Source organism: Nocardia sp. NPDC050408, assembly GCF_044458905.1.
In the GTDB taxonomy this organism is placed as follows: domain Bacteria; phylum Actinomycetota; class Actinomycetes; order Mycobacteriales; family Mycobacteriaceae; genus Nocardia.
Window position 1 is genome coordinate 1 of record NZ_JBITIL010000021.1, and the last position, 115,343, is coordinate 115,343.

Below are 115,343 nucleotides of genomic sequence, written 5' to 3' on the forward strand. Positions count from 1 at the left end.
GGCGACCCGTGGGGGGCCGGTCTCGGGTCCGCGCGTTCGATGCGCTGGCGACGAAGTCGCGAGTCTCGACGGCTCGGACGCGAGACACCAGGGGGCCGCGAACACGCCGCGGCCACGCGGCCAAAAATTCAGAACAGCGGATCGTGACGGATGTTCTTGGTTTGCGTGCCTGCTGCCATGAGTCGGAACTTGGTGGTCTGCACCATCGAGGGTGATCCGACTATCTGCACATCCCGGTCGGACCAGGAACTGTAGCTCGCGACGACCTTGCCGATCTGACCGGTCAACCGAGCTTCCAGTCCTGGCCAGGTGTGCTCCGGTTCGCCGGAATCCAGGTACCACCATGGATTTTCATCGCTCTCGGTGACCGGCGTGACGGTGAGCCATTTATTGGCGGTGGCCAGGTGGCTCAGGATCTCGAGATCGTAGAGGTCACAGGGGTGATGGCCGCCGACGAACAGGTGCACCCGCGGATTGACGCGCCGCTGTGCCATCGCCATGAGCTGGGCGCGCAGGGGTGCGATGCCGGTACCGCAACCGACCATCAGCATTTTGCGTTTCACATTGCGTGGTATGCCGAGTCCGCCGAGCGGTGAGCCGAGCAGCCACTGGTCTCCGATATTGGTGTGGCCGACGATGGCTGGGCTGACCCAGCCGCCGAGCACTCCGCGGATGTGGAATTCGATCTCTCCGTTCGCATTCGCGGGCACCGCTGGGGACAGATAGCGCCACATGCGCGGCCGGGCCGGGATCTGCACGCTGATGTACTGGCCCGCCGCGTATTGCATCGGCTGATTCAATTGCAGCCGTACTACGGCAAGATTGCGCAGCACCTCGCGTCGCTCGACGACGGTCCCGCTCCAGACCGGCGGCGTCGACTCCTGTTCGGCCGCGCCGATCATGGTGTCGCCGATGATCTTCAGGCCCTCGTCCCAGGCTCGGTCGACCTCGTCGGTCCACATCTCGGTGCCCGCGAAAATCCGCATCGCGGACTTCAACGAGGTCGCCACGGCGTTGTAATGCGCGGCCTGCACCCCGTACTTGCGGTGATCGCGCCCGAGTTGGGCGAGGAATGGCAATAACTCATTGGGCTCTTCCAGCCGATCCAACGCATAGGAGATGGCTTTGACCAATCTGTCACGCTGGGAATCCATCGCCGCGGGGAAGAAATCCCGGATGGCGGGATAGTCCGTGAACAGGATCGCGTAGAACGAACTGGCTAGCTTGGCCGAACCCCCCTCCTCCGCAGCAACCGCCTTGAAGGTCGTTCTTATCAATGCGACGGTCCGCGAATCCATTTGTGTCACAACCCCTTTTGCACTCGAACACAAACCTGTGCCGGCGAGTGAGGTGCTGCGGGACACTCGACAGCAGCCGATGCGAACGAGTGTATGCGAGGTTTGCCAGCTACGGAATCAGTCGCATAAACATCACGCATGTAATTCCCTCGAAACGAGGCTCCGCACCACGAAAACCCTTGAAAACAAACCGAAAGAACGAACACGACGGCGAAATCCGTCATATAACCACCGAATTCGGAAGGCCCGGTTTGCAAATTTCATCCCAGTCGGGGTCTTGGAGCGATCGCGCGGCAACCCGCGATACGGGTGCGCCCATCCGGCTCAGGCAAACCGCGAGCGCCCGCCGACCCGGCGACCGACGGAATCGACGAGCGGATCCGGCACATAGTTTGCTGAATCAAGGGCCACAGCAAACTTCACAGCTCGGCACATCACCAGCAATCCTCTCGAACCGCGTGCCGAACCCATCGGCTGCCGAACCGATTGTCGGGTAACGAATCCCGAGTCCGGAGTTTGCTCGAGCACTGCCGGCAGTTATTCGAGGCCTCGACCCGATATGCGCAAAGGAAATTTACTTATCCGCGCGAATGACAAAGGCTCCGGGGTCGGCGGAAACCGATTCCCGGAGCCTTTCGCGCTTATCAGCGCCTATTGCGCGGCTTCCACACCACCAGTGCGGTACTGCGTTGCGGCGGCGTTAGATCGGGGCGATACCCCGCACGCAGCCGGTCCAGCTCGGCCGACATCTCGGCGACGCGCTGTTGCAGTTCCTCGACCTGATTGGTGAGTTCGATGATGCGCTTGATGCCCGCCAGGTTGACGCCCTCATCCTGGGATAGCCGCTGCACCTCGCGGAGCAGTTCGACGTCCCGTGCCGAATAACGTCGACCGCCACCCGAAGTCCGTTGCGGTGTAACCAGTCCGAGACGGTCATACGTACGCAGTGTCTGCGCGTGCATTCCCGCCAACTGGGCCGCCACTGAGATCATGAAGAACTCCGCCCGCGACGCCCCACTGGCTGCCTGCTTCGGATTATCGGACATCACGCACCTGCCCATCCCGCACGTGGATCGAACCCACTGGTCTTCTCCGCCTCCGCATAGCGCTTGAGCGCCTCGGCGGCATTGTCGTCCAGCTTCTGCGGCACGGCCACCTTGACGGTGACGAGCAGATCACCCGCCCCGCCGCCGGGACCGCGCTTGGGCACGCCACGTCCGCGCACCCGCAGGATGCGACCGTCCGCGGTGCCCGCAGGCACCTTGACGCCGACGCGCCCTTCCAGCGTGGGCACGGAAACCGTTGTGCCCAACACCAATTCACTGTAACTGACCGGCAGCACCAGGGTCAGATCGTCGCCGTTGCGGCCGAAGACCTTGTCCTGGCTGACGTGCACGGTGACATAGAGATCACCCGAGGGCGCACCACGCAGTCCGGCCTCGCCCTGTCCGGCCAGCCGGATCTTCTGCCCATCGCTGACACCCGGGGGAATCCGCACCGTAATGGTGCGGGTCCGATTCTGGATGCCGCTGCCGTGACAGTCGACGCACGGATCATCGATGATCGAACCGGTACCACGGCATTCGTCGCACGGCTCGCTGAAGCCGAACGCGCCCTGGTTGCGGCTGATCACGCCGTTTCCATTGCAGACGGGGCAGACTCGTGGACTTGTCCCCGGCTTGGCGCCGCTGCCGTGACAGGTCGTACACGGCGACGGACTGGTCATCCGCAGCGGAACCGTGACACCTTGCGCTGCCTCGCGGAAGCCGAGGGTCGTCTCGGTCTCCACATCGGCGCCGCGGCGCGGGCGGCTCGCGGTGCGCGTGCCGCCCCGGTTGAACAGGCCGCCGAGCAGGTCACCGAGGCCACCGTCGCCGGCATTCGCCTGACCGAAGATGTCGCCGATGTTGAAGTCCTGCGAGAAGCCGCCGCCCGCACCGGGAGTGAAACCACCACGCCCGTATCCGCCACCGGCGAACAGCTTTCGGGTCTCGTCGTATTCCTTGCGCTTGGCCGGATCCGACAGCACGGCATGCGCCTCGCTGACGGTTTTGAACCGCTCCTCGGCCTTGGTATCGCCGGGATTGGCATCCGGATGCAGGTCACGTGCGAGCTTGCGGTACGCCTTCTTGATCTCGTCCTGTGAGGCGCTGGAGGAGACACCCAGTTCCTTGTAGAAGTCCTTTTCGATCCACTCCCGTTGGCTCACCGGGCATCTCCTCCTCTCGGGTTCTTATTGGTTGTTCGCATTGGCATCAGCATCCGATGCCTCTTCTTCGACCAGATCGGCCACGCCATCGGTTACCCCGACCAGCGCGTGCCGAAGCACTCGATCGCCGAACCGATAGCCCTTGCGCATGACAAGGCCGATCACCGGATCGTGGCCGGAGCCCTCGTGCTGCACGGCCTCGTGCAGGGTCGGGTCGAAAGGCTCACCCTCCGTACCGAACTCCTGCAGACCCTGCTTGTGCAGCGCGTCGGCGAGCTTATCCGCGACCGACTTGAGCGGTCCGGTATCGAGATCGCCGTGCGCCCGCGCACGATCGAGATCGTCGAGTACGCCGAGCAAATCGGAGACCACGGCCGCCTTGGCGGAATCGATGGTGGCCTGCCGGTCCCGCTCGACCCGACGCCGGTAGTTGGCGTATTCGGCGGTCAGCCGCTGCAAGTCGGCGGTGCGCTCGGCCAGCTCCTTGGTGATGGCCTCGGCCAGGATCTCGGCGCCCCCATCGGAACCGATGATGGGTTCGGTGCCGTTCCCGGCTTCGGGACCGGGCCCGGCGGCGGACTGTTCTGCCGCCGGTTCCCGGATTTCACCGGCCTGAGCCGTCTGGTCGCTCCGCTGGCTCCGCTCCTGCGGATCGATCTTGCGGTTGTCGACGAAGGTGATCGGCTCCTGTTCGGAGTTTCCCTCGCTCACTTCTTCTCCGTGTCGACCGGCTCGTCCACGACCTCGGCATCCACGACCTGGTCATCGTTGGCGGAGCTCGCCGCGCCATTGCCGGACGCGGCCTGCTCGGCGGCCGATGCCTCGTAGATCGCCTGACCCAACGCCTGCGATTCGGTCGCGAGCTTCTCCACCGCGGACTTCACGGCCGCGATATCGGTGCCCTTGAGCGCCTCGTTGGCCTCGGAGATGGCCGCCTCGACCTTGGTCTTGACGTCCGCGGGGACCTTGTCCTCGTTGTCCTTGATGAACTTCTCGGTCTGGTGCACCAGCGACTCGGCCTGGTTGCGGGTCTCGGCCTCCTCACGGCGGGCCTTGTCCTCGGCGGCGTGCGCCTCGGCATCCTTGACCATCCGGTCGATCTCCTCCTTGGACAGGCCGGAGCCGTCCTGGATCTTGATCGTGTTCTCCTTGCCGGTGCCCTTGTCCTTCGCGGTCACGTGCACGATGCCGTTGGCGTCGATATCGAAGGTGACCTCGATCTGCGGCACACCGCGCGGGGCCGGCGGAATGCCGGTCAGCTCGAAGGAGCCGAGCAGCTTGTTGTGCGAGGCGATCTCGCGCTCACCCTGGAACACCTGGATCTGCACCGATGGCTGGTTGTCATCGGCGGTGGTGAAGGTCTCCGAGCGCTTGGTCGGGATGGTGGTGTTGCGCTCGATGAGCTTGGTCATCACGCCGCCCTTGGTCTCGATACCCAGCGACAGCGGGGTGACATCGAGCAGCAGGACGTCCTTGACCTCACCCTTGAGCACACCGGCCTGCAGGGCGGCGCCGACGGCGACGACCTCGTCCGGGTTCACGCCCTTGTTGGGCTCCTTGCCGCCGGTCAGCTCGCGGACCAGGTCCGAGACGGCGGGCATACGGGTCGAGCCACCGACGAGCACGACGTGGTCGATATCGGCGACATTGATACCCGCGTCCTTGATCACGGACTGGAACGGCGCGCGAGTGCGGTCGAGCAGGTCCGAGGTGATCTTCTGGAATTCGGCGCGGGTCAGCTGCTCGTCGAGGAACAGCGGGTTCTTGTCGGCGTCGACGGTGATGTAGGGCAGGTTGATCGAGGTGCTCTGCGAGGAGCTCAGCTCGATCTTGGCCTTCTCAGCCGCCTCACGCAGGCGCTGCATGGCCATCTTGTCCTTGGTCAGGTCGATGCCCGCACTGGCCTTGAACTTGTCGACCAGCCAGCTCACGACGCGCTCGTCCCAGTCGTCACCACCGAGGTGGTTGTCACCGGAGGTGGCGCGGACCTCGACGACGCCCTCGCCGATTTCCAGCAGCGAGACGTCGAAGGTGCCGCCACCGAGGTCGAAGACCAGGATGGTCTGTTCCTTGTCGCCCTTGTCCAGGCCGTACGCGAGTGCGGCCGCGGTGGGCTCGTTGACGATGCGCAGCACGTTCAGACCGGCGATCTGACCGGCCTCCTTGGTGGCCTGGCGCTGCGAGTCCTCGAAGTACGCGGGCACGGTGATGACCGCGTCGGTGATCTCCTCGCCCAGGTAGGACTCGGCGTCACGCTTCAGCTTCATCAGCACGCGCGCGCTGATCTCCTGCGCGGTGTACTTCTTGTCGTCGATGGCCACCGACCAATCGGTGCCGATGTGGCGCTTGACCGAGCGGATGGTGCGGTCGACGTTGGTGACCGCCTGGTTCTTGGCGGGCTGACCCGTCAGAACCTCTCCGTTCTTGGCGAACGCGACGATCGATGGGGTGGTGCGCGAGCCTTCAGAGTTCGCGACGACGACCGGCTCGCCGCCTTCGAGAACGGCGACGACCGAGTTCGTGGTCCCGAGGTCGATTCCGACCGCACGAGCCATGGTGGTTCCTCCTAGTTGGTGTAACTACTTGTGTCGGTGCTGGGTATTCGCGGTTTTCGGGCGCTCTACCCGCTCTGCGACATCCGCTCGGGACAACCGAGTCGGGTGCCACGAGACCTCGCCCCAAGCACCTCACGGAGCACGGTCCCAGCAACGCTGAGCGTGGTCGGCTCAATCCTGCACCCATTCGACACCGGGCGTCAACTGAAACTTGAGCCGATCACACTCAATGTTGTCGAACAGCTCAACCGACGGCCCACGCGGTCTATTCCCGATTCGGGGAGAACGGGGTGTCGCCCGCCATTCTCGTCAGGCCCGAGAGCGCGAGCCGGTTGACCACTTCTGATCAACAGTCGCTGGATCCGCCCCGTGCAGGTTGCCCGTGCATCCGGCGGTCCACGAGGATGGCGGCGACGGTGGTGCCGATCGCCGTCGATCCCCCGAGAGGAGTGGAAGTGTCGACGAAGACGCGGTCGTGGTGGGGCTGGGGGAATGTCGAGGATGCGGTCGTCGGCGCGGAGCTGACGGCGCTGACCGCGCGGGTCGCGGCGATGCTGCCCGGTGCGGATCTCACACCACACGAACCGCCGTCGATCGAATCGCTCGGGCTTCCCGAACCACGAGTGACCGCGCCGGATTCGCTCGCCGAGTCGGTGTCGGCGGATCCGGCCGATCGAGCCGCGCACGCGCACGGTCAGGCATTTCGCGATGTGGTGCGCAATCTGCTCGGCGAGGTGCGCAATGCGCCGGATCTGGTCGTTCGGCCGCGCACGGAAAGCGAGATCGTCGATGTGCTCGACTGGGCGGCCGGGGCGAATATCGCGGTAATCCCATTCGGTGGTGGCACTTCCGTGGTGGGCGGGGTCGAGCCGAGATTGCCCAGCCGAGCCGCATCCGCTGGGCCGAGCGCTGCCGGGCCAGACGAATTCGCGGGGGCGATCAGTCTGGACCTCGGCCGTCTCGATCGGGTGCTCGAGATCGATCGCACCAGCCGAGCGGCGCGAATTCAGGCCGGAGTCCTCGGTCCGGCGCTGGAGGATCAACTGCGCGGCGCGAATCTGACGCTGCGGCATTTTCCGCAGTCGTTCGAATTCTCCACGCTCGGCGGCTGGCTGGCCACCAGGGCCGGTGGACATTTCGCGACGCTGTACACCCATATCGATGATCTGGTCGAGTCGATGCGGGTGGTGACGCCAACGGGCACAAGCGAATCGAGGCGGCTGCCCGGTTCGGGGGCGGGGCCGTCGCCGGACCGGATGTTCCTCGGATCCGAGGGGACACTCGGAATAATCACCGAGGCGTGGATGCGCTTACAGGACCGGCCACGTTGGCGCGCAACGGCTTCCGCGCACTTCGACGAATACGCCCAAGCGGTAGCCGCGACCAGGGCCATCGCCCAATCCGGCCTGTACCCGACCAACTGCCGGCTGCTCGATCCGGCCGAGGCATTTCTCAATGCCGGTGCCGCGACGAGCGGCGGCGTGCTGGTACTCGGATTCGAATCCGCCGATCATCCGACGCGCACCTGGCTGGAACGCGCACTCGAGCTGGTCGCCGACCACGGCGGCACCCTTCCCGAACCCGCACGCTACACCGAATCCACCGAGCACCGAGGAGGTTCGGGCGCGGCCGACACCTGGCGTTCGTCGTTCTTGCGGATGCCCTATCAGCGCGATGCCCTCGCCGCCCAGTCGATGATCGCCGAAACCTTCGAAACCGCCTGCACCTGGGACAAATTCGACAATCTGAAGACAGCGGTGACCGAGGCCGCGAACGCGGCTATCCGATCAGTCGGCGCTACCGGCGTGGTGACCTGCCGCTTCACCCATGTGTATCCGGACGGTCCGGCACCTTATTTCGGCATCTACGCCGCCGGTCGCTGGGGCAACACGCTAGCGCAGTGGGATGACATCAAAGCGGCTGTCTCCGAGGCACTCTCGGCCGCGGGCGGGACCATCACGCACCATCACGCGGTGGGCCGGGACCACCGACCCTGGTACGACCGCCAGCGTCCCGACCCGTTCGCGAATGCGCTGCGGGCCGCCAAATCCGCGCTGGATCCGGCCGGAATCCTCAATCCCGGCGTGCTGATCTGAGCTCAGCACTTGTCCGCTTGGCGGGCCAAGCCCGGATGGATGCCGGGGATCAGTCCGTTCGCCGCCGCGGTGCGCTGCAGTAGGTCGACCAGGGTGGCGCGCTCGTCCGGATCGAGCGCAGCCGTGATGTCCGCATTCAATCCGGTCACGATCTCCTCGGCCCGGGTGAGTAGCTCATGCGCCGCGGGCAGTAGGTAGACGGCGTGCGCGCGCCGGTCCGTCGGATGTTTGCGCCGCTCGACGAGTCCGCGCTTCTCCAGTTCGTCCACCAGCCCGACCATCACATTGCGATGGATCCGCTGCGCCTCGCACAACTGTTGCTGCGATTGGCCGTCATTGGCACGCAAGATCCGCAGCGTGCCGTAGTGGCGCGGACTGATGCCCAGCGGAGCGAGCAGGTCGGCGAAGCGCTGAGCGACATGGAATCCGAGCTGGCCGAACAGGAAGGCAGGGTGCTCGGACAGCGGCACGAAGGTCGGATCGGTCACACATCGAGCATACCGCGGTCAATGCACGCTTAGTGATTGCACACTTGATTGATAATCACTTCATGTGCATAGTTTGAGGTGTCGCCCTACTCCACCGATTCGAAAAGAGCCTGCTCGTGGATACCGACATTTCCCCAGGCGCGGATGCGCCCCCACAACTCGACCCGCGCCGCTGGATCGCCTTCGCGGTCGTGCTCGCCGCGGGCTTCATGGATCTGCTCGACGTCACCATCGTCAATGTCGCGGTGCCGAGCATTCAGACCGATCTGGGCGCCCAGTATTCGCAGATCGAATGGATCATCTCGGCCTACGTGCTCGCCTTCGCCGCGGTACTGATCACCGGCGGACGGCTCGGCGATATCTACGGCCGCAAGCGCATCTTCCTGATCGGCATGACCGGATTCACGCTGGCCTCGGCCGCCTGCGGCTTCAGCTCGGACCCGACCATGCTGATCACCTCCCGGTTCGTCCAAGGCGCGATGGCGGCGCTGATGGTTCCGCAGATCCTCGCCATCATCCGTGCCACCTTCCCGCAGCAGGAACGCGCCAAGGCCATCGCCATCTACAGCGGAGTCGGCGGCTCGGCCTCGGCGGTCGGACTGTCACTCGGCGGACTGCTGGTGCAATGGAATCTGTTCGATCTGGACTGGCGACCGATCTTCCTGGTCAATGTGCCGGTCGGGATCGCGGCGCTCATCGCCGCGACCATCGTCATGCGGGATTCGCGCTCGGCGGCCGCACCGCGACTGGATCCCATCGGCATGGTGCTGGCGATCTCCGCGGTACTCCTGCTGGCCTATCCGCTCACCGAGGGCCGCCGATTGGGTTGGCCCGCATGGACTTTCATCATGATGGCGAGCACCGCGGTCATCTTCGGCGCATTCGTCGCCTTCGAGCGACGGCGGGCGCGGACCGTCGGATCACCGCTGATCGATCTGGAGCTGTTCCGGTCCCGTCCGTTCACCGTCGGCCTCGCTAGTTGGCTACTGTTCTGGATCGGGCTCGGCGGGTTCTTCCTGATCTGGACGCTGTTCATGCAGGCCGGGCTGGGCTGGTCGGCGATGCGGGCCGGGCTCACGGCGGTCTTCTTCGCGGTCGGCGCAGGCATCGGGGCCGGAGTTTCGGTGAGCGTGCTCGCGCCGCGGTTCGGGCGGATCGTGCTGGTCGCCGGTGGTGTGGTGAATGCCGGTGGATTCGCGCTGTACGGATGGCTGGCCGCGCATTACGGTGCGTCGATCGCGTCGTGGCAGATGGTGATTCCACTGATCATCACAGGTGCCGGATTCGGCATGGTGGTCGCACCGACCATCGACCTGCTGCTCGGTCAGGTGCCCGCGCGTGAGGCGGGGGCGGCGTCCGGGCTGCTCAATACCGGTCAGCAGCTCGGCACCGCGCTCGGTGTCGCATTGGTCGGCGTGGTGTTCTTCGGTCAGCTGGACCATGATTCGGCACGCGGGGTCGAGGCGGTCACGCCGCAGGTGCGCACCGAACTCTCGACGATCGGTCTTCCGGAACCGGTACAGGACCAGATCATCGCGAATTTCGTTGCCTGCGTTCGTGATCGGTCGGCGCAGATCGATCCTACGGCCGTCCCGGACAGTTGCCAGAGCTCCGATGCGGCCAATTACGCTGTGACACAGGTGCTCACCGATGCGGGCGAACGGGCCAATGCGGTGAATTTCGCCAACACCTTCCGCTACACGCTGTGGTACGGGATCGGCCTGCTGGCCATCATGTGCCTCGGCTTCCTCGTACTCCCCAGGAGTGCACGGCTCGAGCAGCACGAAATCGACGATCCTCTGGAACTGGTACCGACGGGAGTCTGAGTTGAAAGTACTTGCTATCGGCCGTCGCCCGGAGATTGTGGACACCGCGACCAAGTTGTTGCGCGCCAATGGTTTTGCAGCCGTGGGTGTCGTCGCCGACGCCGAAGCGTTTCGGGTACTCGATACCGGCGAGATCACCGATCTGATCATCGGCGGCGGCGTGGAACCGGATTCGCGTGCGGCACTGAAGCAGAAGGCCGCCGACCAGCACATCACCGTGCACGAGGCCGAGCGCGGCGGGCGCGGTATCGAGGAATACCTGAACGAAGTGGTCATTGCGATGCTGGAGCGTCAGTAGTAGCGGGATGGCGGCTCCCCCGTCCCCGGGGAGCCGCCATCCCGTGCCGACGTCACCCGACCCCCTGAGCCCCCCTTCCACATGCCGCGAAGCCGAGGCACTCGCACAGGCAACTGTCTGATCCAGACGTGCGATTTTCGCTGGATTCGACGAACGCGGCAGTAGGGTGGCGGCAAAGGGAAGCTTCGAGCCCACCGCGCGCCGCCGATCCGAGGAGTTCGTCAATGAGGGCCGCCGTCGTCACCAATACCAAGTTTTCGGTGGAGGAGTTGCCGACACCGACGCCCGGGCGTGGGCAGGTGCTGATCAATGTGTCGCGATGTGGCATTTGCGGGTCCGACCTGCATGCTCGCGCCCATGCCGACGAGATGGCCGAATTGGCCGCACGCACCGGATACGACCAATTCATGCGCGCGGAGCAGAGTGTGGTGCTCGGACATGAATTCAGCGGCGAGATAGTCGATTACGGGCCGGGCTGCCGCAAACGCTGGCGGACGGGCACGCCCGTGGTGGCACTGCCGATCGTGCGCCACGACGGTGCACCGCAGCTGACCGGGCTCTCGACGGCCGCGCCAGGTGCATATGCCGAGCAGGTGGTGGTGCAAGAGTCCATGACAATGCCGATCCCCAACGGAGTTTCGGCCGAACATGCCGCACTCACCGAGCCGATGGCCGTCGCCTGGCACGCGGTGCGCAAGGGGCGGGTCGGCAAGGGGCAGACGGCTTTCGTAATCGGCTGCGGCCCTATCGGTTTGGCCGTTATAAGCATGCTGAAGGCGGCTGGCGTGCGCACCGTTGTCGCCAGTGACTTCTCACCACGTCGCCGCGAACTCGCCGTCGGCTGCGGCGCCGATATCGTCGTCGATCCCGCGACCGAATCCCCTTGGGCAGCAGCGCCGAAGCGCGGGCGGATCAATGGTGTCACCGACATTCTCAGCCTCGGTTTCGACACCATGGAACGGCTGCGCCGCGTCCCGAATCTGCCGTGGTGGTACGTCTTCCGGCTGGCGCATTCGCTCAATGCGGGTCCGGCGGGCCCGGCAATCTTCGAATGCGTTGGTGTGCCGGGCATTATCGATCAGATCCTGATGGCCGCGCCGCCGCTGTCGCGCGTGGTCGTGGTCGGCGTCTGCATGGAGACCGACCGCTTCCAACCGGCGATGGCCATCAACAAGGAGATCGAACTCCGCTTCGCCTTCGGCTACGACCCCGGTGAATTCCGCGACGCGCTGCATATGATCGCCGACGGGAAGGTCGACCCGGCTCGCTTGATCACCGGCACCGTCGGGCTGGATGGTATCGATAATGCGTTCAGCGCGCTGGCCGATCCGGAACAGCACTCGAAGATCCTGATCGACCCGGCCAGTACCGCGACGACGCCCTGAAGCTCAGCCGAGGTGGCGGTCGCGGTCAGGCTGCCGATCGAGCCACGAGGGCGTGGCGGTGTCCGGGTAGCTGAGCGCGGGTGCGCCGTGTTCGAGGTAGGCGGCGTGGCCCTCCATCCGGGCACGGAAGGCCTGCCAGATGCGGCGCGACGGCTCGGGTCCGGCGAAGGTGTCCACGGTGTCGACGCGGACCCACTGCCAGCGGTCCAGTTTCGCCCGCAGTTGGATGACCGATTCGTCGCCGAGTTCGCCGCAGTCGAAGATGTAGCGGATTTTGTCGCCGGCGGGTTTCTGCTCCCAGTCGTGCACGAGCAATCGGCACGGCGGGCGGTCGAGGCCGAGTTCTTCGCGGATCGCGCGACGACAGGCCGCTGCCGGTGATTCGCCCCGCGCGACAATGCCGCCCGGAATGTCCCAAGCGCCCCGATCGTCCGGATGGACCAGCAGCACGTCCTCGCTGCGCACGAATAGCGCTCCCGCGGCCAGTCTCACCTGGGCGAATGGTTTCGCGTCGCGGTCCGACATCACCTCACGACCTTCCTTCGCCGGGTCCGGAAATACGCGGGTTCGGCGGAGTTGCCGCCGTTTGGCCGCACCTGCTGCGACGATGGGCACGGTCTCTCCACTTGTACACCAGCAGCGCGCATACGTCCTCGAACAGCTCGAGAAGGTGGGCTAAGCATGGCCGAGAAGATCTTCGACATCGTGTGGGATGCGATCGATGACATCCGGGGTGACGTCGAGAATATGCGGCTGCGGTCGCAGTTGATATTCGAACTGACCGACCGGATCGCGGCCGAAGGCTGGAGTCCGGAGGCCGCCGCCGAGCACCTAGACGTCACCACCGCGCGGATCTCCGACCTGCTGGGCGGCCGAACGCAGCTGTTCAGCCTGGACGCGCTGGTCAATATGATCGCCGCGGCCGGTCTCCGGGTGCGGATGCTGATCACCTGAGCCTCAGCTCGCGGCGAGCACCTCATCGGCGATCTGGCGGTCCAATGTGACGCGGACCAGCGCTGCGGCCAGATCGGCGGTGTGGTTTTCCGGCGCGAGTTCGGCCAGGCGGTCCGGATCTTTCGGGAGTCGGACGCGTTCGGCGCCGCTCAGCGCGCGTTCGTCGAAATGCGGTCGGGCCCAGGTCCATACGTCCTGGACTTCACGCAGGAAGATATCGCTGCCGGTCGGTCCGATGCCCTGGAACTGTTGCAGCAGTTCGGCGGCACGGGACGGATCGTGCTCGGCTTCGTCGGCGAGTTTGCGCAGATCGCCGCCGTAGCGGTCCAGCACGCGCGACGCGTTCGCACCCAAGCGCGATGCCGTACTTTCGTCATACCGCTTGTAATGGGCGCGCCCCAGTGCGTCGACCAGTTCCTGCCAGTCGGCGTCCGCGACCCGCTTCGGGGTGCGATATCCGCTGCTCACCAGCTCCTTGCCCGCCGCGACGGCGATATCGGCGGAGATCCGGGTGCTGAGCAATTCGGCGAGCATGAGGAGTTGGAATAGTGGAGCGGGTTTATCGGCCAAATTGATACCGGCCTCGGCCGCGTAGCCCGTGCCCGCCCGGTCCAGCAAAGCGTTCACCACATCTTTTTGAGTCATCGCATGCTCCTGGGTTCGGATATCCGGGGCGTACCCATGGGTCGCGGGTCCACACCCGGGACTACACCGCGTAATCCTTGGCGACGACCGTGCGGGCGACCTTCTGCGGCGCACCGCCGATCAGTCCCCGCCACGGCAGATACGGCAGCAGGCGGACATTGAGATTGCGCATGCGGATCATCGAATTACTCGGCGGCGCATACCACTTGCCGACGCCCTCGGCGAAGGTCTGACAGGCCCGCACCATCGGGAGCATTTCCGCGCGGTAGCGGGCGAAGGCGATGGTGTGATCACCACCCGCGGCGGCGAGTTCACCGGCCAGAATGTATGCACCGACCAGCGACAAGTCCGCGCCCTTCGACTGCGCTGCAATGTTTCGAAGCGAACTGGACGGCGGTGCTCGAATCGATTGCCGAGCACCGCGGCCTCTGGTCGGCGACCTTCGACATCCTTACCCAATCGGGTCAGGACGAGGCGACCCGCGAACAGTTGGCGGCAAGTCTCGACGAAGCTCGCCGTGGGTTGGCCCGGCTCTTCGAGGGCATCGCTGAATCCGATACCAGCGGCGGGCGCGCAATCGGGTCCCTCTACCAGGCGCTACTGACGGGGCTTGCCGCCCAGGTGCTGATCGATCCGGACCACGCGCCGTCCGGAAAGGACCTGGCTGCCGCCTTGCGCCGAATCACCAGCTGAAATGGTGGCTGCGGGAGCGACCATTCGACTCGCCTCGATGAACTTAACCGCCATTCGACTCAGCTCGGTGCGGGACTATTCCGGCAGCAGGCTCAAAGTTCCTTCGGCGCTGCGAGCTGCGGTGAGGCAGGCGGTTGTGGTGAACTGATCGGCAAGCGGGTGGCGGGCACGGGCACGCCATTTGCGCACGGCGGCCATGGCCTGGGAACGCTGGACTGCGGGGTCGGTGCCGAAGGGCAAGCCGAGTCGCAGATGCGGGGCGACGCCGGAGCCGCCGATCAGGCGGTGCAGTTCGGCGAGATCCGCTGCGGGCAGGGCCAATTCATCGGTGCGCAGGCGACCGAGCAGGCGGAGCTCGGCGAAACCGTGCACGTCGGCGAGCAGGGTGCGAACTCTGGGTAGCAGCTGATCGGCGGAGGTGCCAGGGTATGCGGTGAGCACACGCGCCAGGGCGGTGAGGGCCGAGTGAGCCTTGAGTTGATCGGCGCGCTGGCCGAATTGGACGTCGAGGACCGAGCGGAGTTCGTCCACGCCGCTGCGGTTGGTCAATTCCGCTGCCAGCGCGGCGGAGTCGCGCACGCCGAGGCGGATCAGTGTGACCGCCATGCGAATTCCGAAGAGGCCGAAACGTGCCGCGAGCTGGGCGCGGAGTTCGGGCGGGACCGGGAGTGGAATATCAGCGCGCGCGAAACGATCTGCCGAGAGCAAAGCGGCGCTCAACTCCTCGACCGGGACCCGGGCCAGCGCCTCGAAGGCAGTGAATTCCTGCTGACGCAGCGTTGCCGCGGCGAATGCGAGCAGACCGGCGACCGGAATTACCGCCTGACACAGTCCCGTTCGCTCCAACTCACCAGCGAAACGTGCTGCGACGTCGCGGGCGGAGTGCAGGGCATCGATCCGGCCCGCGCCGATCTCGTCGGCACGCGAGACCACACCGATAACCCCCAGCGGACCCGAAATGCCCTGCGCGCCAGCAGTTCCGGCACCGACCTGTTCGAGGAACCGGACATCGGCATCATCGAGCCGACGCAGCAGATAGACCACGGCGTCCGCGCCCGGAGCCGATACGGCCGCCGCGCCGTGCTCGCCGTCGGCATCACCGGGGGTAAGCAGTCGCGCGGTGCGCAGTGACACCTCCCGCGACAGCGACGATGTCCCCGGGGTGTCGATGATGGTGGTGTTCGCCAGTGCGGCGGCGGGCCACTCGACCTCGAGATGGTCGACCTCGCGCGGTCCCGGCGCATTCCAGTTCAGTCGTTCCAGATCGAAGGTGAGCCCGTGCGTGCCGCTGCCGCGGCGCACCACCACATTCGCCGTCGAGCCGTCGGGTGCATAAGCCGTGACGCTCGGGGTCGAGCCGTTGCGGTACCAGGTGACCACGCGCGTGCATTCGGTCGCGTCGGTCGGAGCGATATCCTGACCGACCAGGGAGTTGAGCAAGGTCGACTTGCCCGCCTTCAACGAACCCGCCAGCGCCACTCGCAGCGGCTGATCCAGGCGGCGCGCACAGTCGGCCAACAGCGCACGCGGTCGCGGCTCACGGGGAAATGCCTGTCTGGCCGCGGCGACCAGCTGATGCGCCTCGGCGACAATGCCGGGCGAACGCCGAACATCATGCCGGGTCACGTCTCTTCTCACGGGGTTACCGTACCGGCGGCCCCTTTCCGCGGCGCGGCGATGGCCGGTTGCATAGCATCCGCATAGCGTCGCAGCTCGGCGACCATGTGCAGTTGCCGGTCGAGCACCGCGCAGCGCTCGGTGCGGCGGGCCGTTTCCATATTCGCCGCCTCCTGCGCGGCCCGCAGCGAATCGTCGATGGAGCGCAGGCTGCGTTCGGCGACACCGGTGTAGTGATCGCGCAACGCCCGATGGATGCGGTGCAGGCGGTCCTTGGATTCCTTGCCCGCCTGGAAAGCGACGTCGTCGATGAAACGCCGGATGGCGACCTTGGCCTCGTTGCGGCGGCGGGCCAGTCTGGCCTGCTTGTCATCGCGGAAAGCCTTGCCGCCCACCAGGACACCGGCACCGATCGAGATCGGATTGAGCATCGCCAACCCAGCGAAGGTGGTCGCGAGCCCGACCATCAACACGCCACCGTATGAGCCGCGCATGCCGATCAGAATCTTGCTGCCGAAGCCGATATCGGGCTCCAGATCGGCGAGGGTGCCCCCGCCCGCGCGGCTGTCCTCAGTGTGCAGGCCGGAGCTGACATCCGGCAGTTCGACCATGCCGATCTCGGTGAAATGCTCGGCGACCCGCTCGGCGAGTTCCACGGCGCGGGTATGCGTCCACAACAGGTTGTCGCCCAGCGCGGTGTCGATATCGCCGGTGAGCCATTCGGCAATCCGGTCCCAATGGCGGCCCGGATCGTGCTCATCGATCCATTCCTCACCCGTTCTGGCGATCTCGCGCAGACGCTCGCGCAGATCGTGATCGACATCGCCGGCCAGGTCGGTGATGCCGTCGGAGAGGGTCAACTGCCAGGCCGAGGTGCGCCGATGCAGATCCTCGGCGGTGGTCTTCGCCAACTGCAGCTCGCGCACCGCCATCGCGCCCTGGCGGGGATCGCGCAGCGCGACCAGTTCACTGCCGAGCGCGAGCGCCAAATGCTCTGCGGCCGACTGGATGTCGTGCGCCACCGCGACCAGGGTCGCGGCTTGGTCGCGGGCCACCACCTGTTCACGCAGGAACTGGTACAGCACACCGAAGCCCGATTCGACGCCGAGCTGCTGGTCCTGCAGCAGCATCGCGTGCCTGCGCAGTACCGCGGAAACCGGGATGATCGGCACCTCGACCCGGGCTCGGCCCAGATGACCCTGATCTGCCTCGTGCACTTGGCGCCAATGCGGATACAGGTCGATCTTGGTGAGCAGCAATGCGGTGGTCGGGCACAGTTCGCGGACCTGCCGGAGGAAGGTCAGCTCCGGTTCGGTGAGTTCGGTGGAGGCATCCGAAAGCACCAGAACCGCGTCAGCGGTCGCGACCAGGCCGAGTACGCCTGCCGCATAACCACTTCCGTGTCCGCCAACGCCGGGGGTGTCCACCAGGACTATGCCGTCGGCGAGGAGCGGATTCGGAAGTTGGATCTCGATGCGCAGCACCCGACGACCGTGGGCCTGCGGTGTGTGGACGGTGATCATGCCGATCTCGTCGACCGGTACCGGAACGCGCGCCTCCTCGGTTCCGCTCGGACCGGCCAGCACCAGTTCGGCATACGGTTCGGGGCCGTGCGAGAGCAAGGTGGGGACCGCGGTAGTCGCGTCATCGCCGACCGGGCAGATCTCGAGATTCAACAGGGCATTGACGAAGCAGCTCTTGCCCTGACCGAGGTGTCCGACGATCACGATGCGGCGACGCGGATCGCGGACCCGGTCGGCCGCCATTTCCAGGCGACCGACCAGATCATTGCGACCCGCGGCGCGCGCCGCGGCGATGGTTTCACCCAATACCGTCAGCATCGGTACCGCGGGCGGTTGAGCATTCACTGCGGGTGTCCCCATCGAACCTCTTTCGTACGAATATCTCTTAGTGCAGGAAGGCGTCGCCGCCGAGATCGCCGCCGGCATGTCCGGCCAGATCGGTACCTGCATGAGTATCGGTGAAGAGGCTGGAATCGCTGTGGCCGGTGACCGAGGTGTCCAGATGCGAACCCGCCGAACTATCCAGTCCGGAACCGAAGGCGTTGGAAACGTCCAGCGACGACCAGGTATTCGCGGTGGACCCGACGGTCGAGGAGGCGCCGGTCAGTGTGGAACCGGCGTGGCCGCCCAGATCCGCGGCGCCGTTCGCGCTGGTCTGTGCCGCGGCGCCGGAGTGCACCGTGGAGTCGACGCTCGACGAGAGTCCGAGGCCCGCATCCGCTGTGCCACCGACACCGGTAGACAGCCCTGTCGCCAAACCGGATCCGGCATGCGCACCACCGTCGATGCCCCCGCCGAGACCGGTTTCCAGACCGCTACCGGCGTGGACGCCACTGCTGATTCCGCTGGAAAGACCGGTCTCCAGCCCCGTGCCCAGATGCGTTCCGGCGTCGACGGCACCCTGTGCTCCGGTCGACGCACTACCGCCGAGCCCGGTAGCCGCACCGACTCCGGTTGACAGCCCTGTCTCCAAACCGGTCGCCGCATGGCCCCCGGCGTCAGCAGCACCGCTCAAGCCTGTGGACAGACCCGCACCGAGCTCCGAACCCGCATGCGCACCAGCACCGACCGCGCCACTCACACCCGACGACAGACCCGCACCGAGCTCCGAACCCGCATGCGCACCAGCACCAACGGCACCACTCACACCCGACGACAGACCCGCGCCGAGATCGCCACCAGCCTGTGCACCAGCGCCGATGCCCGTGGGCAGGCCCGCACCGGCTTGCGTCCCGGCGCCGACCGCACCACCCAGGCCTGTGGACAAACCGCCACCCAGATCAGCCGCGCCACCGATGGCGCTGGAGAACCCGGACGTAGCGTGCGTCCCAGCGTCACCCAGATCCGCTCCAACCTGCGTGCCGCCGTTGAGAGCACCGCCCAGAGTGCTCGACAACCCGCCACCGAGCTCAGCACCCGCACCGAGCGCTGCACCGGTAGCCAAACTCGACTCCAGTCCCGTCGTCACCTGAGCACCGGTACCGATCGCCGACGAAGCCCCACTCGACACCCCACCACCGAGCCCAGCACCGGCATCCAGCGCACCGCCCAGCCCAGCCTCCAGCCCACCACCGAGCCCACTACCCGCATGTGCCCCCGCATCGAAAGCGCCCTCGATCCCGGATGTCGCCTGCGCCCCAGCATCAACAGCACCGCTCAACCCTGTGGACAAACCACCCCCAACTCCCGCAGCCCCACCAATCCCGGTGGACAGCCCCGCTTCCAGACCGCTCGCCGCCTGAGCACCTGCATCAACCGCACCGCCGAGCCCTGTGGACAAACCACCCCCCAGATCCGCACCAGCCTGTGCACCGGCACCTGCTGCCCCCTCCAGACCAGTCGACAAACCACCGCCGAATTCAGAACCCCACTGCGCACCACCACCGAGCGCACCACCAATTCCAGTGGACAACCCGGATTCCAAACCACCGGCCGCCTGCGCCCCAGCATCAACAGCACCACCCAACCCCGTGGACAAACCGCCACCCAGGTCAGCACCAGCCTGTGCACCGCCGCCAACAGCACCGCTCAGCCCCGTGGACAGATCGGCACCAGCCTGTGCACCAGCATCAGCCGCACCCTCCAGCCCCGTCGACAGACCGCCACCCAGGTCAGCCCCGACCTGCGTCCCAGCGCCGACAGCACCACCCAAGCCTGTGGACAAACCGCCACCGAGATCGGCACCAGCACCAGCCGCACCCTCCAGCCCCGTCGACAGATTGCCACCGAGCTCAGAGCCCAGGTGCGCACCACCATCGAGCGCGCCACCGATTCCGGTGGACAACCCGGATTCCAAACCACCGGCCGCCTGCGCACCGGCATCAACAGCACCACCCAGACCGGTGGACAAGCTGCCGCCCAGGCCGGTGGATACGCTGCCACCCAGATCGGAACCCGCTTGCGCGCCGGCGTTCACCGCGCCTGTGAGACCTGTGGACAAATCGGCGTTCGCGTCGGCTGCGGTGCCGATTGCGCTGGAGAATCCGGTCGAGGCCTGGGCGCCGGCGTCCAGTGTGCCGCCGAGGCCGGTGGACAGGCCGGCTTCGAGGCCCGATCCGGCTTGGGCACCGGCATCTACTGCCCCGCCGAGACCGGTCGACAGGCTGCCACCAAGGTCGGCACCCCCGTCGAGTGCTCCACCGAGGCCGGTCTCCAAGCCAGAAATCGCATGTGCGCCTGCGTCGATCGTGCCGCCGAGACCAGCGCCGAGATCCGCGCCGACCGCACCACCGAGACCAGCCCCGAGACCCGTCGCAGCTTCGGCACCCGCATCCACCACACCACCCAGACCAGCACCCAGATCCGCACCCGCCTGACCACCCACACCAAAAGCACCACCAAGACCCGTCGCAGCCTGAGCACCCGCATCCACCACACCACCGAGGCCAGCGCCGAGCTCGCCGCCCGCACCGACAGCGCCGCCGAGCCCGGCCGAAAGACCAGCGCCCAGGTCGGCGCCCGCTTGGGCACCGGCGCCGAGGGCACCGCCGAGGTCAGCACCCAATTGGGTGCCCGCTCCGATGACGCCGCTCAGCCCGGCACCGAGGTCGGCACCCGCGTCGACTGCGCCACCGAGACCCGTCTCCAAGCCAGAAATCACCTGCGCGCCGCCGTTCAGGCCCGCACCAAGAGCTCCCGCCAGACCCGTGCCGACCTGCGCTCCGGCACCGAGCGCACCCTCCAGGCCGGTGGCCAGATCCGCACCAGCCTGCGCACCCGCACCGAGCGCGCCCCCCAGCGCACCACCGAGACTCGTCACGGCCTGCACACCGGCGCCGATGGCGCCGCCGAGACCGGCGGTCAGATCCGCGCCCGCGCCGACAATGCTGCCGAGACCGGCGCCGAGGTCAGCGCCGGCCTGCAGGCCAGCTCCGATCGCGCCGTTGAGCCCGGCACCCAGGCCGAGATCGGCGCCGAGGTCGATATCGGTGCCGAGGTCCACGCCCGCATCGGCGGCCGCGCCGAGTCCGACCGCGGCGGCGGTATTGGCACCGGCGGCGGCCCCGGCCTCGGCGGCTCCAGCACCACCGGCCGCCACAATCGCCGACAGCTGCGAGCCGCCGGCGATCAGGGCCGATTCGGCGACCATGGGGGCGACGGCGGCGATGTCCTCCGGCGTCACGGCGGGCAAACCGGCAGCTGCCAGCGCCTGGCCGGGATTGGCGCAATAACCCACCGCCGCCTCGTGGTCACGGAGCAGGTTGAGAATGAACTCCAGAATCGCGTTGGGTGTCATCGAAATCATCTCCTGGATGAGCGGACCCTCGCGATCCGCAGTCGTTGGAATGCTTTTCACGCTAGGGACGCCCGGCGTTACTCCGAAACGGGGCGCACCCCTACTACGCACCGAACGTTCCGGTTAGGGGCACCCGAACCGTTAGGGGAATTTCCCCGCAACTTCCCCGACTAAGTAACGGCGGACGCCCAGCAACCGACAGAAGTGGTGCGGCTGGCAGGTCAACTCCGCCTTCCTGTCCACACAACAGCGACTACCGGGCCACAGAGTTTTCGAACGGGGTTCTCGAATGACAGAGCGTCTGGCGCTCGGCATCACTGTCGGAGCGTCGAATTCGGTCGCCGTGGCGACCCCGGGGGACGGCGGCGACTATGACAGGGGCCACTCCGGCGACTCTGTCATCACTCATCCGAGTGTGTTGCGCCTCGCCCCGCATGCTGCGCCCGCATTCGGCAGCGGTGCCCGACCCACCGGCAGGCACTCGAGTGACGTAGTACTCGAGGGCTTCCTCGCCCGGGTCGGTGATCCGGTGGATATCCTCGCCGAGGACGGAACCGCCCACTCCGCAGCGGATCTCGTGTCCACCGCGGTCGGCTGTCTGATCGATGAGGTCGGCGCCGGTGCCGCGCATTCCATCGTCGCCTGCCATCCGGCGTGGTGGTCGCGACATACCGTCGATGTGCAGCGGGCCGCGCTGGATCGCGCGGGCCTGCGCGAGGTGACCTTGGTTCCGGAGCCGACCGCGTCGGTGCGCTGGCTGGAGGCCGCGCACGGCCCGCTCGGCGACGACACGGTTGTCGTATACGACCTCGGCGCGTCCGGCCTTACCGTCTCGGTGGTGCGCACCGGCGCGCAGGCCGCCGTGCTCGGCGCGCCATTGCGCACTACCGATGTCGCCGGCGCCGAATTCGATCTGCTGGCCATGCGCTATGTCCTGGCTAACGCCTTGGGTGGAAATGATTTCGATCCGTTCGATCCGGTGGTGGAACGGGAATTGTCGGCATTGCGCGATCGCTGCCGATATGCGAAAGAAGAGCTTTCCACAAATACCGCGACGGTTGTCCCGGTCCGTTTGAACCCGGCCGATCACCACGCCGAAAACATCCGACTGGTCCGCGACGAACTCGAGGACCTACTGCGCGGGCCTTTACTGACCTCGCTCGATCTCATCCGCGATGCGGTACATCGCGCCGGACTCGATATCGGTGATATCGGCCGAGTGCTGCTCACCGGCGGCGGCGGCGCGATCCCACTGGTAGCCGAGTTGATCTCCACCGAATTCGGACTCCCCGTGGTCGCGGCGCCGCAGCCGCGGCTCACCAGCGCGCTCGGCGCCGCGGAACTGGCCGCGGACCTGTTGTCGATCACCGTGGATCGCACACCGGTGGCAGCCATGGGCAGCAACGCACGCACCGAGGAACTGCCCACCGTGCCGCGGCCGGTCGAAAAGTCCGCGACCCGCCCGACCAGCAGTGCGGTAGCCAGCGGTGGCGTTTCGCGCGATGACACCGAGCCAAAAAAGACCCTGCCCGGCACGAGCGAGCGACGCCGCAGGCTCAGCGGCCGCCAACGCGCCGCCATCATCGCGGGCGCGGCCCTGGTGCTCGGCGCACTCGCGACGGGCACCGTCGCCATCGGCACCGGCGCGCAGTCCGGCCCGACCCCACCCGCGAGCTCCGATCCGACAACAACGCCAGGCGCGTCCGTCGTCGCGGCGACCGATGGCGGCACTTCCACCGGCGCGGCGACGACCTCCGCGAAGGATTCGCCCGTCGGCAGTCCGAAACCGAAACCCGCTGCAGGACAACCGGCTTCCGCCGCAACGAGCACCGTCGCCGGCACGAGCAGTCAACCTGCCGCAGCCGAGTCCACCGACGGCCAGTCCACCCAGAGCCAACCAGCTCCCGCTCAACCGGCACCGGCCACCCAGCCCGCGGCGGAAGCTCCGGTAACGCAAACCCAACCCGCGCCACAACCGCAGCCGGCCCCGCCGACGCAGGTGCAGGTCCCGACCGTGCCGTCCCTGCCGACGAACACCTTGGGCGATGCGGTCGGCGACACCGTCGGCGGCGTCGTATCCGCACTGCCCAAGATCCCCGGAGGCAGATGATGGGTGATATCGCCTTCGACACGCTGCCCTGCGCACGCGAGATCTTCCGCGAATTGGACTCCGCAGATCGGGAACCGGTCGTCTATCTGATCAGGGGCCGCTCCGGCTCCGGCAAATCCACCCTCCTCTCGGTGATCCGGGCCCGCCTGCGCGCCCACGGCATCCCATTCCGGGATGATCCGGTGATGCCCGAACACCTTGCAGCGCAAGGCAACTCGGCTAATGGAGCGCATGCGATGGCAGACGTCCCCCGCGCCGACGGGCGGCGCCCCAACCACGATGACGCGCTCACCGGCAACGGCGCGGCCCACGCCACCGGCGACGGATACCGAACCCGAACCACCGAAAAACCCACCATCATCCAGCGCCCCGATAACGGAGCGCATGCGATCCACCGCACCGACGGCGCACACCCACGAAAACCGCGCCCGGCCCTGATCATCGACAACGCCCACACCCTGAGCCAATCGGACCTCGAATCGCTCTGCGCGACAATTGAATCCGGACGCTTCACGGTCATTGTCGCGACCCAGCCGCGCCCGCACGATCCGCAGCTGCGCACACTCGCCGACACCGTTGCGCGCCGCGGTCGGATAGCCGATCTGCGCGCGCTCGGCGTCTCCGATATCGCACCGTTCGCCCGCGAATTGGGCATGGCGGTGCCGCGCCCGGTCGCCCAGCACATCCATCGCCAGACCGCGGGCAGCCGCGGTGGCGTGGTCGCCGCGCTGACCGCCGCCTGCTCGGCCCGCCTCGATGCCGGAATCCGCGCCGTCGACGACTCCGTCGCCGCCTGGGCCCGCGCCCTCCTGGACAATCTCGAACCGGATCTGCTGGAGACCCTGGTCGTCGCCACCACCGGCACCGGCCTGGACTCCACCGAACTCACCGAGGTCCTCGGCGTGGACACCGCCGCGGCCCAAGATCTGATCGACCGGGCCAGGGCTAGCGCGCTGGTCACCGATGCCGATCTGCTGCTCGAACCCGCGGTCGCACCGCTGCGCACTCTGCTCGGCGACCGCCGCTTCGTGGCCGTGCAGCGTCGCTTGCTCAACGCGCGACTGGATGCGGGTCTGCTGCGCGATCACACCGCGCTGCTGCTCGCCGAATCCGGCGTCCGGGACCAGCGCCTTGCCGAATTCCTGTGTGCCGCAGCAGAAAAGGCCGGACGCGAGGCGGTGCGCTACTACGCCGCCGCGGCGGCGGCCGGGGCAGATCCGGACGTCATCGCGCTGCGCTGGGCGGAGGCGGCCGCATGTACCGGTGACGGCGATACGGCCATACGACTTGCCGAGCCGGTGCTGGCCCGTCCCGGTGTCACCGGCGCGGAACTCGCTGCGGCCGTGCGGATTTGCGCGGCAGTGCTGACCCGCCGTGGTCTGGTCGGGCGCGCCGCCCAGCTGTATTCCTGGCTCGGCGCACATCGGGTCGGCGCGGATTGGGCGCTCGGCGCGACCGTGCAGTATCTCGCCGGTGAGGTGGCCGCCGCCGCGCAGCTGTCCGAATCGGCGACGCAGTGGCCGCCTACCGAAGCCAACGCGCACGCCCGGCTGATCGCGACCGCACTCGCACGCACCATCGTCGAACACGAAACCGGCACCGCCGCAGCCGTATCCGCGCTCATCCAGGCCGCGCAGGCCGATGCGGGTACCGATCGGTTCCTGCCGTGCACCGCGGTCTCCATCGCGACGCTGCTGTGCCTGAGCACCGGCGAACCGCGCCGCGCCGGTGAGGCGCTGCGCCGGGCCACCACCAGCGGCCTGCGCTGCCATCAGTTGCAGGTGCTCACCGCTTGGGCCGCGATGCTCGGCGGCGACGAACAGGCCGCGGCGACCACCGTCGCCGCGCTGCAAATGGATTCCCTCGATATCCGCGACCGCCTGCTCGCGCACGGTGTCGCGGTCGGCCTGGCCCGCCGCAGCGGCGACCACGCCGCACTCACCCGCGCCTGGCAGGCGGCCTATCCACTCTTCGATGACGTCGACGCCGACCTGCTCACCCTGCTGCCGATCGGCGAACTGTGGCTGGCGGGCATCCGGCTGCGCGACGAGCGCCGCATCGCACCGCTGGTCGATGCCTGCCTCGCACTGCTGCGGCGACTCGACCAGCCGCCCGCATGGGCGAATGCCTTCCACTGGTACGGCGTACAGGCCGCGATCGCACATGAGAGTCCGGAGGAACTGCTTCCGCACGCCCGGCTGCTCAAGGCCGCCGCCGAGTCCGGTGACCGGCATGCCGCGATCCTCGCCGACGCGGGCCGCACCTGGGTACTGGTGCTGCGTGGTCAGGTCGCCGCGACCCCGGTGCAGGCGGCGGTGGCCGGACTCAGCGAGATCGGCCTGACCTGGGATGCCGCCCGGCTCGCGAGCGAGGCGGCGCTGGCCGCCGCCGATTCCGCGACCGCGACCGCCCTGCTGAAACTGGCCAGAACCGTCCGGGCCGACGCCCGTCCGCAGGAGCCCGTGGTCCGCCCGAGCGCACCCGCCGCGGCCTCGGGCAACGGCCAGGTCGCCGCCCCGGAACCGGTCGCCGACGCGGCAATTCTCAGCGAACGCGAACGCGAGGTCGCCGAACTCGTGCTGCTCGGTCTGACGTATCGGGAAATCGGCGCTCGCCTGTACATTTCTGCCAAGACAGTGGAGCATCATGTCGCCCGTATCCGACGCCGGATCGGTGCTCGTTCCCGTTCGGAGTTATTGTCGATGCTCCGCGCCATGGGACACGGCTCGCTGCTGGTGTGATCGGGGCGCGGCCCGATCCGTGACGCCGAAGCGAGGTATTGAGGATGGCCACTGGGGTGGGCCTGCGCATCGCCGAGGACAACTGCACAGCGGCCATCGTCACCGATAACGACGAACCGACGTTCATCGTCCGCGAGTCGATCCTGCACATGTCCGATGACGGCGACACCGTTCTCGGCGGACCGGCCCCGGCCGGTCATACGCATTCGATCACTGGTTTCGCGTCCTCGGTCGGCGATCCGGCCGGTATCTCGGTCGACGACGGCGAGGCCTACCGGGCCGAGGATCTGGTCGCGACCGCACTGTTCTGCCTGATCAATCTGACCGCCGAACATCTCAACGGTGCCGCCGAGTTCTACGCGACCTACCCCGCGGGCTGGCCGTCGGAGTATGTTCTCTCGCTCCGCGACGCATTGGACTACCTGGGCCTGAAGTCGGTATTGCTGGTCAGCGAGGGCGACCTCCCCGGCAGCGATACCGTCGCACCGGAATTGGCCTACGCCTACGACGCCGCGCGCGCCGCACTGGCCGCGGTATTGGCGACCCCGGCGGGCGCGACCCCGCCGGATCCGAGCAATGCCGAGAACTCGACCGTGGTCACCGACGTCATCCCGGCGGTGCCGACGCCCGAGGTCCAGCCGCAGGCCTATTCGGCGGCGATGCCGGTCGCGGCACCGCTGGCCGCGGCGACCGCGGTCGAGGCGACCACCCCGGCGCCGCCCCCGGCCGCGACCCCGAAGAAAGATCGCGGCACGCCGCTGCTGATCGCGGTCGCGGTCGGCATCGGCCTGATACTCGGCGGCATCGGCGTCGCCGTCCTGTTCGGTGATCCCGGCTCTACCCCGGTGCCGCCGGTGCGCGACGCCAAATCCGATCAGGTCTCGACGAGCCCGACCCCGCAGCCGCCGGTGGACCTACCGACCGTGCCGGAAACCACGCCGGCGCCGACCACCGAACCGCCCGTCGTCATCACCAGCAGCGAACCGGAGACCACCGAGCCGCCGACCACCACACCACCTACCACCACGCCCACGACGACACCGCCGACCACGACCCGGTCGAGCCGGACCACGACCACCCGTCCAGGCTTCCCCATGTTCACGCCGCCGACGTGGACGCAACTGCCGTGGCAGCAGCCTTTTCCGTACGAGATGGCGCCTCCTCGCTGATTTCGTAGCGACCTACCCGGGTTTGTGCCTTAAAGTGATCGGCTGACCGGTGTAGTAGCTGGCACACCCCGTGCCGACGAAGGGACTTCATGCGCAAGTTGGTGGCGCGTAGCGCCGCGGTCAAGGCAGCCTCGATCGGATTGGCCGCGACCGTTTTCATCGCACCCCTGCTCGTCACCACCGCCGCTTCGGCCGAACCGCCAGCACCCGGGCAGCTTTCTGCCGAGAACCTGCCGCCCGAACTCGTCGAGGCCATTTCCCGCGATCTGAAGATGACGCCCGCGGAGTACCTGGAACGCTCCGCCAAGGCCCAGGAGCTCAGCGAATACGCGGAATCGTTCCGTAGCGAGCGCCCCGACACCTACGCGGGCGCCTGGCTCGGCACCGACGGTAAGCCGGTCGTCGCGGTCACCTCGGTCGATGCCGCCAAGATCGCCGCAGCCGACGGCTACCAGACCCATCTGGCGCCGATCTCGGCGAACAGCCTGGAAAACTCGCTGATGCAGCTGAATCAGTGGATCAACACGCTGCCCAAGGAAATCTCCCAGTCGATCAACTCCGTCGCGGTCGACTTCCTCAACAGCCAGCTGGTGCTGTCGGTCGCCAATACCCCGGTCGGCCACGCGCTGAACCTGCCGACCCTGATTGCCAACGTCAAGGTCATTCTCTCGCCCAATAGCGGCGGCCCGATCGAGCGCCGCCCGATGGGCGGCGACACCTACATCACCGCGCCGACCTCACTGAAGGACACCTCGCTGCGCGGCGTCGATGTCTGCTCGTTCGGCTTCAACAGCGTGGACGCGGCGGGTAACGCGCTCAACATCAGCGCGGGCCACTGCGACCCGAACCTGGAGAAGGGCGACCAGCACGCCGCGGTCTACCTGCCCAATATCAGGGACATCCCGAACAGCATCGAGCTCGGCAACTTCGTCAAGGCGAGCCTCGGCGGCCCGACCGCACTCGACTACTCCGTCATCAAGCTCAACGAGCGCTCGGTCAATGCGGGCATGGACCAGCCCTCGGTGCGCGGCTCCAACGGCACCACGTTGACCATCACCGGTACCGCCGAGCCGGTCACCGGCGCGCCGGTCTGCAAGTCCGGCCAGTCCTCCACCTTCACCTGCGGGTTCGTGGTGGCCGATCGGGTCGAAACCCAGCTGTACACCGCCGAAGGTGTGAGCAAGACCGTGCGCGGCTTCGCCAGCTCGGCCTGCACGCTCGGCGGCGACAGCGGCGGCGCGATCGTCTCGGGCACGCTGGCCCTCGGCATCACCAGCGGTTCCAATGCCGCCGACGCGCCGGACTGCAACGAGGCCAATATCGCGCTCGCGCAGTACGGCGGCACCGCGACGCTCGGCATTCCGATTCGCTCGATCCTGGCCGATATCGACGCATCGGCCGGCGGTGGCGTCGGCGCCGGCATCGCGTTGCGGACCCGTCCGAACGCTGGCTGAGAGGGCTTGTCGGACACCGTATTTCCGACGAACCGGCGGCCGGTCGATTAGTGGGCCGAACAACATCGCGACATAAGTAGGCATAACCGGCCGGACACTTTAAGGTATGGGCATGCTCCTGCCACGTATAGGTCAGTTCCGATCAGCTGCGCGACAGACCCGGGTCCGAAAATCAGTTATCGCCGCTTCGGCGGCGATTCTGCTGTTCGGTCCAACAGCGGCAGTGGCGAATGCACAACCGGACCAGCCGGCGCTTCCCGCCGACCTGATCGCCGCGGTCGCGCGCGATCTGAAGATCTCCCCCGAGGAGTACCTGCACCGCGCTGATCTGTCCCAGCAGCTCGCGGCCTTCGCCACCACGGCGCAGCGCCAGTTCCCGCAGGTCTTCGCGGGGTCGTGGCTCGATGACGGTGGCAAGGCCGTGGTGGCGCTGGCGCAGGGCCCCGGTGCCGATGAGGCTCGCCAGGCGGCCACGTCGGCCGGATTCGAGGTCCGCAATGTCGCCAAGAGCGAGGCGGCGCTGCGCGGCGAGAAGAGCGCCTTCGAGCGCTGGCTGGAGGGGCAGCCCGAGGCCGTTTCCGCGCTGGTGCGTGGTGTGGTGGTCGATCCCGTCAACAACAGCATCGCGGTGCGGGTCGAGCAGGCCGGTCTGCCGATGCCGAACTTCGTCGATCCTTCGCGGGTCATCGTGACCGCGCCGCCGGTCGCCGGTGAGCAGTTGCAGACGACCCCGGTCGCGGGCGCGATGCAGACCGGTCCGCTGGCCGGTGGCGACGGCTTCGCCTCGATCGCCGGGAAGACGTCGCTGCGCTGCTCGCTCGGCTTCAACGGCACCGACCGGGCCGGCAACACCGTGAATATCACTGCGGGCCACTGCAATCCGGACATCGCGTCGGCGGGTTCGGGGAATGCGGCCGGCGTCTACGAGCTGGCCGGCGATCGGCCGGGTGCGCAGATCGGCACGTTCCAGAAGTCGGTGCTCGGCGCCCAGGACTACTCGATCATCCGGATCAACGATCAGGCCAAGGACCGGTTCACCAACAACTTCGTGCGCCAGCCCGGCCAGCCGGTCGCGGTCGACGGCGTTGCCGTTCCGGTGGTCGGCGCTCCGGTCTGCAAGTCCGGTGCGCGCACCGGCTTCAGCTGCGGCATCGTGAACGCGGTGGACCAGACCGTGCAGGTCGGCGACCGGGAGCTCACCCAGGCCTTCTCCGCGAACATCTGCGCACTGCCCGGTGACAGTGGCGGTGCGATCGTCACTGGCCGGTTGGCGCTCGGCATCTCCAGCGCGTCGTCGGTGGCCGACTTCCCGATCTGCGAGATCCCGAATCTGATCGGCGCCCTCACCGGCAATGCGCCGCAGCTGTTCGCGCAGCCGGTCAGCGTGGTTCTTTCGGACAATCCGGGGCTGAAGGTCAACAACTAGCCAGACCGCCGGAAAAGGCCGACAGCGGCGACGCTGTCGGCCTTTTTGCTATCCCTGGGCCGATTCACTGAAGTCGCGTTGCCCGAGAGCACCGCTAGCGACTGCTCGCAGGTCGCTCGAAGGTCAGCATTGCCCTGTGGGGCCCGGCGACCTTCCGGCATCCTGGAATGCATGTGTTTGGTGTTGATCGGTTGGCGGGTGCATCCGGAGTATCGGTTGATAGTCGCGGCCAATCGCGACGAGTTCTACTCCCGCCCGACCGAGTCGATGCGCTGGTGGCCCGAGGTGCCCGGGCTGCTGGCCGGACGCGATCTCGGGGCGCTGCGCAAGGTCGCGGGTGATCCGCCGGGCACCTGGCTCGGGTTGACACGGGAAGACAACGGCCGCAATAGATTCGCCACTGTGACCAATGTGCGCGATCCGAAAGACGAACGTGGCGACGCCCGTTCCCGCGGGGCGCTGTTGATGGATTTCCTGCGCGACACCCGGCAAACCCGCGAGCTGTCGGGTCCAGAAAAGCTGTCGGGTCCAGAAAAGTATGTGCTCGACGTCGCCGCGGCACCCGACGACTACAACGGCTACAACGTGCTGGTCTCGGACCTCGAATCGCTGTGGTGGCATTCCAACCGCAGCACGCTGCCGCCGCAGGAACTGACGCCGGGTTTCCACGGCGTATCCAACGGCAGGTTCATCACCTCGGTCGCCCCGGGCCCGGCGGCGGCATTCGAAGCGCCGCAACCCATTTGGCCCAAGGTGCGCGGCGGTCTCACCGACCTGCGCGCGTTGGTCGAATCGGATCCCGGCAATGTGTCGCGCTACTTCGAGGTGCTGGCCGATCGCACCGAGGCGCCCGATGATCTATTGCCGCGCACCGGAGTTCCGCTGCGGCGCGAGCGCACGCTCTCGGCCAGATTCATCGCCAACGCGCTGCACGGGACCAGGGCGAGCACGGTCCTGCTGGTGCGCGAGAACGGTTCGTTCGAGATAGCCGAGCGTTCCTTCGGCCGCTTCGGGCGGCACAGGGGCGAGGAAACTTTCAGCGGCAGTTTGGATCTGCGCGAACACCAGGCCTGAAACACAACCGGCCCGCTCCAGGTGGGAGCGGGCCAGTCGAGTTCGATCGAGATCAGTTCGGCTGCTGAGCCGGCACGGGCTGCTGAGCCGAAGCGGGCTGCTGGGCCGGCACCGACTTCTCGGCGAACTTGGTGGTGCCGGGTGCCGCCTGCAGGGTGTTGACCAGGTCGATGCCTGCGAGGGTCAGGATCGGACCACCGACGGCGAGCGTGCCGAGGATGCCACCGATACCCGCGCCCGCGATCGCGGCCGGAATGCAGCCGACACCGAGCAATGGCAGGCCGAGGATGCAGCCGATGACACCACCCGCGACGACACCGATGGCGGTGCCGACGAAGCCGCCGACCGCCGTGGCGATGCCGAACTGAGTGGAGAACTCGTTCATTGCCCGCTGGTCTTCATCCGGGGAGGCGATCGGCTTGGCGATGGCGTTGATCGTATTCGCCTTTTGCTCGACCTTGACGCCCTGGTCAGGGGTCAGTTCGAGGACCTTACCGTCGTCCTTCACAACCGGCTTGACGTCGACCGGAGTCTGGTCGACATTGACGTCGAGCGGAACCGAGACGACGGTGTTGCCGAGTTCGTCCTTGACCGTGTAGAGGTCCGGTTCCTTCAATTCCTCGTCGGACTTCGTCAGCTCGAAGGTCCCCCCCTTGAGCGTAGCGACGACCGTCTTGTCCACGAGCTTGACGGAGTAGCTGATCGGCTGAGCGGCCGCGGGGGCGGGCTCGGCGTGAGCAACTCCGAATCCGATGGTCATCGCGCCGATGACCATCGTGGCAGCCGCGGTGGTGCTGCGGAGATTCATTCAGTTTCCAATCCATCATCAGGGTTGTCCGCGCGCCGCTTCCGTACACGCGAGAGCGCTCATCAACCCGAGGTGGTCGGACCCCGGATTCTCCCCGAGCAGTGTGAAAGACAGGCACATCAAACAGAACGTGGTGAGCGTAATCGAACCGACATGAAGATGCGAGATCGGTTACTCATACTGTGATCTCGGCGTGACTAAGCCTGTCCTTACCCCATCGCGGGCACCGCGCACTGTTTACGGTGGTTGGCAGCCCGAACCGCACCTGGATTAGGCGATCTTCGTGAAATCCATCACAGGCGAAAAAAGGGTCAAGCCCCAGGAAGAAGGGGCAGTAGCCAACCGGCGATCGTACGATAGACAAGTAAGTTACCGGTGGGTAACTTACTTGCAGTTAGTATACGAGCCAACCGGGTGGCGCGACCGCCGCCCACGCTCGTGTTGCCTCTAAAGAAAGGTCGCGACATGAATGCCCTGACAGTGACGCTGGGCACGATTGGTGTGGCGTTCAGCCTGTTGGGTTGGGCATCATTCGTCGGTGGCGTCGGCAAAATGACCCGCGCGATCATGATCGGCCAACCCGCGCCGGATCGTTGGCGACCATTCTTGCCGCGCTTCAAGACGATGATCGTCGAATTCCTCGCCCACACCCGGATGAACAAATTCCGCACGGTGGGCTGGGCGCACTGGCTGGTGATGATCGGCTTCCTCGGCGGTTTCATCCTGTACTTCGAGGCGTACGGGCAGACCTTCGATCCCGAGTTCCACTGGCCGATCATCGGCGGCTGGGGCATCTACCACCTGTGGGACGAACTGCTCGGCATCGGCACCGTCATCGGCATCCTGGTGCTGATCGTCATTCGCCAGCTCAACCACCCACGGGTGCCCGCGCGACTGTCACGATTCAGCGGTTCCCGGTTCGCGCCGGCCTATGTCATCGAGGCGATCGTATTCATCGAGGGCATCGGCATGGTCATGGTGAAGGCGGGCAAGATCGCCACCTACGGCCACTCCGAGGCGTGGACCGACTTCTTCACCATGCAGGTGGCCAAGCTGCTGCCCTCCAGCGTGGCGATGGTCGCCATCTTCGCGTTCATCAAGATGGTTTCGGGCAGCACCTTCCTGCTGCTGGTCGGTCGCAATATCAACTGGGGTGTGGCCTGGCACCGGTTCGCGGCCTTCTTCAATATCTACTTCAAGCGTGAGGACGACGGCGGCGTCGCACTGGGCGCCGCGAAGCCGATGATGTCCAAGGGCAAGCCGGTCGATATGGAGACCGCCGACCCGGACGTCGACACCTTCGGTGCGGGCCGGGTCGAGGACTTCTCCTGGAAGGGCTGGCTGGACTTCACCACCTGCACCGAATGCGGTCGCTGCCAGTCGCAGTGCCCGGCCTGGAATACCGGCAAGCCGTTGTCGCCCAAGCTGCTGATCATGTCGCTGCGCGACCACGGTGTCGCCAAGGCCCCGTACCTGCTGGCCGGTGGCCGCAAAGATATGGGCGGCGACGAGGTCGGCCTGGTCGATGGCGACGGTAAGCCCAACGAGGCGAAGCTGGCCAAGATCTCCGAGGCGGCCAAGGCCGAGGCGGAGCGTCCGCTGGTCGGCGGCGAGGATGTCAACGGCATCATCGACCCGGAGGTGCTGTGGAGCTGCACCACCTGTGGTGCGTGTGTCGAGCAGTGCCCGGTCGATATCGAACACGTCGATCACATCATCGATATGCGCCGCTACCAGGTGCTGATCGAATCGGAGTTCCCCTCCGAGCTGGCCGGTTTGTTCAAGAACCTGGAGAACAAGGGCAACCCCTGGGGCCAGAACGCCAAGGACCGGCTGAACTGGATCAACGAACTCGACTTCCAGATCCCGGTATTCGGCCAGTCCGCCCCGAACGGGGAAGAGATTGCCTCCTTCGACGGGTACGAGTACCTGTTCTGGGTCGGCTGCGCGGGTGCGTACGAGGATCGCGCCAAGCGCACCACCAAGGCCGTCGCGGAGCTGTTGGCGACCGCGGGCGTGAAGTTCATGGTGCTCGGCGCCGATGAGACCTGCACCGGTGACTCCGCGCGCCGGGCCGGTAACGAATTCCTGTTCCAGCAGCTGGCGCAGCAGAACATCGAGCTGTTGAACTCGGTATTCGACGGTGTCGAGCAGTCGCGCAAGAAGATCGTTGTCACCTGCGCGCACTGCTTCAACGCGCTGAACAATGAATACCCGCAGGTCGGCGGCATCTACGAGGTGGTGCACCACACCCAGCTGTTGAACCGGCTGGTGCGTACCAAGCAGCTGATCCCGGTCGCCTCGGTATCGCAGAATGTCACCTACCACGACCCGTGCTACCTGGGTCGACACAACAAGGTCTACAACGCACCGCGTGAGTTGATGGAGGCCTCCGGGTCCACCCTCGTCGAAATGCCGCGGCACGGCGAACGTTCCATGTGCTGTGGTGCCGGTGGCGCGCGGATGTGGATGGAAGAGCAACTCGGTAAGCGCATCAATATCGATCGCGTCGACGAGGCGCTGTCCACCCTGAACGGCGGCAACGAACCGTCCAAGATCGCGACCGGCTGCCCGTTCTGCCGCGTCATGCTCACCGACGGTGTCACCGCGCGCAAGGACAGCGGCGAGGTCGGCCAGGGCGTCGAGGTCGTCGATGTCGCGCAGTTGATGCTCGATGCCATCGACCGGGTCGACTCGTCGAAGCTCACCGAGAACCTGACCGTGGTGCAGGAACCGAAGCAGGCCACCGAGCCGGAACCGGTTGCCGCCGAACCCGAACCGACACCCGCGGCCGAAGCGCCCGCCGAACCGAAGGCGGCTCCGGCCGGTGGCGGTCTGGCGATGAAGGGCGGCAAGGCGCCCGGTGGTCTGGGTATGAAGGGTGCGGCCAAGGCGCCCGGTGGTGGTCTCGGTATGAAGGGGGCCGCGAAGGCACCTGGGGCCAAGGCAACTCCGGCTCCTGCCGAGGACACCGCGGCCGAGGCGACCGCTGCTCCGGCCGCGCCCGTCAAGGGGCTCGCGATGAAGGGCCCAGCGAAGGCACCGGGTAAGGGCCTCGGCATGAAGGGTGGGGCGAAAGCGCCCGGAGCCAAAGCGACTCCTGACGCTGCTGCTGAACCAGCACCCGCCGCCGACGCACCGGCCGCACCTCCGGTCAAGGGTCTGGCAATGAAGTCCGGCTTCAAGCGCCCCGGCCCGAAAGCCCCCGGCACGGCCACTCCGGCCCCGTCGGCCCCCGCCGAACCGGCCTCCCCCACCGCGGAAGCCGCAACGGAACCCGCCGACGAATCGGACCAGCCCGCCAACGGCAACGGCACCCCCGCCGTGGCACCCCCGCCCGCCAAGCCCGGCGGCCTCGGCTTCAAATCCGGAGCCAAGGCCCCCGGCCGCAAGAACTGACAGGATAAAGCTCGGCCCGGGTGTGCAGATCGCACCCGGGCCGATCTCTATCTAGCGCAAGGCAGCACAGCGCCCGTCATTCGGTCTCTTTCGGATGTCCAGTCAGACAACGTTCGAGCAGGAGACGCCCTACGGTTTTGCTTCCTTTCTCGGCGGGCTCGACGAAGTACCACAGGCGGCCACCATCGGTGAACTTGTACTGATATCGCTCGAAGGTCCGTCCCTGATAGTTGCCATAGCGCAACTCGCCCTTCAGCGAATAGAGCCGTGCCGACTGCACTTCCGGCGCACGAGTAAGTGTCTCCCACGCCTCGACCATTGCGTTACGTGCAGCCGGTCCAACCCTTCTGGGCCTCGGTGGTAATGAAGACGATCTCGTACTCACTACGTTTGAGCGGCCGGGGCACCGCATCGCGCCGCTTGCTCAAATCCCGATCGGGGACTTGCCCTGGCTAAGACAACCAGTCATCCAGGAGCGGGAGTCGGTGGCTACTTTCCGGTGAAGGAGGGTGGGCGTTTTGTAGGAGGGCGAGGATGCCTTCGCGGAGGTCGGGACTGGAGAACTCGATGCCAGACTACGATTCAGCGCTGGCCGGACGGGGTAGAGATGAGCGAGTCGACCGCGGCGGTGCTGGCGCAGATCGTCCAGCCGGCCCTGGCTACGGCCTCGTCAATGCCACGTAGCGAGCGAGATGCTGGTCGCTGGAGCCGAATTCGTATTCGATCGCGGTCAGGCGTTTGAAGTAGTGGCCGATCGCGAGCTCTTCGGTCATACCCATGGCACCATGCAGCTGCACGGCATTCTGGCCGATGAAGCGCGCGGCCCGACCGATGGTGACCTTCGCGGCCGAAACCGCACGCGCTCGGTCCGCCGCTGCCGCACCCAAGGAGTAGACGGCCAGATACACCGCGGCAATGGCCTGCTCGAGCTCGATGTACATATCGACCATGCGATGCTGGAGCACCTGGAAACTGCCGATCGGCTGGCCGAACTGCTGCCGCTGTTTGGCGTATTCGACGGTGTCCGCCAGCACCTTTCGCATGCACCCGACTGCCTCGGACGCGATCGCGGCGATCGCCTCGTCCGCCGTTACATCGATTGCATCCCATGCCGCACCCTCGGCACCGAGCAGCGCATCGGCCGGCAACCGGAACCCGGTGAAGGTGATATCGGAGCCGACCCGGTCGTCGATCGTCCGATACGAATGCACCTCGACACCGGCGGGCGGATCGGCGGCATCGAATTCGGCGATGAACAGCGAGATTCCGTCTTTATCGCGCCGATCACCGGCGGTGCGCGCGGTAATGAGCAGGTGCGTGGCCAGCGGCGCACTGGTCACGACGGTCTTGATGCCATCGAGCACCCACTCGTCACCATCGTGACGCACGGTGGTCGATACATCGTGCAGCGTCTGCCCCGAGCTCGGCTCCAGCGCCGCGAACGCGGTCCGCGCCGCACCGGAAACGATCTGTCGCAGTACCGAATCCGCGCGATCGCCGCCGAAACGATTCAGCAGCCCAGCGCCGACCACCACAGTATCGATATAAGGCTCGACGACCAGCGCGCGGCCGAGTTCCTCGGTGATGATCATCAGCTCGACCGGCCCACCACCCATGCCATCGACCCGCTCGGGCAGGGTGGCGCCCAGAATGCTCAGCTCCTCGGCGAATCCGCGCCATACGCTCGGCTGCCAACCGGCATCGGATTTCGCCGCGCCCCGGCTTTTGTCCAATTCGTAACGGGCGCCGAGGAATCCGGCCACCGCGTCGCGGAGCAGTTCCTGCTCATCGGTGAAGGTGAAGTCCATCAGAGCCCCAATGCTGCCTTGGCGAGAATATTTCGCTGAATTTCGTTGCTGCCCGCATAGATCGAGCCCGCCCTGTCGTTGAAGTAGCGCAGCGGCGCGACGGCCTGCCAGTCCGCGCCGCTGTGATAACCGTCAGCGGGCGGGGTGAATTCGGCGATCGGCCCACCTGGCGCGGTGGCATGCGGCTGATATACGCGCCCGCGCGGACCGGCTGCTTCCAAAGCCAATTCGGTGAGCCGCTGACTCAATTCGGTGGCCAGGATCTTGAGCATCGAGGATGCCGGACCCGGATTCTTGCCCTGCGCCATCGCCGAAAGCGTGCGGTACTCCAGGATTTCGAGCACCTCGGTGCGGATTCGAGCCTCGGCGAGTTTCGCCGCGAATGCCGCGTAGTCGATGAGCGGATTGCCGTCGGGTCCGGTCTGTCCGGCCGCGGCGGTGGCCACATCCTGGGCCATGACCTGCAGCATCGGCGCGGCCGCACCGCCACGCTCGTGCACGAGCAGATATTTCGCCACGGTCCAGCCGTCATCGATGCGACCGAGCACATTGGCTTTCGGCACCCGGACGTTATCGAAGAAGACCTGGTTCTGCACCTGTTCGCCGGAAGTCATCACCAGCGGGCGGATCTGGATGCCCGGCGTGGTCATATCGATCAGCAGAAAGGTGATGCCCTGCTGCTTCTTACCCTCGCGCGAGGTCCGGACCAGGCAGAAGATCCAATTCGCCTCGGTGGCGTGGGTGGTCCAGATCTTGCTGCCGGTGCAGACGAAATCGGCGCCGTCATCGACGGCGGTCATGCTCAGCGAGGCCAGGTCCGAACCGGCCTCCGGTTCCGAATAGCCCTGGCAGAAGAAGATTTCCCCGGTCAGGATGCGCGGCAGATAGAAGGCTTGCTGTTCCGGCGTGCCGAATGCGACGATCGCGGGCGCGACCATCCGGATGCCCATCGGCGAGAGCGAGGGCGCACCGGCCAGGGTCGACTCGCGATTGAAGATGTAGTGCTGGGTGAGGCTCCAATCGCAGCCGCCGTGCTCCACCGGCCAGGCCGGTGCGGCCCAGCCGCGCTGGTGCAGGATGTGCTGCCACCGCATGCTCGCCTCATGGTCCGGGTACACGCTCGTCGCCAAGCGTCCGGCCCGCCGCAGCTGCGGCGTCAGCTTCTCGTCGAGAAATGCGCGAACCTCGTCGCGAAAGGCCAGATCGGCCGCTGACCAGTCGTAATCCATCTGCCCTCCGGAGGGATCTGCGTCATTTCATCGGGTCGTCCTGCGGCCCCATGAGACGCAATGTACGTCTGTCTCAGCCCGAAAATCAAACTGATGCCAGCTGCCTGCACTTGCGTTGTGTCAGCAGTCTTCGAAGAAGGCCTTGACGTATCCAGCGGACTGATAGACGTAGTCGTAGGCCCACCTGGCGACCGAAAGACGCGGCCGTGGATCCACCATGAGCACCTCGCCGTCCCAGCATTTCCCGAGGACGTAGCGGGCCCGCGAAATATGCGGCGTGAAGGTGATGACGATGACTCGACGCCAACCTTCCGCCGCCGCGAGTTCGGCGAGCTCCCGACCCTCGCCGCGCGTGGTGCGCGGCGACGGATCGAAGCAGGTGACCTGAAAGCTATAGCGGCTGTGGCAGATTCGATTCACCAGCGCGCTGTTTTCATATGGGTCGGAGAACAGCACCCGGGGCGCGTAGCCCTCGCTCGCCAACCGCAGCCCCAGCTTCTCGCGCCCATCGTGCGCACCGCCGAGCACGAGAATCGCATCGGCTTTCGCGGGCACGTCGACCTGCGGCCGGACGTAAACCGGCCACAGACCAGCGACCAGCGCCACCACCGCAACGCCGAGTACTGCCCAGGCGCTGCGTGCCCGAATGCTGCGCCGGCGTCGCACGAGATCGATCGTAACCGGGCCGTCAGCGGAGGGTTTGCGCAGGTCAGCAGGGCTATCCGCGATTCATGTCGCCACCTGTACATCTGCTGTTGCGCAGACCCTTGCCTCGCTGACGTGGGGCGGCCATCGGCGGGACCTATCAATCGATCATGCGATGCACAGTCTTCGGAACCGGGTACCTCGGGGCCACGCACGCGGCGTGCATGGCCGAACTCGGACACGATGTAATCGGCGTTGATATCGATCCGGGCAAGGTCGCGAAGCTGTCCGATGGCGTGGTGCCGTTCTACGAACCCGGGCTCGAGGAGGTGCTGCGCCGGAACCTGGATGCCGGCCGGCTGCGGTTCACCACCTCGTATGCGGAGGCGGCCGACCACGCCCAGGTGCATTTCCTCGGGGTCGGGACGCCGCAGAAGAAGGGCGAGTACGCCGCGGACCTGAAATATGTGCACGCCGTGGTCGATACGCTCACCCCGCTGCTGGAGCGGCCGTCGGTGATCGTCGGAAAGTCGACGGTGCCGGTCGGAACCGCCGCCGCATTGGGTGCGCGGGTCCGCGCGCTCACCGACGCCGAGGTCGAGGTGGCCTGGAATCCGGAGTTCCTGCGCGAGGGTTTCGCGGTGAAGGACACGCTGCGCCCGGATCGACTGGTGCTCGGTGTGGATCGCGAACGTGAAAGCACGGCCTGGGTCGAGGAATTGGTGCGCGAGATCTACGCGGACCTGATCGCGGCCGAGGTACCGTTCCTGCTGACCGACCTGGCCACCGCCGAATTGGTCAAGGTCTCCGCAAATGCCTTTCTGGCGACCAAGATTTCCTTCATCAACGCTGTCTCCGAAGTCTGCGAGGCGACCGGCGCGGATGTGACCATGCTGGCCGACGCTCTCGGCTACGACGCGCGCATCGGCCGTCGATTCCTCAATGCCGGACTGGGTTTCGGCGGCGGCTGCCTACCCAAGGACATCCGCGCGTTCATGGCGCGCTCCGGCGAACTCGGCGCCGATCACGCGGTGGCCTTCCTGCGCGAGGTCGACAACATCAATATGCGCCGCCGCACCAAGATGGTCGATATGGCCGCGCGGGCTTGCGGCGGATCGCTGCTCGGCGCCAACGTTGCGGTGCTCGGCGCGGCCTTCAAACCCGAATCCGACGATGTGCGTGACTCACCCGCGCTGAATGTGGCCGGGATGATCCAGCTGCATGGCGCGGTGGTGACGGTGTACGACCCGAAGGCGGCGGAGAATTCGCGACGGGTCTTCCCCACCTTGAACTACGCGACCTCGGTGACCGATGCCTGCGATCGCGCCGATGTGGTGCTGGTGCTGACCGAGTGGGACGAATTCGTCGCATTGCGTCCGCAAGACCTCGATCCGGTGGTTCGCAAACGGTCGATCATCGACGGACGGAACTGTCTCAATCGTGCCACCTGGAGAGATGCCGGATGGGTGTACGCCGGACTCGGCACACCGTAGAGTTGCCTGCGACACGGGGGCGACAGCGGGACGATCAGGTCCTGCCTTCGGGTCTGTCGTACGTCGACGGTAGGGTCCCGAGGGCGGGCCGATCCACCGGCGGGCGGCGCAGGCTCGCATGTCGTGATGTGTGAAACGGGATGGGCAGCTGATGAGTTCGGTTCTGGGAGTTTCGGTGGGGGCCGGCGCCGTCCGAATGGCGCGACCACACACCGCGAGCCCCCACGGCCCCATCGCCCCGCATTCCTTCGATCTGCAGACCATTCCGGTCGTCGAGCACCAGGTGGAGGAGCTGGCCGCCGAGGCGATCGGCGTGACCCTGGAATCCATGCCGGGTATCGCGGCCACCGCGATCGCCTACCGCAGTGAGCAGCATGCCAAGGCGCTGCGCGCGGCCTTGGCGCGCCAGCAGCTCACCAATTACGAACTGGTGCCCGAAATTGTCGCGGCGGTCGAATTCGCGCAGGCCACAGGCGATATTCGTGGTATTTCCTCACTCGTCGTGTATGACCTCGGCAGCTCCGGTCTTACGGTCAGCGTCGTCGACACCCAGACCCGTGAGATCCGTCACAGCGAACGGACCAGCGATATCAGTGGTGACTACCTGGATTCGCTGATCCGCGAACAGCAGATCGCCTCGGGCCGGATCGCGCATCCGCCGGATTCGGCGGGGCTGGCCGCGCTGGACGCGCTGTGCCGCGAGGCCAAGGAGCAATTGTCCTCGAATACCGCAGTAGCGCTGCCGAGCGAACAAGGTCTGGTGCTGCTGGCCCAGGAGAATTTCGAAGCCCTCATCATGCTGGCGATCGAATCGTCGGCGCGGATGGCGCGCGATGTCATCGTGCGCTCGGATCGTCCGGTGCACGGTGTGCTCGCGATCGGCGGTTGTGCGCGAATTCCACTGATCGCCAAGGTGCTCGAACGCTGGATGGGCGTGCCGGTCATCGTGCCCGACAGCCCAGAGACAGTGGTCACCCGCGGTGCCGCCCTGATGGCGCGTCCGGTGCGTACGGTAATCCAGCCCCCGCAGCGGCACCCGCCCGCCGCGGATCCGATGCTCGACGACGAGCTCTCGCCCGCCTGGTTGTCCGCAACGCCCAAACGTCCTCGCGGCAAGCGGGAAATCAATGGTGCGGTACTGACCGTCAGCGCACTAGCCGTCGTCGCCGCCATCGGACTCGGACTCGGTTACGGCCCACAGGTTCTCACGCGCGATTCGCAGAGCGGTGATCGTCCTACCTCCGTCTCCCCGACCAGCCCGCCGCGCACCACCACCCTCGATCCGCAGATCGCCGTCGCGCCCGCCAGCACCACCGAATCCAGCGAAGCGGTGGCCGCCCCTCCACCCCCGCGCCGCACGACAACATCCGAGGCCGCACCCACACCCGGCCCGAATACCATTGTCGTGCCAGGCCTACCGCCGATTGTGGTACCGACAATTCCGCCCGAGGTCTTCCCCTTCCCGCCGCCCGCACCGCGCTGAGTTCGGACTGGTTTCCGCGCCCTGCGTGGTCCGACGACGTGAACGCACAGCCCCTTTTAGTCGCGACCACATGTGCGAACGCGTGTGTGCACCGTGTAGTCGTCACCCGCGAAGGCGGCGGCTACCTCCTATGCCCTGGGCTGTCGTCGCCCCAAGGGTCTTCGTATCCGCGCGGTTCCGGCCTGGGGTAGCCGCGGGGGTCGGTGTCGTAATCGGATTCGTGCTCTTGTGGTTCAGTGCCGCGATAGCCGCGATCGCGGTCGTACGCCCGGGGATTCGGGGTTTGATCGTCCCAGGTGATCTGCCTGTGCGAGCCGGTGCCCGACTCGTCGTCCCGGGATTGATCCGATATCCGTCGGCGTCCGGTATCTCTCGTATCGGTGGCCATCGCGCCGCTGGACCGCTTGGCTGGACCGCTGGCGCGCCGGGCCGCGCCGGACGCCGCGGTCTTCGCATGACGTGAGTGCCGTGCCGGCGCAACGGGTTCGGGCTTGTGCCCGAAGGGACGGGCGAGCATTACAGCGATCGCCGTGGTCAACGGGACCGAAAGCGCCAGCGCGATGCCGCCGACGGAGGAGCGAGCGATTTCGATCGCGACCGCGTCACCGGTCAGGACGTCGCGGATGGAGCGGCCCGCGACGCTGAACAGCAGCAGCAACGGGAGCGCGCCACCGGCGTAGGCCAACACCAGGGTGTAGACCGTGCTCGCGATGTGGTCGCGGCCGACGCGCATGGCTGCGGCGAAAACCTCGCGACGCGAGGCGGATTCATCGATGGCGGCGAGTTCGAAGGCGGCCGAGGCCTGGGTGATGGTGACGTCGTTGAGCACACCGAGCGAACCGATGATGAAGCCCGCCAGCAGCAGGCCGGTAATGCTGACGTGCTGAATGTAGGTGGCGACGTTGGTGTTCTGTTCCTCGGATAGCCCGGTCAGATGGGTGATCTCGATGGCGATCCAGGACAGCACTGCCGCGACGATCATCGAGGTCAACGTGCCGAGCAGCGCCGAACTGGTGCGCAGATTCACACCGTGCGCGAGATACAGCACGGCATACAGGATCATCGCACCCGCAACCAGCGCGACGGGAATGGCGGGCTTACCGTCCAACAGCGCGGGCAGCATGAACAGCACGAGCACCGCGAAGGCGAAAACCAGCCCGAGCAGCGCCCGCAACCCGCGCCAGCGCGCCACCACGATCACCACGACGACGAAGGCCAGCACGATCAGGGTCAGTGGCAGCCCGCGCGAGTAGTCCTCGAACGAGTACAGCGGCATCCCGCTCGGATCGGTCTGCCGCACGATCCGGATGTGATCACCGGCGCGCAGATCGGGTTGTCCTGGGCCGGGCGCGATTTCGAACAGGGTGTGATTGCCCTTGTGGGGACCGGAATCGATGCTGATCAGACTGCGCTGACAGGTGTAGCCCGCGGCACGCGGCTGTTCGGGCTTATCGATGAACACCTTGCCGATCGAACTGCTGCCGCAGGCGCCGACGTCCTGCATCACCACGGTTCCGGCCTCGGTCTGCACCGCGCCACCGCCCGCGTTCTGCATCGGCAGTGGAATATCGATGTGCTGGCTGCTCGGCCACAGCACGATCGCGGCGAGCACGACCACGACACCGATCGCGGCGAGCAGCCCGACGACAACGCGGGCCGCGGTCGCGCCGATCGCGATGGGGCCGGAATGGTCGTGGTGATGGTGATGATCACTCATGGCTCACCGGACTCCTACCTTTTCGTCTGTAGTCCAGGGTGCGAGCTTAAAGGATTTCATTTTCAAGATCGGATTCACGGACCGACAGCGACCGACAGGCCAGTCATGAAAGATTCCGAATGGAAAATCGGGAGGGGGCGGCGGAGAGCAGGGGGATGTCTCCGCCGCCCGCAGGTCGGCGCCCAGGGGGGTAGGCAGCCTAACCCGAGGTCAGGTTGTCCAGGGGGGGTAGACAACTTGACCGGGCACTCGAAGTGCCAAGAGACACTGTACACAAAAAGTCTCGTTTAGCGCTAGCTAGTAACTAAAACTCTTAAATATCCGTACGCGGGGTATGTTTTGACCCCGGAAGCAGGGCGATCCGGTAGCCGAGCGCACGCTGGCGCGGGAGATCAGACCGCCCAGCCCGCTACTGCCGGTAACTCGACAAGAAGTTCCCGAAGCGCTCGATGGCCACCGCGAGATCGCGCGCCCACGGCAGCGTGACGATCCGCAGATGATCATGATTCGGCCAATTGAACCCGGTGCCCTGCACCATCAAGATCTTCTCTTGCAACAGCAGATCCAGGATCAGCTTCGAATCATCGTGGATTTCATAGACGTTCGGATCCAACTTGGGGAACGCGTAGAGCGCACCCTTCGGCTTCACACAGGAAACGCCCGGGATCATATTCAGCCGTTCCCACGCGACATCGCGCTGCTCGAGCAGTCGCCCACCGGGCAGGATCAGATCCTCGATGCTCTGGTGTCCGCCGAGCGCAACCTGAATCGCATGCTGAGCAGGCACATTCGGGCAAAGCCTGGTCGAGGCGAGCAGATCGATGCCCTCGAGGAAACCAGCCGCATGCTCCTTGGGTCCGGTGATCGCCAACCAGCCCGAGCGGTAGCCCGCCACCCGGTAGGCCTTGGAGAGCCCGTTGAAGGTCAGGCAGAGCAGATCGGGCGCGAGCGTCGCCAGCGAAATGTGCTTTGCATCGTCGTAGAGGATCTTGTCGTAGATCTCGTCGGCGAGCAGCAGCAGCTGATGCTTGCGCGCGAGGTCGACCAGCTGCTGCAGCACCTCGGTGGAGTACACCGCGCCGGTCGGGTTGTTCGGATTGATCACCAGCAGCGCCTTGGTCTTATCGGTGATCTTGGATTCGATATCGGAGATATCGGGCTGCCAGCCGTTGGATTCGTCACACAGGTAGTGCACCGGGGTACCCCCGGCCAGGCTGGTCATGGCGGTCCACAGCGGATAGTCCGGCGCCGGGATCAGCACCTCGTCACCATTGTCGAGCAGCGCCTGCATGGTGATGGTGATCAGCTCGGACACGCCGTTACCCAAGTAGACATCGTCGACATCGAGTTCGGGAAAGCCCGGGACCAGCTCATAGCGAGTCACGATGGCGCGCCGGGCCGAGAGGATGCCCTTGGATTCGGAATAGCCCTGGGCATACGGCAGCGCGGCGATGATGTCGCGCATGATCACATCCGGCGCCTCGAATCCGAACGGCGCGGGATTGCCGATATTCAGCTTGAGGATGCGATGCCCCTCCGCCTCCAGCCGTGCCGCATGCGCGCCCACCGGTCCACGAATTTCGTAGAGGACGTTCTGCAGCTTCGTGGATTGCTCCAGCACGCGCGGCGGATGGTGCGGTAGATGGCTAGGACTCACCTTGCCTATGGTGCCATCTGTATTTTTGGCAGCGCCTTCGGCGCTGCGTGTTCGCGGCCCCCTGGTGTCTCGCGTCCGAGCCGCCGAGACTCGCGACTTCGTCGCATGCGCTTCGACGACTCGGACGCGAGACGGGCCGCGAACGGGTCGCTCGTAAGACTCGCTCCGTGGTGGTCGGTAGCGGCGGGACGTTCAGCACCTGATGCACGCATGCAGCAACGGCGAGCCCCGCGCCCGCAGCGCACGCTTCGACAACTCGAACGCGACACCCGCCACGAACTCCTCGCTCGTAAAACTCGCTCCGTCGGGGCTGAAGCACGGAAGTGGCCTGATGTCAACTGCTGGGCCGGCTCAAGACGACGAGTTGCCCGGCGGGATACCTTTGGCCGCAGTGGATCCGCAGAACTCTTCGATTTTTTCATCGAGTAATCGCGCCTCGACGGCGTCGCGGAACTGCGGAGCGGCGATCCGCCGCCGCAGCCCGATGAGGCGTTCCTCCAGTTGAGCGATGCGCTTGTCCTCAGCTAGGCCGAGCACCGGAAGCAAGGCGGCGGACGCACCGTCCAGACTGCCGTTGATCAGATACGCCGCGGCGCTGTCGACCCGGGCCATCGCCTCGGTGCCATAGGAGCGCCGCTCGGACGGCCCATTCGCATACAGCTCGATGGCCTGCTGCGTCGCGGCCAATGCGGGTTCGGCCTGACCGAGATGGATATAGGTCGCGCCCGCGTAGTAATGGGCCTTGGCCTCGTTGAAGCCGAAGACGCCGCCGACCTCGTCGTGCAGTGAGTCGGTGGCGGCCACCTCGCGGGCATCGTCGGCGGCCCGAATGCAGCGATCGGCATCGGCGTCACTGCCCAACCGGGACCAGATCCTGGCCTCGATATTCAATAGTCGAACCCTGGCCGTGGCGGATTCGGCGAACTCCTGCCCGCTCTGCGCCAGCAGCACGCCCCGACGCGGCCGATCCGACCAGTATTCGATCAGCGCGTGCATGCCCCGGGTCCAGGCGCGCAACCCGTTGTGACCACACAATTCCGAATAGGCCCAGGCCGCCCTGATCTGCTCGCCGGCGGCATCGAGATAGCCGAGGTCGGTGCTCGCATTGGCGAGCAATCCCGACAGCGTGCCGGCCAGCAGGTACAGATGGCTGGTATCGGCGGGGCGCTGATGCCCCTCCAACAGGCGGTAGACCCGGCGTCGTACCCGCAGCATCTCCACCATCATCGGTACCGGCGGGATGTGCACATATTCGTTCGCGATGCGCGTGACATCAGCATCGAGCTGTTCCAAGGTGGTGGCTCCCACATTGGTGCTCTCGGCCTGGCCGGCGTGCTCGCTCGCCTCGTGGGCAGCCGCCATAATCAGATCCCTCTCCGAAATCGCCGCTAACGCATCACCTCTCATCGCACCGGCGTCTATGAGAGCCAAAAGATCCGCGTCACTGGAATAGTTGGCGCGGGCCGAGGCATCGGCCCGCCTGTCGAATCCGGGCGCGGTCGGTCGATCGCTTACGGGTTGATCGATCATGGCCGCGAACCGTGCCCGGACAACATCGTCGGACCTGGCCAGGGAGGTATCGAGGGCGGCTTGATTGACCGGACGCGGATGGACCCGCGCACCGCCGGCCTCCCACTTCGATACGAGGCGCTCGTGCACTCCCAGATGTGCCGCGAACTCCCGGATACTCATCCGCCTGGCATCGCGAAGGGCGCGGGCCTCCTTACCTGACCACTGCCGGACCACGATGTCATCCTTCCGAACGAACTTCTTCTCAGAGTACGAGCGGTTTGTGAGTGCGGCCACAGGCAAAAGCATTCCGCTATCGGCGGCGTGCGCGACGGGCCCAGAGGCGGTAGCGAAAGCGTGACCACGTAGGGCCCCGGAAACGCCGCAAATCCAATACCGAGGCAGCGGAAGGGCAGTGGAAGGCGGGCGGGTGGGCAATTCCCGAATCGCCGTCTGGCACAGGACCCTTGGACTCGAGGAGGCAAGGAGTTGGCCGTGAATGTGGAGAAACTCAGAACAGTCGACGATTGGGTGGCCTATTACCGGCACGAGTTCGGTTTGCCGGTCACCGAACGCGGCGGGTTCGTGATGCTGCCCGTCACCGGCCGGGTCTGCGTTGTCCATCTACCGACGACTCGGGCCGAAAAGGTCAGGGTCGCACTGGAACAGCAGGGGACGAGGGGCCCCATGCTGGCCAGGCAGATCCGCTGGAGCTTCCTCGCCGAGCCGGACAGTCGGCCGGGCGCACAGATATTGGAGGTGCTGAACCGTCTGGATATAGGCATTCCGGCCATCGGCAGTGCCGTGATGTTGCCGACCGGGCTCGGGCGGTGGACCCGGGAAGGGTGCTTCTGGGTCAACCCACCGAGTCGCGGCGACACGCTCCCACCGTTATCCGTCATCATCACGACGGCACTCGCGGTGGGGGCGGGTGGCGGGGACTGAATGCGTCGTCGGTCCCCGCCGCCGCTCGGCGCCGGGCCCACCGAGTCCGCCCCTCTTAATGGCAGTCGACAGGGGCGGGCTCGGTCGGGTGTTCGCGACCCGGTTGCACAGGCGAATGGCAGTGAAAGGGCACCGGAGCCGCGTGCCGGAGCCGAAACCCGTACGCAGGCGCAAGCTTCGAGCGAGACGAGGAAGATCGTTCGGATCAGCGCCGCGTACGGGTTGCTGCCGCGAATGCCTGTCGCTGGTCGCAACCGCCGAAACCCGCACTGCCACCGAGTAGTCGACCTAGTGGCGGGGCGTCCATCGAGCCGAGTCGAATGGTGGTACTGCACACTGTCCGGAACCGCCTTTCGACTCAGCTCGACGCCGGATGGTGGCCTCGGGGACGACTTCGAGATCGACCTAGGTGGGCAGCGGGAAGTTCAAGTAGGACCGCGAGGGCGTCGGCCCGCGCTGGCCCTGGTACTTCGAGCCCGCGCTGGTGCTGCCATAGGGGTTCTCGGCGGGGCTGGTCAGGCGCAACAGACACAGCTGACCGATCTTCATACCCGGCCACAGGGTGATCGGCAGATTCGCCACATTCGACAGTTCCAGCGTGATGTGGCCGCTGAAGCCCGGATCGATGAAGCCCGCCGTCGAATGGGTCAGCAGTCCGAGCCGTCCGAGACTGGACTTACCCTCCAACCGACCGGCCAGATCGTCCGGCAATGTGCAGACCTCCAATGTGGAGCCGAGCACGAATTCGCCGGGATGCAGCACGAACGGCTCGCCCTGGTTGGGCTCGACCAGACTAGTCAGCTCATCCTGACGTTGCGCGGGATCGATATGGGTGTAGCGGCTGTTGTCGAATACCCGGAACAGCCCATCCAGTCGCACATCGATACTCGACGGCTGGATCAGGGTTTCCAGCAGTGGCTCGACGCCGAGACGCCCAGCGGCGATCTCCGCACGGATGTCACGATCGGAAAGCAGCACGCCGACGAGCGTAGCGCCTGCTCGATACCGCTCCTCAGCCGCCATTCGGGCGCGAGTTCGACCGAAGGCACGGCGATAGATTCTTCGAGGTCGGGTATTCCGCAATCATGACAGTGGTCGACACTTCGACGCCCGTGCTGCCCGGACCGCGCGGGGAACTCTCCGCGGGGATCGTCGAGACCTTGCGCGGGGATATCGGTCATTCCGTCCCGCCCATGATCGATGCGGATCCGTACGGCGAAGATCTGCAACTGGCTCTGCAGCTGTGTTACGAGTTGCACTACCAGGGGTTCGACGGGGTCGATCCGGGGTGGGAATGGGATCCGCGGTTATTGGAATTACGGGCCGGATGCGAAGAACGGTTCCTCGACGCGATGGTGCGGGATGTGCCGGGTGGCACCGATCTGGACGCCGAGTTGGCGCAGTTGGTCACCGAGCCCACCGAGCCGACCGGCATCGGCGCGCACCTGCGGGAGGCCGGTGAATGGTGGCAGATGCGTGAGTATTTCGTGCATCGATCGATCTACCACCACAAGGAGGCCGATCCGTATGCGTGGGTGATCCCCAGGCTGCGCGGTCAGGCCAAGGCATCGCTGGTCGCGGTGGAGTTCGACGAATTCGGCGGCGGGCGCGGCGAGCGTGTGCACGCACAGCTCTACGCGGACCTGTTGGCCGCGGCCGGGCTAGAGTCCGCCTATCTGTACTACCTCGATGTGGTGCCCGCGCCGATGCTGGCGGTGGTCAACATGATGTCGCTATTCGGGCTGCACCGGCACTTGCGCGGCGCACTGGTCGGGCATTTCGCAACCGTCGAGACAACCTCGTCGCCGGGGGCGGCACGGATGGTCGAGGCCCTGCGCAAACTCGATGCGGCCCCGGCGTGCATACGGTTCTATACCGAGCATGTGGAGGCTGACGCGGTCCACGAACAGGTCATGCGACGCGATGTGATCGGCGATCTGATCGCCCGACAACCGGAGCTGACCTCGTCGATCGTGCTCGGCATCCAGGCAACCAACCTGCTCGAAGACCGCTTCGACGATCATGTTCGCGCCCAGAACTGGGCACACGGGCGCAGTTCACTGCGCAGTCCTTGGCTCGTCGAGCCCGATTCGATATCGGCCGATCCGATTGCCGAGCACTTTTCGGGTTAATCGGCGAACGTGATGTTGATTCGTCCGCCCGGCGTCTATCGCCCGCAAGCCGATACCTGGTTGCTCGCCCGCGCCATGCGGGATGCGCCGCTGCCGCCCGGCGGGTGTGCGCTGGATGCCTGCACCGGTTCCGGTGTGCTGGCGATCCACGCGGCACTGGCCGGAGCCGCGTCGGTCACCGCCGTGGATATTTCCCGAGCGGCGCTCGCCACGGCCTGGCTCAACAGCCGCATCCGCGGCATCGGGGTGGAGGTCGTGCGCGGCGATGTCGCCACCGCACTGGCCGATCGCCGATTCGATGTGGTTGTCGCCAACCCGCCCTACGTACCGAGCGCGCGCCCGGGGCGGGGGCACACGCGCGCCTGGGACGCCGGACACCACGGCCGGGCCGTACTGAACCAGCTGTGCCGCAGGTTGCCGACGCTGTTGACGCACAACGGTATCGGCCTGATCGTGCACTCCGCGGTCTGCGATCCGGATCGAACACTCACCCAACTGCGCGGCGGCGGACTGAAGGCGGCGATCGTCGCCCGGGCCGTCCTGCCGTTCGGTCCGGTAATGCGCCGGCGCGCCGCCTGGCTCGAAGCGACCGGTCTGATCAGTCCACGACAACGACATGAAGAGCTGGTGGTGATCCGTGCCGACCGAATCTGATCCGGTGCGCCGACTGTCCTTCACCGCCGACGGGCCCGTATTGGTGGAGGGCCCGGTGGAGCTGGTGACAGCCGACGGGCGGACGCTGCATTGTGACCGTTTCCAGGTGGCCATCTGCCTGTGCCGACGCTCCAAGAACTACCCGCTGTGCGACACCAGCCACCGCAAACACCGCCGCGACCCAACCGCGTAGGCCTGCGGGAAAACGAATGGCCCAGACCACGAATGTACTGGTCAGGGCCATTTTGAGCCGATGACGGGAATCGAACCCGCGCTGTCTGCTTGGGAAGCAGAAGTTCTACCATTGAACTACATCGGCAATGCGCTATGCGCGTCCGCGACTTTATCAGACCAGGCACTGCGCCGGTCAACTCCGTTGCTCGAGTCGCTGAGTGTCGAAGGTACGCAACGGCTTCAGCGGGCCACGCCCCGAACCCAGCTGGTCCGGGGCGCGTAAGGCTGATCAGCCTGTTATTTCGCGCGGCATTCGGTGAAGATCTTGGTGTTGGCCTCGCGTGCCTTGTCGGCATCAGACTGGCTCATGCCGAAGTTGTTGGCATCGGCTGCCTTGGCGTCGTATTCGTCGCTGATCATCTTGCGCAGGCCCTCCTGCGAAATGCCTTGGTCCACATAGAGCTTGGCAGCGCAGTCGGCCAGGCTCTTGTCCTTGAGTCCCTTGTCCTGGAGCGACTTGGAGAGGTCCGCTTGGGTTACCGCGGGCTGGTCCGCGCCCTTGTCGTTACCGCACGCCGCCAGTACCGGCAGCGCGACGAGCGCTGCGGCGATCAGGAAGGTCCGCACCTGATTCCTCTTCTCGATTCAGTTCGAATACACGGCCACCGCGGTGGCGCCGCAACGATAATGCCGTACGGCGCCGCGCGGTAGCCGAGCGATCGACTTCCCAGTCGGGAAGTGGGTTACAGGTCCATGGCCGCGCGCAATGCGGTATCCAACCGGTCCAGGGCATCCGCTTCCATCTCATCGATGGGCTCGGCCAACCAGCCTCGATAGATGCGACCGATATTCCCGGCATGTACCCAACCGTGCCGTTCGACGGGCACAGCCAGAATGTCCTGCGGATCCTCGTCGACGACCTCGGCGGCGATCAGCCACTGCCTCAGTGATTCATTGATGCCATCGCTGCTGATGAGCACGACGGTACGACGCCGCGGCGAACCGTGTGGGTGATAGGTCCACAGTTCACCCCTGCGCACGCATCGCCTCCTCGGCGGCGGCCAGCTCCGCCTCGTCCGCCGCGGCCAGGGCCGTCACATCGGGTACCGGGCCGACGCCGGTCCGCACGGCTTCGCGACGGGCTGCCTTCGATATCCACGCTGAGGGCGACATCCCAGCGCGGGCCGCCGCCTGTTCGGCGAAGGCCCAGGATGCCTCATCCAGCGAGAGGGTGACCTTACGCGTTGCCATACCATTTATCGTACCGCCGTTTCGGCCGACTGCCAGCGGAAATCCGGTCCCGCTCGTGGCCGGAAATCTCGGTCCGACGGGTGCGAATCGCTGTACGGTCACAGATATGACGACGTTGAACCACCACCGGGTGGGCGCGGGGGAACCGCTAGTCATGGTGCACGGCGTAGGCAGCCGCTGGCAGGTGTGGGCGCCGATAATCGACACCCTCGCCGAATCCTTCGACGTCGTCGCCGTCGATCTGCCCGGCTTCGCGGGGTCCGCGCCGATCGAGCACACCACCGTCGACACCCTCACCGAAGCGCTTGCCGACTTTCTCAAAGAACAGGGCATCGAGCGCCCGCATCTGGCGGGCAATTCGATGGGCGGACTCATCAGCCTGAACCTCGGCGCACGCGGGGCGGCCCGCTCGGTCACGGCATTTTCGCCGATCGGATTCTGGGACACCCCCGGCCGCGTGTGGTGCCAACAGTCGCTCGGCAAATCCCGCCAACTCGCCCGGGTGCTGCGTCGGTGGCTGCCCGACGTGCTCGGCACCGCCGCGGGTCGCACCGTATTCCTGTCGTTGGTCTTCGGCAAGCCGTGGGCGATCGATCCACAGGTGGCCATCGATACCGCCAGCGATGCGGCCGACGCACCCGGCTTCGAACCCGCCCTGGCCTCCTTCACCGATGCGGAATTGCACGAAATCGGTGCGCTGGCCGACATTCCGGTCACCATCGCCTGGGGCAACCGGGATATCCTGCTGACCTACGCCACCCAGAGCAGGAAGGCACGCGCCGTGCTGCCGAACGCCCGCCACGTAACGCTGCACGGCAGCGGCCACACGCCGTTCTTCGACGATCCGGCAGGCTGTGCGCGGGTTCTGCTCGAAACCATCAGCCCACGTCGCTGACCGGTCGAGTCAAGGTTGTCGGATCCGCCTCGCCGAGCAGGATCCGGACCGCATTTCCCCAGCGGTGCCGCAGGATTCGATTGCGATCCAGATCGCCGGTGAGCAGTACACGCATGGCGAGACCGGTCATGATCTCGATCGTGAATTCGGTGATGGTCGGCACCCGCGGGTCGTCCGGGAATTCCTGACGAAAGATATCGCGAATGCTGTTGTGCATCAGCTCGAATAGTCGATGCTCCAGCGGCAGGAAGGCCGCGAGCAGTTCGGAATCGGTGCGCGCGGCGACCCACATCTCCAGCGCCGCCCAGAATGACGGCCCGGTGAACATGTGCATGGTCAGCTCGACCGCGGTTTCGAGGCGATCCGCACCGACCGGAATCGCCTCGAATTCCCTTGTCAGCTGGGCGAATCGGCGCTCGGCCAGATGTTCGACGGCACCGGCGAGCAGATCGGCCTTGGTCGGGAAGTGGTGTTGCAGCGTGCCGCGCGGTACCTCGGCACGCTTCTGCACCTCGAGTGTGGTGGTACCGGCGTAGCCGACCTCCACCAGACTCTCCACCGCCGCGTCCAGGAGCCGCGTGCGCATGCGCGAGCGCCGCTGCGCCTGCGTCTCCCGGACGCGTTCGGGCATCGGATCAGCGCCCCTGCCACTGGGGTTCGCGCTTCTGCGCGAAGGCGAGCGCACCCTCGGCGGCATCCTTGGAGAACAGCGCTGGCAGCGCGATTTCGCCCTGTTTGGCGAAACCCTCGGCGACGGACCAATCCGGCGCTTCGTCGATGATCCGCTTACTCGCCGCCACCGAAAGCGGTGCGGCCGCAACAATTTCGGCCGCCAATGCCAACGCACCATCCAGTGCCGCGCCGGGTTCGGTGACCCGGTTGACCAGTCCGAGCTGGTAGAGCCGTTCGGCATCGATGCGGCCACCGGTGAGCGCCAACTCCGCGGCGATGGGGCGCGGCAACCGCTGGGTCAATCGCAGTACACCGCCGCCCGCGGCAACCAGACCGCGCTTGACCTCCGGAATACCGAACTGGGCATTGTTCGCGGCGACAATCAGATCACCGGAGAGCGCGAGTTCGAAACCACCGGCCAGCGCGAAACCCTCTACGGCCGAAATCATTGGTTTGGCAGGCGGTTTCGCGGCAATGCCCAGCGGACCTCGGTTGGGGGTAATCGGCATCTCGCCCTTGGAGGCCGCGACGAGATCCATTCCGGCACTGAAGGTTCCGCCCGCACCGGTGAGCACCAGCACACGCGCGGCGGCGTCGGCCTCGAATTCGTCGACAGCGGCCTCGATGGCCTGCGCTGTGGCCAAATTGATGGCATTGCGGGCTTCCGGGCGATTAACGGTCAATAGCGTTATCGCATCGCGCTTTTCGACCAGCACCAAATCTGGCGCACCCGTCCCCCGGCCACCAACTCCCATGGAGTCGTCGTGCGACGCTGAATTCATTTGACAGTCCTCTCGGTGCGCAAGGTGAGCCTATCGGCGGCGGTCACATCGGCCTCCGCGCCGATCGGGTCGCCGTCGGTGAACGCCGCGACGGTTTCCGAATCGGACGCCCGAACCAGTATGCGGGCACCGGCCGGCGTCAACGCGCTGATCACCACGGCCTCGGGTTCGTCGGCGTGTTCGGGCGCGGGCACCTTGCGATAGGCGACGGTATAGGCCTCGACGGTGGCCGGTCCGGTGTAGCCGGGTGCCGTATCACGCCGTGCCACCGGCACTTCCGGTTCGACGGCCCGGAAGAGTCGCGCAGGCGGGCGGGCGGAGTAGACACCGACGGCGTGCTTGGTGATATACCAGCCGAGTGCGCTCGCAAGGCCGTAGGCCGACGGGTCATCGCGCAGCCGACCGGTCAGCGTCGCGATCGAATGAGCCGCGTAGTTATTGCCGGGGCCGCCCGCGAAGGTGAGTCCGCCGGTGACCGACAGCGGACGCGCCGGATCGTCGATCGGCAGCCCGAGCGCCTCGGCAGCGACCTGCACCGCGACCGGGAAGCACGAATACAGGTCGATATGGGCGAGGTCGTCGATGCCGATACCCGCGCCCGACAATGCCGCCCGCCCGGCCGCGGCAATGGCCGGCGAACTGGACATATCCGCTCGTTCGGAGACGAACCACTCGTCGGTGGCGCTGGCCCCGCCGTGCGGAAAGACCCAGCGGTCCCTCGGCACGCCCGCCGCATCGGCCGCGGCCGCACTGCACAGGATCAGCCCCGCGCCCTGATCCACGGACAGGTTCGCGACGAGCAGCTTCGGATAGGGCGAGGAAACCATGCGGTTCGCGCGCGTCGGCGTCACGAGATCATCGATCGACTGTTCGGCGGGCTGCCACGCATACGGATTCCGGGCCGCCACCGTCGATAGCCGCGACCACAGTCCTCCGATCCGATCGCGATGCGCGGCCTCGCTCAGTCCGAGCCGTCCGCGCAGCGCGGTCTCCATCAACGCATAGAAGTAGATCGGCCCCCACAGTCCCACCGCCGTCTCCATCTCGTTATTGGGGCCGCGTTCGGTGCCGATGAGCTCGGTCGGCCGCACATCCTCGCTCTGCTCGGGCCAATCGAGTGCGACGCCGGTGCGGGGGGCGGCATTCCAAGATGCGACGGACTCGGCCCCGGTGATCAGCGCGATCTCGCACCGCCCGTCCGCGATGGCCTGCGCGACGGTATTGACCAGGCGCTGCGGCGCGTCACCGCCGAATCGCGCGGATTGCAGCGTGCGCTTGGGCGCGACGCCCAGTTCCGCCGCGACCAGCGCGCCGAGATCCGGATACGGCCTGCTGACCGGGGCCGCGGCCGCGATCAGATCGGCCGAACGCAATAGCCGCTCCCCGGTGCCGCTGTCGGTGCCCGCGCGGCGCAGCGATTCAGTGGCGAGTTCGACCGGTCCGGGCAATCCGGGCTCGCCGGCGCGGTGCACGATCTGGCCGACGCCGACGAGTACCGGCGTGCGCGGGTCCAATCCGGGTGGCAGCATAGTTCCTCCACTCTTACCGTCAATGTTGACGGTAACTTGCGTTCGATTAGAACAAAGCGCATACGCGCAGGCAATGGCTCTCGAACTGACTCACGGGTAAGATCGAGGAATGGCCTCGAACATCGCGCTACGGTTCGTCGACGACCGCGCCTACGTCACGCTGGACCGACCGGAAAAGCACAACGGCCTGACCATCGAGATGCTGCGCGATCTCGCCACAACCGCGCATACCGTCGCCGAGCACAAGGAGGTCCGCGCGGTCATTCTGTCCGGCAACGGCCCGAGTTTCAGCAGCGGCCTCGACATCGCGGGAGCGAGCCGCAATCCGCTCGCGGTCATCCGCGGCTTCATACCGCTGCCCTGGCGCGGCACCAATACCTTTCAGGAGGCCTGCTGGGCCTGGCGTCGACTCTCGGTGCCGGTAATCGCGGCCGTACACGGCCACTGCTACGGCGGTGGACTGCAGATCGCGCTCGCCGCCGACGTCCGCTTCGCCAGCCCCGACGCGGAATTCTCGGTAATGGAAGCCAAATACGGTCTGGTCCCGGATATGACCGGCGCGGCGACGCTGTCCCGGCTGATCGGCGTCGACAAGGCCCTGCTGCTGACCATGACCGCCGATATCGTGGACGCCGCCCACGCCGAGCGGATCGGCCTGGTCACCGAGGTGACCGCGGACCCGGTCGCGGCGGCGGAAAAGCTTGCCGATCGCATCGCCATCCGCTCTCCGCACGCCGTCGCGGGAGCCAAACAACTCTTCGATCGCTCCTGGCATGCCTCGGCTCGGCGCACCTTCGCCATCGAGCGGGCCACCCAGCTGCCATTGATTCTGCGGCAGGCCATATCTCGTAGTCGCTGATCACAATTCAGATAGCGCGATGCTTACAATCTTTCAGACGAATCACCCAACCCGCCAATTTCTCCGGTTTCGCTGTTAGCATTCTGAACGATTTGCCAGCCAGCCGAAATGTGACACGACACACGGTGTGGGGGCCTGCGTATCGTGCCACTTCGGCCAGAACCGGAGGGCTTTGAGACTTGCACAAAACCGCGTCCGCCTTGCTCTCGGCACTGGCAGGAGCTTCGGTATTGCTCCTCGTAGCGACAACACCAGCCACTGCAAACCCCAATGCGATCAACCCGATCCCGGTACTGAACGGCACCAATGGACTACCAAATCTGGGCGGCCGAACCAGGGCGGTATTCCAGGTGACCGGCATGGCCAGCCCGAACAACACCCAGGCCTATAACGTGCTCGGCACCGATCTGGGCATCATGTGGGATAACGGCAACGGCGAGATGCTGACCGCATTCGGCGATACCGCCGGACTCGGCCTGCCGAATCTGCTCGCTGGCAGCACATGGGCGTGGCGCAGCAATATTCTCGTGCGCAGCCACACCCACGATCCGTCCAACGGCATCTACTTCGACAGCGTCGTGCGCGATATCTTCGGCCAGGCGCGCGATCTGATTCCGAGCCCGAAGATTCCATTCATCGAGATCAGCCGGATCCCCACCGCGGGCATTTCGGTCGGCGGCGTTCAGTACATGAGTCTGATGTCGGTGCAGAGCTGGGACGATGTCGGCAGGTGGACCACGAATTTCTCCGGCCTCGCCGTCTCCGGTGATAACGGTGAGACCTGGGCCGAGCTACCCGAGACCCGGCGGCCGAATGAGGGCGGTAATGCCAACTTCCAGATGAACGCGTTCCTCAAGAACGGCGGTTACGTCTACGAATACGGCACCCAGTCCGGTCGCAACCGGGCGGCATATATCGCACGGGTCCGGGAAGGCGATATGGCGAATCTAGGCGAGTACGAGTACTGGGACGGCGAGCACTGGAGCAAGAAGGGCGACGTCAACGCCGCGGCGCCGATCATGGGGGGCGTCGGCGAGATGTCGGTGATGTACAACGAGTACCTCGGCCAGTTCATCTCGCTCACCACCGACCCGTTCAACTCGGTTGTGCTGCGGCGGGCCAGCTCACCCACGGGTCCGTGGAGCGATCCCGAAGTGCTGATCGACACCCGCGAACTCCCGGCCGCATACGCCCCGTCGATCTTCCCGTACCAGACCGGACGCGACCTGTACTTCGTCACCACGGTGCACACCCAGTACAACGTGGTGCTGATGCGGACAACGCTCTAGCCCCGTTGTCCTTCCCAACGGCACATGGCCGCGGCATTCCCCCGCGGTCATGTGCGAATGTTCCCCTCGATTTGACCTCAATGGCACTTCAGGTATGAAGCTTGGTCGAGTTGAGTCGTCGAGCTTCGGGAGAGACTATGGGCACCACACTCGCACCAAGTGAATCAGACACCGGCACTTCGGATTTGCGCGAATGGCTGCGTCTACATGCACGGCCGATTTTTGATACGGGTTCGAATAGCACCGGATCGGATATCACCGCATTAACCGAACGGCTCGGGTCGGCGACCGTGGTCGGACTCGGTGAGTCGACCCGGTTCTCTCGACAGACCTTCGGACTGCGTGAACGGGTATTCCGTGTACTGGTCGAGGAATACGGTTTCCGTACGCTCGCGGTGCAGGACGGTGCGCGTTCCGGTGAGCGACTCGATGCCTATGTGCGGACCGGCGCGGGAGATCCCGAATCGGTGCTCGCGGGTGCGTGGCGGCCGACCCGGACCGCCGAAATGGCGGTGGCACTGGAGTGGATTCGCGAATTCAATCAGGAGCACCCGAACGACCCCGTGCGAATTCTCGGCGTCGAGCCACCGCGCGCGGAACCGTCGGATTACGACGTGGTGCTGGATTATGTTCGGCAGCAAGCACCGGATCGGTTGGCCGCCATCGAATCCCACCTCGACCCGATCCGCACCGCGCATCAGATCGATGAACATGTGCAGCGCCATCAAGGAATTCACCCCGGCCGTCCGTTCATCGACGACGCACGCGATGCCTCGGCATTATTCGAAAAGCTTCCGGTGACAACAGAATTCGAAAATGCGCTGACGCATCTGCGGCTCATCGTCGAATTCCACGAGAAAAGCGTCGCCGGCCAGGGTGGTTTCGCGCGCGACGAGCGACCTGCCGCGAACCGGGTCATCCAATGGCAGCGCGATACCGGTGCGAAAATCGCGTATTGGGACGGCATCGCCCACACCGCCGCCCTAACCCTCGGTGCCGGTCCGGCGGAGAGCTCCGAATTCCGTGGTACCGGTAGCTATTTGCGCGAACATTTCGGTGCTCGGTACATCTCGGTCGCCATCGGCTTTCATCACGGAAATCTCGGTATGGCGGTGGCACCGGAACCGCTGCCGGACCTTGTCGACTCGACGCTCGGCACGGTGGACCTGCCCGCCTTCTACATCGACTTGCACAGCGACGCACCGGAATCGGTACGACTGTGGCTGCACGGTCCGGCGAAGCTGCGCACGATCAGCGGCATCTACGATCCGGCCAAGGACGCCACAGCGCACACCACCGTGCGATCCCTCGTGGACGCTTTCGACGCGCTCGTCCATATCCGCGAGACCTCGCCGGTGCATTGGTTGCCGCACCCGAGCTCTTAAGGCTCGGTCCGACCGCCCACGATATCCCCCGGCGCACGCGGCAGACGGATTCGCGATCGTCGCGGACGCGCGGAGTTCGCGCGCTCCGCAGCGGTCGCACGCGCGGCCGGAGCGCAGTGCACCGAGGGTCGCGTGGGCGCAGTCGCACAGCCATCGCATGGCAGTCAAATGGCGCACAGCCATCACATGGGGCCACGACCATCACGTGACGCATGACCATCAGGCGACCCCCCATCGCGCGACGCACGACCATCACGGAACCACGCCTATCGTGTGACCCACGATCATCACACTGGCGGACCCCCATCACACGGGCACACGACCGACTTGCATGGCGCACGGCACATCGGACGGCACATGGCCGTCGCGGGCCACATACCCGTCCCGAACCGCACGGGCGTCGCGTGGCGCACAGCGGCGCACGGCATCGCGTGGGTCCACGGGCAAATACACTCGCGCATATGGACGCGACCGATTGGGACACGCGGTATGCGCAGAGTGAACTGGTCTGGGGTGCACCGCCGAACAGCACCGTGGTGGAGCACGTTTACGGGCTGGAGCGGATCGCCCCGTTAGTGCCGGATACTCCCGACAGTGAGCCGCCCGGCTTACCGCGTGCCCTCGATCTTGCCTGCGGCGAAGGTCGTAATGCGCTGTGGTTGGCCACGCATGGCTGGCAGGTGCATGCCGTCGACTATTCACAGGTAGGTATTGATAAGGGCCGTACCATCGCGAGTCGGCTGTCCCGCTCGGTCCGCAGCCGGATCAGTTGGCAGTGCGCCGATGTCACCGATCTGGACGCCGCGGGCATAACCGGCCCGTACGAACTCGTGCTGATGGTCTTCCTGCACCTGCCCGCCGAACAACGCCGTCCGCTGGTCCGCCACCTCGCCGATCTACTCGCCCCTGAGGGCACCCTGCTGGTCCTCGGTCACGACACCACCAATCTCACCGAGGGCTTCGGCGGCCCGAAGGACCCCTCGGTCCTGTTCACCCCCGACGACATCATCGCCGACCTCGGCCCCGATCCGCACCGCATCCGCGTCCGCATGGCCGACCGCATCTACCGCCCCACAGAGGAACGCGACGCCATCGACGCCCTGGTCATCGCCACCAAACCCCCGGCAGATCCGCCTGCCGTCGAGTCCGAAACGCATATCGAGCCGCCACGCGAAACCTGACGCCGCGCCCGATAATTCAGCTCACCGCTTGGTCATCCGCAGGCCGCGGCGGAACCTGACATGGATCGGCTGCGCGCCGAGAGAACCGGTCTCCGTATCCGATTGCCCTCGGTTATGGCGATCGCTGCGGCGGTCCAACTGAGCACCGTCGCCAGCCCCGCCGCCATGCCGAGCAATACCCAGGCCAACCGCCATTGCTCGCTCAGCAGCGGAATTATGGTGCGGCTGAAGGCGATTCCGAGTCCGGCACCCGCGAAGTAGATGGTGATCGGTGTGGACGCACCGGCACAAGTGGCCAAGCGCGCCGCGATCATCCCGCCCGCGATGAACACCAGCGCTCCGGCGGCACCCGCAGCGGCCCGAGTTATCAGCAGCACAAGGTAATCGCTGTTCACGGCAGTGCTGGCCAATGCCCCGCAGTAAGGTCATACCTCAGCGGAACGCTCCCGTGGCGCCGAGCACGCGCACGGCAACGGCGGTAACCAATGCTCCCTCCCGGTAGCCGAGCCCGTTGGCGGTACTCATGGCTCCGGTCTCGCCCAGACTCCAGTCGAGGTCCGCGCGCATCGCCGGGACGAGCAATCCGAAGGCTAAGCGGGCGAGCCCGAGCGCCGAGGCGGTGCCGAGGGCGAGCCGCACCGCCTGCCGATCAGCCGGATTCACCGGTCCGCGAGCAGGATCGCCACCAACTCATCAGGGGCATCACGCATGAGGTTGTGCTTGCTGTCCACTGCATGCGTGCGCCACTGTGGATCATCCCGAAGCCGCTCATAGCAGCTGGTGAACGGAGATTCACCGTCCCAGCTCGCCGCGTAGACGTACTCCCTACGCCGGAATCGGGTGAGGTCGCCGGTGAGCTGGACCGACTGCAGCAGCGAGGCCAGCGGGTGTCCGGTAGCTCGTGGATCGAAGAAAGGCAGCGGCGGCACCGCATAACCGGTCTCCGCCACGTCCAGGTACCACTGCCGCTCCTGTTCGGAGACCAGCCGCCACATGGAGTCATCGTGGCGCGGCACAACGGCATCGAGGTAGACCAGCGAATCGATCCGGTCAGGTACCCGGTCGGAGGCCCCGGTAATCACCATCCCGCCGTAGCTGTGACCGACCAGCACCGCGTCCTCGATATCCTCGGCCACCAATAGCCGCACCACATCCTGGATATGCGTCTCGAGGTTCACCGACGCGGTCAGCAGATGGCTGCGCTCGGCGAGTCCGGTCAGGGTCAGCGGGTAGACCCGATGACCAGGCCGGCGCAACTGCTCGGTGATCGATTCGTAGCACCAGCCGCCGTGGCACATGCCTGGGATTAGAACGTAGGTCGCCAATTCACTCTCCGGTGTCGCTTCGCCGGGTCGGTCGGTGGGCGGGTGCGGCACCGACATATCGACCCGAGAGTCTTCCAGCGAAGTGGAATCGCAATCAGAAGTCCAACAGATCGTTCTTCTCATAGCGAGAAGTTCTTGTTATATAGCGAGGTAGCGAACCGCGACCTCGAACAGCTACGAACTCCACCGCGCCAGCCAGGGTGTGACCGTCTCGGCGATGATGTCGAAGCCGGACCGGAAAGAGTGTGACTGACCTGGGATAACGCGGACTTCGGCGGCATCGCCCGAATCGGGCACACCAAACGGGTCATTGGCGCCGTTGATCACGACGACTTCGATCTCACCTGGAGCCAGCAGTTCCTCGCGCCGCGTCTTCTCCGGCTTACCCGGCGGATGCAGCGGAAACGACAGCGCGAGTACGCCGCGTGCATCAGCCGCAATGGCAGTACGGCACGCCACCCGAGCCCCATTGCTGCGCCCACCCGAAATCAGTGGGACCTTCTTCACCCGCTTGCGCAGGTCGGCGACGATCTCCAGCCAGGCCTCGTCCTGCTTCACCGGGGACCCGGGCGCGCGTCGTCCGGCGACCCGATACGGCTGCACCACCCGCGCGACCGCGCCGCCCAGTTCGTAGGCACAATCGCGCACGGCGAGCAGGTCTTTCGCATCGACACCGCCGCCGGATCCGTGCGTGAGCAGCAGCAGGAACGCCGCCTTGCGCGGCTTGTCGAGCTCGATCTCCGCGGGCCCGCCGCTCGTCTCGATTCGCACCTCTTCACGGTAGTCGCCAGCTATCCGGAGACCCCAGCTATCCGGAGGCGCCCAGCTATCCGGAGACGCCCAGCCAACCGCGGCGCCTCGGCCGCCAGATATGCCTCGGCTAACCCCACTCGATCGTCTACTACGCGAGCCGTAGACGAACGGCAACGCATTCGAGTGTTTTTCACATCACATTTGCCCGCTCGAGCCTTTGCGGCCCCATTACCGACCGGTAATATGGCGAATAAGTTACCCGCGAGTAGCAAGCGGCTGATCCTTTCGAGCGACCTGCAAGCAGTTCGCTACGGAGGCCGGCACGGCTACCCGGTGGACGGACAACGGGCGGGAACGGCAACCAACCGACCGCACCAACTCAACGGAGAGTGAGTAACAGAAATGGGCCACTACAAGAGCAACGTCCGCGACCTGGAGTTCAACCTCTTCGAGGTACTCGGCCTCGGCACCATCCTCGACAGCGACGCCTACGGCGATCTCGACACCGAGACCGTCAAGGAGATGCTCAACGAGGTCCGTCGCCTGGCCGAGGGTCCGCTGGCCGATTCGTTCGTCGACGGTGACCGCAACCCGCCGACCTTCGATCCCGAGACCCACACCGTCACTCTCCCCGAATCGTTCAAGAAGTCCTACCGCGCGCTGGAAGACGCGGGCTGGGCCAAGGTCGCCGTCCGAGAGGAGCTGGGTGGCCTGGGTGCCCCGAGCGCCGTCTCCTGGGCGCTCGGCGAAATGATCCTCGGCGCCAACCCGCCGGCTCAGATGTACGCCGCCGGCGCGGGTTTCGCGCAGGTGTTCTACAACAACGGCACCGATGAGCAGAAGAAGTGGGCGCAGATCATCGCCGACCGCAACTGGGGCGCCACCATGGTGCTGACCGAGCCGGATGCCGGTTCGGATGTCGGCGCCGGCCGCACCAAGGCGATCGAGCAGGAGGACGGCTCCTGGCACATCGAGGGCGTCAAGCGCTTCATCACCTCGGGTGATTCCGACGACCTGTTCGAAAACATCATGCACCTGGTGCTGGCCCGCCCCGAAGGCGCCGGTCCGGGCACCAAGGGCCTGTCGCTGTTCTACGTGCCGAAGTGGCACTTCGACTTCGAGACCCAGACCCTTGGCGACCGCAACGGTGTCTTCGTCACCAATGTCGAGCACAAGATGGGCATCAAGGTCTCGGCCACCTGTGAGGTCACCTTCGGCGGCCACGGCGTGCCCGCCAAGGGCTGGCTGGTCGGCGAGGTACACAACGGTATCGCACAGATGTTCGACGTCATCGAGAACGCGCGCATGATGGTCGGCACCAAGGCCATCGCGACCCTGTCGACCGGTTACCTGAACGCACTGGACTACGCCAAGCAGCGCGTCCAGGGTGCGGACCTGACCCAGATGACCGATAAGGCCGCCCCGCGCGTCCCCATCACCCACCACCCGGACGTGCGCCGCAGCCTTGCCATGCAGAAGGCCTACGCCGAGGGGCTGCGCGCCATCTACCTCTACACCGCCGCACACCAGGATGCGGATATCGCCGAGCTGGTCTCCGGCGCCGATAAGGATGTGGCCTTCCGGGTCAACGATCTGCTGCTGCCGATCGTCAAGGGTGTCGGCTCCGAGCGGGCCTACCAGTACCTGACCGAGTCGCTGCAGACCTTCGGCGGCTCCGGCTTCCTGCAGGACTACCCGATCGAGCAGTACATCCGCGACGCGAAGATCGACTCGCTCTACGAGGGCACCACCGCGATCCAGGCGCAGGACTTCTTCTTCCGCAAGATCGCCCGTGACCGCGGCGTCGCGCTGGCCCACGTGGCCGGCCAGGTGCAGAAGTTCATCGAGTCCGAGGCGGGCAACGGCCGGCTGAAGGCCGAGCGCAAGCTGCTCGCCACCGCGCTCGAGGATGTGCAGGCCATGGCCGCCACCCTCACCGGGCATCTGATGGGCGCCCAGGAGCAGCCGACCGAGCTGTACAAGGTCGGTCTGGGTTCGGTGCGCTTCCTGCTCGCCGTGGGTGACCTGCTCATCGGTTGGCAGCTGCTGCGTCAGGCCGACGTCGCCATCAAGGCTCTCGACAACGGCGCGACCGGTGCCGATGAGGCGTTCTACAAGGGCAAGGTCGGCGTCGCGCAGTTCTTCGCACGCAATGTGCTGCCGGAGCTGACCGCGACCCGCGCCATCCTGTCCAACCTGGACAACGACATCATGGAGCTGGACGAAGCGGCGTTCTGATCCAATAGGCTTCGCACACGGCGGCCCCGGATTTTGTTTCATTTTCCGGGGCCGCTGTCGTTATTTTGTGCGGTGCACCATCTCTCGGGCGGGCTCGGCGAGATCGATCGTCGGTTGTTCCGGGCCTTCCGCCAGCACAACGGTATTGCCGCCCAGCCGTTTCGCCTGATACATCGCGTTATCAGCACACCGCAGCAGCAATCGTGATCGTCCCCCGTCCGTGCCGCCGTCGTGCACCGCGACACCAACACTTGCCGTGACGGTGACGGATATGCCGGGCGTCTCCGCCACGGCAAGGCGCAATCGCTCGCCCAGACTCAGCGCAGCCGCGCGATCCAACTGATCGACCACCGCGAACTCCTCCCCACCGGTGCGGGCGACCACGGCATCGGGATCGGCCGCGGCGCGCAACCGCGCGGCCGTCGAGACCAGCACCTCGTCACCGATGGTGTGGCCGAAGGTGTCGTTGACCGCTTTGAAGTGGTCGAGGTCGAGAGTTATCACGCACAGTTGGCGCTGGTATCGCGAACGGTGCACGTAATAGTCGAGTCCGCGACGATTCAGCAGCATGGTCAGCGGATCCGAGAGCACATCGATGCGCAGCACCCAATAGCAGAACTGCAACGCGGGCAGCACCAGGACGATGGCCGCGACCATGATCAAGACCATCGCACCGGCGAGCGCGAGATCATTGGTCTGCGCGTCGGTCACCAGCAATACCGCCAGCGCACTCACCGTGAGCAGTGACCATCCGGCGTGCGCGGCGAGCGCCTTCGGACTGTGGAAGAACGTGATGTAGGCGCCGGTGACCACAAGTAGCATCGCGCTCAATGCGCCGTACACCCGATCGCTGTCCACCAGGCACGACGCCGTGATCGCCAGATCCGCCCACGTCAACATGGCCAGCGAGGTGATGGCGCGGGGCCACGGGAACAGCCACCAGCGGACCGCCCACACCGCGGCCGTCGCACCTGCCGTCGCGAAGATCGTGCGGGCCACCGTGCCGTTCGGACCCGCGGGCGACATCCAGATCAAGATATTGATCGCGAGCATCAACGCACCGCCCGCACCGATGATCGCCTTGATCAGGCGCAGCCCGGAATGGGATTCGAGAGTACGCACGAACCAGCGATAGTGCGCCGGATCGCGCCACCAACTACTGAGTATCGCGCGACTGTCACCCATGGAGCCACCGCCTAGCGTTCACGAAATCCTGCTGGATGTACCGAACAGCTGTGCCATTTCGAGCAACCATTAAGCAAGCGGTGACAGGCCAGCGCCTGCCGAAGCCCCCGTCTCCTGGTGATCTTCAGTGTAGCGGTCGTCACATGTCGCTCTCCAGCATGCAGCAACCGGACATAGGTCACGAAACGGGGCACAATGACCGGGCAGACCGCGCGCAAGAAGGGATCGTCCGGATGAACCGATCGCTGTCCGCACTCACCAGAGCCGGTGCACTCGCCGCCGCACTCTCGGTCGCGCTGGCCGGACCGGCCGCGGCGGATTCGAATTTCGTGCTTCCGATCCCCGGCATCAACCCTATTCCCGGCATCAACGGACAGCCACGCGGCCTGCCGCACTTACCCGGATTGACCCAAGCGGTCTTCCAGATGACCGGTATGGACAGCCCCAATCGCACCCAGAACGTCAATGTGCTCGGCACCGACCTCGGCGTCATGTGGGACGACGGCAACGGCGGGATGATTACCGCCTTCGGTGACAGCGCGGGCCTCGGCTTCCCCAACCTGCTGGTCGGCAGCGTTTTCGCCTGGAGCAGCCAGATGCTTTTCCACAGCTCGACCAAGGATCCGTCGCACGGGATCTCCTTCGAGGGCGCCGTGACCAATCCGCTGCCCAGCCCGAAGATTCCGGGTATCGAGATCAGTCTCATTCCGACAGCGGGCATTTCGGTCGGCGGCGTGCAGTACATGAGCCTGATGTCGGTGCGCGAATGGGGTGAGCACGGCAAGTGGACGACCAACTTCTCCACCCTCGCCGCTTCCGGTGACGGCGGGCAGACCTGGGCCCCGCTGACCACGACCCGGCGTGCGAATGTGGACGGGCATCAGAACTTTCAGCAGAACGCCTTCCTGAAAGATGCCGGTTACGTCTATCGCTACGGCACCCCGGCCGGTCGGCTGAATCCCGGATTCGTCTCGCGGGCACAGGAATCCGATATCGCAGATCTCGATCGCTACGAGTACTGGGACGGCAAGGAGTGGAAGCCCGAGGCCAAGGACGCCACACCGATCGTCGGCGATGTCAGCGAGCTGTCGGTCATGTGGAACGAGCATCTCGGCAAATTCATCATGCTCACCACGGATTCCAAGAACTCGGTGGTGCTGCGCACCGCATCGGCGCCGGAGGGACCGTGGAGCGAGTCGGAGGTGCTCGTCGACGGCACCGCGCTGCCGAGCGCCTACGCGCCGATGATCTTCCCGTATCAGACCGGCGGTGACCTGTACTTCTTGCTGTCGGTATGGAACCAGTACAACGTGCTGCTGATGCGAACCCCGCTGTAGGAGTTGCCTACTCGCACTTCACGACCGGTACCGGGTCGTACTTCACCGTCCGCGTGGTGCGTGAGATCTGCCGACCGGTTTTGCGATCGGTGATGACTCGCGTATCGGAGATTGTGAACCCCGGTGCGCCTTCAGTGGCGATGCAGTCCTTGCCCTTGGGGAGTTTGACCTCGGTCGGCTCGGTCGGCTTGGTCTTCTCGCCGGTGATGGATTCGACATTGACGGTCTTGGTGCCCCAGAGGCGGACCGTGACCTCCGAGTCGGTGGTCGATGTTTCGATGTAGACACCGGATTGGCTGTTATTGCGGAATTTGAGGTCGATGGCGCCGTCGAAGACGGTGGCCTCGCGTGCCGCCGGATAGCGGGAAATGTAGTAGCTGTGCTCGGTGTGACCGGCATCCTCCATACCCGCGAAATAGGCGGCGTTGTAGAGGGTGGTCGCGAACTGGCTGATACCGCCGCCGACCGCGGTGCTCGGACGGCCGTGGTCGATGATGCCGGATTCGACGTAGCCCTCGGCAATGCCACGTGGTCCGGTGAAGTCGTTGAGCGAGAAGGTTTCTCCCGGTTTGACGATGGCGCCGTTCACCTTCTTGGCGACCACGCGGATATTCACACCGGACGGTCCGCTGAAGCCGCTTGTGGTGAATTGGCCCATCACCTCGGTGACGCCGAGTGCATTGGCGGCCTCGGTGGTGAGCTTGGGATCCACCTTCTCGTAGACGGCCTGGGCGGTGCGCTCCTGCGGTGCGACGATGAGATTCGGCAACTGCTCGAACGTCTTGGCCCAATTGATCTTGTCGCCGATCACGGCCGGAACCACCGACGCGGTCGACCCGGTCACGGCGAAGGTCGCATCCTTGGCCTCGACCTCGGACGGCGCGAGTTGCGGACCCAGCACCCCGAGAGCGACATCTTGTTTGAAGGTCGCGGCCAGACCACCCTGACCATCGGGGGCGAACGACAGTATGGACGCGATCTGCTCCGGCTCGAGCTTGCCGGTCGCATTGTTCTTGCCAGCGAACACAATCGGCGCACTCACCGCCGGCTCGGCAATAGTGTGCAAGGCCTGCTCGACCGCCTGCGCGCGCACGGCAATGGGCGCGGCCGTCTCCGGAAGATCGAGCAGCGCACCGAGATACCAGTTTTCGATGAGCGCGGTGCGCGCGACCGGAACATCGAGGATGCGGCCGGGGACCGGTGGCACGGCGACCGGGCGGGCGCCGTCGAAGGCGATGGTGCCCTCTACCGTCGCGCGGTCGTGCACGCGCAGGGCGGTGAGCTGGGCATCGAGTGCATTGTCGTCGACGGTGCTCGCGACCGGCACCGTATGCGTGACGAACAGCGAAGTCAGTCGGGTTATCGGATTGAGCGGTTGGCCGCCGACGCGGGTCCAGGTGGTATCCCAATCCACCGCCAGGCCAGCGGTTTTGGGAGTGAGCCTGGTCTGCACGTCGCCGATCTGCAGTGGCAGTTCCTGGTCGACGCGCGGATCCACCGCGGTGTGCAGCTGGGCAGCCGCGTCGGCGGTGTCCTTGCCGCCGATATCGATACCGGCCATCACGACGCCGCGTGGTACGTGACCCGACGAAAGTACAAGGTCCGCAACGTAAGCCAGTCCGCACACCGCAATCAGTGCGCCGACGCCGATGCCGATGCGTTTGGCGATGGGCGATCTCAGCCCGCTCGGTCTGGACGGCTGTTCGGGTGCACGACGCCGCTGGCCACCGGTGGGCTCGGTCGCTTTGGGCCGTCGGCTTGTCCGCAGCGGCTCGGTCGGCATGGAGTCCCCGGCCCACTCCGATGCCTGATGTCCCGACGATGCTTGATGTCCCGACGCAGTCTGCGGCGAGTGCGCCGGTACCGCTGACTCATGCTGCGCGGCTGCCTGGTGCGGCTGCGCCGACCGCGGTCTGGGTGGTTGCGGCGGCCGCTGATCCGCGTCCGGAGACGGCTGCGCAACGGTGCGCGGCGGCGGGGGCTGCTGTGGTGTGGCGGATCGAGCCGAGTCGAGGAGCTGTCGTAGTCCGACCTGGCCGCCTTCGTGTCGGTCGTGCCGCCCGGTACTCGATTCGCTCGTCACGAACCGTCCTCCCCGCTCGATTGTCAGGAGCTCGCACGGTGCGAGCCCCGCCCACGATAATCGCCCGCGCCGACATCGTCAGCACAGCACGGTTCACCAGCAAATCTCGTGCAACGGTCCGCGCCACACATGGAAGGGCCCCGCGTAGTTGCCGGGTCGGGGGTCTGGCAACTACGCGGAGCCAACCCGTTTATCGCTGCGACCCACCGCGCGTTACACATGCGCGAGACAATCGAGTTGAACTCCTGCCCCACACGCGACGAGGAGATGGATGGAATGCAGCTGGGAATGATCGGCCTAGGTCGGATGGGCGGCAATATCGTGCGCCGGATCGTCAAGGACGGGCATACCGTGGTCGGCTACGAACGCAGACCCAAGACCATCGACACGCTCGTCGCCGAATTGGGCAGCGATGGCTTCCAGGGCTGCACCGATCTGAAGGACTTCGTGTCCAGGCTGGAGACCCCGCGCGTGGTCTGGGTGATGATCCCGGCAGCGGTGACGGGCCAGGTGATCGACCAGGTCGCCGAGCTGCTCGAGCCCGGCGACATCATCATCGACGGCGGCAACAGCCGCTACCACGACGACATCGCGCGCGCCGCAGCACTGAAGCCCCAGGGTATCCACTATGTGGACATCGGCACCTCGGGCGGCGTATTCGGACTGGACCGCGGCTTCTGCCTGATGATCGGCGGCGAGCCGGAGCCGGTGGCGCATCTGGATCCGCTGCTGAAATCCATCGCACCCGGGGTCGAGGCGGCCGAGCGGACGCCGGGCCGCACGGGCGAGCCGTCGCCCGCCGAACAGGGCTATCTGCACTGCGGACCGGCCGGTGCGGGTCATTTCGTGAAGATGGTGCACAACGGCATCGAATACGGCGCGATGGCCGCCTACGCCGAAGGCCTGAACATCCTGCACAAGGCTGATATCGGCGCGACACACGATGCTGTGGCCTCCGCCGAGGAGACGCCGCTCGAACATCCGGAGTGGTACCGATACGACATCGACGTACCCGAGGTGACCGAGGTGTGGCGGCGCGGTTCGGTGGTCGCCTCATGGTTGCTGGACCTCACCGCGAGCGAGCTCTACGCCGATCCGACCCTGGCATCCTTCGACGGCCGGGTCTCGGATTCCGGTGAGGGCCGCTGGACCCTCGACGCCGCGATCGATACCGGCGTCCCCGCGCCGGTGCTCGCGGCAGCACTGTTCGCTCGGTTCTCCTCACGTGGCGAGGCGCTCTACGCGGACAAGATGCTCTCGGCCATGCGCAAGGCCTTCGGCGGTCACATCGAGCTGCCCGAGAAGTAGGACTATCGAAACTCGCCGTAGTTTCGGCGCCGAGGAGGAACGCGGGCGGCAGCTCTACGACAAGCGCTGTACCGCCTGCGGGGTTATGGCCAGGACAAGGGGCCGAGCAGATCGTGCGTTCCATTCGTAAGAACAAGGAGATCGTCCCGGTGACTTCGCAGGCTCGCGCGCAGTACATGTTCGGGCAGCTCGCGCCCGGCCCGGTCCGATTCGCCGCCGCCCGCGGAAGGCTGGTGCGCTGACGCCGGGTGCGGGAGTCGTTACGGTGGGAGATATGGAGTACGCGACGTCTTCCTTCTCCGAGAACCTGCGCCGATATGCCCCAGAACTCCTGCCCGGCAGCGATTTCGGCGATGCCACAGTGCGCGGGCAGGACATCGCGCCGCACGGCACCACGATCGTGGCCGTCGCCTACCGCGGCGGGGTGCTGCTCGCCGGTGACCGGCGCGGCACCATGGGAAATCTGCTGGCCAGCCGGGATATGGAGAAGGTGTTCATTACCGATACCTATTCGGCGGCGGGTTTCGCGGGCACCGTCGGCATGGCGATCGAGATGATCCGGTTGTTCGCGGTCGAGCTCGAACACTACGAGAAGATCGAAGGCGTCGGGCTGACCTTCGAGGGCAAGGCCAACAAGCTATCGAAGATGGTGCGCGACAATCTGCCTGCCGCGCTACAGGATATGGCGGTGGTCCCGGTACTTGTCGGCTACGACCTGAGCGCCACCGATCCGGAGAAGGTCGGGCGGATCTTCTCCTACGATGTCGTCGGCGGTCGCAGTGAGGAGCGCTTCGGCTACACCGCGGTCGGTTCCGGTTCGCTGTTCGCGAAGTCCTCGCTGAAGAAAACCTACAGCCGCGGCATCGATGAGGGCCAGGCGCTACGCATCACCGTCGAATCGCTCTTCGATGCCGCCGAGGACGACACCGCCACCGGTGGCCCGGATCTCACCCGCGGCATCTATCCGACCGTGGTCGTCATCAATGCCGAAGGCGCCGTGGAGGTTCCGGCGCAACGGCTCGCGGAGATCACTCGCGGACTCGTCGAGGATCGTGCGGCACTCGCCCGCGAGTGAGTCCTCAGGGGGCCTCGCCGTAGAGCGCGCGGAAGTCCTCGAGTGTGCCGGTGTAGTACTCCAGGTCGTCGGCGAGCTTGGCACGCGTGATCTGCTCGGGCTCGTCGCGCCGTAGCTGTTCACCCAGTTCGGACCAGAATGCGGCAGCCGGGAGGCGGTCCGCACCCTCCGGCAGGAATTTGATCGCCTCGCCGATCGCCTCGGCGGCGAACTGCCAGTTCAGCTCGACGGTATTGCGGTCCTGTTCGGGTCTGCCCTGGTAGACCAGGTCCGCGTCGAGCGCACGGCGAGCGTAGGTGCCCGCGATCATGATCCACTGCCCGGCGTCGACCAGCGGGGAGACGCCGAGACCGAACCACACGCCGAGACGCCGGCACGCCGCCTCGGAGTCGTACGGGACCTCGATATCACCGAACGTCGAGTGCACCGTCCATGCGTGCTCACCTTCGGTGAGCGAAGTCTGGGGCGGGCTCGCATCGGCTGTCTCATCGGCTGCGGCGAGCAGGCCCAAGTAGGTCTGCGCTTCGGCCAGGGTCCTCGCGGTCGGCATCCATCGCTCCTGCACCCGTAGCGGTCTCGGACAACGGTTCCGAACGGAACCTACCCGGTCAGCCGAGCGGATACCGGAGTTCGCAAATATCGCCGCGAAATCCGTTGGTGTCGAATAGAACTCGCAAGTGCGGCCACAAACAGGAGGCGGCGTCGGCCGAGTCGGACGCCACCTCCTGTCGGCTGTCTAGCGCTCCAGGATCGCGACGACGCCCTGGCCGCCCGCGGCACAGATGGAGATCAACGCGCGGCCGGATCCCTTCTCCGCCAACATCTTCGCGGTGGATGCGACGATGCGGCCGCCGGTCGCGGCGAACGGATGCCCCGCGGCGAGCGAGGAACCGTTGACGTTCAGCTTGCTGCGATCGATCGAACCGAGCGCGCCGTCCAGCCCCAGACGCTCCTTGCAGTACTGATCCGACTCCCACGCCTGCAGGGTGGCCAGCACTACCGAGGCGAAGGCCTCGTGGATCTCGTAATAGTCGAAGTCCTGCAGGGTCAGGCCATTTCGGGCCAGCAGACGCGGCACCGCGTAGGTGGGCGCCATCAACAGGCCGTCGGGGCCGTGGATGTAATCGACCGCGGCGACCTCGGAATCGACCAGATGCGCGAGCACCGGCAGGTTGCGCTCGGTGGCCCATTCCTCGCTGGACAGCAGCACCGCGGAGGCGCCGTCGGTGAGCGGGGTGGAGTTACCGGCGGTCATGGTGGCATCGCCCAATTTGGTGCCGAAGACCGGCTTCAGGGTGGCCAACTTCTCGATGGTCGAACCGGGACGCAAATTGTCGTCGCGGGTCAGGCCGAGGAACGGAGTGATCAGATCGTCGAAGAAACCGCGGTCGTAGGCGGCAGCCATATTCTTGTGCGACAGGTAGGCCAGTTCGTCCTGGGCCGCGCGCGCGATGCCGAATTCCTTGGCGGTAATGGCGGCGTGCTCCCCCATGGACAGACCGGTGCGCGGTTCGGCATTGCGCGGGATTTCGATGCCGAGCATGGCCGGACGCAGCTGACCGACCAGCTTGAGACGGTCCTTATTGTTCTTGGCGCGGTTGGCGTCGAGCATCCACTCGCGCATGGACTCGCTGACCCCGATCGGAGCATCGCTGGTGGTGTCGGTACCACCGCCGACACCCGCATCGATGCGACCGGCGGCGATCGCGTCACCCACGGTGACGATCGCCTGCAGGCCGGTGCCGCAGGCCAATTGCAGGTCGTGGGCCGGGGTGTAGGGGCTGAGCTTGCTGCCGAGCACGCTCTCGCGGACCATGCCGTGCTCGCCGACGCGCTTGAGCACCGCGCCACCGACGACCATGCCGAGACGTTCGCCCTGCAGCCCGAACCGGCTCACCAGACCATCCAGTGCGGCGGTGAACATGTCCTGGTTGGAGGCGTGGGCATAGGCCTTATCGGAGCGGGCGAACGGAATCCGGTTACCGCCCACGATCGCAACCGGGCGTGGGCCCTTCTTTGCCGTGCTCTTCGCTGAACGGGCTTTGGTTGTCACTCGAGTCTCCAAGGTCTCGTCGGGTGCCCGGTGGGCCGTTCGACACGGACGTGTCCGCGCAGATCGGCGCCCCGTCGCGGTTGGTTTACTTTAAACTTACTCTGGAGTAAGTTTGTTGTCGAGACCGTACCCCGCAAGTGTGCGTAAATTCGCGCCGGGGCATGTAGTACGCGAGCAGACCATTCGGCAACGCAGCCACCGGCGTGCCGAAAACCACGACTCACGAGACAGAAAAGGGAGAAACAGTGGTAGCCAGCAAGAGCAAGGGTGCTCCCAACCTCTACGGATCGTTCGTACACTCCGCTCCCGGCCAGTTCCTGGCGAGCAAGTTGGGCCTGCCGCAGCCGCAGAACCTGCGTCGCTACCAGGCCGGCGAGCCGCCGCTGCCCGGTCCGGTGCTGCTCGGCGGCAAGGGCCGCGTGGCCGAACCGGTGCGTACCCTGCTTTCGGACTACACTTTCGCCGACGCGCCCGCCTCGGGTCAGAAGTACGGCGCGCTGGTATTCGACGCGACCGGCATCGGCACGGTCGAGGATCTCTCGCAGCTGTTCGATTTCTTCCAGCCGGCCATGCGCAGCGTCGCGGCATCCGGTCGCATCGTCGTCATCGGCACCACCCCCGAGCTGACCGCGGGCGTGGACGAGCAGATCGCCCAGCGCGCACTCGAGGGCTTCACCCGCAGCGTCGCCAAGGAACTGCTGCGCGGCGCCACCGCCCAGCTGGTCTACCTGCACCCGGAGGCCTCCGCCACCGCGTCCGGTCTGGAATCCACACTGCGCTTTCTACTTTCGGCCAAGTCGGCCTTCGTCGACGGTCAGGTCATCCGGGTCGGCAAGGCCGACGCGGTCGCCCCGGCCGCCTGGGACAAGCCGCTCGACGGCAAGGTCGCCGTGGTCACCGGCGCAGCGCGCGGTATCGGCGCGACCATCGCCGAGGTATTCGCCCGCGACGGCGCGACCGTGATCGTCGCCGATATCCCGGCCGCCGGTGAGGCCCTTTCGGCCACCGCCAACAAGGTCGGCGGCACCGCGCTCGCGCTCGACGTGACCGCACCCGACGCTGCCGAGAAGTTGGCCGAATTCGCCACCGAGCGCTTCGGCGGCATCGATATCGTCGTGCACAACGCCGGTATCACCCGCGACAAGCTGCTCGCGAATATGGACGAGGGCCGTTGGAATTCGGTCATCAACGTGAATCTCGCCGCACCGCACCGCATTACCGCGGGTCTGGTGGCGCGTGGCGCGCTGAAGGAGGGCGGTCGCGTGATCGACGTGTCCTCCATCGCCGGCATCGCGGGTAACCGCGGCCAGACCAACTACGGCGCGTCCAAGGCCGGTGTCATCGGCATGGTCAATGCAGAGGCGCCGAAGTTGGCCGAAAAGGGCATCACCATCAACGCCGTCGCGCCCGGATTCATCGAAACCGCCATGACCGCCGCCATTCCGCTGCCCACCCGTGAAGCCGGTCGACTGATGAGCTCGCTACTGCAGGGCGGACAGACCATCGACGTCGCCGAGACCATCGCCTACTTCGCCAGCCCGGCGTCGAATGCGGTGAGCGGCAATGTGGTTCGGGTCTGCGGTCAGAGCCTGATCGGAGCATGATGACCGAAACCATCACGCTCACCGAACCTCCCAAGAACAGCAGCCTTTTCGTCAAGGCCGCGCTCGGTGCGGTGCCGGTGCCGCTGGTCTCGGCGCGCAAATCGACGCTGCCCGACCGCGTGGTCCGGTTGGCGGGCCTGCGCGTGGATCCGGATCACCTGGCCGCGTACTGCCGGGCGACCGGACTGCGGTTCGGCGACTCACTGCCGCTGACCTACCCGTTCATCCTCAGTTTCCCGCTGGCGATGCAACTGGTTGTGGCACGCGACTTTCCGTTCGTCGCGGTGGGTGCGGTGCACGCGCAGAATCTGATCGAGCGCGGTCGCGAGATCTCGGTTAGCGAGCCGCTGGACTTCACCACGCATATCGAGAATTTGCGTGAGCACCCGAAGGGGCTGCTGGTGGATGCGGTCACCGAGGTGAATGTCGGCCGGGAATTGGTGTGGCGCCAGGTCACCACCTTCCTGCACCAACAGCGCACCTCGCTCTCGGGCGAACCGAAGGGTGAGCCGAAGCCGGAAGAGGTTCCGCCGCCGCCGATGCGCACCGTTCGGGTGGACCAGAAGACGATCACCCGTTATGCGGCTGCCTCCGGTGACCACAACCCGATCCACACCTCGGCATTGGGCGCCAAGGCATTCGGCTTCCCGAAGGCGATCGCGCACGGCATGTGGTCGGCCGCGAATATCCTCTCGAATGTCGAGGGGCGGATTCCCGAAAAGGCCAGCTACGCAGTCAAATTCGGTAAGCCGATTCTGCTGCCGTCCACGGTGAATGTGTATGCCGACCAGGTCGACGGTGGTTGGGATCTGGCGCTGCTGAACCCGAAGAAGGGGTATCCGCATCTGACGGCCACCCTGCGCTGATTTCGGATCTCGACCGAAGCCGCACCCCGGATAGGGGTGCGGCTTCGCTGTCTCCCCGACTCATCAGGGCCGATTCGGTTGCCGCGTACCAATTCGCCTCCCGCGCAGTGAATCACCCGAATCGGTGCGCGGCGTGACAGAACCTGCGCAGCATCTGCTGCGGGGTGGTTGGACTCAGCAGTCGCAGCCGCAACCGTCGCAGCAACAGCCGTCACAGTCGCAGCAATTACAGCCATCGCAGCAATTGCCGCAGTCACAGCAGTCGCCGCAGTCGCAGTTCTTGATCCAGGCGTCCTCGCGCTTGCCGCTGCACGGGTTGGTGTGGTCGGCGCAGCAGGCGTAGCCGGTGCAGTAGACGCCGAGGACCAATGCCAGCGCCTCGCCGATGCCGGGGCGACGCGGCGGCCTATCGAATCCCGTTCCCGGCGGCATCGGGTACTGCATTGTCGCGGTGTGCCGAGATGTACTGCAGGCGTGAGCGGTTGTGCCGAGGCCGCGGCCGACTCTGCGCACTAGGGCGTGCAGCGGGTCGAGCAGCATCCAGCGGATGGTGGGGACCTGGTCCAGTTTCGCCTCCGCGACCGCCTCGCGCAGGTTCGAATCCGATTGCCGCAGTAGGTCGTAGGCTTCGGGCATGGTGGTCGCGGTGGCCGCGAGCGGGTTGAAGCGGCCGCGGGTTCGGTCGTCGTCGAAGTCCTCGACCGCATCGGCGAGATGCGCGATGCGTCCGAAATGCCTGCCCGCCTCGCGCAAAGCGGCAACGTTTTCCGGGCGGTCGGCCAGCACCGCGGTGTGGGCGAAAAATTCCGCGCCGCAGACCTGCGTCGGCGCGGTCAGATCATCGAGAGAGATTGTGCGAGAGGCCGACGCTTCATCGAGCAATGCGTCCGCTGCGGAGCGGTTGGCATCGACCGAGGCGAGAGCTTCCAGCCGCGACTGCGAATTTATCGCGGCGACAAGCGGTTCCACATCGAGGCCGATCAGGGATGCCTGCGAGCGCGCGTGGTCAGCCCAGCGGCTCGATACCTTCGTCATCGGCCGCCGGGTGAGTAGCGAACTGTCACCATCGTCGAGGTGATCGCGAATCTTGGCCGATCCCAATAACAGTGACGCCGTGGCGGCCAGCAGTACGCCCGGCGAATCCGCACTCGCCACCTCCGCGCGACGCATCCCCCGAAGTGCGCACGGCCCCGCCGTCGTTCGCCCTATCGAGCCGGACATCTGCGCCTCGGTCAGCACGCTCAGGACGATCGCATCGGTATTGGTCGCCGCCCGCGCCAACTGCCCGTGCCCATCCCGCAGCCCCAGACACAGCCCACACATATGTGTGCGCCACGTGCTCGCATCGATGCCGTACTTCTCGGCCCCCTGCGAACACGGCCGCAACATCCCGAACAATTCCGCCCCCGTTCCCCGACCACTACGCCGGTCCACTCTCTTGATCTCCCGCACTCTGGCAGTCCGTTAACGCCGCCGCAAGCCGAGCCGCGATCAACACATGCGCACAGACCGCATCACCCCGTGGACAAGGTGTACAACTGCGAATAGAGGTGCACTGCCACCGGGGCAGGGAGTTACTCCGCCTTCTTGCGCCCCGCGAGACCGCGCCAGGCGAGATCGTCCAGCAGGTCGACCGCCTCGGAGACTTCGATGCGGCCGCTGGCCACACGGTCGGCGATGGCCTCGCCCGCCCCGATGACAGCCACCGCGACGACGTCGAAGTTGGTGCCGGGTTCGGCGTGCTTGGCGCTGGATTCGAGGAGTTTGGCGGTCAGTTCGATGACGCGTTCGCGGGCGTTTTCGATTTCCGAGGCGAAGGCTTGCTGGCCGATCGCCTGGCGGTAGAGCACCTGCCAGGAGTTGCGGTTGCTGTCGACGAATCCGAGGAAACCCTCGAGGGCCGTGCGGACCTGTTCGTGCGGGGAAAGTTGCGGATTGCCCGCAGGCGCTACCGATTCGATGAAGCGCAGTCCCTCGCGCTGGATGCAGGCGCGGAACAATTCATCCTTGGAGCCGTAGTAGAGGTACAGCATCGGCTTGGAGATTTTCGCCTCGGCGGCGATCGCGTCCATCGAGGTGTCGTGGAACCCTTTACGCGAGAACACCTCGACCGCGGCGTCGAGCATCTGCTGCTCACGAACCGCCCGAGGAAGTCGCTTCGTTCCGCCCGCCATCACTCTCCTACCGCATGTTGAGCTCTTATATTACTCCAAGGTAAGTTCGGCGGGTCGGATTGCGCGTTCGTAAGTTCGGCGAACTATCGGCACTCGGCTCCCATCCTGCGGACCGCGATGTCCTTGGATTCGCGGGCGCAGCTGTTCAGCTGACCAGCAGAGGAATACTACGGCTGTCCGGCGATAAGGCAGCTGTACAACATACGAGAGCCGGGTTTCAGCAGGACGGTAGCGCGCCCTTGTATCGAGCCATCCGCAGCACCGACGCGTCGACCCGGTCCGCCGAAAGGCGTCCGCTCGATACCGCCTGCTCGAGGCGGTCCAGCACCTGCGGCACCGCATCGGTGGTGATCCACAGGGCATTGTCGGCCCCGGCGATCAGCGCCGCCTCGACAGCGTCCTCGATGCTCATCCGGCTGGTGATCGCGGCCATGCCGCCGAGGTCGTCGGTGAAGATCGGACCCTGGAACGGGGCCGCGCCGTAGCCGGTCCCATCGCGCAGCAACGCCATGGCCTGCGGACTGATGCTGGCAGGGACATCGGCGGTGGTCAGACCGGGTACGTCGAGGTGACCGACCATGGCGGCGGCACCGGAGTCGACCAGATTGCGGAACGGCACGAGGTCGACACTCTGCAGCTGCGTCAACGGCGGGGTGCGGACGGCACCCGTGTGCGAATCGCCCGATCCGGAGCCGTGGCCCGGAAAGTGCTTCATCACCGTACCGACGCCGACCTCGTTCATGGCGCGGATGTAGGCGTCGGCGAATTCGGTGACCACCGCGGGATCGTCGGAGAAGGACCGGTCACCGATGACGGACTCGTCGGGCTGACTGCTCACATCGACGTCCGGCGCGAAGTCCACCGTGACGCCCAGATCCTTCAGCGCGCGGCCGCGGGTCACGGTGGCGTCGTGGAACTGCTCGGCGGTCATGGTCTGGGCGGTCACCCGGGCCGATGGGGCCGGACCGATCAGATCCTTGACCCGGGAGACCCGGCCGCCCTCCTCATCGATGGTCACCATCAGCGGCACCTTCGCGGCGGCTTTGACCTGTTTGATCAGGCCATCGGCCAGCAGCGATTTATCGGTCCAGCCGCCGACGAAAATACCGCCGACCTGCGAATTGCGCACCACATTCGTGGCGTCGTCGGCACCGGTGACACCGACGGTCAGCAGCTGCCCCAGCTTCTCGCGCAGGGTGAGTTTCGCGAGGTAGTCGGCGCCGCAGTCGCCTTTGGCGGTGGTGGTGGCGGGAGCCGCGGAACCGGTCGCCGCGGCGGGAGTCGCGGATTTCGACGGCGCGGGGCCGGAGTCACCGTTCGAGCACGCCGTCGCGACGGCGGCCAGGATTGCGAGCAGGACGAGAGGCGTCTTCCGCATGAGAGTCCACGGTAATCGGCGCGCTCCGGCTGGTCCGACTCAGGTACGGCTAGCGGCCAGTCGCTGCGTCCGGCGGGCCAGGTCGCCGATCCGGCTGCCGTCATGGCCGAAGACCGCGCTGTGCAGTTTGTCGTGGAACGGGTCGGTCCAGTGGGTCGGGATACCACGGTCGCCGACGCGGATTCCGGCGACCGAACCCGCGGTCGCGCCGTTGGAGTCGGTATCGCAACCGCCCTGTACCGTGAGCGCGATGGTGCGCGTGAAATCGCCTGCGCCCCAAAGTAATCCAGCGGCGACGAGGCAGGCGTTCGGAATGGCGTGCACCCAGTTGTAGTGGTCGTGGCGGCGATGGATGGCTTCGAGAGCCTGCTCCCATGGCATGCCGCTGCCATGGTCCGCGAACACTTCGGCAACCGCGACGCGCAACCTCGAACGTTCCGGAATGCATTGTTGGGCAACCGAGAGCGCATCCGAAATGCCGTCGGCGGTGAAAGCCGCGGCCACCAATGCGGCCGCCCACATCGCCGCGTACACACCGTTGCCGGTATGGGAAAGTCCGGCATCGCGGGCGGCGAGTTCAGCGGCACGTACCGGATTACCCGGGTTGACGTAACCGTAGATATCCGCGCGGATCATCGCGCCTATCCACTCACGGTACGGATTCCGATACCTGGCCACCTGCGGCGGTTTCCGACCGGCGATCAGATTGCGGTAAGCGACCCGCTCCGCGGTGTAGGTCTGCAGAAATGGCAGATGTGCCAACCAGGCGTCCGCGACATCGGACTGCGTGAAATTCGTTCCGCACGTTTCCAATAGGTGCAGTCCCAGCACGGTGTAATCGACATCGTCATCGCGCGGTGCGCCGTCGATTCGGCCCTTCGCCGATACCGGCCAGGTCGGATTCAACGGATATTCCGCTGCCGGCGGCAATAATGCGGGCACATAGTCGGTCAGTGGATAGGCATCGGCGCGCTCGAGATAGGCGCGGATTCGCGCGGGCGTCCAGACGAATCCGTTTTCCAGCGGCTTACCGAGCGTGCAGCCGACGCAGCGCCCGAGCCAGCCGCCGTGGATCCGCTCGAAAAGCTCGGGTATCGCCGCGACCGGCCGCATTACCGACTGCGGTGCCGCGGTTTCGGATTCGTCATAACCCCAGTCGGGATCGTGTTCGGTGCTTTCGAGTCGATCGAAAACCGCCCAGCATTCGGCCGGTTCCGCATGATCGGCGGCGACCAATGCGCGCACCTCGGACTCGAACTCGGCTACCGGATAGCCCGATTCGAGCCGCTGCCGCCATTCATAGAACAGCAGCGTCCGCGGGTCGATCTCGTGCCTGCCGAAGAACACCAGTTCGTTCGCATCGGGCATATCCGCTCCTGGTCCGTGTCGCCCAGTCGATTTTTCTGTGCAATCCTTTCCCACAGCAAATTATCCGCGCGCGGCAATACCGCGAGGCGAGGTTGTCCGGAGTAATCTTGTGGCGTAGCCAAATGACTCCCAACTGGAGGTCATCGTGCCGTGCGATCTCATGCTCATTGCCTATGACGGGTCCGAAAATGCCAAGCGGGCCGTCGAATACGCCGGTCGGTTTCTCGCGGCCAACAGAGCGGTGGTGCTCACCGCCTGGGAACCGATGGTGCGTCAGGCCGCTCGGCTGTCCGGACTCTCCGGTGTGATGCAGCCGGAATGGGTGCCCGACGAGGAGATCGAGGACGTCGCCTATGTCGATGCCCGCAATACCAATATCGAGGGCGTCCGCCTGGCCAAACTCGCTGGTCTGAACGCCGAGGCGCGCACGGCGGAATGCACGTCGACGATCTGGAACGCCATTGTCGAAACCGCCGACGACCTGGACGTCGACATCATCGTGGCAGGCACGCGCGGCGCCACCGGTATTCGAGCGCTGATGCACAGCAGCGTCGCCGACGCCGTGCTCAAGCATTGCCACCGCCCGGTGCTGATGGTGCCGCCTGGTAAGGAACCGCGTCGCTGAGATTTGGGTCGCTCAGGTGGCTCTGCTCCGGGTTTGCGGGGTTATGGTCGAGGAATCATGAACGGTTTCTTGCTCGCTCAGCCCGGTGGGGTGATCCGCGCGTCCGGGACCCGGGTCGCCTTCGATGAGGCGGCGCGGGCGGTGGCGGCGCTGCGGGACGGGACCGCCGAGCTGATCGTGGGGGCCCTGCCGTTCGATCCCCGGCATTCGGCCGCGCTGTGCGTTCCTGAGCAGGCGCAACGCACGGTCGGGTCATGGCGGCCCGCAGCACTTCCGGACTTGCCCGCCGTTCGGGTTATTGCCGAAATGCCGAGTCCGGCAGAGCATGTCGCGCGGGTGACGAAATTGGTCGAGCAGTTGAACGATCCGGCGCAGCCGTTGCGCAAGGTCGTGGCCGCTCGATCGGTGCTGGCCGAGGCCGATAGCGCGTTGGAACCGGAGTTGGTCGCGGGACATCTGCTGACCAGACATCCGCATGCGAATGTTTTCGCGGTCGACCTGACGGCGGCGGATCGGCCGGGTGCGACGCTGGTCGGCGCCACGCCGGAGGTGCTGGTCGCACGGCACGGCGCGACCGTCACGTTGCATCCGCTAGCGGGGACACTGCCGCGCCTCGCCGATCCGGACGCCGATGCCGCGCAGGCGCAAGAGTTGTTGGCCAGCACCAAGAATCGTGATGAGCATGCGTTCGTCATCGATTGGATCCGAGAGGTGCTCGCGCCGGTCTGCGCGGAACTCACCATTCCGGACAGCCCGCGGCTGATCAATACCCATGAGGTCTGGCATCTCGCCACCCCGATCACCGGCCGCCTACGCGATCCCGCGACGACCGCGCTCGACCTGGCGATCCGACTGCACCCCACCCCGGCGGTCTGTGGCACGCCGACTGATCTCGCCCTCGACACCATCGCGCACATAGAAGAGGAACGCGGCTTCTACGGCGGCGCGGTCGGCTGGTGCGATGCGTACGGCGACGGTGAATGGGTGGTCGCGATTCGCAGCGCGGAAATCGCCGCCGACGGGCGTTCGATCCGCGCCTTCGCGGGCGGTGGCATTGTGGCGGCTTCGGATCCGCACGCCGAGTTGGACGAGACCACCGCCAAGTTGCGCACATTGCTCGGCAGTTTGCACTGCGCCATCCCGAGCTGAAGGACCCGCGCCCCGCTATTCGGTTCCGCTATCGGTGGCCTGAACGTAGGTGATCGCGCGCGGCCCTGCTAGGTTGGCCCAGAATGTGCCTGCATCGATGTATTGGAGTGCCGCGATGAAGTTTGCTGTCCCTGGTGTTGCGAGTGCGGTCGCCGGCGCCGTGTTGGGCGCGATCGCGGTGTTCGTCATCACGATGGCAGTTCAGCAGAACACGCGGCCCGACATCGAGCGCAGCGACTCCACCTCTTCGCTACTCAACAACGTTGAGTACGGCAGCCGCTGATCCCCGGCGGTGCGAGCGATAGGCCCGTAGGCGGCAGCCCGCGTAACCACGGAGGGCCGGTGAGCACCGCAGATTCAATACAGCCTCCCGCCCCACTTTCCGATTCGTTCGGAACCTCCGGCGCGGCGCATCAGCATGACAGCGCCCCGCTGGGCAGAGGCTGGTTCGTCGGGACCGTGGTCGCGGCGTTCCTGCTCACCTTTCTCCAGGCGCCCGGCTTGACGGTCGCCGACACCAAATACGACCTGGCGCAGAATCCGGTGGGCTTCCTCGAACGCGCCGCCCATATGTGGAGCAGTCAGGCCCCGATGGGGCAGGTGCAGAACCAGGCCTACGGATACTTCTTTCCACACGGCGCGTTCTTCTCGGCCGGACATGTGCTCGGTCTGCCCGCGTGGGCGACGCAGCGAATCTGGTGGGCGTTGCTGCTGCTCGCCGGGTTCTGGGGCATCGTGCGGCTCTGCGAAACGCTCGGTATCGGCTCGCGCGGGTCGCGGATCGTGGCGGCGGCCGCATTCGCGCTGTCACCGCGGGTGCTGACCACGCTCGGTTCGATCTCCTCGGAGACGCTGCCGATGGTGCTCGCGCCGTGGGTGCTGATCGCGCCCGCCGCACTGGGCACCACCGCCTACCGGAAGCGGCGCGGCGGTGCGGCCTCGCCCGCGGGTAGCGCGCTGGCATTGGCGCTGATGGGTGCGGTCAATGCGGTGGCGACGGTCGCCGCATTTCTACCCGCCGCGCTGTGGTGGGCGTCGTATCGGCCGAACCGGCGGTGGTGGCGGTTCACCCGGGCCTGGATTCCGCTGCTGGTGCTGGCCACATTTTGGTGGGCGGTGCCGTTGCTGCTGCTCGGCAAAGTGAGTCCGCCGTTCCTGGACTACATCGAATCCTCGGGGGTGACCACGCAGTGGGCGTCCCTTGGCGAAGTGCTGCGCGGCACCGACAGTTGGACGCCGTTCGTCTCGCCAGAGCGGATCGCGGGCGCGGTGCTGGTGACCCAGCCGGCCGCGGTGCTGGCCACCGGACTGCTCGCGGCGGCGGGTATGGCCGGATTGGCGATGCGGTCCATGCCGCATCGCGGGCGGCTCGCGCTGATCCTGCTGGTCGGGCTGGTCGGGATCTGTGCCGGATTCGTCGGTGAATTGAGCGGACCGTTCGCGGATTCGGTGCGCGTGTTCCTGGATGCCGGGGGCGCGCCGCTGCGCAATGTGCACAAGCTGGAACCGCTGATCCGAATCCCATTGGTACTGGGCCTGGCTCATCTGTTGAGCAGGGTGCCATTACCCGCGTCCGTTCCGATGCCGATGTGGCGCAAAGCCTTCGCACATCCCGAACGCGATAAGTCGGTCGCCGTCGCCGCCTTGATCCTCACCGCGCTCGCGCTGTCCACATCCTTGGCCTGGTCCGGGAAGCTCGCACCGCGCGGCGCCTACGACGAGGTGCCCGGATACTGGAAGCAGACGGCGCAATGGTTATCCCACAATGCCGCCGAGACCCGGGCGCTGGTTGTGCCCGGCGCGCCCTTCGGCAGTCAGGTGTGGGGGCTCACCCGTGACGAACCGCTGCAGGCGCTGGCGAGTACGCCGTGGGCGATCCGGGATGCGGTGCCGCTGAATCCGCCGGGCACCATCCGGGCCATGGATTCGGTGCAGCGGTTGATCGCCGACGGTAGGCCGTCGACCGGCCTGGCCGCGACGCTGACGGAGCAGGGCATCGGAATTCTGGTGTTGCGCAATGACCTCGATCCGGAGACGTCGCGTTCGACCCGGCCGATGTTGGCGCATCAGGCGATCGACGGGTCGCCGGGATTGCACAAGGTCGCCGAATTCGGCGATCCGATCGAGGCTGTCAGACCCGATGGTCTGGTCGCCGATGGTGATCTGCGGCCCGTGTATCCGGCGGTAGAGATCTATCGCGTCGAGGCGAGGGCTGCGGGCACTCCGATCGAAATCCACAGCGGCGCAGGCGCGCCGACATCGTTCCCCGGCGCCTATACGGTGCCCATGACCTCGGTCGGGACGGTTCAGGGCGGGCCCGAAGTGCTGGAACGGATGCGCCGTGATTCCGGAACCGCGCCGGCACTTCTCGCATCTGATGCGGCGGCGGCCGGACTGCCGCTCGGGCCGTTGACCGTGACGGATACGCCGATGGATCGCGAGGCCGACTTCGGTCGGGTGGACAATCACAATTCGGCACTGCGCGCGCCGGACGATGCGCGCCGCACGCACAATCTGGTGCCCGACTATCCGGTTCCCGGTGCGGAATTGGTGCGCGGTGAATGGTCGGGGGCGACGGTCACCGCATCCAGTTCCGCCGCCGACGCCACCCAGTTGGGCGGATCCGCGCCGGGCAGTTCGACCGCCGCGGTTGTGGATGGTGATCCGTCGACCGCCTGGATCAGCAATGGCGCCGAACACTCACTGGGGCAATGGCTTCGGCTCGATCTAGACCATCCGATCAGCTCCGGGCTACTGCAGTTGACCACCAGTGCGGCCGCGATCGGCGATCCGGTGAAATGGGTCGAGGTGCGGACCACGAACGGCAGCGTGTCCGCGCGGATTCCCGAACCTGGTATGCCGGTGTCCATTTCGCTGCCTGCGGGCAAGACGGACTGGCTCACCATCACCGCCATCCGCACCGAGGACGGCACGCGCGGTGGACAATTCGGGATCAGCGAGCTGACTCTGGACGACTACACCGACCGCAGTGCGCCGGTGCGGGTCGATATCCGGCATCGGACCGTACTGCCACCAACCCCGGCGGGCGCGCAGGTGCGGGGCTGGGATCTCGGTCAGGAATTTCCCGGACGTAGTGCGTGTTTCGATGCACCGGACCGGGTGCGGTGCAGTAAGGGACTCGCGCTGGCACCCGAGGAGCCCGGCACATTCGAACGCACGCTGTCGGTACCGGAACCGGCGAGCGTGACGCCACAGTTGACCGTGCGAACTCGGCAGGGTCCGGCGCTCGAGGCGCTCCTCACCGACCACACCCATCCCGTTGCCCGGGGTAAGGCCGATGTCGGTGACCTGCGAGGATCCGCCTTTGCGGCGACCGATGGGGATCCGCGGACAAGTTGGACGGCACCGGAGGATTCGGTGCGAAATCTGGCGGGCGGCAAACCGACTCTGACGCTGGAATTGCCCCAACCCGCGCTGGTGACAGGTCTGGAGGTGACACCGTCGCTCGGTGGGCTGCCCGCAGCACCGACATCGGTGGCGGTGAATCTCGGCGACGGCCCACAGGTTCGCGAAGTCGAACCGGGCGAATCGACCCGAATCTCATTGCAGCCCACCGTGACCGACCGCATCGAACTGAGCATCCAGACCTGGAAGCCGGTACTCGACCGCACCGCCCTCGGTTTCGCCCAGGCGCAGCCGCCCGGTATCGCCGAGGTGTCGGTGCTCGGGCCCGATTATCCCGCACCCGCCCCAGGGGATCGGCCGATCACCGTGCCGTGTGCGCAGGGCCCGACGATTGCGCTCGGTGGACATTTCGTGCATACGTCGGTCACCGCGACTGCTGATGAATTGCGCTCTGGTGCACCGGTTCCCGCAAGCGTGTGCGCCGATTCGGAGCTTCCTGCCGAGCTGGCCGACGGTCGGGGCGCCACCGGCGAGATCGTGTTGGCCGCAGGGCGAACGGACGTGACGGTCGCACCGACGGATCTGTTCTTCGTCGACCGACTTCGCCTGAACCGCACGGATTTCGACGCTGCCGCCGCGCCAACGCCATCGCGACCGCTCCTCGTCCTGCCACTGAGCACCAATGTCGGTTGGCAGGCGCGCACCGCCGACGGCAAAGAACTCGAGCCGGTCGTGGTCAACGGCTGGCAGCAAGGCTGGCTGCTGCCGGACAACTACGCCGCCCCTTCGAATCCCATCACCGTCTCATTCCCCATCGACCGCTGGTACCGCCTCAGCATCTTCGGCGGCCTACTTCTCCTCGTCCCGCTGGCCCTACTCGCCATCCCCCGGCCGGCGCGCCCCCGCCGAATTCCGATAACTCTCACGCGAAGCGGTGGTTTCGACACCATCGCGCCGGATGACGCGGCCGACTCACCCTCGATAACCTGGGGCACCCGCATCCTCGGCGCATTCGGAATCGCCGCTGTCGCAACGGTTATCGCCGGACCCGTCGGCACCGCCCTCACCGTCGCCGCTCTCGCCGCGAGCCGATTCGCCGCACAGGTGACATCGAAAGTCCTCGCGGCCGTTGCCGGTCTCGGTACCGCAGCGGCCGCGGCGGCCCTGTCCACCGGACCGTGGCGCGCGGCAAATGGATATATGGGCGGCTCGCTCTGGGTCCAACTGCCCGCATTGATCGCCGTGATCGCCGTCGGCGTCGCCGCACTGCCCACGCGACGCGAGCATCGTTGAACACCATCTGCCCGACAGCTGGCGCTCAGCTCACCTCGGCCCGCCGCGCCGCCTTGGCACGATCCCGATCACGCGCGAACCGACGCGCCGGTTCCTCGACGAGGGCATAGCTGGCCGCGGCGATCGGGACGGTGATCGCGATCGTCAGGATGAGCACCTTCCCGAAATTGCCGCCGAACGGCAGGATTCCGAAAACCGGGAACACCACCGAAAGCACCGCGAGGTGCCAGAGGAAGATGCCGTAGGACCAGCGGCCGATCATCGCGGCGACCCCTGATTCCAACCAGCGATGCGGACGGGCGCCGGGCGGGCGCAGCACCAGCGGTGCGAGCAGCGCGAAACCGATGATCGCGCCGAAACCCATCTTGGCCGCGTATTGCCATGGCTCGGCGCGCGTCAGACCGGCGGGACCGCCCAGATCGGTGGCGGAGATCAGGAAGGCGACCAGCGCGATACTCCACATCACCGGCTGATTGGCGAGCATCCGAAGCCGTGGCGATAGCTGGTCGCTATTTTCGACGAGCTCGGCGAGCAACATGCCGCCCGCGAACCACGGCAGATATCCGGGCAGCCAATTGTCGGCGTGAATGGCATCGGGAGTCGGCACCGGAATGAAGTTCCAGCCCAGGCTCACCACCGCGAGCGCGAGGATCGCCGGAATGCGCCAGCGCGCGGCATCGCCACGCAGCCGCACCGCCGCGAATGCCAGCAGCGGCAGCACAACATAGAAGGCCACCTCGACCGACAGACTCCACATCTGGGTGAGTCCGTCGGTGAGCGTGAGCGGCACGAAGACCTGCGTCAACGCCAGATTCGACGCCCATACCCGCAGGCCGGCGGTATCGGCCGCACTCGGCACCAGGATCAGCACCGCGGCGACCACAGCCCAATACGCGGGCAGAATGCGCGCCGCCCGATGCCGCAGGTAATAGCCGACCGACGGCGCGGTCCCAAGTCCGCGCGCCACCTGCGCGTGCGGACGCCACAGCAGGAAACCCGACAGCGCGAAGAACACCGCGACCGCCATATCGAACCGTTCCCAAATCCGCCCCAGCACAGGGGTACTCGCGGCGCCGGTCTGGAATGCCACGTGGGTCAGCAGCACACCGAGTGCCGCCATGCCGCGCATACCTTCCAGAGCGGGCACGAAACCGCGTGCGCGCGTGGGAGCGTCGGTGGTCGGTGCGGGTAGGGTGGCGGTCATCGAACTCCAGTCTGCAGGCCTTTTCGAGCGACCTGCAAGCAGTCGCTACGGGAATCTCCTACCAGCTGGTAACCCAACGTTTCAGATTTCACGCTAGACTCGGGCGATTTCTGGGTCGAATCCGGCCTCGGCACCGCATGGTACGACATCGGGCTGTTAGTGTCGGGGCTCACGAGTGCAGCGGCGCGCCCGCAGTACTCGCCGTACAGACCTGTGTTCTACGACGAGGAGAGTTTGCATGGCACTGAGTGCCGGAACCAGAAGGACGGTGGCCTGCCTGCTCGTGGGTCTGGGCGCGTTGTTGATCGTCGCCGCGGTGATGATCCCGACCTACACCGTCAGCAAACTGGCGAAAACTCCACTCGATCTCGAGATCACCACCATCGCGACGAACCAGCCGGGCGAGGACAGCCTGGTCCTGGACTCCAAGTCGCTCACCGCACCGGAAGGCGCGGCCAAGATCGACACGAACGTGCCGCTGATTTCGCAGCGGTTCCTCACCGTCGAAGAGCCCTCCGACGCCACCGAGATGACCGTGCAGGCCGGTCAGACTCTGCGGCGCATCGATAAGCAGGGCGACACCGGCCTGCTCACCGCGACCGTCGACCGGGTCACCATCGACCGCAAGTCCGGCGACCCGGTGGCCAAGGACCCCAACGGCTCCATCGCCGTCACGGTGAACAAGGACATGCAGAGCATTGCCGACCCGGTTCAGCACACCGGATTGCAGTACCGCTTCCCGATCGGCACCGAGAAGAAGAGCTACCCGTACTTCGATGTAAATGCGCGTAAGTCCTACGACGCCAAGTTCATCGAAGAGTCCGAGATCAACGACATGAAGGTCTACCGCTTCCAGATGTCGGTGCCGGTAACCAACATGTGGGACGTGATCCAGTCGCCGACCAACAAGTTGAGCCTGCCCGCCTCGAAGTGGGGACTCGAGGGTGACGACCCGGTCACCATGACCCGCTTCTACACCGACACCCGCGACCTGTGGGTCGAGCCGCGGACCGGCACCGTGATCAAGGGTGGCGAGCAGATCCACCTGTACTACGCACGCAGCGGCGACCACCCGGATGTCACCGCGCTGAAGTCGCACCTCGTCTTCGACGAGAACACCGTCGAATCGCAGATCTCGGTGGCCAAGGAGAACATCGACAAGCTGTCGCTGTACGGCCGAATCATGCCGATCGTGCTCGGCGTGCTGGGTGTCATCGCCGTGGTCGGCGGTGTTTTCCTCGGGATCCGCGACGGGGCTGCCCCGGCCGGTGCAGGTCGGCGTGGGCCGGGTCGTGGTGGGGATGATGCTCCGACCGAGCAGATCAGGATCCAGAAGAATCTCTGATAGTTAGTCCGACACCTCGGCTCCCCGACGTTATGTCGGGGAGCCGAGTTCGTTCGGCGTTGGTTAGGGCGTGGACGAACCCAGCGCGTAGGCAACGGGATGCGACGGCTGATACAGCAGCATCACCCCCGCGCCAGGAATCTTCATATCGATGCAGCGCCCGAAACTCCGCTCGGCGATCTCACCCACGAATTGCGCCCCACGTCCGCCCAATTCCGCCATCGTCTGCTCGATGTCATCGCACATCAGCGAAATCTCGTGGCGCGGCGGCCCATCCGCGGGATGCACTCCGAGCTCACTCGGCCCGGTCCCGAATATGAGCCAGCCGTCGTGGGCGTCGACATTCGGCCAGCCGAGAACGTCACGGAAGAAGGCGCGGGCCGCGTCCGGATCCTCCGCGTAGACCAGTGTGTGCACAGCGGTGATCATGCTGGTGATGCTAGGTGAGCGGAGGGCTCCGCGACGGCTGTTCTGTCGGCCCGCCGAGTCGGGGTTATGCCTCGGATAGCGCGTGTTCAGCCGGATACGCGCGGCTCGGCCGCGCCGGAGCGGTCCGCGGTACGCAATACGATCACGGCAACGAACATGGTGGTAGCGGCAGCGACACCGACGGCGGTGGTGATCAGCGTCGGTATCGAGCGGGCGAAGCAGGTCATGAGGACCACCTCGATCCCCAGCCCGAGCCAGGTCACCGCGGCGAGTGCGGTGCGGTCCACCGCGATCGCCGAAAGCAGTGCACCCTGTAGCACCGCGAGTATGGCTCCTTGCAGAGCGAACAACCACAGCAAGCCTTGGATCGGCGCGTAATCCTGTCCCGCGAACAATGGCGCGACCGGCGCCGCCAGGGCAGCGCCCAATACCGCCACGATTCCGATGCCCGACAGCACTGCCAGTGCATCCCGAATCGCACGCGCCGAATGCGTCGGCTGCGCCATCCGCGGATACAGCACGACTCCCACGGCCTGCGGCAGCCAGAACGCGATCTTCGCCGCGATCGCCCCGAGCGCGTAGCGGCTCGCATCCGCCTCGTCCAAAACTATTCGCGCAACGATCAAATCCGCCGACGACAATGCCATCAACGCCGCCTGCACCTGCGCCGCCCGCAACACCGGCAACACGCCGACCGAACGCACACCCTGTGCGGCCTCGCCCGATGTCCCGCGAGTCCGCCCTCCCGCTGCGCTCCCCTCGGCCGCACCCCCGAGCCGCGATTGCTCAGCCGCAGGATCTGCTGCATCTTCGCATCGAGATCGCGCAGCCTCATCCTCGAAAACATCGCGTCCCGGAGATGGCGGCCGCGCTGCGCCGGGCATCGGTCCGTCGGCGGCCGCGGCATCCGGCGGCCCTTGCGACCGTTCCGTCGCGGGGGCAATAGCGGGGCGAATGCGTGATGCGGGCGAGCCTGCGGCGGAGCGGGCGAATGCGGCGGCGACGACGATTCCTGTCGCGGCGGCCCACAATGCGGGAGCTGTGCCGCCACCCGCTGCGAGGACGACCAATGCCGGAACCACGCGCGCTACTCCGGCCGCGCCCAGGACTACGGCCAGGGCCCGGAAGCGTCTGCTGCCCTGCAGGATTCCCTGTTCACCGGATAGCAGGACCAACGCGGGAGCCGCGCCGAGGGCGGCTGCACTGGCGAGTACGCCGACGTCCAGTACTGCGGTCACAACCGGTACCAGCACCGCGGCGACTACCGCGACGATCACCGCACACCGCCACTGCAACCCGCGCAGCGCCGCGACACGCGCACCGCGCACCAGTTCCCTGGCCACCACGTTCTGCAACGCCAGTGCGGGTACCGCACATAACAGCTGCACCGCGAGCAAGCTGGCGAATTCGCTGTATCCGGTGACCCCCAACCAACGGCTGGCCAGCATCTGCAGCAGATATCCCGCCACATTGGCCGTCATCGCCCCGGCGGTGACCAACGTCAGATCCGCCACGACGGGGAGGCGACGCACTGCAGGCACTCGGCAATCGTCCCACCCCATCACTCCACGCCCCGCAAGCGCCCGCCATCGTGACCTGCGCCACTATTTAGATTACACGACATGTATGTCGTGTAATCTAAATACATGACCGAACCAACTCTCGTCCTTGTTCCCTGCTTCTCCGGCGCCCCGTGGGATATCGAGCAGCTCACGCCACTGGCCGCCCACCCCATGCGCACGATGCGGCTCCCCGAAGCCGTCGCCGATATAGAGGCTTATGCCGATGCCGTGGCCGATGTAGTCGCGGATCTGAAGGAGTTCGTGCTGATCGGCGATTCCTTCGGCGCGAATATCGCGCTGGCGCTGGCCGTCCGCCGACCGCGCGGGTTGAAAGGCCTGGTGTTGTCGGGTGGATTCGCCGCCAATCCGATCTCTTCGCCAGTCCTGAAAACCGCGATGCGCGCCATGGGGCGGATGCGCGGACCGCTCTACCGTCAGGTAGCCCTGCGCGCCCACGCCCACAATCTGGCCTCGCCGCATGATCACGAGGGGCAGATCCCATGGAGTAAGGCCGACAGCCGTAACCTGTTCCTCGACAACACCCCCGCCCAATCCTTCGGCGCCCGGGCGATCGCGGCGCTGAACGCCGACTACACAGGCAAACTCGGGCAAGTGGCGGTGCCCACGCTTATCCTTACGCCCTCACATGACGTCTTGATCGGCGAAGCGGCGGCGACGGTGCTACGTGAGGGCATCCCCGACGCCAGGGAAGTCATCCTGGAACGCACCGGCCACATGTTCCGCTTCTCCCACCCGCACACCTACGCGAACACCATCGCCGAGTTCCTCCGTGACGAGGAGCTCAGCAGCCAACTGCCTATGCACCGCGTCAGCCCGTTACACGACATCTAAGGTGGTAGCCCATGACGTCCACCCGCTCATTCGACGGCGCTCGACAGGTGCAAACCCGTGCGGCCGGCTGAGGAACTGCGCTATCTCATCCTCGCCATTCAGCGGGAGGGAAACCGAAAACTGTCGTCCGAGTTACGGCCATTAGGACTGACTCCATCCCAGGCCGAGGTCCTGCGCGTACTTGCCGACCATCAGCCGCTGACTTTGGCCGGGCTCGGCGACCTGCTGGTTTGTGAGACCGGTGGCAGCCCGAGCCGACTCGTCGACCGACTCGTCGCCATGGACCTGATCGATAAGCAGACCGGCTCCACCGACCGACGCCAGATCACCCTCGGCCTCACCCCCGCCGGAGGCCGCCTCGCCGCGGAGGTGGCGCGGGTGGAGGAGCGCTTGTACGGCGCGATCGACACGGCGACCACAGGTCAACCCGTCGACGAGACGCTGCGACTGTTGCGCGGCTTCGCCGCCGACTTTCCCGCAGTGCGGGCGGTCGAACGTCGTGCGGCTCTGCAAGGGCGGCATTGAGGTCGCCCAGCCGGTAGCAGGCGCTCGATACCGGAAGTGGTGGTTTGCTCGTCGGTACGTAAGGTGCACAGGCGTGAGTGGCAGCGGCCTGACTCGACGCAACCGGTGGGCAAGCTTCGTCCCCGCCGGTTACAGCGGATCGCTGGCGGTGGTGATCGCTGGGCCACTGTTGGGGCCGGGCTATCTGCTTTTGCGAGATGCGGTGAGCACACCCCGGTCGTATCTGACGGACTCTGCGCTCGGGCTCGGCGACGCCGCTCCGCGAGCGGTTCCCCAGGATGCGATGCTGGCCACGCTGTCGCCGATCGTCGACGGCGGGTTGATCGTCAAGACGATCCTGCTCGTGGCGCTGTGGGCGGCCGGGTATGGGGCGGCGGTGCTGGCCAGGGAACTGCTTCGGGTATCGATCGGGCCGCAATTGGTCGCCGTGACCGTCGCGCTCTGGAACCCCTACGTGGCCGAACGTGTGCTCCAAGGGCATTGGAGCCTGCTGACCGGATACGCCGCACTGCCCTGGACCGCACTGGCCGCCTATCGAATTCGCATCCGGGGGCGACGGGCGAGCGGCTCCGACGCGGGGGCACGCACGGGCGCGGTCGGTTCCTGGGGTGCCCTGGCCGGGTGTTTTGCGGCGGCGGGGCTGACGCCGACCGGCGCTCTACTGGCGGGCAGCATCGCGCTGGTGCTGGTCGGGCGTCGAAGTGTGCTCGGGGCGCTGGTTCTACTATCGGCGGCGTCCGCTCCCTGGTTGGCGGCGGCGGCTTTGTCGGGTGCCGGGACCGCGCCCTCGGACCCGGCCGGAATCGTCGCCTTCGCAGCCCGCGCCGAACCCGCCCTCGGCACACTCGGCTCCCTGGCCGGACTGGGCGGAATCTGGAACGCCGACTCGGTACCCGCCTCCCGCACCACCCCCCTCGCCCTGATCGCCACCGCCCTACTCCTGATCCTCGTAGCCATTGGTCTCCGCAGCACCGCCGGGATCAAGACGAGCACAAACGGCCATGCCGCTGCTCAGTCCACACCCCCGACCAGCACTGCACGTATCGATGAGTCCAACACCGGCACCGCGACAACCCCGTCGAAGCATCCCGAGGTCGGGCATACCACTCTCGCGACCAGCGGAGACAACGCTGCACCCGCTGGCGACTGCATCGATCGTGAGAGCTTGCGAGTTCGTCGCCGGCTGCTGGTACTGGCGGCTATCGCCGTCGTGCTGCCTGCACTCGGGGCGACGTCGTGGGGTATGAGCGGTATGGAGTGGCTTGTTACTCATGTCCCGGGGGCGGGGTTATTGCGGGATACGCAGAAGTATGTGGCGCTTGCCATGCCCGCGTATGCGCTGTGCGCCGCCGCTGGGTGCCGAGCGGTCGCCGTGCGCTTCGCGACGAAGCAGCCTGCCCGCTCGCCCGGAATGGCATCGACCGCAATGGTATTCATCGCACTGCTGGTGCTGCCGCTGTTCGATATGGCTTGGGGCGTCGGTGGGGCGCTGAAGCCGGTGCATTATCCGGTCGGCTGGCAGCGGGTTGCGGAGCGGATCGACGGGCCCGGGGATGTTGCGGTGTTGCCCGGCGGGATGTTTCGGAAGTTTCCGTACAGCGGCAAGGTGGCGGTGTTGGATCCGGCGCCGCGGATGCTGCCGCGCGATGTGCTGCAAACCGGTGAGCTTCCGGTACACGGGCGCACCGTGGCCGGTGAGGGCGCCAGGGCGCGGGAGGTGGAAACCGCACTGCTGCACGGTGATTCGGCGCGGCGGTTGGCTGAGCTCGGGGTCGGCTGGGTCCTCGTCGAACGCACCACACCCGGACCGCTCGGCGAGTCGAAAACGACACTCGCCCAGCTGGAGTCGGTCTACGCCGACCCCCAACTGGCGCTGTACCGCGTCCCCGACACCCCGGACCATCAACAGTCGGCACACCGTGTGATCACCTACGCCGCCCACCTCCTCTGGGCCGCCCTCCTGGTCGGGGGCCTGCTGCTGGCGGCCACCTTGCGCCCACGCCCCACCACGTGAAAACCGTTGACGGCGTTCACACCTGGGCCGCACCACGCACCGACTCCCCGATCGGATACACCGGCCACGACCTCCCAACGACGCACCGTCACCGACGAATTCGTCGCCCGACAGCAGGCGTGAGCGATCAGGGCCCAGGCGGGATGAGCCCCGAGGTGTGCTCCCCTCGAGCCGCAGCCGCGAGCACCTCGTGCACGCCGTTCCCGGTTTGCTCCCAAGAGAACTCACGGGCGCGGGCCCGGGCCTTCTCACCCATGACAGCGCACGCTTCGGTGTCACCGATGAGCTCACCGACGGACTCGCAGAGCTGGCTCACATCGTCGACGAGCATCCCGGTCACTCCGTCGACAATGGAATCGGTGAGGCCGCGCGAGCTGCGGTAACCGATCGTCGGTACGCCGTGTTGCGCCGCCTCGATGACCGCCAGGCCCCAGCCCTCCTTGCGCGACGGCAGCACATGTACCCAAGCGCGCGCTAGCAATTCGTGTTTGCGCCGCTCGTCGACGTGGCCGTGGAAGGTGACCGCATCGGCGATGCCGAGTGCGCGGGAATCGGCCTTCAGGTTGTCCGCCCACCAACCGTCACCGATCACATCGAGCCGCAGGCCGGGTATCCGACTCCGTAGCCGGGCGACAACCGCCAATGCGTCTTCGATCTGCTTGTGCGGCACCAGCCGCGAGAGCACAACGATGCGCGGTTCTTCGGCGCGTGTCTCGGTGCAGCCGGTGGGCGCATCCACAGGAACGGGTTCAGCGCCATTGCGGACCACCGCGATCCGGGAACCGTCCACTCCCAGTGTGGCCAGTTCCTCGGCCGAGGGCAACGAAACGGTCAGGTATTGGTTGTGCCGATGCACCCGGGGCGAGAGCCGCGATTCGATCCACCAGCCGATCCAGCCGACGAACCGTCCGGCGACCGGCCACTGCTCCCGATGCCCGTGATGCACCAGTACGACCGACGGCGCCTTGGTCGCCGCACCCGCGAAAAATGGGATCCCGTTTTGCGTATCGATCACCGCATCGGGCCGCAGGCCCCGCAGCGGACCGATGCCGAGCCGTCCGAGTGCGATCGCGGCCAGCGCCCGCGGGTAAACGGAGAAGCGCCCGCCCGCCCGGCTGATATCGATGCCGTCGATACGCTCCCGCTTCGCTGCGCCCGGATACCGCGCTGTGCGCAGGGTGACCTTGACCCCCCGCGCGGCGAGCTGCGCACCGACCTGTTCCAGGTACCGTTCGCTGCCGCCGCCCTGCGGGTGCCCGGTGTCTCGCCAGCACAGCAGGAGGACTTCGCGCACGGTGGAGCTTCTCTCGGTCAGCAGGGTCACGGATATCGCCGTACACCCTAACCCGCGCCACCAACCGGCCAGTCCGCACCGCGCGGGAATTCCCACCCCAGGCAGGCGGGACTGCGGTGCATCGCCCGCACTATGCGAGACTCTGCGCCGTGCCGACAGCTGAAACCGAGCCAGCCGAGGCCGTGGTGGCGCACGCCCCACGGAGCGGACGAGCCATGTCCCGGTTCGCGCGGCGGGCGACCCTGCGCCGGTCGTTGCGGCTGCTCGGCAGTTTCCGGTTCGAGCAGACCGATCCCGCACTGTTCTACGGCGGTCTGGCCGCCGACAGCGGGGCGATGATCGGCGATTTCTACAGAGACGTCAGCGGCCACGGCCTCGATGGCGCGACCATCCTGGATGTCGGCGGCGGCCCCGGCTACTTCGCGGACGAATTCGTGAAGACCGGTGCACGCTACATTCCCGTCGAGCCCGACCCATCGGAGATGCACGCCGCCGGACTTTCGGTGGCCGGCGCGGTGCGCGGGTCCGGTATGGCATTGCCGTTCCGCGACAACGCTGTCGACATCTGCTTCTCCTCGAACGTTGCCGAGCACGTGCCGCAGCCGTGGGTCATGGCCGACGAAATGGTCCGCGTGACCCGTCCTGGCGGTTTGATCGTGCTGTCGTACACGGTGTGGCACGGCCCGTTCGGCGGCCACGAAACGGGACCGTGGCACTACCTCGGTGGCGAGTTCGCAGCGCGCCGATACCGTCGCAAGACCGGCCGGGAACCGAAGAACCGCTTCGGCAAATCGCTGTTCGCGGTCCGTGCCGCCGACGGGTTGCGTTGGGCGGCAGGCACTTCCGCAGATGTGCGCATCGTTTTCCCCCGCTACCACCCACGCTGGGCCTGGTGGGTGGTTCGCGTACCCGTATTGCGAGAGTTATTGGTGAGCAATCTGGTGGTTGTGGCCACCAAACCGTAGGGCTACTTCTCCAGCCAGCCCCGGCGCCAGTTCCTGCGCCCACATGCGTTGATCCTGGCCGCCCAGGGGGATTCCTGAATGGCCAGGCCAACCGTCTCGAGGGTGGTCAGGCCGACCTGATCAGCCAGCATTCCGACGACGGCGACCGCCTCGGCGGCCTGCATCGCGGCCGTAGCCTGCTCGATGGTCAGCGTCCGGCCCGGTAGGAAGGAAACTACCCACCCACCTGCGCCGACGCTTTTAGCTTGATGCTCGGTCTGGTCGCTGGTCATCAGCGACCGGCCGATCACTTGCACCGCCATGGCTCTGACTCCCCAATTGCGTAATCGGTTCATGAATCGAGCGAGCTGATCAGTAGCTACAGCATGACCGGTGCATTAACAGAACGCAATAGTGCGTTCTCTGAAAAGCGAACCGACAGGTTGGAATTCGCGCTGTTCAGAAGGTCGACCGCACGGGAAACTGAAACACGTTACAGACAATCGGGCGACAAAACTGTAACGTGTTCTCATGCATTACGACAGCCTGTTCATCGGCGGCCGCTGGACCGCGCCCGCCGGCACCGAGCGCCTCCAGGTCATCTCGCCCGCGACGGTCGAGCCGGTGGGCAGCGTCCCGGTGGTTGGTCGCGCCGATGTCGACGCAGCCGTCGCCGCCGCCCGGCACGCCTTCGACAACGGTCCCTGGCCGTCCACACCGCCCGCGGAGCGCGCCCAGGTGTTGACACGCGCCGCCCGCCTGATCGAGGAGCGTTCGGCCGATCTGCTCGCCACGCTCACCGCGGAAATGGGCGCACCGCAGATGATCGCCATGACGCTCAACCAGATTCCGGCGGTGGCCGCGCTCGACGCGTACGCCGGACTGGCCGAATCCTTCCCCTGGAACGAAACCCGCACCGGCCTGTTCGGCACCGCGCGAGTCTCGCGGGAACCGCGCGGGGTGGTCGCGGCCGTCACGGCATGGAATGTCCCGCTGTTCCTCGCGGTCAATAAAATCGCGCCCGCATTGCTCGCCGGATGCACGATGGTGCTCAAGCCCGCGCCGCTGACTCCGTTGACCGCCAACAAGATCGGGGAAATCTTCACCGAGGCGGGCCTGCCCGAGGGCGTGCTGTCGATCCTGCCCGCCGAGGCGGATGCCGCGGAGTACCTGGTCTCGCATCCGGGTGTCGACAAGGTCACCTTCACCGGCAGCACCGCGGTCGGTCGCAAGATCGGCGCCATTGCGACCGGACAGCTCAAGAGCGTCTCGCTCGAGCTCGGCGGCAAATCGGCGGCAATCCTGTTGCCTGATATGGATATCGCCAATATTCCGGTGCTCGCGTTCTCCGGTCTGATGAACAGCGGCCAGGGTTGCGTCGCGCAGACCCGCATTCTCGCGCCACGCAGCCGCTACGACGAGATCCTGGACGCGCTGGTCGAGCACGTGCAGACGCTGAAGACCGGCGATCCCACCGATCCAGCGACGACCTTCGGCCCACTGATCTCCGAACGTCAGCGTGACCGTGTCGAGGGCTATATCGCCATGGGCAAGGAAGAGGGTGCGCGACTGGTACTCGGTGGCGGCCGCCCGGCGGATGTGGACCGCGGTTGGTTCGTCGAGCCGACCATCTTCGCCGATGTCGACAACAAGTCGACGATCGCGCAGGAGGAGATTTTCGGCCCGGTCCTGTCGGTCATCCCGTACGAGACCGAGGACGAAGCGGTGGCCATCGCGAACGATTCCGTATACGGCCTGGCCGGCTCGGTCTGGACCGCGGATATCGAGCACGGCGCGGAAATCGCGGCGCGGGTGCGCACCGGAACCTACGCGATCAATTGGTATGCGTTCGACCCGAGTTCGCCGTTCGGCGGATACAAGAACTCCGGCCTCGGCCGGGAGAACGGACCGGAGGGTCTGGACGCATTCTGCGAGCAGAAGTCCCTGCTCATGCCGATGGGCTGGACGGAGTAGTCAAGCCCCCGGCATAACCACCCGGACTACCGGCTGACGGCCCGGTGCGTCGACGATGCTCGGCGCACCGGCGTCGACGATTTCGACCTGCCAACCCGTTGGCAGCACCTCCTGCAAACGTCCGGCAGCGCGCCGTAGCGGGGTGCTCGCCGGCGCTGGCTCGATACCGGCGACCTGCGGCGCCAACCGGCCGATTTCGAGATCGGTCATGCTCCAACCACCTCTCATGCGTCGATCTCATCGCTGGCCGCTGGTAGGCGGATTCGCGAGTCGAAAGGGAAGTAGTTCAGTCGATATAGGTCATACAGTTAATAATTAGCAATCGAACTGTTCGGTCATGAGACGAAGAACACGCAAAGCATAAACCCCTGCCGGACCGGCCTTCTTTCAGTACGAAGCACGTCCGGGCAAATCAACGGTAGCGCACCTGCGGCCGCAGGTCCGACAATCCGAGAACATCGGCAGATCGATACCACGCGGCACGCGCATTCGCCGACGAGATCCGCTAGCGGCGCAGCGACCGGCGATAACCGGCGGGCGTCGTCCCGGTAGCGGCGCGCAAATGCACCCGCAGCGCGGTGACGCTGCCGAATCCGGACTGTGCCGCAACAACTTCGACGGGCAGTTCGGTGACCTCCAGCAATTCCCTGGCACGCGCCGTTCGCTGCCCGTCCAACCAGCGCCGCGGCGTGGTGCCCACCTCAGCTTTGAATCGACGGATAAACGTGCGCTCACTCATCAGCGCATGTCCAGCAAGCGCTGAAACATCCGGCGCCGCCGCCGGATTCGCCGCCGCCCAGGCCATGGTCGCGGCCAGGGCGCCGGGAAACTCATTGCCGCCCAAAGCATCCGGAATGTACTGCGCCTGACCACCCTCACGGTGCGGTGGTGTCACATTCCAGCGGGCCAGATCGGCCGCCACACCCGCGCCCAGTTCACGACGCACGATATGCAGGCATAGGTCCATTCCCGCGGACAATCCCGCCGAGGTGAGCACATCGCCGTCGTCCACATACAGTGCGGCGGGGTCGAGCTTGACCGCTGGGAACAACGCAGCGAACTCATCGCAATACGCCCAATGGGTGGTGGCAGGCCGTCCGTCGAGGACTCCGGCCCGCGCCAGGATGAATGCGCCGACGCAAATGCTCACCATGGTCGCGCCACGCGCCGATGCGGCCCGGAGTGCATCGAGCACCTCGTAGGCCGGTGGCAGCGTGGGCAATGCGATGCCCGGAACCACCACGATGTCGGCGCTCGCCAGCGCCTCTAGCCCTTCGTCGACCCGCAGTTCGAAACCATTCGGCGTCCACACCGGCCCCGGCCGCACGCCGCAGGTCCGCATCTCCAACCCCACCGGTTCCCCGGTCTTGCCCGGCCCGTGGCGAAATGCCTGCACCGCACATGCCAGGTCGTAGGTCATGACGCCATCCAGCGCCAGCGCGACTACCTGCTTCACACTCTCAGTCTGGCATGAATCCGAGTGTCAACGTAACTCCTGCCACCTGCTGTGCACCGCTGGCCCTCGTCTTCAGCACTGCGGCGGCCCCTCGCGGAGCGGCTCTATGTTGTGGGGCTGATCCGACGGTCGTGGCGGCTCTGGGCGGCCATCACCTCGACCGTGTGCTCACGGATCCAGCCGAGGAACTGATGCAGCGACTCGGTGAGTCCCTGGCCGAGTTCGGTGAGTTCGTAGCTGACCCGCGGTGGCGTGCTGGGCTCGACGGTGCGCGCGATCAGCCCGTCGCGCCCGAGCGTGCGCAACGTCTGCGACAGCATTTTCTCGCTGATGCCACCGATTTTGGTGTGCAGCTCCGAAAACCGGTGCGGGCCATCGGTCAACGCGGTCAGGATCAGCATGCCCCAGCGGCTCGTGATGTGGTCGAGCACCTCACGCGCCGGACACTCGCTGTTGAATGCGTCACTCATGCCCTGCCAGGTAGTGGGCTGGACCTGCGAACGTACCGCCATCTCTGGAGCTTACCTGAAGGTATGTCCTTACCGCAGGTAAGCCTGCCGGCCTACGCTGCCGCCATGGTCACAGTTGTTTTCGGAGCCAGAGGCAATGTCGGTCGCCACGTGGTGGCGGGCCTGATTTCGAGAGGGGAACAGGTCCGTTCGACGAGCAGGGAACCCTCCGTCGCGGGCTCCCCGCCGGGCGCGACGGTCGTCGCGGCCGATCTCGAGCAGCCCGAAACGCTGCCCGCCGCGCTCGAAGGTGCGCAGCGCGTATTCCTCTACGCCAAGCCCGAGGGGATCGACGGTTTCGTGGCAGCCGCCGAAGCCGCCGGGATCCAGCACGTGGTGTTCCTATCGTCGGGCGCCGTGCTGCAGAGCAATGCGTCGAGCAATCCAATTGCCTTGATGCACAGCGTTATCGAGTCGGCGATCGAGAAGTCCGGTCTGAATTGGACCTTCATCCGCCCCGGCATGTTCGCCACGAACGCGCTGTGGTGGTGGCAGCATTCCATCCGTGACGAGGGTGTCGTCCGGCTGCCGTATCCCGATGCCCGAACCGCACCCATCCACGAGAAAGATTTGGCGGAGCTCGCGGTCACCGCGCTGACCGAACCTGGTCATGAAGGCCAGGCCTACACCGTTTGGGGTCCCGAGTCACTGACGCTGCGCGAGCAAGTGCAGCAGATCGGCGCGGCCATCGATCGCGAAATCGCCTTCGAAGTCATCTCCGACGAGCAGGCCCGCGTGGAGATGCTCAAGACCATGCCGGAAATCGGCGTCGAGGCCGTCCTGGCCGGATGGAAGGCCGGAGTTACCGACCCGCCGCAGGTATCAACGATCGTCCAAGACCTCACCGGCCGCCCCGCCCACACCTTCGCCCAGTGGGCACAAGATCACGCTCTCGACTTCCGCTGACCGATCGAGATCAGGTGGAACTGGCTGAGGCTTCTCGCTTGGGCTCGAGGGGTGACTGCAACAGCACCGTCGGGTGATCGAAGGGGTTGTTGGATGGAGCCGTTGGGTCCGAGCCGGGTGGTGCGCCGGTTCTGGGCGTTGGTTGGGGCCGTCGGCGGCCGGGGCGGCTGTCGGTGTGACGGAGACGACCGGGCTGCGATGGTTCAACGAATTGGCGGGGCGCACAATTGGCGGGAATCCGAGGGTTACTGGCATTTGCGCCACTCGTCGGTGTGGGACTGGGGGGCTTCACTGAGAGCGAGACGTGTTCGAGGAGAAGGAGATCAACGTGGGTGCGCCTGCGGGGATGGATTGGGAATGGGCGAGGCGTACCGGTGGGGCGCTTTCCAGTAGTCAGCGCAGGCAGCTGACCGCCAAGCTCGTTGCGGGCGTGCCCCGGCTCGTTGCCGGGCAGGCCGCGTTGGCACTCGGGAGAGGCGGCAGCGGGCGGGTGGATTTCGCGGAACTCCGACTGCCCGATTCGAAGCTGGCCAAGGCCGCCGAAGAGGAAGCGCGGGAATGCCTTTCGGTGCACGTATCGGAACACTCGTATCGGAGCTATTTCTTCGGGCGCGCGCTCGCTGAATTCGATGGCACGAAATACGACGACGAGCTGGCCTACGTCTCCTGCCTGCTGCACGATTTGCAGCTCGAACATCCAACGCCCGGAAGGTGTTTCGCGGTGACCGGGGCGGAGCGCGCCGTCGGATTCGTCCTCGGCGCAGGTGCCACACCGGAGCAGGCGGAGACGGTCGGTGCCGCGATCGCCGCGCATCTCACCATCGGGGTCGCCGATAAGGTCGACGATCTCGGCTTTGTTTCCGCCGGTGCTGCCGTGGACGTGTTCGGAGCTCGAATGTCCGATCTCGATCCGCGCTGGGTCGAGGAACTGCTGCGCCGTCATCCGCGACACGACTTCAAAAAGCACATGACGGAAGCGCTGACGAACGAGGCGTCCGCGGTGCCGGACGGACGCACTCGATGGCTCATGCGCACCGCGGGCTTCCGTCAACTGATCGGCCGCGCACCCTTCTCCGAATAGACCTCCACCACAAACGAAACCGCTCGCACCATCGTGAAAGATGGTGCGAGCGGTGCCACGAGTTTCACCACAACTCAGCCACACAGCAAGTCTCACGAGCGACCCGCTCGCAGCCGAGCGACCACAGCACACGCGACGAAGTCCGCGAGTTTCGCCACTACTCAGCCACCACGGAGCGAGTCTTACGAGCGACCGTTCGCGGCCCGTCTCGCGGCCGAGCGGCCGAAGCGCACGCGACGAAGTCGCCAGTATCGGCCGCTCGGCCGCGAGACACTAGGGGGCCGCGAACACGCAGCGCCGCAGGCGCTGCAAATCAGGCAGAGCCCAGACGCTCCTTCAGCGCCTCGAACTCGTCGCGCACCCCGGAAGGCAGCTTGTCGCCGACGAATTCGAACCACTCCTCGATGAGCGGGATCTCCTTGCGCCATTCGTCTGCATCGACGGCGAGTGCCTCATCGACATCTACGGGGTCCACCTTCAGACCCTCGAGGTCCATCTGAGCGGCGGTGGGCACATTGCCGATCGCGGTCGGCTCGGCCTGCGCCGAACCCTCGATGCGGCCGACGATCCACTCCAGTACGCGGGAGTTCTCACCGAATCCGGGCCACAGGAACCGGCCGTCGCCGCCGCGACGGAACCAGTTGACGTAGAAGATCTTCGGCAGCTTGTTCGCATCCGCGTTCTTGCCGACATTGATCCAGTGGTTCAGGTAGTCACCGACGTGGTAGCCCATGAACGGCAGCATCGCCATCGGGTCGCGGCGCACAGTGCCGACCTTGCCTTCGGCGGCGGCGGTCTGCTCCGACGACAGGGTCGCGCCCATGAAGACGCCGTGCTGCCAGTCGAAGGATTCGGTCACCAACGGGACGGTGGTCTTTCGGCGGCCGCCGAACAGAATGGCCGAGATCGGCACACCCTGCGGGTCGTCCCATTCGGGAGCCAGGATCGGGCACTGTGACATCGGCGTGCAGTAGCGCGAGTTCGGGTGCGCGGCAAGGGTTTCGGTCTCCCGCAGGTACCAGTCGTTACCCTTCCAGTCGATCAGGTGATCGGGCTCGCCCTCCAGGCCCTCCCACCAGACGTCATTGTGGTCGGTCAGCGCGACGTTGGTGTAGACGGTGTTGCCCGCCTCCATTGTGGCCATGGCGTTCGGGTTGGAGCTGTAGTTCGTGCCCGGTGCGACACCGAAGAAGCCGTATTCGGGGTTAACCGCGTACAGGCGGCCGTCCTTGCCGAAACGCATCCAGGCGATGTCATCGCCGAGGGTCTCCGCGCGCCAGCCGGGAATCGTCGGCTGGATCATCGCGAGGTTGGTTTTACCGCAGGCGCTCGGGAAGGCCGCGGCGATGTAGTACGCCTTGTTCTCAGGGGAGATCAGCTTGAGGATCAGCATGTGCTCGGCCAGCCAGCCCTCGTCGTGGGCCATTGCCGAGGCGATGCGTAGGGAGTAGCACTTCTTGCCGAGCAGCGCGTTGCCGCCGTATCCGGAGCCGTAGCTCCAGATCTCGCGGTCCTCGGGGAAGTGGGTGATGTACTTGGTGTCGTTGCACGGCCACGGCACATCGGCCTCGCCCTCGGCCAGCGGAGCGCCGACGGAGTGCAATGCCTTCACGAACGGCTTGTCGGCGCCGAGCTTCTCCAGCGCGGCGGCGCCCATGCGGGTCATCACGCGCATCGAGACCACGACGTATTCGGAGTCGGTGATCTCCACGCCCAGCTTGGGGTCCTCGGCACCGAGCGGGCCCATGCAGAATGGCACCACGTACATGGTGCGGCCCTTCATCGAGCCGCGGTACAGCTCGGTCATGGTGGCGCGCATCTCGGTGGGGTCGACCCAGTTGTTGGTCGGGCCCGCGTCGGCCTCGGTCTTCGAACAGATGTAGGTGCGGGATTCGACACGCGCCACATCGGAGGGGTCGGAGAGGGCGAGGAAGGAGTTCGGCTTCTTGTCCTCGTTGAGTTTTTTGAAGGTGCCCGCCGCAACGAGTTGGGTGGTCAGCCGTTCCCACTCTTCGTCGGAACCGTCCGCCCAGACCACTCGCTCTGGTTGAGTGAGTTCTGCGACGTCCTGTACCCAGGCGAGTAGTTCGCTGTGCTCGGTCGGCTGCTTGCCGTCGGAATCGCGAAGACCAGGAATGGTCGCTGAGGTCATGAAAACTCTCCTGAGATGGGCGGTTCACGGTGTAGCCGCCTAGGCTGACCATTTCGAGCGACCTGCGAGCAGTCGCTGCGGTAATGCCCATGACCAGCGCGAATACACCGAGCGCCACCGTTGGCGGGAAGGCACCCGCTACGACCAGTCGAAAGCGCGTCATGGCTGGACCGCGTACAAGGACGAAGCGGACGCCCAGGTTCCTGCTTAAGAGGTTAACGCGATGTGACGACCAGTACGGAATCGGGTTCCTGCAGGAGTACCCACTAAGTTACCTAATCAAAAGAACTGCGATACCGATCGAGGATGGCGATATCGCGTTCGCAGGCGGCGAGCTGACCAGGTTGCTCGGACGCTGCGCGGCGCAGTCTGGCCTCCAATTCGGCCACCTGACGGTCGATTTCGACGATTCGCTCGGTGCTCGCGCGGATGACGCGGTCCGATAGCGCGGTCTCCGATTCCACCAGTGCGGTGGCGACCCGCTGCTCCAACTGGGCCTTCACATTCACCAAAGCGTCCGCGACCCATTGACGGAGGTGCGCGCGGTCGGCGACCTGACCGCGGGCGCGCACCACCCAAGCCGCCGCACCGGCTCCGAGCAGCAGCGTCACCGGTACGGTCGCGAAATCAAGGGCCTGCACGACCGAGAACGGGGCGACCAGTAGACGGCCGATGCCGACCCCCGCGGAGGCGCCGAGCGCGATCATGAGGTGATCTTCGACACCTCGATGCCGCGGCTCCGGATCCGGGCCGACGCGCAGGGCCGGATCGCGCCATCGCGGTGGCGTGTCGCGGTCGTGTTCCGGTACTGCGCCGATGCGATCGGTGAGCTCGGACAGCCGCTGATCGATGGTCCCGTCCACGGCGTTGGTCAGTTCGTTGACCGCCTGCTGTAAGCGTTCGGGATAGCCGGCGGATTCGGCGCGACGCAAACGGTCGAGTTCGCCCCGGGCGGCGGCGTGCAGTGCGCGGACCCTGGCCCCGACATCGGTCATCAGATCGACCCTGGCCAGATGCAGTTGGCTGCGCAGGGTGGACATGGCGGTGGCGCGGCCGCCGTCACGTCCGGCGAGCAGCACGGCGCGTTCCTCGCGCCACTGGATCGGTTCCGCGCCGGAGCGCAGCACCGCGACCTGTTCGGCGACCCGCCTGCGGGTATCGGTCAACACGCGCGTGGTGACCGTGGCGATCCGGTCGTCGGATTCGGCGCCGGCCGTCGCCGCCGCGAGTTCCGCGTGTAGCGCGCCGAGGCCGGAGCGATCGAGCAGGCCGGCATCGCCCGCCGCCCGGCCCGCCACCGCGAGCCGCGTCGATACCGGCACGATCGCCAGATCGTCGATGCCCTGGGCGGCGAGCAGTTCGAGGTTGTGCGCCTGCACCGCGCGCCAGTCCTGATAGGCGTGGATGCCGTTCATGGCGAGCAGGATCCTGGTGCCGTCGGCGCGCAGGCGCCGCACCACATGCAGGGTGTCCGCACCGAGGGCACTACCCGCGTCCAACAGTATGAGCGCGACCGCTGACGGCGCATTACCCGACGGCGACGTGGTCTCCACGGCCGCGCTCGCATCGGGCGCCGGATCCGAGAGCGGGATCCACGGCTCGAACCGAGCCAGCTCGGTGCGCAACAGGCTCGTATTTGCGTCATCGGGCCCGATCAACGACACCGCCGACGCCACCCCCGTCCCCCGCACCGCGCGCAACAGCGCCGTCCCCTGTGGATTCCACCGTGCGATGACCGCCTCGACCTCTGGCGCCAGCGAGCCCTTCTCGGGTTCGGGCGATCCATAAGGAGCCCCGCGTGACGCAACCGCTGACCGCCCCTGCGCGGCGGCCGGTCGCTCCGCTGGTCCAGCCGATTCATCCCCGCTGGTCGGCGATCCGCTGGGCGGCGATGCCTGTGCCGCCGAACCACTCGCGGATCGGCGTGGAGCAGTGGCGGATTCATCACGCTCGGGCGCAGTCGAGCCCGGCTCCGCGCGTGCGGAATCCGGTTGTTCAGAGGCCGGCACTGCTCATCCGTTCCCATAGCCGGATGTAGCCGTTGTGGACGCGGAGGGCGGCGCGGCGAGCGGCGGGGGACATATCGCTGGAGACCACGGCGCGCCAGCGGGCGGCCCGGGCCAGGGCGTCGTCGGCATCGGACGGTGCGGGTGCGCGATATCCGGCGGCCAGATGGGCGACCTCCGGGTAGGCGAGGCCCGCGCAGAGGCCGAGCCAGAGCGCGTCGTCGCCGAAGAGGTAGTCCTCCAAAACGTCCCGTGCGTTCGCGCCGTCGACGGGCACGGCGCGGGCGGCGAGGCGGATCAGTTCGTCGAGGAGTTCGCCGCCGCGCAGTGCGGATACCTGTTCGTAGCGGCGGTGCAGTAGGCGGTGCAGCGGATCGATACCGCTGGCCGCGTGCATGATCTGCAGCAGTGCGTGCGGACCGAGTTCCGGGTCCTGGCGCAGAGCGGACAGCGCGCAGGTCACGCCGTACAGATCCCAGCGCTGCAGCAGTTCTTCGCGCTCGGCGACATCGGGTCCTGCCGATGCCGCGACGAACAGGTCCGGCGAGAGCGTGAGCGCCGGATCTGCGGTTTCGGCGAGGCGGCGCAACGTGACCATATCGGCCTCGCTCACCGCACCGGCCCTGGTGCGCACGGCCAGCGAGGCGACCACGGGCAGTGTGATGGTGCCGAGGCCGCCGCTGCACTGCTCGGCGGCGGCGACCGCATCACCCCACCGCGACCCGATGGCATCGGCCTTGTTCAGGACCGCGACGGTGCGCTCCGGCGGCAATTCCGACAGAATCCGCCGGTCCGCGGGCTGTGGCGCACCGGCGAGCACGTAGACGATGACGTCGGCGTCGAGTTCAGGATCGGCCACGCCTGGTTCGTCGATCGGAGCCGTCTCCACCGCCGACATCAGCGCCAGCGCATGCAGCACCGTGGTCCGTCCGGTATGCGCCCGCCCGGTCACCTGAATGCGCGGCGGCCGACGCCACCGCGCGATGGCGGTCCCCACCTGGCCCACGATCCGCGGATCAGCACCCGAGCGCAGCACCGCGAGCAGGTGGTCGAGTTGGTCCAGTTCCCGTGCGGGCCCGCCCGGTCGGATCCGGGGCCCCTCGGATTCGGTGGTTGTCGGCAAAGCTGCACACCCCCTTTTCGGTGCGCCATTCTTGCAGACATACCGCGCGGACGGGCCGCTGGCGACTGCTTGTGGGTCGCTGGAAAGGATCAGCTGCCGCTGAAGTATTTGTTCGCGGTTCGCACGGCCCAGTTCGGCGCGTATTTCGCGGCGGCCGCCAGTACCTTTGCCTGCGCGCCGATTTCGTAGTGCACGCGCGGCAGCCGTCCGCGCTTGCGGGTCACGTCCCAAATCCCCTGCGCGACGTCCTCTGCGGTCAGACGCACGCCGAGCGACTTGGTCGTGCCGGTTTCCATCCCTTCCACCATGGCGGTGGATACGAACAGCGGCCACACCGCGATCACCCGGATATCGTGGCGCTCCCACTCGAGATCCAACGCCTCCGTGAGGCTTTTGACCGCGGACTTGGTCGCGCCGTAGCTGGCGAGTTCGGGCTGTCCGTAGATCGCCGATGCCGAGCACAGATTCACCACCTGAGCGCCGGGCGTATCGCGCAGATAGCTGAACGCGGCATGCGTACCCGCTATCACCCCGCCGAGATTGACATCGATGATCGTCTGGTGCGTGGCCAGCTCGATCGATTCGAACCGTCCAGCGCGCAGAACGCCAGCATTGTTGATGAGGATGTCGAGCCGATTCTCGTCACCGTTGAACTCGGCGAGACGCTCGGTCCAGTGAGTGTCGTTCGTCACATCCAGTACCCCAGTGCGCACACTGCCGTCGGTGGCGTGGATGTCGGACGCGAGCCTGGTCAGCCCCAACTCATCGATATCGTACGCACCGACGTGATACCCCTGTGCAGCGAAAAGTAGGGCCGTGGCCCGGCCGATACCCGCCGCCGCACCGGTGATGAACACAGTCGGTCTACTCATGCGCGCAGTCTAGTGCGGGAGCAAGCCCCCTACCTCGGGGTTCCCACAGATGCCGTGGTCACTTAATCTGGCGGGATGGTCGGCACCATAGACGGTGCGCAGCTTCGCTTTTCGAAGGCGGCAAGCCGACCAGGCGGAATCCGTTCCGCTGGTCTCGATGAGGAGGTTGCCGTGACCGTCGATGTCATCGGTGCTGAGCCGGACGCGTCCGGCGATAGGAAGCCACTGCTACCCAGTAGCGATCCCTTCCTCCGACCACCGAAAGGCTTCGCGGCTCGTCCGGCCGGGACCATCCTGCGCAGCCGTCGCGTCGAACTCGCACTGTTCGGACTTGTGCCGCAGCAGGTCTCGGCCTGGCAGCTGCTCTACCGCAGCTGTGATATGCACGGCACGCCGGAAGCGGCGGTCACCACGGTGCTGCTGCCGCTCGACGCCGACCCGAACGAGGACCGCCCGCTGCTGGCCTTCCAGACCGCGATGGACGCGGTCGCCGAGCGATGTTCCCCCTCTTACGCCCTGCGTCGCGGTTCGCACGCGCTCGGCTCGGTCACCCAACTCGAATGGATGCTCGTGGCCAACGCACTGCGCCGGGGTTGGGCAGTGAGCATCGCCGACCACGAGGGCCCGCACGGGAATTTCGGTGCGCCACGCGAGCCCGGCTACCGCGGACTCGACGGAATCCGCGCCGCGCTGCGCTTCGCACCGCTGGGTCTGCATCCCGATACCCAGATCGCGGTCTGGGGTTATTCCGGTGGTGGCATGGCCAGTTCGTGGCTGGTGGAGATGGCGCCGACCTACGCGCCGGAGCTCGATATCGTCGGCGCGGTGCTCGGTGCGCCGGTTGGTGATCCGGGCCAGGTCTTCACCCGGCTCAACGGCGGGCACTACGCCGGATTACCCGCGATTGTGGTGGCGGTGCTGCGCAGGCTCTACCCGGCGCTGGCCGCGGTCTTCGAGAGCGATTGCGATGCCGAGGGCCACCGGCTGATCGAGCACGCAGAACGGTCCACACCGATCGCGGCGGTTCTCGGGCTCATCAATAGAGATGTCGGCCACCATCTGAGCCGTCCGCTCGCCGAGGTGCTCGCCGCACCCGAGATGCAGGCCATGCTCGACGACTTGCGCCTCGGTCACTCCGCCCCGACCTGCCCACTGCTGGTGGTGCAGCCGGTGCACGACCAGATCATCCATATGGACGGCGTCGACGGCCAGGTCGAGCGCTATCGCCGGGGCGGCACGCAGGTCACCTACGTGCGCGACCGGCTCAGCGAGCATTTCTCGCTGCTTCCGCTGGCCACCCCGATCAGCCTGGACTGGCTCAGCGATCGGCTCGCCGGAAAACCGGTGCGCGATGTCGGCGACAGCACGGTGTGGTCGGTCGCCGCCTCGCCGACCGGCGTGCGCGGGCTATGGGAAATGCTCGGCACCGCGCTCAAGGTGGCGCTGGGCAAGCCGCTGCGTCAGGAGACCGAGCCAGCGACTCGAATCCCCCGCGTACGCGCCGCATAACTGTTCGTCTCGGGTGATCCGCAAGCGGTCCGCTACGACCGCTTGCTGCCCGCATCCTGCGATGCTGGACAATGGAGCGTGTGAACGACGCCGCGAACCATACTGCCGAGTCAGTTCCCGGACCGCCGTCCACAGCTTCGGCTCCGGCGGACAGTGGATCCCGAAAAGGCTCGGGCTCACGCCTGTACCCCCGAGTGACGAGCTTCCGCTCGCGTCGGGGCGCACTCACCGCGACCCAGCAGCAATCCTGGGATCGCACCTGGCCCAGGATCGGCCGCGATGTGGCCGACGAACCACTCGACGCCGCCGCCTGGTTCGGTCGCGACGCTCCGCTCGTCATCGAGATCGGTTGTGGGACAGGCACCGCCACCGCCGCGATGGCGCAGGCGGAACCGCATCTGAATCTCATCGGCATCGAGGTCTATCAGCCCGGTCTCGCGCAACTGGTGCAGCGCATCGAGCGCGAGCAGATCGACAACATTCGCCTGTTGCGCGGCGACGCCGTCGATGTGTTGGAGAACATGATTGCTGAGCAGTCGCTCACGGGCGTCCGAGTCTTCTTTCCCGACCCGTGGCCGAAGGCGCGACACCACAAGCGGCGGCTGCTGCAGCCCGCGACATTCGCATTGATCGCCAATCGCCTTCGGCCCGGCGGTGTGTTGCATGTCGCGACCGACCACGCCGACTACGCGGAGTTCATCGCGGCGGTCGGCGCGGCAGAACCACAGCTCATCGGCCTGAACGAGACCACGGGCGGGGTCAGTGCCGAGCATCGCGACAGCGCGCCGATCGGTTTCGAAAGGCCAGTCACCAAATTCGAAGGCAAGGCACATCGCGCCGGAAGCGCCATCAACGAGTTCATATGGGGGAAGATCGGATGATGAGTGTCGGTGAGATGGCCCGTGAGGTCGTGGATGTTGCCGGGGAGGTGCACGGGACCGGATCCGAGGTGATCGGCGCGGTTACGCCCGATGTGCGTCGGGTGCTATTGGTCTGGGACGCCCCGAATCTCGACATGGGCCTCGGCGCGATCCTCGGCGGCCGCCCGACCGCCGCCTATCGACCGCGCTTCGACGCGCTCGGCCGCTGGCTGCTCGCGCGCACCGCCGAACTATCGGTGGGCAGCGCGACCCGGGTCGAACCGGAAGCGACCGTCTTCACCAATATCGCGCCCGGCACCGCCGATGTGGTGCGGCCGTGGGTGGAGGCGCTGCGCAATGTCGGCTACGCGGTCTTCGCCAAGCCCAAGATCGATGAGGACTCCGATGTCGACGCGGATATGCTCGCGCACATCGAGCTACGCAGTCGCGGCGCCGGGCTGGCGGGCATCATGGTCGCCTCCGCCGATGGCCAGGCATTCCGCGAACCGCTCGAACGATTGGCCGCCAACGGAATCCCCGCTCAGATACTCGGCTTCCGTGAGCATGCGAGTTGGGCCGTAACATCCGATACCCTCGAGTTCGTAGATCTCGAGGACATCCCGGGCGTGTTCCGTGAACCACTGCCCAGGGTCAGCCTCGACTCGCTGCCCGACGAGGGTGCTTGGCTGCAGCCGTTCCGGCCGCTGTCGGCGCTACTCACCTCTCGCCCTGCCCAAGGAGTCGCTTAGTGTTCACACGCTGGGGCGATCTGGTCTATCGGCTGCGCTTTGCTGTCATCGGCATGGTCGCGGCCGCACTCTTGGCACTCGGCGGTTACGGCCTAGGCCTGGAAGACCATCTCAGCTCCAGCGGGTGGGATGATCCCACGTCGCAATCGGCCACGGCGGCCAAGTTGTCCGACGAGGCGTTCGGACGTGATCACAACAGCGATGTGATCGTGCTCTACCCCGCACCGAACGGTACGACGATCGATGATCCCGAATTCCGGCAGAAGATCGTCGACAGCCTCAACAAGCTGCCGCGCGAACATCCGGATGAGATCGCCAAGATCAACGGCGCCTACTGGCAGACCGAAACCGGTCCGGCGTCACCGTTGACATTCGGTTCGAAGGATAAGAAGTACACCTTCGCCTCGATCGCCATCCAGGGCGATAACGACACCGATATGGTACGCAACTTCCGGAAAGTGAAGGATGTCTTCGCGATTCCGGGCATCGACGTGCAGGTCGCGGGTCTGCAGGCGGTGGCCGGCACGCTGAACGACACCATGGCCGCCGACCAGAAGCGGATGGAGATTCTGGCCATCCCCGCGGTCGCGGTGCTGCTGTTCTTCATCTTCGGTGGTGTGGTCGCGGCGGCGCTGCCGCTGATCGTCGGTGGTCTAACGGTGATCGGCGCCTGGGGCATCGTCCGGTTCGTCACCCAGTTCACCGAGGTCAACTCGTTTGTCTCGCCGGTCGTTTCGATGATCGGTCTCGGTCTGGCCATCGACTACGGCCTGTTCATCGTGAGTCGGTTCCGTGAGGAACTCGCCGAGGGCTACGACACGCGCGCGGCCGTCCGCCGCTCGGTGATGACCGCGGGTCGCACCGTGGTGTTCTCCGCGACCATGATCATCGCCAGCCTCGGCGGCATGCTGCTGTTCCCGCAGGGCTTCCTCAAGTCGATCGCGTACGGCTCCATCGCGACCGTCTCGCTGGCCGCGCTGACCGCCATCACCATCCTGCCCGCGATGCTGAGCATCCTCGGGTCGCGGGTGGATATGCTCGGGCTCAAGCGCTTCCGCAAGACCAAGACCGCCGAAGAAGTCGAGACCAGCCTATGGGGCACGACGACCCGCTGGGTGATGCAGCATCCGCTCAAGATCGCGATCCCGATCTGCATCCTGTTGCTGCTGCTGATCATTCCGGTCAAGAATCTGGCCTTCGGCGGTATCAACGAGCGGTATCTGCCGCCGGATAACGCGACCCGACTCGCACAGGCGAAGTTCGACTCGATCTTCCCGCTACGCAAGTCCGATCCGATTCAGCTGGTTTTCGTCTCCGGTAACAGCAATGACGTCGGCAAGTTGTGGACCGCGGCGAAGCAGGCGCCCGGCTTGAACGGCACCTTCGACGTGCCTGCTCAGTCCAACACGGACAAGGAAGTTTTCCGCACCAGCGCGACGCTCGCGGATTCGGAGAACGCGGATCCGACCATCGACTATCTGCGCTTCCTGGAAATTCCGGACGACGTGCAGATGTATGTCGGCGGCCAGCCCGCGATCCAGAAGGACAGCATCGACGCGCTGCTGCACCGGATGCCGTTGATGATCGCACTGGTGCTGTTCGTCACCACGCTGCTGATGTTCCTCACCTTCGGCTCACTGGTGCTGCCGATCAAGGCCGCGTTGATGAGCGCGCTCGGATTGGGTTCCACGCTCGGCATTTTGACGTGGATCTTCATCGATGGACACGGCGCGAGCCTGTTGAACTTCACGCCGCAGCCGATCATGTCGCCGGTGTTGGTGCTGATCATCGCGGTTATCTACGGTCTTTCGACCGACTACGAGGTATTCCTGTTGTCGCGCATGGTCGAAGCGCGCACGCAGGGGGCTTCGACGACCGAGGCGGTGCGCATCGGTACCGCGCAGACCGGGCGCATCATCACCGCCGCCGCGCTCATCCTGCTCGTGGTGACCGGCGCGTTCGCGTTCTCCGATCTGGTCATGATGCAGTATCTGGCCTACGGCA

97 protein-coding genes, 1 tRNA gene and 1 pseudogene (1 of these 99 running past the window's edge) are annotated in these 115,343 nt (G+C 66.1%); 47 read left to right on the forward strand and 52 right to left on the reverse strand.

All coding sequences use genetic code 11. The features are described 5' to 3' along the window. Positions 1–128: 128 nt before the first annotated feature. The 5 genes from ACIBJI_RS36175 to dnaK form a co-directional block, all read right to left on the reverse strand. Positions 129–1,298, reverse strand: a complete 1,170-nt coding sequence (locus ACIBJI_RS36175; RefSeq protein ID WP_364355870.1) for an FAD-binding oxidoreductase — start codon at positions 1,296–1,298, stop codon at positions 129–131. Between the two features lie 644 nt (positions 1,299–1,942). Further along, on the reverse strand, positions 1,943–2,344 hold the full coding sequence (locus ACIBJI_RS36180; RefSeq protein WP_364355873.1) for a heat shock protein transcriptional repressor HspR: 402 nt from the start codon (positions 2,342–2,344) through the stop codon (positions 1,943–1,945). After that, positions 2,344–3,507, reverse strand: coding sequence for a molecular chaperone DnaJ (gene dnaJ, locus ACIBJI_RS36185; protein ID WP_330251834.1), 1,164 nt, complete (start codon positions 3,505–3,507; stop codon positions 2,344–2,346). The genes ACIBJI_RS36180 and dnaJ overlap by 1 nt, the downstream gene beginning before the upstream one ends. Positions 3,508–3,531: 24 nt before the next feature. Further along, the gene (gene grpE, locus ACIBJI_RS36190; protein WP_364355879.1) at positions 3,532–4,218 is read right to left on the reverse strand and encodes a nucleotide exchange factor GrpE; all 687 of its coding nucleotides are present in this window, start codon (positions 4,216–4,218) and stop codon (positions 3,532–3,534) included. Then, a complete protein-coding gene (dnaK, locus tag ACIBJI_RS36195; protein ID WP_364355882.1) occupies positions 4,215–6,062 on the reverse strand; it encodes a molecular chaperone DnaK in 1,848 nt (615 codons plus the stop codon). The genes grpE and dnaK overlap by 4 nt, the downstream gene beginning before the upstream one ends. A 404-nt stretch (positions 6,063–6,466) precedes the next feature. On the opposite strand from dnaK, the gene ACIBJI_RS36200 reads away from it, so the two are divergent. Beyond that, positions 6,467–8,158 carry an FAD-binding oxidoreductase gene (locus tag ACIBJI_RS36200; RefSeq protein WP_397087796.1) on the forward strand — a complete coding sequence of 564 codons (1,692 nt, stop codon included), beginning with the start codon at positions 6,467–6,469 and terminating at the stop codon, positions 8,156–8,158. A 2-nt stretch (positions 8,159–8,160) separates the two neighbouring features. Here ACIBJI_RS36200 and ACIBJI_RS36205 read toward each other — a convergent pair whose 3' ends face one another. After that, on the reverse strand, positions 8,161–8,646 hold the full coding sequence (locus ACIBJI_RS36205) for a MarR family winged helix-turn-helix transcriptional regulator (RefSeq protein WP_364355888.1): 486 nt from the start codon (positions 8,644–8,646) through the stop codon (positions 8,161–8,163). Between the two features lie 116 nt (positions 8,647–8,762). On the opposite strand from ACIBJI_RS36205, the gene ACIBJI_RS36210 reads away from it, so the two are divergent. The 3 genes from ACIBJI_RS36210 to ACIBJI_RS36220 all read left to right on the forward strand — a co-directional run bounded on the left by ACIBJI_RS36210 (position 8,763) and on the right by ACIBJI_RS36220 (position 12,155). Continuing rightward, positions 8,763–10,472, forward strand: coding sequence for an MFS transporter (locus tag ACIBJI_RS36210; protein WP_396959552.1), 1,710 nt, complete (start codon positions 8,763–8,765; stop codon positions 10,470–10,472). Position 10,473: 1 nt separating this feature from the next. Further along, positions 10,474–10,770, forward strand: a complete 297-nt coding sequence (locus ACIBJI_RS36215; RefSeq protein ID WP_364355894.1) for a hypothetical protein — start codon at positions 10,474–10,476, stop codon at positions 10,768–10,770. A gap of 224 nt (positions 10,771–10,994) precedes the next feature. Next, complete coding sequence (locus ACIBJI_RS36220) at positions 10,995–12,155, forward strand: zinc-binding dehydrogenase (RefSeq protein ID WP_397087798.1); 1,161 nt, start codon at positions 10,995–10,997, stop codon at positions 12,153–12,155. 3 nt (positions 12,156–12,158) lie between these two features. Here the strand turns inward: ACIBJI_RS36220 and ACIBJI_RS36225 are convergent, their stop codons facing one another. Continuing rightward, positions 12,159–12,770 (reverse strand): NUDIX hydrolase, encoded by a 612-nt coding sequence (locus ACIBJI_RS36225; protein WP_364355900.1) that lies wholly within the window; start codon positions 12,768–12,770, stop codon positions 12,159–12,161. A 66-nt stretch (positions 12,771–12,836) separates the two neighbouring features. Between ACIBJI_RS36225 and ACIBJI_RS36230 the strand changes: the two genes are divergently transcribed. Beyond that, positions 12,837–13,109 (forward strand): XRE family transcriptional regulator, encoded by a 273-nt coding sequence (locus tag ACIBJI_RS36230; RefSeq protein ID WP_364355903.1) that lies wholly within the window; start codon positions 12,837–12,839, stop codon positions 13,107–13,109. 3 nt (positions 13,110–13,112) lie between these two features. Here ACIBJI_RS36230 and ACIBJI_RS36235 read toward each other — a convergent pair whose 3' ends face one another. Both ACIBJI_RS36235 and ACIBJI_RS36240 read right to left on the reverse strand, forming a co-directional pair. Further along, positions 13,113–13,754 carry an endonuclease gene (locus tag ACIBJI_RS36235; protein WP_396959547.1) on the reverse strand — a complete coding sequence of 214 codons (642 nt, stop codon included), beginning with the start codon at positions 13,752–13,754 and terminating at the stop codon, positions 13,113–13,115. A 61-nt stretch (positions 13,755–13,815) separates the two neighbouring features. Further along, positions 13,816–14,100, reverse strand: coding sequence for a hypothetical protein (locus tag ACIBJI_RS36240; protein WP_364355909.1), 285 nt, complete (start codon positions 14,098–14,100; stop codon positions 13,816–13,818). A gap of 50 nt (positions 14,101–14,150) precedes the next feature. Between ACIBJI_RS36240 and ACIBJI_RS36245 the strand changes: the two genes are divergently transcribed. Further along, positions 14,151–14,447: a TetR family transcriptional regulator C-terminal domain-containing protein gene (locus ACIBJI_RS36245; protein ID WP_396959544.1), complete on the forward strand. Its 297-nt coding sequence runs from the start codon at positions 14,151–14,153 to the stop codon at positions 14,445–14,447. 75 nt (positions 14,448–14,522) lie between these two features. Here the strand turns inward: ACIBJI_RS36245 and ACIBJI_RS36250 are convergent, their stop codons facing one another. The 3 genes from ACIBJI_RS36250 to ACIBJI_RS36260 are packed head-to-tail and all read right to left on the reverse strand — an operon-like array spanning position 14,523 to position 21,323. Further along, positions 14,523–16,085 carry a dynamin family protein gene (locus tag ACIBJI_RS36250; protein WP_396959542.1) on the reverse strand — a complete coding sequence of 521 codons (1,563 nt, stop codon included), beginning with the start codon at positions 16,083–16,085 and terminating at the stop codon, positions 14,523–14,525. Then, positions 16,082–17,947: a dynamin family protein gene (locus ACIBJI_RS36255; protein WP_364355918.1), complete on the reverse strand. Its 1,866-nt coding sequence runs from the start codon at positions 17,945–17,947 to the stop codon at positions 16,082–16,084. The genes ACIBJI_RS36250 and ACIBJI_RS36255 overlap by 4 nt, the downstream gene beginning before the upstream one ends. 25 nt (positions 17,948–17,972) lie before the next feature. Further along, positions 17,973–21,323 carry a beta strand repeat-containing protein gene (locus ACIBJI_RS36260; protein WP_397087801.1) on the reverse strand — a complete coding sequence of 1,117 codons (3,351 nt, stop codon included), beginning with the start codon at positions 21,321–21,323 and terminating at the stop codon, positions 17,973–17,975. A 289-nt stretch (positions 21,324–21,612) separates the two neighbouring features. On the opposite strand from ACIBJI_RS36260, the gene ACIBJI_RS36265 reads away from it, so the two are divergent. From ACIBJI_RS36265 to ACIBJI_RS36290, 6 genes are all read left to right on the forward strand, one after another. Then, positions 21,613–23,433 carry an Hsp70 family protein gene (locus ACIBJI_RS36265; RefSeq protein ID WP_397087803.1) on the forward strand — a complete coding sequence of 607 codons (1,821 nt, stop codon included), beginning with the start codon at positions 21,613–21,615 and terminating at the stop codon, positions 23,431–23,433. Then, a complete protein-coding gene (locus ACIBJI_RS36270) occupies positions 23,433–26,174 on the forward strand; it encodes a LuxR C-terminal-related transcriptional regulator (protein ID WP_397087805.1) in 2,742 nt (913 codons plus the stop codon). The genes ACIBJI_RS36265 and ACIBJI_RS36270 overlap by 1 nt, the downstream gene beginning before the upstream one ends. Positions 26,175–26,218: 44 nt before the next feature. Beyond that, positions 26,219–27,343 carry a hypothetical protein gene (locus ACIBJI_RS36275; protein WP_364355930.1) on the forward strand — a complete coding sequence of 375 codons (1,125 nt, stop codon included), beginning with the start codon at positions 26,219–26,221 and terminating at the stop codon, positions 27,341–27,343. 89 nt (positions 27,344–27,432) lie between these two features. After that, the gene (locus ACIBJI_RS36280; protein ID WP_364355933.1) at positions 27,433–28,797 is read left to right on the forward strand and encodes a S1 family peptidase; all 1,365 of its coding nucleotides are present in this window, start codon (positions 27,433–27,435) and stop codon (positions 28,795–28,797) included. A 112-nt stretch (positions 28,798–28,909) separates the two neighbouring features. Further along, a complete protein-coding gene (locus tag ACIBJI_RS36285) occupies positions 28,910–30,223 on the forward strand; it encodes a S1 family peptidase (RefSeq protein ID WP_364355936.1) in 1,314 nt (437 codons plus the stop codon). A gap of 171 nt (positions 30,224–30,394) precedes the next feature. After that, positions 30,395–31,297 (forward strand): NRDE family protein, encoded by a 903-nt coding sequence (locus ACIBJI_RS36290; protein ID WP_364355939.1) that lies wholly within the window; start codon positions 30,395–30,397, stop codon positions 31,295–31,297. 52 nt (positions 31,298–31,349) lie between these two features. Here the strand turns inward: ACIBJI_RS36290 and ACIBJI_RS36295 are convergent, their stop codons facing one another. Further along, a complete protein-coding gene (locus tag ACIBJI_RS36295) occupies positions 31,350–32,105 on the reverse strand; it encodes a hypothetical protein (RefSeq protein ID WP_364355941.1) in 756 nt (251 codons plus the stop codon). Positions 32,106–32,570: 465 nt separating this feature from the next. Here ACIBJI_RS36295 and ACIBJI_RS36300 point away from each other — a divergent pair, with 465 nt between their 5' ends. Beyond that, a complete protein-coding gene (locus ACIBJI_RS36300) occupies positions 32,571–35,504 on the forward strand; it encodes a (Fe-S)-binding protein (RefSeq protein ID WP_397087807.1) in 2,934 nt (977 codons plus the stop codon). Positions 35,505–35,580: 76 nt separating this feature from the next. Here ACIBJI_RS36300 and ACIBJI_RS36305 read toward each other — a convergent pair whose 3' ends face one another. The 4 genes from ACIBJI_RS36305 to ACIBJI_RS36320 form a co-directional block, all read right to left on the reverse strand. Further along, positions 35,581–35,823, reverse strand: a complete 243-nt coding sequence (locus ACIBJI_RS36305; protein ID WP_364355947.1) for a hypothetical protein — start codon at positions 35,821–35,823, stop codon at positions 35,581–35,583. 340 nt (positions 35,824–36,163) lie between these two features. After that, on the reverse strand, positions 36,164–37,312 hold the full coding sequence (locus tag ACIBJI_RS36310; RefSeq protein WP_397087809.1) for an acyl-CoA dehydrogenase family protein: 1,149 nt from the start codon (positions 37,310–37,312) through the stop codon (positions 36,164–36,166). Continuing rightward, positions 37,312–38,541, reverse strand: coding sequence for an acyl-CoA dehydrogenase family protein (locus tag ACIBJI_RS36315; RefSeq protein ID WP_397087811.1), 1,230 nt, complete (start codon positions 38,539–38,541; stop codon positions 37,312–37,314). Before ACIBJI_RS36315 ends, ACIBJI_RS36310 begins: the two co-directional genes overlap by 1 nt. A 120-nt stretch (positions 38,542–38,661) precedes the next feature. Next, positions 38,662–39,207, reverse strand: coding sequence for a YdcF family protein (locus tag ACIBJI_RS36320; RefSeq protein ID WP_364355956.1), 546 nt, complete (start codon positions 39,205–39,207; stop codon positions 38,662–38,664). Between the two features lie 149 nt (positions 39,208–39,356). On the opposite strand from ACIBJI_RS36320, the gene ACIBJI_RS36325 reads away from it, so the two are divergent. Both ACIBJI_RS36325 and ACIBJI_RS36330 read left to right on the forward strand, forming a co-directional pair. Beyond that, the gene (locus tag ACIBJI_RS36325; protein WP_364355959.1) at positions 39,357–40,679 is read left to right on the forward strand and encodes a UDP-glucose/GDP-mannose dehydrogenase family protein; all 1,323 of its coding nucleotides are present in this window, start codon (positions 39,357–39,359) and stop codon (positions 40,677–40,679) included. Between the two features lie 151 nt (positions 40,680–40,830). Continuing rightward, positions 40,831–42,162 carry an Hsp70 family protein gene (locus ACIBJI_RS36330; RefSeq protein ID WP_364355962.1) on the forward strand — a complete coding sequence of 444 codons (1,332 nt, stop codon included), beginning with the start codon at positions 40,831–40,833 and terminating at the stop codon, positions 42,160–42,162. A gap of 448 nt (positions 42,163–42,610) precedes the next feature. Here ACIBJI_RS36330 and ACIBJI_RS36335 read toward each other — a convergent pair. From ACIBJI_RS36335 to ACIBJI_RS36345, 3 genes and pseudogenes are all read right to left on the reverse strand, one after another. Next, positions 42,611–43,879: pseudogene (locus ACIBJI_RS36335) on the reverse strand (YibE/F family protein); the annotation flags it as partial. A gap of 409 nt (positions 43,880–44,288) precedes the next feature. Continuing rightward, positions 44,289–45,545 (reverse strand): pyridoxal phosphate-dependent aminotransferase, encoded by a 1,257-nt coding sequence (locus ACIBJI_RS36340; RefSeq protein WP_364356100.1) that lies wholly within the window; start codon positions 45,543–45,545, stop codon positions 44,289–44,291. Positions 45,546–45,887: 342 nt separating this feature from the next. After that, positions 45,888–47,282, reverse strand: a complete 1,395-nt coding sequence (locus ACIBJI_RS36345; protein ID WP_364355965.1) for a helix-turn-helix transcriptional regulator — start codon at positions 47,280–47,282, stop codon at positions 45,888–45,890. A gap of 258 nt (positions 47,283–47,540) precedes the next feature. On the opposite strand from ACIBJI_RS36345, the gene ACIBJI_RS36350 reads away from it, so the two are divergent. Further along, the gene (locus ACIBJI_RS36350) at positions 47,541–47,990 is read left to right on the forward strand and encodes a hypothetical protein (RefSeq protein ID WP_364355968.1); all 450 of its coding nucleotides are present in this window, start codon (positions 47,541–47,543) and stop codon (positions 47,988–47,990) included. Between the two features lie 405 nt (positions 47,991–48,395). On the opposite strand, the gene dcd is transcribed toward ACIBJI_RS36350, so the two are convergent. Further along, positions 48,396–48,968: a dCTP deaminase gene (dcd, locus tag ACIBJI_RS36355; RefSeq protein ID WP_364355971.1), complete on the reverse strand. Its 573-nt coding sequence runs from the start codon at positions 48,966–48,968 to the stop codon at positions 48,396–48,398. 107 nt (positions 48,969–49,075) lie between these two features. Between dcd and ACIBJI_RS36360 the strand changes: the two genes are divergently transcribed. Genes ACIBJI_RS36360 through ACIBJI_RS36370 form a run of 3 tightly spaced genes read left to right on the forward strand, consistent with a single transcriptional unit; the run spans position 49,076 to position 50,969 of the window. Then, the gene (locus ACIBJI_RS36360) at positions 49,076–50,122 is read left to right on the forward strand and encodes an iron-containing redox enzyme family protein (RefSeq protein ID WP_364355974.1); all 1,047 of its coding nucleotides are present in this window, start codon (positions 49,076–49,078) and stop codon (positions 50,120–50,122) included. A gap of 12 nt (positions 50,123–50,134) precedes the next feature. After that, the gene (locus tag ACIBJI_RS36365) at positions 50,135–50,776 is read left to right on the forward strand and encodes a HemK2/MTQ2 family protein methyltransferase (protein WP_364355976.1); all 642 of its coding nucleotides are present in this window, start codon (positions 50,135–50,137) and stop codon (positions 50,774–50,776) included. Continuing rightward, positions 50,760–50,969, forward strand: a complete 210-nt coding sequence (locus ACIBJI_RS36370) for a CDGSH iron-sulfur domain-containing protein (RefSeq protein ID WP_364355978.1) — start codon at positions 50,760–50,762, stop codon at positions 50,967–50,969. The genes ACIBJI_RS36365 and ACIBJI_RS36370 overlap by 17 nt, the downstream gene beginning before the upstream one ends. Positions 50,970–51,024: 55 nt before the next feature. On the opposite strand, the gene ACIBJI_RS36375 is transcribed toward ACIBJI_RS36370, so the two are convergent. The 4 genes from ACIBJI_RS36375 to ACIBJI_RS36390 form a co-directional block, all read right to left on the reverse strand. Then, positions 51,025–51,095 (reverse strand) — tRNA-Gly (locus ACIBJI_RS36375). 152 nt (positions 51,096–51,247) lie between these two features. Next, on the reverse strand, positions 51,248–51,577 hold the full coding sequence (locus ACIBJI_RS36380) for a hypothetical protein (protein ID WP_364355981.1): 330 nt from the start codon (positions 51,575–51,577) through the stop codon (positions 51,248–51,250). 116 nt (positions 51,578–51,693) lie between these two features. Next, the gene (locus tag ACIBJI_RS36385) at positions 51,694–51,990 is read right to left on the reverse strand and encodes a hypothetical protein (protein WP_364355984.1); all 297 of its coding nucleotides are present in this window, start codon (positions 51,988–51,990) and stop codon (positions 51,694–51,696) included. Beyond that, positions 51,977–52,201, reverse strand: coding sequence for a hypothetical protein (locus tag ACIBJI_RS36390; RefSeq protein WP_357475788.1), 225 nt, complete (start codon positions 52,199–52,201; stop codon positions 51,977–51,979). Before ACIBJI_RS36390 ends, ACIBJI_RS36385 begins: the two co-directional genes overlap by 14 nt. Before the next feature lie 106 nt (positions 52,202–52,307). On the opposite strand from ACIBJI_RS36390, the gene ACIBJI_RS36395 reads away from it, so the two are divergent. Beyond that, positions 52,308–53,096, forward strand: coding sequence for an alpha/beta hydrolase (locus ACIBJI_RS36395; protein WP_364355988.1), 789 nt, complete (start codon positions 52,308–52,310; stop codon positions 53,094–53,096). On the opposite strand, the gene ACIBJI_RS36400 is transcribed toward ACIBJI_RS36395, so the two are convergent. The 3 genes from ACIBJI_RS36400 to ACIBJI_RS36410 are packed head-to-tail and all read right to left on the reverse strand — an operon-like array spanning position 53,080 to position 56,079. Next, on the reverse strand, positions 53,080–53,727 hold the full coding sequence (locus ACIBJI_RS36400; RefSeq protein WP_364355991.1) for a TetR/AcrR family transcriptional regulator: 648 nt from the start codon (positions 53,725–53,727) through the stop codon (positions 53,080–53,082). The two genes, ACIBJI_RS36395 and ACIBJI_RS36400, sit on opposite strands and share 17 nt — an antisense overlap. A 4-nt stretch (positions 53,728–53,731) precedes the next feature. Further along, on the reverse strand, positions 53,732–54,523 hold the full coding sequence (locus ACIBJI_RS36405; protein ID WP_397087843.1) for a crotonase/enoyl-CoA hydratase family protein: 792 nt from the start codon (positions 54,521–54,523) through the stop codon (positions 53,732–53,734). A gap of 23 nt (positions 54,524–54,546) precedes the next feature. Continuing rightward, positions 54,547–56,079 (reverse strand): acetyl-CoA acetyltransferase, encoded by a 1,533-nt coding sequence (locus ACIBJI_RS36410; RefSeq protein ID WP_397087814.1) that lies wholly within the window; start codon positions 56,077–56,079, stop codon positions 54,547–54,549. Between the two features lie 109 nt (positions 56,080–56,188). Between ACIBJI_RS36410 and ACIBJI_RS36415 the strand changes: the two genes are divergently transcribed. The 4 genes from ACIBJI_RS36415 (at position 56,189) to ACIBJI_RS36430 (ending at position 60,793) form a co-directional block, all read left to right on the forward strand. After that, positions 56,189–56,938, forward strand: a complete 750-nt coding sequence (locus ACIBJI_RS36415; protein WP_364355997.1) for a crotonase/enoyl-CoA hydratase family protein — start codon at positions 56,189–56,191, stop codon at positions 56,936–56,938. A 179-nt stretch (positions 56,939–57,117) separates the two neighbouring features. Further along, the gene (locus ACIBJI_RS36420) at positions 57,118–58,227 is read left to right on the forward strand and encodes a DUF4185 domain-containing protein (protein WP_364356000.1); all 1,110 of its coding nucleotides are present in this window, start codon (positions 57,118–57,120) and stop codon (positions 58,225–58,227) included. Between the two features lie 137 nt (positions 58,228–58,364). Beyond that, positions 58,365–59,612 (forward strand): erythromycin esterase family protein, encoded by a 1,248-nt coding sequence (locus tag ACIBJI_RS36425; RefSeq protein WP_397087816.1) that lies wholly within the window; start codon positions 58,365–58,367, stop codon positions 59,610–59,612. 461 nt (positions 59,613–60,073) lie between these two features. Next, positions 60,074–60,793, forward strand: coding sequence for a class I SAM-dependent methyltransferase (locus tag ACIBJI_RS36430; RefSeq protein ID WP_364356006.1), 720 nt, complete (start codon positions 60,074–60,076; stop codon positions 60,791–60,793). A 32-nt stretch (positions 60,794–60,825) separates the two neighbouring features. Here the strand turns inward: ACIBJI_RS36430 and ACIBJI_RS36435 are convergent, their stop codons facing one another. The 4 genes from ACIBJI_RS36435 to ACIBJI_RS36450 form a co-directional block, all read right to left on the reverse strand. After that, complete coding sequence (locus ACIBJI_RS36435) at positions 60,826–61,203, reverse strand: YbfB/YjiJ family MFS transporter (protein ID WP_397087818.1); 378 nt, start codon at positions 61,201–61,203, stop codon at positions 60,826–60,828. 22 nt (positions 61,204–61,225) lie between these two features. Further along, on the reverse strand, positions 61,226–61,456 hold the full coding sequence (locus tag ACIBJI_RS36440; RefSeq protein WP_397087820.1) for a YbfB/YjiJ family MFS transporter: 231 nt from the start codon (positions 61,454–61,456) through the stop codon (positions 61,226–61,228). Next, positions 61,453–62,118: an alpha/beta fold hydrolase gene (locus ACIBJI_RS36445; protein WP_364356106.1), complete on the reverse strand. Its 666-nt coding sequence runs from the start codon at positions 62,116–62,118 to the stop codon at positions 61,453–61,455. The genes ACIBJI_RS36440 and ACIBJI_RS36445 overlap by 4 nt, the downstream gene beginning before the upstream one ends. 174 nt (positions 62,119–62,292) lie before the next feature. Continuing rightward, positions 62,293–62,889, reverse strand: coding sequence for an alpha/beta family hydrolase (locus tag ACIBJI_RS36450; RefSeq protein ID WP_364356015.1), 597 nt, complete (start codon positions 62,887–62,889; stop codon positions 62,293–62,295). Between the two features lie 384 nt (positions 62,890–63,273). Between ACIBJI_RS36450 and ACIBJI_RS36455 the strand changes: the two genes are divergently transcribed. Beyond that, positions 63,274–65,109 (forward strand): acyl-CoA dehydrogenase, encoded by a 1,836-nt coding sequence (locus tag ACIBJI_RS36455; protein ID WP_396959506.1) that lies wholly within the window; start codon positions 63,274–63,276, stop codon positions 65,107–65,109. A gap of 60 nt (positions 65,110–65,169) precedes the next feature. Here ACIBJI_RS36455 and ACIBJI_RS36460 read toward each other — a convergent pair whose 3' ends face one another. Continuing rightward, positions 65,170–66,294, reverse strand: coding sequence for a diguanylate cyclase (locus ACIBJI_RS36460; protein ID WP_364356021.1), 1,125 nt, complete (start codon positions 66,292–66,294; stop codon positions 65,170–65,172). Positions 66,295–66,527: 233 nt separating this feature from the next. Here ACIBJI_RS36460 and ACIBJI_RS36465 point away from each other — a divergent pair, with 233 nt between their 5' ends. Beyond that, a complete protein-coding gene (locus tag ACIBJI_RS36465; protein WP_364356024.1) occupies positions 66,528–67,631 on the forward strand; it encodes a DUF4185 domain-containing protein in 1,104 nt (367 codons plus the stop codon). A 7-nt stretch (positions 67,632–67,638) separates the two neighbouring features. Here the strand turns inward: ACIBJI_RS36465 and ACIBJI_RS36470 are convergent, their stop codons facing one another. Then, positions 67,639–69,414 (reverse strand): VanW family protein, encoded by a 1,776-nt coding sequence (locus ACIBJI_RS36470; RefSeq protein WP_364356027.1) that lies wholly within the window; start codon positions 69,412–69,414, stop codon positions 67,639–67,641. 576 nt (positions 69,415–69,990) lie between these two features. Between ACIBJI_RS36470 and gnd the strand changes: the two genes are divergently transcribed. The 3 genes from gnd to prcB all read left to right on the forward strand — a co-directional run bounded on the left by gnd (position 69,991) and on the right by prcB (position 72,097). Next, entirely contained in the window at positions 69,991–71,022 is a 1,032-nt protein-coding gene (gene gnd / locus ACIBJI_RS36475) for a phosphogluconate dehydrogenase (NAD(+)-dependent, decarboxylating) (RefSeq protein WP_396959503.1), read from the forward strand. Positions 71,023–71,135: 113 nt separating this feature from the next. Beyond that, positions 71,136–71,264, forward strand: a complete 129-nt coding sequence (locus tag ACIBJI_RS36480) for a hypothetical protein (RefSeq protein ID WP_396959501.1) — start codon at positions 71,136–71,138, stop codon at positions 71,262–71,264. A 32-nt stretch (positions 71,265–71,296) separates the two neighbouring features. Then, positions 71,297–72,097, forward strand: coding sequence for a proteasome subunit beta (prcB, locus tag ACIBJI_RS36485; RefSeq protein ID WP_364356033.1), 801 nt, complete (start codon positions 71,297–71,299; stop codon positions 72,095–72,097). 4 nt (positions 72,098–72,101) lie between these two features. Here prcB and ACIBJI_RS36490 read toward each other — a convergent pair whose 3' ends face one another. Beyond that, positions 72,102–72,647 carry a hypothetical protein gene (locus tag ACIBJI_RS36490; RefSeq protein WP_327095059.1) on the reverse strand — a complete coding sequence of 182 codons (546 nt, stop codon included), beginning with the start codon at positions 72,645–72,647 and terminating at the stop codon, positions 72,102–72,104. Between the two features lie 186 nt (positions 72,648–72,833). Continuing rightward, a complete protein-coding gene (locus ACIBJI_RS36495; RefSeq protein ID WP_364356037.1) occupies positions 72,834–74,150 on the reverse strand; it encodes an acetyl-CoA C-acetyltransferase in 1,317 nt (438 codons plus the stop codon). A 245-nt stretch (positions 74,151–74,395) separates the two neighbouring features. Here ACIBJI_RS36495 and ACIBJI_RS36500 point away from each other — a divergent pair, with 245 nt between their 5' ends. Next, positions 74,396–75,754 (forward strand): 3-oxoacyl-ACP reductase, encoded by a 1,359-nt coding sequence (locus tag ACIBJI_RS36500; RefSeq protein ID WP_397087822.1) that lies wholly within the window; start codon positions 74,396–74,398, stop codon positions 75,752–75,754. Next, complete coding sequence (locus tag ACIBJI_RS36505; RefSeq protein ID WP_364356043.1) at positions 75,754–76,620, forward strand: MaoC/PaaZ C-terminal domain-containing protein; 867 nt, start codon at positions 75,754–75,756, stop codon at positions 76,618–76,620. Before ACIBJI_RS36500 ends, ACIBJI_RS36505 begins: the two co-directional genes overlap by 1 nt. 174 nt (positions 76,621–76,794) lie before the next feature. Here the strand turns inward: ACIBJI_RS36505 and ACIBJI_RS36510 are convergent, their stop codons facing one another. The 4 genes from ACIBJI_RS36510 to ACIBJI_RS36525 form a co-directional block, all read right to left on the reverse strand. Then, positions 76,795–78,072 (reverse strand): DUF5685 family protein, encoded by a 1,278-nt coding sequence (locus ACIBJI_RS36510; RefSeq protein WP_397087824.1) that lies wholly within the window; start codon positions 78,070–78,072, stop codon positions 76,795–76,797. Positions 78,073–78,194: 122 nt separating this feature from the next. Then, a complete protein-coding gene (locus tag ACIBJI_RS36515) occupies positions 78,195–78,794 on the reverse strand; it encodes a TetR/AcrR family transcriptional regulator (protein ID WP_364356049.1) in 600 nt (199 codons plus the stop codon). 217 nt (positions 78,795–79,011) lie between these two features. Beyond that, entirely contained in the window at positions 79,012–80,172 is a 1,161-nt protein-coding gene (locus ACIBJI_RS36520) for a glycoside hydrolase family 3 N-terminal domain-containing protein (protein ID WP_364356052.1), read from the reverse strand. Between the two features lie 39 nt (positions 80,173–80,211). After that, positions 80,212–81,540, reverse strand: coding sequence for an ADP-ribosylglycohydrolase family protein (locus ACIBJI_RS36525; RefSeq protein ID WP_397087827.1), 1,329 nt, complete (start codon positions 81,538–81,540; stop codon positions 80,212–80,214). A 145-nt stretch (positions 81,541–81,685) separates the two neighbouring features. Between ACIBJI_RS36525 and ACIBJI_RS36530 the strand changes: the two genes are divergently transcribed. The 4 genes from ACIBJI_RS36530 (at position 81,686) to ACIBJI_RS36545 (ending at position 87,973) form a co-directional block, all read left to right on the forward strand. Beyond that, positions 81,686–82,165, forward strand: coding sequence for a universal stress protein (locus ACIBJI_RS36530; RefSeq protein WP_396959490.1), 480 nt, complete (start codon positions 81,686–81,688; stop codon positions 82,163–82,165). A gap of 57 nt (positions 82,166–82,222) precedes the next feature. Further along, complete coding sequence (locus ACIBJI_RS36535) at positions 82,223–83,314, forward strand: isochorismate synthase MenF (protein ID WP_396959488.1); 1,092 nt, start codon at positions 82,223–82,225, stop codon at positions 83,312–83,314. Between the two features lie 115 nt (positions 83,315–83,429). Next, positions 83,430–83,597, forward strand: coding sequence for a DUF2613 domain-containing protein (locus tag ACIBJI_RS36540; protein WP_364356109.1), 168 nt, complete (start codon positions 83,430–83,432; stop codon positions 83,595–83,597). A gap of 149 nt (positions 83,598–83,746) precedes the next feature. Beyond that, on the forward strand, positions 83,747–87,973 hold the full coding sequence (locus ACIBJI_RS36545) for an alpha-(1->3)-arabinofuranosyltransferase family protein (RefSeq protein ID WP_397087845.1): 4,227 nt from the start codon (positions 83,747–83,749) through the stop codon (positions 87,971–87,973). 25 nt (positions 87,974–87,998) lie between these two features. Here ACIBJI_RS36545 and ACIBJI_RS36550 read toward each other — a convergent pair whose 3' ends face one another. Continuing rightward, positions 87,999–89,177, reverse strand: a complete 1,179-nt coding sequence (locus ACIBJI_RS36550; protein ID WP_364356061.1) for an acyltransferase — start codon at positions 89,175–89,177, stop codon at positions 87,999–88,001. 238 nt (positions 89,178–89,415) lie between these two features. Here ACIBJI_RS36550 and ACIBJI_RS36555 point away from each other — a divergent pair, with 238 nt between their 5' ends. Next, positions 89,416–90,522 (forward strand): DUF3068 domain-containing protein, encoded by a 1,107-nt coding sequence (locus ACIBJI_RS36555; protein ID WP_364356064.1) that lies wholly within the window; start codon positions 89,416–89,418, stop codon positions 90,520–90,522. Positions 90,523–90,585: 63 nt separating this feature from the next. Here the strand turns inward: ACIBJI_RS36555 and ACIBJI_RS36560 are convergent, their stop codons facing one another. Further along, a complete protein-coding gene (locus ACIBJI_RS36560; protein WP_364356067.1) occupies positions 90,586–90,951 on the reverse strand; it encodes a VOC family protein in 366 nt (121 codons plus the stop codon). Between the two features lie 86 nt (positions 90,952–91,037). Then, a complete protein-coding gene (locus ACIBJI_RS36565; RefSeq protein ID WP_397087847.1) occupies positions 91,038–92,432 on the reverse strand; it encodes a polysaccharide biosynthesis protein in 1,395 nt (464 codons plus the stop codon). 165 nt (positions 92,433–92,597) lie between these two features. On the opposite strand from ACIBJI_RS36565, the gene ACIBJI_RS36570 reads away from it, so the two are divergent. The 3 genes from ACIBJI_RS36570 to ACIBJI_RS36580 all read left to right on the forward strand — a co-directional run bounded on the left by ACIBJI_RS36570 (position 92,598) and on the right by ACIBJI_RS36580 (position 95,904). Further along, on the forward strand, positions 92,598–93,365 hold the full coding sequence (locus ACIBJI_RS36570) for an alpha/beta hydrolase (protein ID WP_364356070.1): 768 nt from the start codon (positions 92,598–92,600) through the stop codon (positions 93,363–93,365). 57 nt (positions 93,366–93,422) lie between these two features. Continuing rightward, positions 93,423–93,890 (forward strand): MarR family winged helix-turn-helix transcriptional regulator, encoded by a 468-nt coding sequence (locus ACIBJI_RS36575; protein ID WP_396959483.1) that lies wholly within the window; start codon positions 93,423–93,425, stop codon positions 93,888–93,890. A gap of 88 nt (positions 93,891–93,978) precedes the next feature. Beyond that, on the forward strand, positions 93,979–95,904 hold the full coding sequence (locus ACIBJI_RS36580; protein WP_397087849.1) for a hypothetical protein: 1,926 nt from the start codon (positions 93,979–93,981) through the stop codon (positions 95,902–95,904). A gap of 127 nt (positions 95,905–96,031) precedes the next feature. Here ACIBJI_RS36580 and ACIBJI_RS36585 read toward each other — a convergent pair whose 3' ends face one another. Continuing rightward, on the reverse strand, positions 96,032–97,198 hold the full coding sequence (locus ACIBJI_RS36585) for a glycosyltransferase family 4 protein (RefSeq protein WP_397087829.1): 1,167 nt from the start codon (positions 97,196–97,198) through the stop codon (positions 96,032–96,034). A 215-nt stretch (positions 97,199–97,413) separates the two neighbouring features. Between ACIBJI_RS36585 and ACIBJI_RS36590 the strand changes: the two genes are divergently transcribed. Next, a complete protein-coding gene (locus tag ACIBJI_RS36590; protein WP_364356121.1) occupies positions 97,414–98,163 on the forward strand; it encodes a class I SAM-dependent methyltransferase in 750 nt (249 codons plus the stop codon). Positions 98,164–98,165: 2 nt separating this feature from the next. Here ACIBJI_RS36590 and ACIBJI_RS36595 read toward each other — a convergent pair whose 3' ends face one another. Further along, complete coding sequence (locus ACIBJI_RS36595) at positions 98,166–98,465, reverse strand: hypothetical protein (protein ID WP_364356079.1); 300 nt, start codon at positions 98,463–98,465, stop codon at positions 98,166–98,168. A gap of 208 nt (positions 98,466–98,673) precedes the next feature. Here ACIBJI_RS36595 and ACIBJI_RS36600 point away from each other — a divergent pair, with 208 nt between their 5' ends. Beyond that, positions 98,674–100,116: an aldehyde dehydrogenase gene (locus tag ACIBJI_RS36600; protein WP_364356082.1), complete on the forward strand. Its 1,443-nt coding sequence runs from the start codon at positions 98,674–98,676 to the stop codon at positions 100,114–100,116. Here ACIBJI_RS36600 and ACIBJI_RS36605 read toward each other — a convergent pair whose 3' ends face one another. From ACIBJI_RS36605 to ACIBJI_RS36615, 3 genes are all read right to left on the reverse strand, one after another. Next, positions 100,117–100,326 (reverse strand): hypothetical protein, encoded by a 210-nt coding sequence (locus tag ACIBJI_RS36605; RefSeq protein ID WP_364356085.1) that lies wholly within the window; start codon positions 100,324–100,326, stop codon positions 100,117–100,119. Positions 100,327–100,621: 295 nt separating this feature from the next. Then, positions 100,622–101,572, reverse strand: a complete 951-nt coding sequence (locus ACIBJI_RS36610) for a helix-turn-helix domain-containing protein (RefSeq protein ID WP_364356088.1) — start codon at positions 101,570–101,572, stop codon at positions 100,622–100,624. A 104-nt stretch (positions 101,573–101,676) separates the two neighbouring features. Continuing rightward, positions 101,677–102,084, reverse strand: coding sequence for a helix-turn-helix domain-containing protein (locus ACIBJI_RS36615; RefSeq protein WP_364356091.1), 408 nt, complete (start codon positions 102,082–102,084; stop codon positions 101,677–101,679). Positions 102,085–102,147: 63 nt separating this feature from the next. Here ACIBJI_RS36615 and ACIBJI_RS36620 point away from each other — a divergent pair, with 63 nt between their 5' ends. After that, positions 102,148–102,987: an NAD(P)H-binding protein gene (locus ACIBJI_RS36620; RefSeq protein WP_364356094.1), complete on the forward strand. Its 840-nt coding sequence runs from the start codon at positions 102,148–102,150 to the stop codon at positions 102,985–102,987. Positions 102,988–103,333: 346 nt separating this feature from the next. Further along, positions 103,334–104,068 carry a phosphohydrolase gene (locus tag ACIBJI_RS36625; RefSeq protein ID WP_396959560.1) on the forward strand — a complete coding sequence of 245 codons (735 nt, stop codon included), beginning with the start codon at positions 103,334–103,336 and terminating at the stop codon, positions 104,066–104,068. A 313-nt stretch (positions 104,069–104,381) separates the two neighbouring features. Here ACIBJI_RS36625 and ACIBJI_RS36630 read toward each other — a convergent pair whose 3' ends face one another. The 4 genes from ACIBJI_RS36630 to ACIBJI_RS36645 form a co-directional block, all read right to left on the reverse strand. Then, the gene (locus ACIBJI_RS36630) at positions 104,382–106,220 is read right to left on the reverse strand and encodes a phosphoenolpyruvate carboxykinase (GTP) (RefSeq protein ID WP_364359467.1); all 1,839 of its coding nucleotides are present in this window, start codon (positions 106,218–106,220) and stop codon (positions 104,382–104,384) included. 275 nt (positions 106,221–106,495) lie between these two features. After that, on the reverse strand, positions 106,496–108,229 hold the full coding sequence (locus tag ACIBJI_RS36635; protein ID WP_397087832.1) for a hypothetical protein: 1,734 nt from the start codon (positions 108,227–108,229) through the stop codon (positions 106,496–106,498). After that, positions 108,216–109,349 (reverse strand): hypothetical protein, encoded by a 1,134-nt coding sequence (locus tag ACIBJI_RS36640; RefSeq protein WP_396959472.1) that lies wholly within the window; start codon positions 109,347–109,349, stop codon positions 108,216–108,218. Before ACIBJI_RS36640 ends, ACIBJI_RS36635 begins: the two co-directional genes overlap by 14 nt. A gap of 89 nt (positions 109,350–109,438) precedes the next feature. Next, positions 109,439–110,221: an SDR family oxidoreductase gene (locus ACIBJI_RS36645; RefSeq protein ID WP_364359458.1), complete on the reverse strand. Its 783-nt coding sequence runs from the start codon at positions 110,219–110,221 to the stop codon at positions 109,439–109,441. Positions 110,222–110,392: 171 nt separating this feature from the next. Here ACIBJI_RS36645 and ACIBJI_RS36650 point away from each other — a divergent pair, with 171 nt between their 5' ends. The 4 genes from ACIBJI_RS36650 to ACIBJI_RS36665 form a co-directional block, all read left to right on the forward strand. Further along, positions 110,393–111,730, forward strand: a complete 1,338-nt coding sequence (locus ACIBJI_RS36650; RefSeq protein ID WP_397087834.1) for a lipase family protein — start codon at positions 110,393–110,395, stop codon at positions 111,728–111,730. A gap of 71 nt (positions 111,731–111,801) precedes the next feature. Then, positions 111,802–112,611 carry a tRNA (guanosine(46)-N7)-methyltransferase TrmB gene (trmB, locus tag ACIBJI_RS36655; RefSeq protein ID WP_396959468.1) on the forward strand — a complete coding sequence of 270 codons (810 nt, stop codon included), beginning with the start codon at positions 111,802–111,804 and terminating at the stop codon, positions 112,609–112,611. Beyond that, positions 112,611–113,339 (forward strand): NYN domain-containing protein, encoded by a 729-nt coding sequence (locus ACIBJI_RS36660; protein WP_364359449.1) that lies wholly within the window; start codon positions 112,611–112,613, stop codon positions 113,337–113,339. The genes trmB and ACIBJI_RS36660 overlap by 1 nt, the downstream gene beginning before the upstream one ends. Then, a protein-coding gene (locus ACIBJI_RS36665; RefSeq protein ID WP_397087836.1) for an MMPL family transporter crosses the window boundary here: on the forward strand, positions 113,339–115,343 show its 5' portion. It continues 926 nt past the right edge of the window; 2,005 of the gene's 2,931 nt are visible here — the first part of the coding sequence; it begins with the start codon at positions 113,339–113,341; the stop codon falls past the right edge of the window. Before ACIBJI_RS36660 ends, ACIBJI_RS36665 begins: the two co-directional genes overlap by 1 nt.

Excerpts from the sequence above, each read along its gene's own strand:
- ACIBJI_RS36175 (WP_364355870.1), bottom strand. The coding sequence starts at position 1,298 with ATGGATTCGCGGACCGTCGCATTGATAAGAACGACCTTCAAGGCGGTT.
- ACIBJI_RS36180 (WP_364355873.1), bottom strand. The coding sequence starts at position 2,344 with ATGTCCGATAATCCGAAGCAGGCAGCCAGTGGGGCGTCGCGGGCGGAG.
- dnaK (WP_364355882.1), bottom strand. The coding sequence starts at position 6,062 with ATGGCTCGTGCGGTCGGAATCGACCTCGGGACCACGAACTCGGTCGTC.
- ACIBJI_RS36200 (WP_397087796.1), top strand. The coding sequence starts at position 6,467 with ATGGCGGCGACGGTGGTGCCGATCGCCGTCGATCCCCCGAGAGGAGTG.
- ACIBJI_RS36220 (WP_397087798.1), top strand. The coding sequence starts at position 10,995 with ATGAGGGCCGCCGTCGTCACCAATACCAAGTTTTCGGTGGAGGAGTTG.
- ACIBJI_RS36230 (WP_364355903.1), top strand. The coding sequence starts at position 12,837 with ATGGCCGAGAAGATCTTCGACATCGTGTGGGATGCGATCGATGACATC.
- ACIBJI_RS36235 (WP_396959547.1), bottom strand. The coding sequence starts at position 13,754 with ATGACTCAAAAAGATGTGGTGAACGCTTTGCTGGACCGGGCGGGCACG.
- ACIBJI_RS36255 (WP_364355918.1), bottom strand. The coding sequence starts at position 17,947 with ATGGGGACACCCGCAGTGAATGCTCAACCGCCCGCGGTACCGATGCTG.
- ACIBJI_RS36260 (WP_397087801.1), bottom strand. The coding sequence starts at position 21,323 with ATGACACCCAACGCGATTCTGGAGTTCATTCTCAACCTGCTCCGTGAC.
- ACIBJI_RS36265 (WP_397087803.1), top strand. The coding sequence starts at position 21,613 with ATGACAGAGCGTCTGGCGCTCGGCATCACTGTCGGAGCGTCGAATTCG.
- ACIBJI_RS36270 (WP_397087805.1), top strand. The coding sequence starts at position 23,433 with ATGGGTGATATCGCCTTCGACACGCTGCCCTGCGCACGCGAGATCTTC.
- ACIBJI_RS36275 (WP_364355930.1), top strand. The coding sequence starts at position 26,219 with ATGGCCACTGGGGTGGGCCTGCGCATCGCCGAGGACAACTGCACAGCG.
- ACIBJI_RS36280 (WP_364355933.1), top strand. The coding sequence starts at position 27,433 with ATGCGCAAGTTGGTGGCGCGTAGCGCCGCGGTCAAGGCAGCCTCGATC.
- ACIBJI_RS36285 (WP_364355936.1), top strand. The coding sequence starts at position 28,910 with ATGCTCCTGCCACGTATAGGTCAGTTCCGATCAGCTGCGCGACAGACC.
- ACIBJI_RS36290 (WP_364355939.1), top strand. The coding sequence starts at position 30,395 with ATGTGTTTGGTGTTGATCGGTTGGCGGGTGCATCCGGAGTATCGGTTG.
- ACIBJI_RS36295 (WP_364355941.1), bottom strand. The coding sequence starts at position 32,105 with ATGAATCTCCGCAGCACCACCGCGGCTGCCACGATGGTCATCGGCGCG.
- ACIBJI_RS36300 (WP_397087807.1), top strand. The coding sequence starts at position 32,571 with ATGAATGCCCTGACAGTGACGCTGGGCACGATTGGTGTGGCGTTCAGC.
- ACIBJI_RS36305 (WP_364355947.1), bottom strand. The coding sequence starts at position 35,823 with ATGGTCGAGGCGTGGGAGACACTTACTCGTGCGCCGGAAGTGCAGTCG.
- ACIBJI_RS36310 (WP_397087809.1), bottom strand. The coding sequence starts at position 37,312 with ATGGACTTCACCTTCACCGATGAGCAGGAACTGCTCCGCGACGCGGTG.
- ACIBJI_RS36315 (WP_397087811.1), bottom strand. The coding sequence starts at position 38,541 with ATGGATTACGACTGGTCAGCGGCCGATCTGGCCTTTCGCGACGAGGTT.
- ACIBJI_RS36325 (WP_364355959.1), top strand. The coding sequence starts at position 39,357 with ATGCGATGCACAGTCTTCGGAACCGGGTACCTCGGGGCCACGCACGCG.
- ACIBJI_RS36330 (WP_364355962.1), top strand. The coding sequence starts at position 40,831 with ATGAGTTCGGTTCTGGGAGTTTCGGTGGGGGCCGGCGCCGTCCGAATG.
- ACIBJI_RS36360 (WP_364355974.1), top strand. The coding sequence starts at position 49,076 with ATGACAGTGGTCGACACTTCGACGCCCGTGCTGCCCGGACCGCGCGGG.
- ACIBJI_RS36365 (WP_364355976.1), top strand. The coding sequence starts at position 50,135 with ATGTTGATTCGTCCGCCCGGCGTCTATCGCCCGCAAGCCGATACCTGG.
- ACIBJI_RS36390 (WP_357475788.1), bottom strand. The coding sequence starts at position 52,201 with ATGGCAACGCGTAAGGTCACCCTCTCGCTGGATGAGGCATCCTGGGCC.
- ACIBJI_RS36395 (WP_364355988.1), top strand. The coding sequence starts at position 52,308 with ATGACGACGTTGAACCACCACCGGGTGGGCGCGGGGGAACCGCTAGTC.
- ACIBJI_RS36400 (WP_364355991.1), bottom strand. The coding sequence starts at position 53,727 with ATGCCCGAACGCGTCCGGGAGACGCAGGCGCAGCGGCGCTCGCGCATG.
- ACIBJI_RS36405 (WP_397087843.1), bottom strand. The coding sequence starts at position 54,523 with ATGGGAGTTGGTGGCCGGGGGACGGGTGCGCCAGATTTGGTGCTGGTC.
- ACIBJI_RS36410 (WP_397087814.1), bottom strand. The coding sequence starts at position 56,079 with ATGCTGCCACCCGGATTGGACCCGCGCACGCCGGTACTCGTCGGCGTC.
- ACIBJI_RS36415 (WP_364355997.1), top strand. The coding sequence starts at position 56,189 with ATGGCCTCGAACATCGCGCTACGGTTCGTCGACGACCGCGCCTACGTC.
- ACIBJI_RS36425 (WP_397087816.1), top strand. The coding sequence starts at position 58,365 with ATGGGCACCACACTCGCACCAAGTGAATCAGACACCGGCACTTCGGAT.
- ACIBJI_RS36430 (WP_364356006.1), top strand. The coding sequence starts at position 60,074 with ATGGACGCGACCGATTGGGACACGCGGTATGCGCAGAGTGAACTGGTC.
- ACIBJI_RS36455 (WP_396959506.1), top strand. The coding sequence starts at position 63,274 with ATGGGCCACTACAAGAGCAACGTCCGCGACCTGGAGTTCAACCTCTTC.
- ACIBJI_RS36460 (WP_364356021.1), bottom strand. The coding sequence starts at position 66,294 with ATGGGTGACAGTCGCGCGATACTCAGTAGTTGGTGGCGCGATCCGGCG.
- ACIBJI_RS36465 (WP_364356024.1), top strand. The coding sequence starts at position 66,528 with ATGAACCGATCGCTGTCCGCACTCACCAGAGCCGGTGCACTCGCCGCC.
- ACIBJI_RS36470 (WP_364356027.1), bottom strand. The coding sequence starts at position 69,414 with ATGCCGACCGAGCCGCTGCGGACAAGCCGACGGCCCAAAGCGACCGAG.
- gnd (WP_396959503.1), top strand. The coding sequence starts at position 69,991 with ATGCAGCTGGGAATGATCGGCCTAGGTCGGATGGGCGGCAATATCGTG.
- prcB (WP_364356033.1), top strand. The coding sequence starts at position 71,297 with ATGGAGTACGCGACGTCTTCCTTCTCCGAGAACCTGCGCCGATATGCC.
- ACIBJI_RS36490 (WP_327095059.1), bottom strand. The coding sequence starts at position 72,647 with ATGCCGACCGCGAGGACCCTGGCCGAAGCGCAGACCTACTTGGGCCTG.
- ACIBJI_RS36505 (WP_364356043.1), top strand. The coding sequence starts at position 75,754 with ATGACCGAAACCATCACGCTCACCGAACCTCCCAAGAACAGCAGCCTT.
- ACIBJI_RS36515 (WP_364356049.1), bottom strand. The coding sequence starts at position 78,794 with ATGGCGGGCGGAACGAAGCGACTTCCTCGGGCGGTTCGTGAGCAGCAG.
- ACIBJI_RS36520 (WP_364356052.1), bottom strand. The coding sequence starts at position 80,172 with ATGCGGAAGACGCCTCTCGTCCTGCTCGCAATCCTGGCCGCCGTCGCG.
- ACIBJI_RS36525 (WP_397087827.1), bottom strand. The coding sequence starts at position 81,540 with ATGCCCGATGCGAACGAACTGGTGTTCTTCGGCAGGCACGAGATCGAC.
- ACIBJI_RS36535 (WP_396959488.1), top strand. The coding sequence starts at position 82,223 with ATGAACGGTTTCTTGCTCGCTCAGCCCGGTGGGGTGATCCGCGCGTCC.
- ACIBJI_RS36540 (WP_364356109.1), top strand. The coding sequence starts at position 83,430 with ATGAAGTTTGCTGTCCCTGGTGTTGCGAGTGCGGTCGCCGGCGCCGTG.
- ACIBJI_RS36550 (WP_364356061.1), bottom strand. The coding sequence starts at position 89,177 with ATGACCGCCACCCTACCCGCACCGACCACCGACGCTCCCACGCGCGCA.
- ACIBJI_RS36555 (WP_364356064.1), top strand. The coding sequence starts at position 89,416 with ATGGCACTGAGTGCCGGAACCAGAAGGACGGTGGCCTGCCTGCTCGTG.
- ACIBJI_RS36560 (WP_364356067.1), bottom strand. The coding sequence starts at position 90,951 with ATGATCACCGCTGTGCACACACTGGTCTACGCGGAGGATCCGGACGCG.
- ACIBJI_RS36565 (WP_397087847.1), bottom strand. The coding sequence starts at position 92,432 with ATGACGGCCAATGTGGCGGGATATCTGCTGCAGATGCTGGCCAGCCGT.
- ACIBJI_RS36570 (WP_364356070.1), top strand. The coding sequence starts at position 92,598 with ATGACCGAACCAACTCTCGTCCTTGTTCCCTGCTTCTCCGGCGCCCCG.
- ACIBJI_RS36590 (WP_364356121.1), top strand. The coding sequence starts at position 97,414 with ATGTCCCGGTTCGCGCGGCGGGCGACCCTGCGCCGGTCGTTGCGGCTG.
- ACIBJI_RS36595 (WP_364356079.1), bottom strand. The coding sequence starts at position 98,465 with ATGGCGGTGCAAGTGATCGGCCGGTCGCTGATGACCAGCGACCAGACC.
- ACIBJI_RS36600 (WP_364356082.1), top strand. The coding sequence starts at position 98,674 with ATGCATTACGACAGCCTGTTCATCGGCGGCCGCTGGACCGCGCCCGCC.
- ACIBJI_RS36605 (WP_364356085.1), bottom strand. The coding sequence starts at position 100,326 with ATGACCGATCTCGAAATCGGCCGGTTGGCGCCGCAGGTCGCCGGTATC.
- ACIBJI_RS36615 (WP_364356091.1), bottom strand. The coding sequence starts at position 102,084 with ATGGCGGTACGTTCGCAGGTCCAGCCCACTACCTGGCAGGGCATGAGT.
- ACIBJI_RS36620 (WP_364356094.1), top strand. The coding sequence starts at position 102,148 with ATGGTCACAGTTGTTTTCGGAGCCAGAGGCAATGTCGGTCGCCACGTG.
- ACIBJI_RS36625 (WP_396959560.1), top strand. The coding sequence starts at position 103,334 with ATGGATTGGGAATGGGCGAGGCGTACCGGTGGGGCGCTTTCCAGTAGT.
- ACIBJI_RS36630 (WP_364359467.1), bottom strand. The coding sequence starts at position 106,220 with ATGACCTCAGCGACCATTCCTGGTCTTCGCGATTCCGACGGCAAGCAG.
- ACIBJI_RS36645 (WP_364359458.1), bottom strand. The coding sequence starts at position 110,221 with ATGAGTAGACCGACTGTGTTCATCACCGGTGCGGCGGCGGGTATCGGC.
- trmB (WP_396959468.1), top strand. The coding sequence starts at position 111,802 with ATGGAGCGTGTGAACGACGCCGCGAACCATACTGCCGAGTCAGTTCCC.
- ACIBJI_RS36660 (WP_364359449.1), top strand. The coding sequence starts at position 112,611 with ATGAGTGTCGGTGAGATGGCCCGTGAGGTCGTGGATGTTGCCGGGGAG.